At 65.1% G+C, this 113,202-nt stretch carries 109 protein-coding genes and 1 riboswitch (1 of these 110 only partly in view); of the genes, 54 read left to right on the forward strand and 55 right to left on the reverse strand.

The genetic code is table 11. The features are described from left to right. Positions 1 to 354, forward strand: a 354-nt coding sequence (locus ACEQZY_RS08500; RefSeq protein WP_370153581.1) for a right-handed parallel beta-helix repeat-containing protein, incomplete at its 5' end; no start/stop codon positions are given. Between the two features lie 218 nt (positions 355 to 572). Here the strand turns inward: ACEQZY_RS08500 and ACEQZY_RS08505 are convergent. Beyond that, a complete protein-coding gene (locus ACEQZY_RS08505) occupies positions 573 to 830 on the reverse strand; it encodes a HigA family addiction module antitoxin (RefSeq protein WP_341704920.1) in 258 nt (85 codons plus the stop codon). 442 nt (positions 831 to 1,272) lie between these two features. Here ACEQZY_RS08505 and ACEQZY_RS08510 point away from each other — a divergent pair, with 442 nt between their 5' ends. The 10 genes from ACEQZY_RS08510 to ACEQZY_RS08555 all read left to right on the forward strand — a co-directional run bounded on the left by ACEQZY_RS08510 (position 1,273) and on the right by ACEQZY_RS08555 (position 14,557). After that, positions 1,273 to 1,785 (forward strand): sigma-70 family RNA polymerase sigma factor, encoded by a 513-nt coding sequence (locus ACEQZY_RS08510; protein WP_370153583.1) that lies wholly within the window; start codon positions 1,273 to 1,275, stop codon positions 1,783 to 1,785. A gap of 113 nt (positions 1,786 to 1,898) precedes the next feature. Then, positions 1,899 to 2,906: a FecR domain-containing protein gene (locus tag ACEQZY_RS08515; RefSeq protein ID WP_370153585.1), complete on the forward strand. Its 1,008-nt coding sequence runs from the start codon at positions 1,899 to 1,901 to the stop codon at positions 2,904 to 2,906. 104 nt (positions 2,907 to 3,010) lie between these two features. Continuing rightward, entirely contained in the window at positions 3,011 to 5,473 is a 2,463-nt protein-coding gene (locus ACEQZY_RS08520; RefSeq protein ID WP_370153587.1) for a TonB-dependent siderophore receptor, read from the forward strand. Between the two features lie 80 nt (positions 5,474 to 5,553). Beyond that, positions 5,554 to 7,074 carry a hypothetical protein gene (locus ACEQZY_RS08525; protein ID WP_341704918.1) on the forward strand — a complete coding sequence of 507 codons (1,521 nt, stop codon included), beginning with the start codon at positions 5,554 to 5,556 and terminating at the stop codon, positions 7,072 to 7,074. Positions 7,075 to 7,493: 419 nt separating this feature from the next. Then, on the forward strand, positions 7,494 to 8,474 hold the full coding sequence (locus ACEQZY_RS08530) for a LysR family transcriptional regulator (protein WP_370153589.1): 981 nt from the start codon (positions 7,494 to 7,496) through the stop codon (positions 8,472 to 8,474). Between the two features lie 36 nt (positions 8,475 to 8,510). Then, positions 8,511 to 9,191, forward strand: a complete 681-nt coding sequence (locus tag ACEQZY_RS08535; RefSeq protein WP_370153591.1) for a glutathione S-transferase family protein — start codon at positions 8,511 to 8,513, stop codon at positions 9,189 to 9,191. After that, the gene (locus ACEQZY_RS08540; protein WP_370153593.1) at positions 9,188 to 9,589 is read left to right on the forward strand and encodes a PaaI family thioesterase; all 402 of its coding nucleotides are present in this window, start codon (positions 9,188 to 9,190) and stop codon (positions 9,587 to 9,589) included. The genes ACEQZY_RS08535 and ACEQZY_RS08540 overlap by 4 nt, the downstream gene beginning before the upstream one ends. A gap of 15 nt (positions 9,590 to 9,604) precedes the next feature. Then, positions 9,605 to 10,777: an alanine racemase gene (locus ACEQZY_RS08545; protein ID WP_341705782.1), complete on the forward strand. Its 1,173-nt coding sequence runs from the start codon at positions 9,605 to 9,607 to the stop codon at positions 10,775 to 10,777. A gap of 86 nt (positions 10,778 to 10,863) precedes the next feature. Beyond that, positions 10,864 to 12,672: a sensor histidine kinase gene (locus ACEQZY_RS08550; RefSeq protein ID WP_370153595.1), complete on the forward strand. Its 1,809-nt coding sequence runs from the start codon at positions 10,864 to 10,866 to the stop codon at positions 12,670 to 12,672. Positions 12,673 to 12,766: 94 nt separating this feature from the next. Next, positions 12,767 to 14,557, forward strand: coding sequence for a sensor histidine kinase (locus ACEQZY_RS08555; RefSeq protein WP_370153597.1), 1,791 nt, complete (start codon positions 12,767 to 12,769; stop codon positions 14,555 to 14,557). Positions 14,558 to 14,569: 12 nt separating this feature from the next. On the opposite strand, the gene ACEQZY_RS08560 is transcribed toward ACEQZY_RS08555, so the two are convergent. The 7 genes from ACEQZY_RS08560 to rsmI all read right to left on the reverse strand — a co-directional run bounded on the left by ACEQZY_RS08560 (position 14,570) and on the right by rsmI (position 21,056). Next, positions 14,570 to 15,793 carry an alpha/beta hydrolase gene (locus tag ACEQZY_RS08560; RefSeq protein ID WP_370153599.1) on the reverse strand — a complete coding sequence of 408 codons (1,224 nt, stop codon included), beginning with the start codon at positions 15,791 to 15,793 and terminating at the stop codon, positions 14,570 to 14,572. A 43-nt stretch (positions 15,794 to 15,836) separates the two neighbouring features. Further along, on the reverse strand, positions 15,837 to 16,967 hold the full coding sequence (locus ACEQZY_RS08565) for a DUF2336 domain-containing protein (protein ID WP_341705448.1): 1,131 nt from the start codon (positions 16,965 to 16,967) through the stop codon (positions 15,837 to 15,839). A gap of 299 nt (positions 16,968 to 17,266) precedes the next feature. Beyond that, positions 17,267 to 18,223: a glutathione synthase gene (gshB, locus tag ACEQZY_RS08570; RefSeq protein WP_341705449.1), complete on the reverse strand. Its 957-nt coding sequence runs from the start codon at positions 18,221 to 18,223 to the stop codon at positions 17,267 to 17,269. Between the two features lie 37 nt (positions 18,224 to 18,260). After that, the gene (locus tag ACEQZY_RS08575; protein WP_370153601.1) at positions 18,261 to 19,085 is read right to left on the reverse strand and encodes a SirB1 family protein; all 825 of its coding nucleotides are present in this window, start codon (positions 19,083 to 19,085) and stop codon (positions 18,261 to 18,263) included. 28 nt (positions 19,086 to 19,113) lie between these two features. Further along, positions 19,114 to 19,752 carry a BON domain-containing protein gene (locus tag ACEQZY_RS08580; RefSeq protein WP_341705452.1) on the reverse strand — a complete coding sequence of 213 codons (639 nt, stop codon included), beginning with the start codon at positions 19,750 to 19,752 and terminating at the stop codon, positions 19,114 to 19,116. A gap of 25 nt (positions 19,753 to 19,777) precedes the next feature. After that, the gene (locus ACEQZY_RS08585; RefSeq protein ID WP_370153603.1) at positions 19,778 to 20,161 is read right to left on the reverse strand and encodes a YraN family protein; all 384 of its coding nucleotides are present in this window, start codon (positions 20,159 to 20,161) and stop codon (positions 19,778 to 19,780) included. Next, entirely contained in the window at positions 20,139 to 21,056 is a 918-nt protein-coding gene (gene rsmI / locus ACEQZY_RS08590; protein WP_370153605.1) for a 16S rRNA (cytidine(1402)-2'-O)-methyltransferase, read from the reverse strand. Before rsmI ends, ACEQZY_RS08585 begins: the two co-directional genes overlap by 23 nt. 73 nt (positions 21,057 to 21,129) lie before the next feature. Between rsmI and ACEQZY_RS08595 the strand changes: the two genes are divergently transcribed. The 3 genes from ACEQZY_RS08595 to ACEQZY_RS08605 all read left to right on the forward strand — a co-directional run bounded on the left by ACEQZY_RS08595 (position 21,130) and on the right by ACEQZY_RS08605 (position 23,707). Continuing rightward, positions 21,130 to 22,500: a penicillin-binding protein activator gene (locus tag ACEQZY_RS08595; protein ID WP_370153607.1), complete on the forward strand. Its 1,371-nt coding sequence runs from the start codon at positions 21,130 to 21,132 to the stop codon at positions 22,498 to 22,500. Between the two features lie 152 nt (positions 22,501 to 22,652). Next, a complete protein-coding gene (locus ACEQZY_RS08600) occupies positions 22,653 to 23,189 on the forward strand; it encodes a response regulator (RefSeq protein ID WP_341705787.1) in 537 nt (178 codons plus the stop codon). A 17-nt stretch (positions 23,190 to 23,206) separates the two neighbouring features. After that, entirely contained in the window at positions 23,207 to 23,707 is a 501-nt protein-coding gene (locus tag ACEQZY_RS08605) for a hypothetical protein (RefSeq protein WP_370153609.1), read from the forward strand. Positions 23,708 to 23,750: 43 nt separating this feature from the next. Here ACEQZY_RS08605 and ACEQZY_RS08610 read toward each other — a convergent pair whose 3' ends face one another. Next, complete coding sequence (locus ACEQZY_RS08610) at positions 23,751 to 24,509, reverse strand: sulfite exporter TauE/SafE family protein (RefSeq protein ID WP_370153611.1); 759 nt, start codon at positions 24,507 to 24,509, stop codon at positions 23,751 to 23,753. After that, entirely contained in the window at positions 24,502 to 25,116 is a 615-nt protein-coding gene (locus tag ACEQZY_RS08615; RefSeq protein WP_370153613.1) for a HupE/UreJ family protein, read from the reverse strand. Before ACEQZY_RS08615 ends, ACEQZY_RS08610 begins: the two co-directional genes overlap by 8 nt. 152 nt (positions 25,117 to 25,268) lie before the next feature. Further along, positions 25,269 to 25,515: riboswitch (cobalamin riboswitch) on the forward strand. Positions 25,516 to 25,623: 108 nt separating this feature from the next. Between ACEQZY_RS08615 and cobW the strand changes: the two genes are divergently transcribed. The 10 genes from cobW to cobM are packed head-to-tail and all read left to right on the forward strand — an operon-like array spanning position 25,624 to position 37,812. Beyond that, on the forward strand, positions 25,624 to 26,688 hold the full coding sequence (cobW, locus tag ACEQZY_RS08620; protein WP_370153615.1) for a cobalamin biosynthesis protein CobW: 1,065 nt from the start codon (positions 25,624 to 25,626) through the stop codon (positions 26,686 to 26,688). Between the two features lie 31 nt (positions 26,689 to 26,719). After that, positions 26,720 to 30,553 carry a cobaltochelatase subunit CobN gene (gene cobN / locus ACEQZY_RS08625; RefSeq protein WP_370153617.1) on the forward strand — a complete coding sequence of 1,278 codons (3,834 nt, stop codon included), beginning with the start codon at positions 26,720 to 26,722 and terminating at the stop codon, positions 30,551 to 30,553. Continuing rightward, positions 30,550 to 31,194 (forward strand): cob(I)yrinic acid a,c-diamide adenosyltransferase, encoded by a 645-nt coding sequence (gene cobO / locus ACEQZY_RS08630; RefSeq protein ID WP_341705523.1) that lies wholly within the window; start codon positions 30,550 to 30,552, stop codon positions 31,192 to 31,194. The genes cobN and cobO overlap by 4 nt, the downstream gene beginning before the upstream one ends. Positions 31,195 to 31,207: 13 nt before the next feature. After that, complete coding sequence (locus ACEQZY_RS08635) at positions 31,208 to 31,591, forward strand: RidA family protein (RefSeq protein ID WP_341705524.1); 384 nt, start codon at positions 31,208 to 31,210, stop codon at positions 31,589 to 31,591. 4 nt (positions 31,592 to 31,595) lie between these two features. Continuing rightward, complete coding sequence (locus tag ACEQZY_RS08640; protein WP_370153620.1) at positions 31,596 to 32,615, forward strand: sirohydrochlorin chelatase; 1,020 nt, start codon at positions 31,596 to 31,598, stop codon at positions 32,613 to 32,615. A 12-nt stretch (positions 32,616 to 32,627) separates the two neighbouring features. Beyond that, positions 32,628 to 33,284: a precorrin-8X methylmutase gene (locus ACEQZY_RS08645; RefSeq protein WP_370153621.1), complete on the forward strand. Its 657-nt coding sequence runs from the start codon at positions 32,628 to 32,630 to the stop codon at positions 33,282 to 33,284. Continuing rightward, positions 33,281 to 34,489: a precorrin-6y C5,15-methyltransferase (decarboxylating) subunit CbiE gene (cbiE, locus tag ACEQZY_RS08650; protein WP_341705623.1), complete on the forward strand. Its 1,209-nt coding sequence runs from the start codon at positions 33,281 to 33,283 to the stop codon at positions 34,487 to 34,489. Before ACEQZY_RS08645 ends, cbiE begins: the two co-directional genes overlap by 4 nt. Before the next feature lie 10 nt (positions 34,490 to 34,499). Next, positions 34,500 to 35,219 carry a precorrin-2 C(20)-methyltransferase gene (gene cobI, locus ACEQZY_RS08655; protein ID WP_341705624.1) on the forward strand — a complete coding sequence of 240 codons (720 nt, stop codon included), beginning with the start codon at positions 34,500 to 34,502 and terminating at the stop codon, positions 35,217 to 35,219. Beyond that, positions 35,216 to 37,033, forward strand: a complete 1,818-nt coding sequence (gene cobJ / locus ACEQZY_RS08660) for a precorrin-3B C(17)-methyltransferase (protein WP_370153624.1) — start codon at positions 35,216 to 35,218, stop codon at positions 37,031 to 37,033. Before cobI ends, cobJ begins: the two co-directional genes overlap by 4 nt. Further along, on the forward strand, positions 37,030 to 37,812 hold the full coding sequence (cobM, locus tag ACEQZY_RS08665) for a precorrin-4 C(11)-methyltransferase (protein WP_341705397.1): 783 nt from the start codon (positions 37,030 to 37,032) through the stop codon (positions 37,810 to 37,812). The genes cobJ and cobM overlap by 4 nt, the downstream gene beginning before the upstream one ends. 2 nt (positions 37,813 to 37,814) lie before the next feature. Here cobM and ACEQZY_RS08670 read toward each other — a convergent pair whose 3' ends face one another. Beyond that, positions 37,815 to 38,579, reverse strand: coding sequence for a cobalt-precorrin-6A reductase (locus tag ACEQZY_RS08670; RefSeq protein WP_341705396.1), 765 nt, complete (start codon positions 38,577 to 38,579; stop codon positions 37,815 to 37,817). Between the two features lie 111 nt (positions 38,580 to 38,690). Between ACEQZY_RS08670 and cobA the strand changes: the two genes are divergently transcribed. The 4 genes from cobA (at position 38,691) to ACEQZY_RS08690 (ending at position 42,023) form a co-directional block, all read left to right on the forward strand. Continuing rightward, positions 38,691 to 39,497: a uroporphyrinogen-III C-methyltransferase gene (cobA, locus tag ACEQZY_RS08675; RefSeq protein WP_341705395.1), complete on the forward strand. Its 807-nt coding sequence runs from the start codon at positions 38,691 to 38,693 to the stop codon at positions 39,495 to 39,497. Next, positions 39,479 to 40,792 (forward strand): cobyrinate a,c-diamide synthase, encoded by a 1,314-nt coding sequence (locus ACEQZY_RS08680; protein ID WP_370153627.1) that lies wholly within the window; start codon positions 39,479 to 39,481, stop codon positions 40,790 to 40,792. Before cobA ends, ACEQZY_RS08680 begins: the two co-directional genes overlap by 19 nt. Positions 40,793 to 40,870: 78 nt before the next feature. After that, positions 40,871 to 41,440 carry an SH3 domain-containing protein gene (locus ACEQZY_RS08685; protein WP_370153629.1) on the forward strand — a complete coding sequence of 190 codons (570 nt, stop codon included), beginning with the start codon at positions 40,871 to 40,873 and terminating at the stop codon, positions 41,438 to 41,440. Between the two features lie 82 nt (positions 41,441 to 41,522). After that, entirely contained in the window at positions 41,523 to 42,023 is a 501-nt protein-coding gene (locus ACEQZY_RS08690) for a group III truncated hemoglobin (RefSeq protein WP_370153631.1), read from the forward strand. A 16-nt stretch (positions 42,024 to 42,039) separates the two neighbouring features. Here ACEQZY_RS08690 and ACEQZY_RS08695 read toward each other — a convergent pair whose 3' ends face one another. After that, positions 42,040 to 42,684 carry a glutathione S-transferase family protein gene (locus tag ACEQZY_RS08695; protein WP_370153633.1) on the reverse strand — a complete coding sequence of 215 codons (645 nt, stop codon included), beginning with the start codon at positions 42,682 to 42,684 and terminating at the stop codon, positions 42,040 to 42,042. Positions 42,685 to 42,764: 80 nt separating this feature from the next. Here ACEQZY_RS08695 and ACEQZY_RS08700 point away from each other — a divergent pair, with 80 nt between their 5' ends. After that, positions 42,765 to 43,403: a TetR/AcrR family transcriptional regulator gene (locus tag ACEQZY_RS08700; RefSeq protein WP_370153635.1), complete on the forward strand. Its 639-nt coding sequence runs from the start codon at positions 42,765 to 42,767 to the stop codon at positions 43,401 to 43,403. On the opposite strand, the gene ACEQZY_RS08705 is transcribed toward ACEQZY_RS08700, so the two are convergent. The 6 genes from ACEQZY_RS08705 to irrA all read right to left on the reverse strand — a co-directional run bounded on the left by ACEQZY_RS08705 (position 43,400) and on the right by irrA (position 49,309). Beyond that, complete coding sequence (locus tag ACEQZY_RS08705; protein WP_370153637.1) at positions 43,400 to 44,011, reverse strand: pyridoxamine 5'-phosphate oxidase family protein; 612 nt, start codon at positions 44,009 to 44,011, stop codon at positions 43,400 to 43,402. The two genes, ACEQZY_RS08700 and ACEQZY_RS08705, sit on opposite strands and share 4 nt — an antisense overlap. 118 nt (positions 44,012 to 44,129) lie before the next feature. After that, positions 44,130 to 44,726: a DUF3501 family protein gene (locus tag ACEQZY_RS08710; protein ID WP_370153638.1), complete on the reverse strand. Its 597-nt coding sequence runs from the start codon at positions 44,724 to 44,726 to the stop codon at positions 44,130 to 44,132. 67 nt (positions 44,727 to 44,793) lie between these two features. Then, positions 44,794 to 46,158 carry a heterodisulfide reductase-related iron-sulfur binding cluster gene (locus ACEQZY_RS08715; RefSeq protein WP_370153640.1) on the reverse strand — a complete coding sequence of 455 codons (1,365 nt, stop codon included), beginning with the start codon at positions 46,156 to 46,158 and terminating at the stop codon, positions 44,794 to 44,796. A 141-nt stretch (positions 46,159 to 46,299) separates the two neighbouring features. Next, positions 46,300 to 46,719: a rubrerythrin family protein gene (locus tag ACEQZY_RS08720; protein WP_341705402.1), complete on the reverse strand. Its 420-nt coding sequence runs from the start codon at positions 46,717 to 46,719 to the stop codon at positions 46,300 to 46,302. A 246-nt stretch (positions 46,720 to 46,965) separates the two neighbouring features. Further along, positions 46,966 to 48,747 (reverse strand): PAS domain-containing sensor histidine kinase, encoded by a 1,782-nt coding sequence (locus ACEQZY_RS08725; RefSeq protein ID WP_370153641.1) that lies wholly within the window; start codon positions 48,745 to 48,747, stop codon positions 46,966 to 46,968. Positions 48,748 to 48,886: 139 nt separating this feature from the next. Then, positions 48,887 to 49,309 carry an iron response transcriptional regulator IrrA gene (gene irrA, locus ACEQZY_RS08730; protein ID WP_341703876.1) on the reverse strand — a complete coding sequence of 141 codons (423 nt, stop codon included), beginning with the start codon at positions 49,307 to 49,309 and terminating at the stop codon, positions 48,887 to 48,889. Between the two features lie 364 nt (positions 49,310 to 49,673). Between irrA and fabA the strand changes: the two genes are divergently transcribed. The 7 genes from fabA to ACEQZY_RS08765 all read left to right on the forward strand — a co-directional run bounded on the left by fabA (position 49,674) and on the right by ACEQZY_RS08765 (position 54,993). Further along, positions 49,674 to 50,198 (forward strand): 3-hydroxyacyl-[acyl-carrier-protein] dehydratase FabA, encoded by a 525-nt coding sequence (gene fabA / locus ACEQZY_RS08735; protein ID WP_370153643.1) that lies wholly within the window; start codon positions 49,674 to 49,676, stop codon positions 50,196 to 50,198. 12 nt (positions 50,199 to 50,210) lie between these two features. After that, the gene (fabB, locus tag ACEQZY_RS08740) at positions 50,211 to 51,446 is read left to right on the forward strand and encodes a beta-ketoacyl-ACP synthase I (RefSeq protein WP_341703874.1); all 1,236 of its coding nucleotides are present in this window, start codon (positions 50,211 to 50,213) and stop codon (positions 51,444 to 51,446) included. Between the two features lie 54 nt (positions 51,447 to 51,500). Next, positions 51,501 to 52,325: an SDR family oxidoreductase gene (locus ACEQZY_RS08745; protein WP_341703873.1), complete on the forward strand. Its 825-nt coding sequence runs from the start codon at positions 51,501 to 51,503 to the stop codon at positions 52,323 to 52,325. An 85-nt stretch (positions 52,326 to 52,410) separates the two neighbouring features. Next, the gene (locus ACEQZY_RS08750) at positions 52,411 to 53,022 is read left to right on the forward strand and encodes a PAS domain-containing protein (RefSeq protein ID WP_341703872.1); all 612 of its coding nucleotides are present in this window, start codon (positions 52,411 to 52,413) and stop codon (positions 53,020 to 53,022) included. A gap of 63 nt (positions 53,023 to 53,085) precedes the next feature. Continuing rightward, on the forward strand, positions 53,086 to 53,649 hold the full coding sequence (locus ACEQZY_RS08755; RefSeq protein WP_341703871.1) for a PAS domain-containing protein: 564 nt from the start codon (positions 53,086 to 53,088) through the stop codon (positions 53,647 to 53,649). A 98-nt stretch (positions 53,650 to 53,747) separates the two neighbouring features. Further along, complete coding sequence (locus ACEQZY_RS08760) at positions 53,748 to 54,299, forward strand: PAS domain-containing protein (RefSeq protein ID WP_370153646.1); 552 nt, start codon at positions 53,748 to 53,750, stop codon at positions 54,297 to 54,299. Between the two features lie 127 nt (positions 54,300 to 54,426). Next, positions 54,427 to 54,993 (forward strand): PAS domain-containing protein, encoded by a 567-nt coding sequence (locus ACEQZY_RS08765; RefSeq protein ID WP_341703869.1) that lies wholly within the window; start codon positions 54,427 to 54,429, stop codon positions 54,991 to 54,993. Here ACEQZY_RS08765 and ACEQZY_RS08770 read toward each other — a convergent pair. The 3 genes from ACEQZY_RS08770 to ACEQZY_RS08780 all read right to left on the reverse strand — a co-directional run bounded on the left by ACEQZY_RS08770 (position 54,990) and on the right by ACEQZY_RS08780 (position 56,791). After that, entirely contained in the window at positions 54,990 to 56,144 is a 1,155-nt protein-coding gene (locus ACEQZY_RS08770) for an aminotransferase class V-fold PLP-dependent enzyme (protein ID WP_370153648.1), read from the reverse strand. The two genes, ACEQZY_RS08765 and ACEQZY_RS08770, sit on opposite strands and share 4 nt — an antisense overlap. A 97-nt stretch (positions 56,145 to 56,241) precedes the next feature. Continuing rightward, positions 56,242 to 56,394: a hypothetical protein gene (locus tag ACEQZY_RS08775; RefSeq protein WP_341703867.1), complete on the reverse strand. Its 153-nt coding sequence runs from the start codon at positions 56,392 to 56,394 to the stop codon at positions 56,242 to 56,244. Positions 56,395 to 56,488: 94 nt separating this feature from the next. Next, positions 56,489 to 56,791 (reverse strand): hypothetical protein, encoded by a 303-nt coding sequence (locus tag ACEQZY_RS08780; RefSeq protein ID WP_341703866.1) that lies wholly within the window; start codon positions 56,789 to 56,791, stop codon positions 56,489 to 56,491. A 228-nt stretch (positions 56,792 to 57,019) separates the two neighbouring features. Here ACEQZY_RS08780 and ACEQZY_RS08785 point away from each other — a divergent pair, with 228 nt between their 5' ends. Further along, positions 57,020 to 57,241 (forward strand): hypothetical protein, encoded by a 222-nt coding sequence (locus ACEQZY_RS08785; RefSeq protein WP_341703865.1) that lies wholly within the window; start codon positions 57,020 to 57,022, stop codon positions 57,239 to 57,241. 6 nt (positions 57,242 to 57,247) lie between these two features. Further along, on the forward strand, positions 57,248 to 57,808 hold the full coding sequence (locus tag ACEQZY_RS08790; RefSeq protein ID WP_370153651.1) for a cysteine hydrolase family protein: 561 nt from the start codon (positions 57,248 to 57,250) through the stop codon (positions 57,806 to 57,808). Positions 57,809 to 57,821: 13 nt separating this feature from the next. Here the strand turns inward: ACEQZY_RS08790 and pssA are convergent, their stop codons facing one another. Then, on the reverse strand, positions 57,822 to 58,682 hold the full coding sequence (gene pssA / locus ACEQZY_RS08795; protein WP_341703863.1) for a CDP-diacylglycerol--serine O-phosphatidyltransferase: 861 nt from the start codon (positions 58,680 to 58,682) through the stop codon (positions 57,822 to 57,824). A 48-nt stretch (positions 58,683 to 58,730) separates the two neighbouring features. Continuing rightward, the gene (locus tag ACEQZY_RS08800; RefSeq protein WP_341703862.1) at positions 58,731 to 59,423 is read right to left on the reverse strand and encodes a phosphatidylserine decarboxylase; all 693 of its coding nucleotides are present in this window, start codon (positions 59,421 to 59,423) and stop codon (positions 58,731 to 58,733) included. A gap of 108 nt (positions 59,424 to 59,531) precedes the next feature. Between ACEQZY_RS08800 and ACEQZY_RS08805 the strand changes: the two genes are divergently transcribed. After that, entirely contained in the window at positions 59,532 to 60,242 is a 711-nt protein-coding gene (locus ACEQZY_RS08805) for a glutathione S-transferase family protein (RefSeq protein ID WP_370153653.1), read from the forward strand. A 57-nt stretch (positions 60,243 to 60,299) separates the two neighbouring features. Here ACEQZY_RS08805 and ACEQZY_RS08810 read toward each other — a convergent pair whose 3' ends face one another. Continuing rightward, on the reverse strand, positions 60,300 to 61,676 hold the full coding sequence (locus tag ACEQZY_RS08810) for a cation:proton antiporter (RefSeq protein ID WP_370153655.1): 1,377 nt from the start codon (positions 61,674 to 61,676) through the stop codon (positions 60,300 to 60,302). A gap of 63 nt (positions 61,677 to 61,739) precedes the next feature. Continuing rightward, entirely contained in the window at positions 61,740 to 63,575 is a 1,836-nt protein-coding gene (locus ACEQZY_RS08815; RefSeq protein WP_370153657.1) for an ABC transporter ATP-binding protein/permease, read from the reverse strand. A gap of 238 nt (positions 63,576 to 63,813) precedes the next feature. Between ACEQZY_RS08815 and ACEQZY_RS08820 the strand changes: the two genes are divergently transcribed. Next, positions 63,814 to 64,662, forward strand: a complete 849-nt coding sequence (locus ACEQZY_RS08820; protein ID WP_370153659.1) for a fumarylacetoacetate hydrolase family protein — start codon at positions 63,814 to 63,816, stop codon at positions 64,660 to 64,662. A 135-nt stretch (positions 64,663 to 64,797) separates the two neighbouring features. Here the strand turns inward: ACEQZY_RS08820 and ACEQZY_RS08825 are convergent, their stop codons facing one another. From ACEQZY_RS08825 to ACEQZY_RS08840, 4 genes are all read right to left on the reverse strand, one after another. Continuing rightward, positions 64,798 to 65,892, reverse strand: a complete 1,095-nt coding sequence (locus tag ACEQZY_RS08825) for a quinone-dependent dihydroorotate dehydrogenase (RefSeq protein ID WP_370153660.1) — start codon at positions 65,890 to 65,892, stop codon at positions 64,798 to 64,800. A gap of 7 nt (positions 65,893 to 65,899) precedes the next feature. Next, positions 65,900 to 66,259, reverse strand: coding sequence for a DUF952 domain-containing protein (locus ACEQZY_RS08830; protein WP_370153662.1), 360 nt, complete (start codon positions 66,257 to 66,259; stop codon positions 65,900 to 65,902). 172 nt (positions 66,260 to 66,431) lie between these two features. Beyond that, entirely contained in the window at positions 66,432 to 67,136 is a 705-nt protein-coding gene (locus tag ACEQZY_RS08835) for a portal protein (protein ID WP_370153664.1), read from the reverse strand. A gap of 11 nt (positions 67,137 to 67,147) precedes the next feature. Beyond that, complete coding sequence (locus ACEQZY_RS08840) at positions 67,148 to 67,369, reverse strand: hypothetical protein (protein WP_370153666.1); 222 nt, start codon at positions 67,367 to 67,369, stop codon at positions 67,148 to 67,150. A 311-nt stretch (positions 67,370 to 67,680) separates the two neighbouring features. Here ACEQZY_RS08840 and ACEQZY_RS08845 point away from each other — a divergent pair, with 311 nt between their 5' ends. From ACEQZY_RS08845 to ACEQZY_RS08860, 4 genes are all read left to right on the forward strand, one after another. Then, positions 67,681 to 68,349: a DUF4136 domain-containing protein gene (locus tag ACEQZY_RS08845; RefSeq protein ID WP_370153668.1), complete on the forward strand. Its 669-nt coding sequence runs from the start codon at positions 67,681 to 67,683 to the stop codon at positions 68,347 to 68,349. 261 nt (positions 68,350 to 68,610) lie between these two features. Next, positions 68,611 to 69,933: an SIR2 family protein gene (locus tag ACEQZY_RS08850; protein WP_370153670.1), complete on the forward strand. Its 1,323-nt coding sequence runs from the start codon at positions 68,611 to 68,613 to the stop codon at positions 69,931 to 69,933. Then, positions 69,930 to 71,975, forward strand: a complete 2,046-nt coding sequence (locus ACEQZY_RS08855; RefSeq protein WP_370153672.1) for an ATP-binding protein — start codon at positions 69,930 to 69,932, stop codon at positions 71,973 to 71,975. Before ACEQZY_RS08850 ends, ACEQZY_RS08855 begins: the two co-directional genes overlap by 4 nt. Further along, positions 71,959 to 72,855: a 3'-5' exonuclease gene (locus ACEQZY_RS08860; RefSeq protein WP_370153674.1), complete on the forward strand. Its 897-nt coding sequence runs from the start codon at positions 71,959 to 71,961 to the stop codon at positions 72,853 to 72,855. Before ACEQZY_RS08855 ends, ACEQZY_RS08860 begins: the two co-directional genes overlap by 17 nt. A gap of 145 nt (positions 72,856 to 73,000) precedes the next feature. On the opposite strand, the gene ACEQZY_RS08865 is transcribed toward ACEQZY_RS08860, so the two are convergent. From ACEQZY_RS08865 to ACEQZY_RS08915, 11 genes are all read right to left on the reverse strand, one after another. Next, entirely contained in the window at positions 73,001 to 73,849 is an 849-nt protein-coding gene (locus ACEQZY_RS08865) for a hypothetical protein (protein WP_370153676.1), read from the reverse strand. Between the two features lie 53 nt (positions 73,850 to 73,902). Beyond that, complete coding sequence (locus ACEQZY_RS08870; protein WP_370153678.1) at positions 73,903 to 74,475, reverse strand: hypothetical protein; 573 nt, start codon at positions 74,473 to 74,475, stop codon at positions 73,903 to 73,905. A gap of 107 nt (positions 74,476 to 74,582) precedes the next feature. Continuing rightward, complete coding sequence (gene hxsA, locus ACEQZY_RS08875) at positions 74,583 to 75,179, reverse strand: His-Xaa-Ser repeat protein HxsA (protein WP_370153680.1); 597 nt, start codon at positions 75,177 to 75,179, stop codon at positions 74,583 to 74,585. After that, entirely contained in the window at positions 75,176 to 76,327 is a 1,152-nt protein-coding gene (gene hxsC, locus ACEQZY_RS08880; RefSeq protein WP_370153682.1) for a His-Xaa-Ser system radical SAM maturase HxsC, read from the reverse strand. The genes hxsA and hxsC overlap by 4 nt, the downstream gene beginning before the upstream one ends. Then, complete coding sequence (gene hxsB / locus ACEQZY_RS08885; RefSeq protein WP_370153684.1) at positions 76,324 to 77,769, reverse strand: His-Xaa-Ser system radical SAM maturase HxsB; 1,446 nt, start codon at positions 77,767 to 77,769, stop codon at positions 76,324 to 76,326. Before hxsB ends, hxsC begins: the two co-directional genes overlap by 4 nt. Positions 77,770 to 77,924: 155 nt before the next feature. Next, positions 77,925 to 79,433 (reverse strand): tyrosine-type recombinase/integrase, encoded by a 1,509-nt coding sequence (locus tag ACEQZY_RS08890; protein WP_370153685.1) that lies wholly within the window; start codon positions 79,431 to 79,433, stop codon positions 77,925 to 77,927. A gap of 113 nt (positions 79,434 to 79,546) precedes the next feature. After that, positions 79,547 to 79,894, reverse strand: coding sequence for a hypothetical protein (locus tag ACEQZY_RS08895; RefSeq protein ID WP_370153687.1), 348 nt, complete (start codon positions 79,892 to 79,894; stop codon positions 79,547 to 79,549). A 35-nt stretch (positions 79,895 to 79,929) separates the two neighbouring features. Beyond that, complete coding sequence (locus tag ACEQZY_RS08900) at positions 79,930 to 81,558, reverse strand: TniQ family protein (protein WP_370153689.1); 1,629 nt, start codon at positions 81,556 to 81,558, stop codon at positions 79,930 to 79,932. 13 nt (positions 81,559 to 81,571) lie between these two features. After that, a complete protein-coding gene (locus ACEQZY_RS08905; RefSeq protein ID WP_370153691.1) occupies positions 81,572 to 82,633 on the reverse strand; it encodes a TniB family NTP-binding protein in 1,062 nt (353 codons plus the stop codon). Then, positions 82,605 to 84,422 (reverse strand): Mu transposase C-terminal domain-containing protein, encoded by a 1,818-nt coding sequence (locus ACEQZY_RS08910; RefSeq protein ID WP_370153693.1) that lies wholly within the window; start codon positions 84,420 to 84,422, stop codon positions 82,605 to 82,607. Before ACEQZY_RS08910 ends, ACEQZY_RS08905 begins: the two co-directional genes overlap by 29 nt. 233 nt (positions 84,423 to 84,655) lie before the next feature. Beyond that, the gene (locus ACEQZY_RS08915; protein WP_370153695.1) at positions 84,656 to 85,288 is read right to left on the reverse strand and encodes a TnsA endonuclease N-terminal domain-containing protein; all 633 of its coding nucleotides are present in this window, start codon (positions 85,286 to 85,288) and stop codon (positions 84,656 to 84,658) included. Positions 85,289 to 85,559: 271 nt separating this feature from the next. On the opposite strand from ACEQZY_RS08915, the gene ACEQZY_RS08920 reads away from it, so the two are divergent. After that, positions 85,560 to 86,582 carry a hypothetical protein gene (locus ACEQZY_RS08920; RefSeq protein ID WP_370153697.1) on the forward strand — a complete coding sequence of 341 codons (1,023 nt, stop codon included), beginning with the start codon at positions 85,560 to 85,562 and terminating at the stop codon, positions 86,580 to 86,582. Positions 86,583 to 86,878: 296 nt separating this feature from the next. Here ACEQZY_RS08920 and ACEQZY_RS08925 read toward each other — a convergent pair whose 3' ends face one another. From ACEQZY_RS08925 to ACEQZY_RS08980, 12 genes are all read right to left on the reverse strand, one after another. Further along, the gene (locus ACEQZY_RS08925) at positions 86,879 to 87,583 is read right to left on the reverse strand and encodes a hypothetical protein (protein WP_370153699.1); all 705 of its coding nucleotides are present in this window, start codon (positions 87,581 to 87,583) and stop codon (positions 86,879 to 86,881) included. Positions 87,584 to 87,920: 337 nt separating this feature from the next. Continuing rightward, positions 87,921 to 88,745, reverse strand: coding sequence for an alpha/beta hydrolase family protein (locus ACEQZY_RS08930; protein ID WP_370153700.1), 825 nt, complete (start codon positions 88,743 to 88,745; stop codon positions 87,921 to 87,923). A gap of 3 nt (positions 88,746 to 88,748) precedes the next feature. After that, positions 88,749 to 89,300, reverse strand: a complete 552-nt coding sequence (locus ACEQZY_RS08935; RefSeq protein WP_370153702.1) for a DUF6817 domain-containing protein — start codon at positions 89,298 to 89,300, stop codon at positions 88,749 to 88,751. Next, positions 89,293 to 89,919, reverse strand: coding sequence for a 2OG-Fe(II) oxygenase (locus ACEQZY_RS08940; protein WP_370153704.1), 627 nt, complete (start codon positions 89,917 to 89,919; stop codon positions 89,293 to 89,295). Before ACEQZY_RS08940 ends, ACEQZY_RS08935 begins: the two co-directional genes overlap by 8 nt. Positions 89,920 to 89,928: 9 nt before the next feature. Beyond that, positions 89,929 to 90,474 (reverse strand): N-acetyltransferase family protein, encoded by a 546-nt coding sequence (locus ACEQZY_RS08945; RefSeq protein ID WP_370153706.1) that lies wholly within the window; start codon positions 90,472 to 90,474, stop codon positions 89,929 to 89,931. Beyond that, complete coding sequence (locus ACEQZY_RS08950) at positions 90,467 to 95,605, reverse strand: tandem-95 repeat protein (RefSeq protein WP_370153708.1); 5,139 nt, start codon at positions 95,603 to 95,605, stop codon at positions 90,467 to 90,469. The genes ACEQZY_RS08945 and ACEQZY_RS08950 overlap by 8 nt, the downstream gene beginning before the upstream one ends. 169 nt (positions 95,606 to 95,774) lie before the next feature. Continuing rightward, positions 95,775 to 96,602: a DUF2927 domain-containing protein gene (locus ACEQZY_RS08955; protein ID WP_370153710.1), complete on the reverse strand. Its 828-nt coding sequence runs from the start codon at positions 96,600 to 96,602 to the stop codon at positions 95,775 to 95,777. 62 nt (positions 96,603 to 96,664) lie between these two features. Next, entirely contained in the window at positions 96,665 to 97,168 is a 504-nt protein-coding gene (locus ACEQZY_RS08960) for an N-acetyltransferase family protein (protein WP_370153712.1), read from the reverse strand. Next, positions 97,149 to 97,709 carry a toxin-activating lysine-acyltransferase gene (locus ACEQZY_RS08965; protein WP_370153714.1) on the reverse strand — a complete coding sequence of 187 codons (561 nt, stop codon included), beginning with the start codon at positions 97,707 to 97,709 and terminating at the stop codon, positions 97,149 to 97,151. Before ACEQZY_RS08965 ends, ACEQZY_RS08960 begins: the two co-directional genes overlap by 20 nt. Next, complete coding sequence (locus tag ACEQZY_RS08970; RefSeq protein ID WP_370153716.1) at positions 97,706 to 99,058, reverse strand: HlyD family type I secretion periplasmic adaptor subunit; 1,353 nt, start codon at positions 99,056 to 99,058, stop codon at positions 97,706 to 97,708. Before ACEQZY_RS08970 ends, ACEQZY_RS08965 begins: the two co-directional genes overlap by 4 nt. Next, a complete protein-coding gene (locus ACEQZY_RS08975; protein ID WP_370153718.1) occupies positions 99,045 to 101,210 on the reverse strand; it encodes a type I secretion system permease/ATPase in 2,166 nt (721 codons plus the stop codon). Before ACEQZY_RS08975 ends, ACEQZY_RS08970 begins: the two co-directional genes overlap by 14 nt. 429 nt (positions 101,211 to 101,639) lie before the next feature. After that, on the reverse strand, positions 101,640 to 102,158 hold the full coding sequence (locus tag ACEQZY_RS08980) for a hypothetical protein (protein WP_370153720.1): 519 nt from the start codon (positions 102,156 to 102,158) through the stop codon (positions 101,640 to 101,642). 255 nt (positions 102,159 to 102,413) lie between these two features. On the opposite strand from ACEQZY_RS08980, the gene ACEQZY_RS08985 reads away from it, so the two are divergent. Both ACEQZY_RS08985 and ACEQZY_RS08990 read left to right on the forward strand, forming a co-directional pair. Continuing rightward, positions 102,414 to 103,052, forward strand: a complete 639-nt coding sequence (locus ACEQZY_RS08985) for a helix-turn-helix transcriptional regulator (RefSeq protein WP_370153722.1) — start codon at positions 102,414 to 102,416, stop codon at positions 103,050 to 103,052. Positions 103,053 to 103,158: 106 nt separating this feature from the next. Further along, complete coding sequence (locus tag ACEQZY_RS08990) at positions 103,159 to 105,963, forward strand: ATP-dependent DNA helicase (protein WP_370153724.1); 2,805 nt, start codon at positions 103,159 to 103,161, stop codon at positions 105,961 to 105,963. Here the strand turns inward: ACEQZY_RS08990 and ACEQZY_RS08995 are convergent. After that, the gene (locus ACEQZY_RS08995; RefSeq protein WP_341704749.1) at positions 105,960 to 106,943 is read right to left on the reverse strand and encodes an alpha/beta fold hydrolase; all 984 of its coding nucleotides are present in this window, start codon (positions 106,941 to 106,943) and stop codon (positions 105,960 to 105,962) included. The two genes, ACEQZY_RS08990 and ACEQZY_RS08995, sit on opposite strands and share 4 nt — an antisense overlap. A gap of 141 nt (positions 106,944 to 107,084) precedes the next feature. On the opposite strand from ACEQZY_RS08995, the gene ACEQZY_RS09000 reads away from it, so the two are divergent. Continuing rightward, positions 107,085 to 107,513: a tellurite resistance TerB family protein gene (locus ACEQZY_RS09000; protein WP_341704750.1), complete on the forward strand. Its 429-nt coding sequence runs from the start codon at positions 107,085 to 107,087 to the stop codon at positions 107,511 to 107,513. Positions 107,514 to 107,528: 15 nt separating this feature from the next. Here ACEQZY_RS09000 and ACEQZY_RS09005 read toward each other — a convergent pair whose 3' ends face one another. Both ACEQZY_RS09005 and ACEQZY_RS09010 read right to left on the reverse strand, forming a co-directional pair. Beyond that, positions 107,529 to 107,873, reverse strand: a complete 345-nt coding sequence (locus tag ACEQZY_RS09005) for an antibiotic biosynthesis monooxygenase (protein WP_341704751.1) — start codon at positions 107,871 to 107,873, stop codon at positions 107,529 to 107,531. A 24-nt stretch (positions 107,874 to 107,897) separates the two neighbouring features. After that, positions 107,898 to 108,860: a diacylglycerol kinase family protein gene (locus ACEQZY_RS09010; protein WP_341704752.1), complete on the reverse strand. Its 963-nt coding sequence runs from the start codon at positions 108,858 to 108,860 to the stop codon at positions 107,898 to 107,900. Positions 108,861 to 108,976: 116 nt separating this feature from the next. Here ACEQZY_RS09010 and ACEQZY_RS09015 point away from each other — a divergent pair, with 116 nt between their 5' ends. From ACEQZY_RS09015 to ACEQZY_RS09040, 6 genes are all read left to right on the forward strand, one after another. Continuing rightward, the gene (locus ACEQZY_RS09015; protein WP_341704753.1) at positions 108,977 to 109,471 is read left to right on the forward strand and encodes a thermonuclease family protein; all 495 of its coding nucleotides are present in this window, start codon (positions 108,977 to 108,979) and stop codon (positions 109,469 to 109,471) included. A 118-nt stretch (positions 109,472 to 109,589) separates the two neighbouring features. Further along, a complete protein-coding gene (rplU, locus tag ACEQZY_RS09020; protein ID WP_341704754.1) occupies positions 109,590 to 109,898 on the forward strand; it encodes a 50S ribosomal protein L21 in 309 nt (102 codons plus the stop codon). 29 nt (positions 109,899 to 109,927) lie between these two features. Further along, positions 109,928 to 110,188 (forward strand): 50S ribosomal protein L27, encoded by a 261-nt coding sequence (gene rpmA, locus ACEQZY_RS09025; protein WP_341704755.1) that lies wholly within the window; start codon positions 109,928 to 109,930, stop codon positions 110,186 to 110,188. Between the two features lie 111 nt (positions 110,189 to 110,299). Further along, positions 110,300 to 111,352, forward strand: a complete 1,053-nt coding sequence (obgE, locus tag ACEQZY_RS09030; RefSeq protein WP_341704756.1) for a GTPase ObgE — start codon at positions 110,300 to 110,302, stop codon at positions 111,350 to 111,352. Beyond that, positions 111,349 to 112,497, forward strand: a complete 1,149-nt coding sequence (gene proB, locus ACEQZY_RS09035; protein ID WP_370153728.1) for a glutamate 5-kinase — start codon at positions 111,349 to 111,351, stop codon at positions 112,495 to 112,497. Before obgE ends, proB begins: the two co-directional genes overlap by 4 nt. A gap of 23 nt (positions 112,498 to 112,520) precedes the next feature. Then, a protein-coding gene (locus tag ACEQZY_RS09040) for a glutamate-5-semialdehyde dehydrogenase (protein ID WP_370153747.1) crosses the window boundary here: on the forward strand, positions 112,521 to 113,202 show its 5' portion. Its footprint extends 596 nt past the window's final position; 682 of the gene's 1,278 nt are visible here — the first part of the coding sequence; it begins with the start codon at positions 112,521 to 112,523; the stop codon falls past the right edge of the window.

Consider the following 113,202-nt stretch of genomic DNA (forward strand, 5'->3'; position numbering starts at 1 on the left):
GGCCGCTCGGGCGTGACCATCGAGAACACCACCATCACCAGTTCCGGGGCCGGCGGCGGGATCGGCATCGATGCCCGTACCACAACCAACATGGTGATCCGTGGCAACGCGATCACGGCCACGTCCGATACGGCCGGCGCGATCGGCATCCGCACGAATGGTGCAGCGAATATCACGATCGCCGATAACCGGATCACCACCTCGACCGCGGGCGTCCAGACGGTCATCGTCGGCAACAACACGACCTCGTTCAACGCCGCTTCGACGGGCAACACGGCTGTCGGGACCGGAACCTGCAGTTTCCCGACCGCCCCGACCGGCTCGGTCGGCTTCACCAATCTCAGCTGCCCCTGATCCCGGGAGGCTGCGGCCAGCGCGCCCGGCTTCACCAACGGCACTGCCTGTCAGTAAGGCGAAGTCGACGGACGTCGCTGCGGTGCGCCCGGCCCTGAGCGGCCTGAAGGCTGAGTCAACGCCGGGAGCCATGGAGACACCTACAATGACTTTGTGAGAAGCATGTCACCCGACGTGCGATCCGCGGTTGTCCAGCAGAATATCGGATCGACGGGGCCCTAACTTGTGCGGCGAAAGCGTTTCGCTTCTGCCAGATACAGATTCTGCATCCTGAGCCAGAGGCGCGGCGATCCGCCGAACTTTCCCGCGATCCTGAGGGCCATAGATGCCGTGATGCCGGCGTGGCCGTTGAGAATCCGCGACAGGTTGGTGCGCGCGATGCCCAGCATTTCTGCCGCTTCCGTCACGCCAAGCTCGAAACCAAGGCCGATGCCGCAGACTTCCCTGAGAGCCAGACCGGGATGCGGGGGGATTATGCATCGTCATCTCCAATTCTCCTCAGCGGCTCCCGCGGAATATGTGCAGAGCTAAGTACATTCACGAAAAGAATGGGCCGAGTTAAGTGCAAATTTGAGCCGCAAAGGCAGTTTTCATGTTTCAATTAAATCAACGGCTTACTTTGCATATTTGTGCAGGCTTTCCGTCACCCCAGAGCCGGGTCTGAAATGCACGAATGATTGAACCGTTTGCACCTGGCGCTGAACAGATATGTGCACTGAGTGGTGAACAGATTTTCCTAGAATCCATTTATATTCAATATGATGTGCTGAGGCCGGCATCCTCGGGGGGACTGAATGCCTGCAGCCTCTCTGCCTGTGGCTGATATCCTCTGGCGATGGCCAGTCGAAACATCATTGCATGTGAGAATAATTCTCATCTAGATTGCGAGGCCCTATTGAATACGGGAATGCACCAGATTTGAAACCGAATGGCCCATTCGACCTGTTTGTGTCGCACCGTGCCGCGCTGGTCGATTATGCAACCCCGCTGGTAGGAGATCGCAGCCGGGCGGAAGATATCGTCCAGGAAGCCTTCATCCGATTTGCCCCGGCCGCGGAGACCATTGCGTCAACCGAGCAGCCGGTGGCTTACCTGTTTCGTATCGTCCGTAATCTGGCTTTTGACTGGCGCCGCCGCCGGTCCCTGGAGACCCGACACCGGCTGGGGGAACCGGAATGGTGGATGGTGCCGCAATCGGCCCTGACCCCTGAGCAGCAGCTCATTACCGCCGAACGGTTGCGCAGGTTCGAAAATGCCCTTCAAGCGCTGGAGCTCAATGCCCGGGTGGCATTCGAGATGCACAGATTCGGTGGGTTCACCCTCGCCCAGATTGGCACTCACTTGGGCTTGTCGACAGCCAGCGTTCACCGTCTGGTTTCAAAAGCGCTGGCCGGAATTGCCGCGGCACTCGACGATTCCGATGCAGACTGAATCAGAAATGGTCGCCCAGTGTGAAATATGCATATGGGCCGTTCGTTGTTTGACTGGACCCTATCCGGTTCCTGCAATCTGACATTGGCATAGCTGTTCAGTTGACCAGACAGATGACCGACACCCCATCCGGAAATACCCTTGAGGAAGCAGCTGACTGGCTCATCCGCCTGCACGAGGCGGATAGCCAGGAGCTCCGGGCCAGACACGATCAATGGCTGGCCGCGTCGGAAGACAACCGGAACGCATGGACAAAGGTCTGCATGGCCTGGTCCGTGGCCGATGCGGCGCAGCCCGCGACCGTCACTGCCTGGCCCGGGCGCAAATCAGATGGCAAGCAGCCAGAGGCTGCGGCAAGCATCGTCGAAATCCGCCGCCGGAAACGCCGCTATCTCCCCTATGCGGCGGCGCTGGCTGCCGCGTGTCTGGCGATTGCAATCCTGCCGCAGGCCTGGCGGACGCTCGAAGCCGACTACAGCACTGATACGGCGGAGATGAAGACCATAAACCTGCTAGACGGCAGCACCATCAGCCTGGGGGCGGATAGCGCCATTGCTGTGAATCTCGCCAACCGAACCCGTATCGTTCAGTTGCTGGGCGGACGCGCCTTCTTTGACATCGCAAAGGATGAAACCCGCCCCTTTGTCGTGCAGGCCGGCGATGTCTCGGTCACGGTTCTCGGGACAGCCTTTGATGTCGGCCTGGGCAGAGAAGAAATCTCGGTCGCTGTGAAACGGGGTCTGGTCGGCGTGCGGTATGACAGCGGGGACATTCAGGCCGATGAGCGTGTGTCCCCCGGGACCCAGCTGACAATCAACAGGAGAACGGGGTCCGTCATCAGCCAGGCCTTTCCGGCATCAGAGGTTGGAACCTGGATCGACGGCAAACTGTTCGTCGAAAACGCACCAATCTCGGAGGTCCTCGAGGAACTACGGCGCTATCACCGCGGCGTAATCATCCTTGCAGACGATATTGGAGCCCGGCGGGTGACCGGTTTCTACAACCTGCAGGCTCCGGACCAAGCCATCGGCGCCATGCTTCTGCCGGTCGGTGGCAAGGTCCGGACGATCACACCGTACCTCACTCTGATTTCCGGCCCGTCAGACCCGCTCCCGAAATAATTTCGCCGATCCCTGAAATATCGGCAGTCCGGGTTCGTTATTCCCAATGCAAAACGCAAGTGACTCTCATTTGCGATTAGAGTTGGCCATTGGGGGATATGAGTATGTCTGTTCGAAAGCAGTGGATTCCGCTTCAACATCTTGGAAATAAAATTCTTCCCTGCCTGCTTGCGAGCACAGCGCTTGCATCTGGCGCTTTCCCCCTGGATGCCCGCGCGGCCGAGGCGCCGGTCGAGATCGCACAAGCAGCCACCGCCCAGAAACGCATCACGTTCAACATCCGGCCCCAGCCGCTGGCGGCTGCCCTGAGCCAGTTCGGGCGCCAGTCCGGCCTGCAGGTCACCGCGCCGGGGGGCATCACAGGCGATCTCCAGAGCCCGGGCGCCGCCGGCGAGATGACGCCGAACGAAGCGCTGGCACGCCTGCTGGCTGGCACCGGGCTGACCTGGCGGAATCCCGACCGTCAGACGGTGATCCTGGTTGCCACAGGCCAGGAGGGCAGCACGACTGTCCTGCCGCCGGTCCGTGTCGGCGGCGAGGCGCCGATCGCGTCCACTGCAATGCTGAGCAGTCTTCCCGAGGCCTATGCCGGCGGGCAGGTAGCCACCGGCGGCCAGGCCGGTCTGCTGGGCAACCGGAATGTGATGGACACGCCGTTCAACCAGACCAGCTACACCTCTCAGCTCATCCAAGACCAGCAGGCGCGAAAGCTCGATGACGTGCTTGCCAACGACCCGTCGGTGCGCCCGACCGCGCCGCGCGCTTACGGATTTGATTTCGTTTCGATCCGCGGCTTCAACGTCCCGAGTACGGCCTACGGAATCAACGGCCTTTATGGTCTTGCCTCCAACTTCTCCCTCAATTCACTGACATCGATTGAGCGCGTGGAGGCTCTGAAAGGCCCCGGCACGCTCCTGAACGGCATGCCACCGTCGGGCGGCGTCGGTGGCAGCGTCAATCTGATCACGAAACGCGCCACTGATGAGCCGATCACCCAGATGACGGCCACGTACAGCTCGGAGTCGCAGTTCGGTACGCATCTCGATGTCGGCCGCCGCTATGGCGAGACCGGGCAATTCGGCGTGCGGTTCAACGGCGCCTACAAGGCCGGTGATACCGAACTGGCCAACCAGAGCCAGGAACTGGCGACGGCCTCCGGCGCCGTCGATTTCCGCGGCGAGCGCGTTCGCCTGTCGGCTGATATCGGAATCGAGAACAACAATACCAACGCGATGACGCGCTATGTCAATTTCGGCAACCTGACATCCGTGCCCCCGGCGCCGGATGCCGGGGCGGCATTCATGCCGGACTGGGGATACTGGAACAGCAACGGCAAGATGGGGCTGGTACAAGGTGAGGTCGACCTGACCGACAGCCTGACCGCCTACGCACAGGCTGGCATGGTGACAGGCTCGACCGAATACCTGTATTCCGATGCGACCATCACCAACGTCAACGGCAACTTCAACGGCTCCCCGCGGCTCAACCACCAGGAGCGTGACCAGATCGCCTACCAGACCGGACTGCGGTCGGACCTGGAGACCGGGTTCGTGCATCATCTGGTGAATTTCAATGCCGCCGCCTCGTCGTCGGAAACGAAGATCATCAACACCACAGGAACGGCGTTTACTTCGAACCTCTACAATCCGGTCGCCAGCCCAACGCCGGCAATCTCGGTTGGCGATCCAATCAAGATCGGCAGCACGGATATGATGAGCTACGGCATAGCCGATACGCTGTCGGTGCTGGATGAGCGGGTTCAGCTCACCATCGGGGTTCGCAAGCAATATGCGGACACCGACAGCTTCAACGCCAGTGGCCAGACTGCCGCCTACGAGATGGATACCTGGACACCCGGCTACGCCATCGTGGTCAAGCCGTGGCAGAATGTGTCGCTCTATGCGAACTATGTCGAGGCCCTGGAAACCGGCACCATTGTTGGCTCGTCCTATGCGAATGCCGGCGAGATTCTCCCGCCCTACAAGACCACGCAGAAGGAAACCGGGGTCAAAGTGGACTGGGGCCGCCTGACGACGACCTTCAGTGCCTTCGATATCACCAAGCCGCTGCAGGTGGCGACCGCCGGTAACGTCCTGACCGGCGATGGCGAGCGGCGACATCGCGGAGCCGAATTGAATGTCTTCGGAAAGGTCGTTGAAGGCGTGCGCCTCCTGGGGGGCGTCATGTATGTCGATGCCCGGCAGGAGAAGACGGATAACGGCACCAATGACGGCAAGAAGGTCTTCGGGGTTTCGGAATACCAGTTCAATCTGGCGGCGGAATGGGACCTGCCTTTCGTCGAGGGGCTGACCCTGACCGGCCGGGTCATTCACAACAGCGAGTTCTATGCCAACGCAACCAACACGCAGCTGGTTCCCGACTGGACCCGCTATGACGTGGGCGCCCGCTACGAACTGGAATCACCCTGGAGCGGCAAGCCTCTTGTTGTCCGTTTCTCTGTCGAGAACCTGTTTAACACCGACTACTGGCAGGGTACGGCCACCGACAAGTACGTCTTCCTTGGTGCGCCGCGGACCTATCTGATTTCGACCACTTTCAATTTCTGACGCGAACACAGCAGCCTGCCTACCGCTAGCCCCCCTCCGCCCGGAATCCGGGCGGAGGTCATTCAGAAAGGAATGCTAGGATGTTCAACCAGCGGACACTGAGCCGGAGGCTGCAGATCTTATTTCTGTTCGCCCTGGGCGTTGTGGCGATATCCGGAATCGCATCAGCGCAAGTTGTATCGTCTTTCGATGGCGACATGGGCCCGGGCCTGGAGGTCTGCGGCGCAGCGAACCCACCGACGCATTGCGACAGGGCGGAGATGGATATTGCCGCCAGTGCCGAGCAGGTCGTGCAGGTGACCTGGAAGAATGTCCGTGTCTACGACAAATCCGGGAAGCTTCTGAAATCGACTCCACTGGCCGATGTCATCCGTGCCGCCGGCCTGGACCCGACCCTATCCAAGGGCAGCGGGCAACAGTTCGAACCCCATATCATCTATAATGAATTCATCGAGCGCTGGGTCATTACGGTGACTTGTCGGAATGACTGCACCCTGGTCAGTCAGTCATCGGATGCAACGGAAGGATGGGGCGGAACTTATCTGTCCTGCCTTCAGGGTGGCGACTGCCTGAACCGGAATCCCGGACTGAAGCTGGGCTACGACCGGAACGGTGTCTATATCTGCGGCGGTCACATAGGGGATGACAATCCGCAGACCGTACCGGGCGTTGCCTACGACTGTTTTGCAGTGCCGGGGGAGGAAATCAGGAAGATCGCGCAGGGCGAAGAACCCACCCATCTGAACCGCACGCACAGCATGCCGCTCGACATTGTTCCGGTCATCGACCACAACCCGACAAAAGCGGCATCCGCCCCGGCCTATTTCGTCAACAAAAGCTGTGACCGGGCCGCCCAGTATGGCTGCCAGCGTTCGACGAACACGTCCTTCCACTGGATCGTGAATACCTTCACGTGGTCAGGGGTGACCGGCAGATATAACGGTGGCGCTTCCCAGCAGATCATCAAGACGGGCGTCGGCTCCAGGGAAAATGTCTGGCTGTACAACTCGCCCTGCTGCGGCGAGACGATGTCGATCCCGCAGGCCGGCAGCGACGTTACCCTGCGGGCGGCCACAAGCCACCGGCTGATGAATGTTGTGCAATATGGCGCCAAACTGTATGGGGTTCTCGGTACCGGCCCGTGCATCGAATCCTGCGGCGCCCAGGGCGCCGATGCCAACAACATCCTGATCTGGGTGGAGCTGGATTGCACGAATCCGGATGCCTGCCTGGTCAGTCAGACCGGGAAGATTGCCGGCGCCGACCGCCATTACGAGTTCGGCACCATCGGTGTAGACGATGTCGGAAATCTTGGCATCGTGGGGACGGCGTCCAGTGCACAGGAGAACCTGTCTGTCGTCCTGTGGACCCGCAAGGTGGATGATCCCGCCAATACCGTGAACGGACCGCAGATTGTTGTGGCTGGAACCCGGCCCTATACCTGCCTGAATCACCGGGGCATGGTCCCCATGGGGAACTCCGTTGGCATCCTGACGGCGCTGGATCCCGCCGACCGCAAGACCCTGTGGGCTACCCAGCAATGGGCAAACGATGCCTCGCCCTGCGTCTGGAACACGAGGATCGTCGGATATCGGCTATGAGCACTACAATGTAGTGGGCCAACGGAAATGTTCAGAAAAGCAGTTGACCACCAGGGTGTCTGGTGAAACGACCAGCCAAGACATGCCCAACAAAGAGAATGCCATCAAGTTCCTGGAGTATCTCGCCTCCCGGCAGGCCCAGGAATATTCCGCGAAGGGGAATTACGAGTTCCCCGTCATAGTGGGCCGAGGTAAGTGCAAATTTGACCCGCAAAGGCCGTTTGTCTGTTTCAATTAAATCAACGGCTTAATTTGCAAATTTGTGCAGGCTTTCCGCCACCCCGGAGCCGGGGCGAATTCCGGCGCCGCCGCCGCGATCGCGTCGTGATCGCAGGATCGGCCGGGACCGGGAATATCCTTCCAAATCAGGAATAATCATATATCTTATTTTCAATTATTCCTTGAAAGTAAGATGACGGATGGAGAGTCTCGCCAACCTCGAATCCTTTGTGAAGGCAGCGGAATTCGGCGGATTCTCCGCGGCCGCACGGCAGCTGGGCCTGACCCCGGCGGCGGTCAGCCGCAATGTGGCGGCGCTGGAAGCCAGCCTCGGGGTGCGGCTGTTCGAGCGCAGCACCCGGCGCCTGGCCCTGACCGAACCCGGCGAGCGTTTCCTGCAGGCGGTCAGCGGCGGGCTGGACAGCATCCGCGCCGCGGTGGACGGCCTGTCGGCCGCGGGCCGCCCTCCGGCCGGGGTGCTGAAGGTCAGCCTCGCCCCGGCTTTCGGCAGCGACTACATCCTGCCCCTGCTGCCGGCCTTCCGGGCATTGTATCCGCAGGTCGTGCCGGACTGGCATTTCGAGAACCGCCCTCCCGGCACGGTCTTCGACCTGGAGGCCGAGGGCTATGACGCCGCCATCGGCAGCGGTTTCGAGCTGAGCCCGGGCATCGCCGCCCGCGCCCTCGCCCCGGTCCATGTGGTGGCCGTGGCGGCGCCCGGCTACATGGCGGGCCGCCGGCTGCCGCGGCATCCGGAGGATCTGGCGACCCTGGACGGCATCGTCCTGCGCTCGGCCCGGACCGGCCGCCTGCGCAGCTGGATGCTGCGCAATGCCGGCGGCGGGCAGGCGGCGGCGCAGCAGCCGCCGACCATGGCGCTGAACGACCCGGAGGCGGTCTGCCGCGCCGCCCTGCTCGGCCTGGGCGTGGCGCTGGTGGGCATGCCCCATGCCCTGCCGCATCTGGAGATCGGCACCCTGGTCCGCCTGCTGCCCGGCTGGCATGCCGAAGCCGGGACGATCGCGCTGTATCATTCCGACCGCCTGCCGCTGCCGGCGAAAACCCGCGCATTCATCGATTTCGTGACCGGGCAGTGCCGCCGCCAGGATCTCGCCCGCCGCCTCGCCGGCCGCCAGCCCTCCCGGGCCCCGGCCGCTGGCGTGGTCGATCCTGCCGGGTGATGCTAGATTGCCGCAGAATCACCGCCCGGGGGCCGTATGATCACAGTCCATCACCTGAACAATTCCCGCTCGCAGCGGATTCTCTGGCTGCTGGAGGAACTGGGCGTCCCCTACGAGGTGGTGCGCTACCAGCGCCAGCCCGACATGCTGGCACCACCGGCCCTGCGGCAGATCCACCCGCTGGGCAAGTCGCCGGTGATCACCGAAGACGGCCGCACCATCGCCGAAACCGGCGCCATCATCGAATATGTCCTCGAAAAACACGGCCCGAATAGCCGGGATGGCGGCCGGCTGGTGCCGCCGGCCGGCAGCGACGCCCGGCTGGCCTATACCTACTGGCTGCATTACGCCGAGGGCTCGGCGATGCCGCTGCTGCTGCTGAAGCTGATCTTCCTGCGGCTGCCCGGCCAGGTGCCGGGCCTGCTGCGGCCGATCGTGCGCATGGTGGCCGGCAAGGTGCAGGCCCGCCTGACCGACCCGCAGCTCGACACCCACCGGCGCTACTGGAACGACACCCTGCAGCAGCAGGGCGGCTGGTTCGCCGGCCCCGATTTCACTGCCGCCGACATCATGATGAGCTTCCCGCTGGAGGCCGCCGCCACCCGCGTCGGTGTCGACGGCTACCCGGCGGTGCGCGCCTTCCTCGATGCCATCCATGCCCGGCCGGCCTACAAAAAGGCGCTGGAGGCCGGCGGTCCCTATGAACTGATGAAGTGACACGGGCCGCCGCCATGGAGATCGACCTGCCCTTTGCCGCCCTGATGGGCCTGAAGATCCTGGAGGTCACGCCCGAAAGGGTGGTGGCCGAACTGCCGGTGCGGGCCGAGCTGTGCACGCGGCCGGCGATCCTGCATGGCGGCGCGGTGATGGCCTTTGCCGACACCCTGGGCGCCGTCGCCACCATGGCCAATCTGGGCGAGGGTCACGGCACCACCACCATCGAGAGCAAGACCAACTTCTTCGCCGGCATTCCGGAAGGCGAGACGGCCCGGGCCGAATGCACGCCCCTGCATCGCGGCCGCACCACCATGGTCTGGCAGACAAGGATCACCCGGGCCGACGGCAAGCTCGCCGCCATCGTGACCCAGACCCAGCTTGTGCTGGCACCGCGCTGAGGATACCGGCAGCACATGTCCACCATCACCCTTGCCGACCTGTCCACCCCGTCGCTGATCCTCGACCGCAGCCGCCTGCTGGCCAATACCGCGCGCATGCGCCAGCGCGCCGCGCAGCTCGGCGTCGGCCTGCGGCCGCACATGAAAACCGCGAAATCCGCCACCATCGCGGCCATCGCCCATGATGGCGCGAAGGGCCCGGTGACGGTTTCCACCCTGGCCGAGGCCCGCTATTTCGCCGCCGCCGGTTTCCGCGACATCCTCTACGCGGTGCCGGTGGCGCCGCAGAAGCTGGACCAGGCCGCCGCGATCATGCGCGAGACCGGCTGCGACCTGAAGCTGATCACCGATCATCCGGCAGTCGCCGCCGCCATCGCCGAAGCCGGCCGGCGGCTCGGGCTTGCCTTCCGGGTGCTGATCAAGATCGATTGCGGGCTCGGCCGGGCCGGCATTCCGGCGGACTCGGAGCTGCTGCTGCCGCTGGCCGCGGCCCTGTCGGCGCCGGATTCCGCGACAGGGGGGGCGGTGCTGGCCGGCGTGCTGACCCATGCCGGGCATTCCTATCATGCGAAGGACATCGCGGAGATCCGGCGCATCGCCGAGGACGAACGGCTGGCGGTGGTGACCGCGGCCGGCAGGCTGCGCGCCGCCGGCCATGCCTGCCCGATCGTCTCGGTCGGCTCGACGCCCACCGCGCTCCACGCCGCCCATTACGACGGCGTGACCGAAATGCGGCCAGGCAACTACATGTTCTTCGACCTGTTCCAGGCCGGGGTCGGCTCCTGCCGGATGGAGGATATCGCCGTCGGCGTGCTGGCCAGCGTGGTGGCCCATCATCCGGGCCGCGGCCATCTGCTGATCGATGCCGGCGGGCTGGCGCTGTCGAAGGATACCGGCGCCAACGAACATCTGCCCGGCACCGGCTATGGCCGGGTCCGCCAGCCGGGCGCGGCCCAGCCGCTGCCCGGCCTTGCCGTGCACGATGTCCACCAGGAACATGGCCTGGTCGGCCGGCAGGATGGCGCCGCGCCGGATTTCGCCGCCCATCCGCCGGGCAGCCGGCTGCTGGTGCTGCCCAACCATTCCTGCATGACGGCGGCGATGTACGACCGCTATTTCGTCGTCGATCCGGCGCAGGGCGGGCCGGATGCCGTGATCGCCGAATGGGACCGGGTTAACGGCTGGTAGTCACCGCCGGGCACCAACCGGTCGCGGAAGTGTTGCGCCCGGGGCAGGTTCGGGCTTGAGTGGGCGCGAGGGGGATCGCGTACAGAATGTCCGATACCGCGAAATCCGCGCCGACCGTATCGGGCCCGGCTGCATCGGGCCCGGCCGCATCGGATCAGGGTACGGTCGGCAGCGGCTTCCGCCGCATCCTGCCGGTCAACGCCCTGGTGACGGTCATGGTCGCCGGGACGACCGGGCTGCTGCTGCTGTCGCAGCTGCCGCCGGCCTGGATCTGGATCTGGCTGGCCTGCCATGCCGGACCGGCCCTCTACATTGTCTTCCGCTGGCTGCTGCGGCCGCGGCCAAGCAGCCGCAGCCGGCAGATCCTGCTGCGCGCCACCGATATCCTGATTGCCGGCCTGTCCGGCCTCGTCTGGGGTGCCGGCGCCCTGTTCCTGCCGCATCTCGATCCGCCCCACCAGGTGCTGATCATCATCGTCGCCGGCGGCATGATCGCCGGCAGCTCGGCCACCCTGGCGGTGGTGCCGGTCAGCGCGCTGGCCTACATGGTGGCCGCCGCCGCCCCCTATATCGCGGCCCTGCTGATGACCGGCACGCCGGTCGGCTACGGTCTCGCCGTACTGGCCAGCGCCTTCACCCTGGCCATGCTGGTGACCAACCGCATCGTCAACGGCGTGATCCGGCGCAACCGCCGCCTCTTCGACGAGAATGCGGCGCTGTATGCCCGCATCCGCAGCGCCCAGGATGAACTGCTCGACATCGCCGAAAGCAGCGAGGCCTTTGTCTTCTTCGACGAGGCCGGCCGCATCCAGCTGTGGAACCGCCGCCTGCCCGCCCTGCTGGGCATTGGCGAGGACCAGCTGCGCCGCGATGCGGCGCTGCCGCCGCTGCTGGATGCCGCCGGCCTGCCGGCCGACCTGCCGGGACAGCTGGCGGCGGCCGGCAGCAATGCGCCACGGCCGGTGCTGCGGCTGCCGGGCGGCCGCTGGGTGCGGGCCAGCCTGCGCCGCACCCCGCAGGGCGACCGTGCCCTGATCCTGGTCGACATCACCGAACAGCAGCTGTCCGGCAGCCGCCTGCGCGAGCAGAATGAACGGCTGGAAGAGCTGTTCCGCCAGGTCTCGGAGGCCCGTGACGCCGCCCTGCGCGCCAGCCACGCGAAATCCACCTTCCTCGCCAACATGAGCCACGAGCTGCGCACGCCGCTGAATGCCATCATCGGCTTTTCCGACATCATGCAGCAGAAGATGTTCGGCGAGGCCTCGCCGAAATACGACGAATACCTGCGCGACATCCATGGCAGCGCCCGCCACCTGCTGGGCATCATCGACGACATCCTCGATCTTGCCCGCATCGAGGCCAGCCAGATCGTGCTGAATGAAACCCCGGTCGCCATCGCCGAGGAGGCCGCCACCTGCATCCGGCTGACCGCCCTGCAATTCGGTCGCCCGGCCGCCTCGATGCTGACCAGCCTGCCCGACGGCCTGCCCGACCTGCTGGCCGATGCCCGGCTGCTGCGGCAGATCCTGCTCAACCTGATCGGCAACGCCCTCAAATTTTCGCCCGCCGGCGCCCCCATCGAGATCGGCGCCCTGTGCAATCCGGCCGGCGAGATCGAATTGTGGGTGCGCGACCACGGCATCGGCATCGCCGAGGCCGATCAGGCCCGCATCTTCGATCCTTTCGAGCAGGCCGACAGCCAGCTCAGCCGCAAATTCGGCGGGGTCGGTCTCGGCCTGTCGCTGGTGCGCGCCTTCGTCGCCGCCCATGGCGGCCGCATCGCCGTCGACAGCCGGCCCGGCCAGGGCAGCCGCATCAGCGCCATCTTCCCCGCCATGCGCACCCTTGCCCGCCCCTCGGGCAGCCGCCTCTCTGGCGGCGGGCCGCCCGGCTAGCCCGCGCCGCCCCGAAAGCCGGCCGCCGGGCCGCGGCCATTGCGCATCCCCCCCATTTTCCGGTTGAGTGGAATGACGACACATCCTGCGGGTCATGTCTGAGAATGGCGCCAAACCGGCCCCGGGAGCGGATTCCGGGGCCAGACCGAAATCCCGGCCGGGCACCGCCCTGCCCGGCAGCCGGCACCTGCGCCTGCCGCTGGAAGCCGGCTTCCACACGATCCTGCAGCTCAACGCCATCGCCACCCTGCTGGGTGCCAGTGTGTTCTGCGCCCTGCTCTGGGGCGAGGCACCACAGGACTTGCTGATCGGCTGGTGGCTGCTGATGGCACTGTCGGCGGTAATGATGCTGGTCGACCGGTATATCTACATGCGCCGCCACCGGCTGCGCTGGTGGCTGGCCTACGACATCTTCACCGCCAGCTTCTGCGGGCTTGCCTGGGGATCGGCGGCGATCGGCATGCCGATGCTGGAACACGATGCCCGCATGCTGGTGGTCGCCGTCATCGCCGGGGTGATGGGGTTTTCGGCGCCGGCGCTGTCGATCGTGCCGCTGGCCGGCACGCTGTTCCTGATCGGCGTCGCCGCTCCCTTTGCCGTCTATTTCACCACCCTGGGCACCACCATCGGCTATGGCCTGGCCGGCCTGCTGTTCGGCTATGTGGCAATGATGCTGTCCACCAATTACACGCTGAACCGCATCCTCAATCGCAACCGCCAGCTCGGCGAGGAAAACACCGCGCTGTACGACCGCATCCGCGACGCCCAGCAGGAACTGCTCGGCATTGCCGACAGCAGCGAGGCCTTCGTCTTCTTCGACGAGGTCGGCCGCATCCAGCTGTGGAACCGCCGCCTGCCCGCCCTGCTGGGCATCGACGAAGACCAGCTGCGCCGCGATGCGGCGCTGCCGCCGCTGCTGAGCACCGCCGGCCTGCCGGCCGGCCTGCTGACCCGGCTCGAAATGGCCGGCAGCGGCTCGCCGCGACCGGTGCTGCAGCTGGCCAACGGCCGCTGGGTGCGGGCCAGCCTGCGCCGCACCCCGCAGGGCGACCGTGCCCTGATCCTGGTCGACATCACCGAACAGCAGCAGGCCAGCGCCCGTCTGCGCGAGCAGAATGAACGGCTGGAAGAGCTGTTCCACCAGGTCTCGGAGGCCCGTGACGCCGCCCTGCGCGCCAGCCACGCGAAATCCACCTTCCTCGCCAACATGAGCCACGAGCTGCGCACGCCGCTGAATGCCATCATCGGCTTTTCCGACATCATCCGGCAGAAGATGTTCGGCCCTGATTCGCCGAAATACGGCGAGTATGTCGACGACATCCACGGCAGCGGGCGGCATCTGCTGGGCATCATCGACGACATCCTCGATCTTGCCCGCATCGAGGCCAACCAGATATCCCTCAACGAGACGCCGGTCGCCATCGCCGAGGAAGCCGCCACCTGCATCCGGCTGGCCGGCCAGCAATTCGGTCGCCCGGCCGCCTCGATGCTGACCAGCCTGCCCGACGGCCTGCCCGACCTGCTGGCCGATGCCCGGCTGCTGCGGCAGATCCTGCTCAACCTGATCGGCAACGCGGTGAAGTTCTCGCCCGCCGGCGCCCCCATCGAGATCGGCGCCCTGTGCAATCCGGCCGGCGAGATCGAATTGTGGGTGCGCGACCACGGCATCGGCATCGCCGAGGCCGATCAGGCCCGCATCTTCGAGCCCTTCGAGCAGGCCGACAGCCAGCTCAGCCGCAAATTCGGCGGCCTCGGTCTCGGCCTGTCGCTGGTGCGCGCCTTCGTCGCCGCCCATGGCGGCCGCATCGCCGTCGACAGCCGGCCCGGCCAGGGCAGCCGCATCAGCGCCATCTTCCCCGCCGTCCGCACGCGCCCCGTCGCCTGAAACCGGGCCGCCCTACCAGGAAAAGCCGATCTGGTGCAGGAAGGCATCGGCGGCGGATTCCCACAGATCGGGGTAATCCAGCAGCCGGTGGCCATCGGCCTCGGCCAGCGGCGGGAACAGATAGAGCTGCGCCGCGCCGCCGCCGGCGGCATAGCCATCCTGCCAGCGCCGGATTGCCGCCGGGCTGTAGTAACTGTCGTTGGCTGCATAGAGCCACAGCGACGGCACCGCCTGACCCGAACTGCCGGCCTGCACGAAGACGTCGCGGTTGAAGTCGCTGCCGCCCACGGTCTCCAGCGGAATCCCGCCGGGATCGCCGATCCAGCCGCCGGCGAAACTGATGCTGCCGACCACGCCGGGCGGCCGGCGGCCGGCATAGGCAACGCCCAACAGGCCGCCGCGCGACTGGCCGGCGACGACAATGCGACGCCCGTCGATGCCCGGCTGCGCCCGCATGAAGGTCACCACCGCATCGAGATCGTCCAGCGCATGCTGCAGCCCTTCCGCCAGCTTCAGCGGATCGCGGTCGTAGCCCTCGACATATTCCCCCTCCGATGCGCCACGGCCGCGCCGCATCGGCGCCAGGAAAGCAAAACCGCGCGCAAGGAAATAGCGTGCCTGCAATTCGTAGCGCAGCATCTGGCGCGGCGGCACGGCGCCCGGTCCGGTCGAGCCGTGACTGAACACCACCAGCGGCACCGGCACGGCCGCATCCCCGGCCGTGGCCACCGGCGGCGGGCGGAACAGCGTCGCCGCCAGATTGGCCGGGCGGCCGAGCCCGGCATCCCGCACCCGCGACGGGATCAGCAGCGTTTCGCCGGCCAGCGGACGATAGGGCGGCAGGGCGGCCAGCAGATCCGGCAGACGGTCGGCCGCCACCGGCTGCAGCCAGCCATGGTCGCTGACCTGGCCGCGCTGATAGCTGCCTTCCAGCCGGCCGCTGGCATCCATGCGATAGCGGATGCTGACGGCGCTGGAACGGAAAACCAGCAGGCCGTCGCTGCCGATCCGGCCGCGCAGCCGCAGCCACTGGCGACGGATATGGCCGTCCGGCGCATCGCCCAGTCCGTAGACGGCCTGCACGCTGCCATCGGCGTCGATGCGTTCGACTGCCAGCAGATGCGGCAGGGCGGCACCCCAGCGTCCGAGCCAGCAGCCGGCAAACGCGGCCAGCGGCGCCGCCAGGCCGGCCGGCGGCGGCTGCAGGCAGAGATCGGCGGGCAGCGGAATGGTCATGCGGCGCGCCCCGCCCTGTCGCCTTCCTGCAGCATGGCGCCGATCACGCCGCCATGCGCTGCGCAGCCTGGGCCCGCGACTGCCGCCGGCTCAGCCAGCGCAGTTCGGCGGCATCCCACAGGGCGTGGAAATCGGTCAGCATGCGCTGGGTGACGGCCTCGACGAAAAAGGCGCGGTCGGCGGCACTGACTCCCTGCTGCAGGCCCCGCGCCATCTCGATCACCGCCGCCGCCATGTCGAGATAGCCGGCGGGCAGGCGGCAGCGCTGCCACAGCGCCCGCAGGCCCAGCCGGCCCGGATCGTGGATCAGCTTCTGCGCATTGCCCAGCGGGATGCGGGCCAGCTGGGCCAGCGCCGCCTCGAAGAAGACGAGATCGCCTCCGGCCAGCGCCCGCAGCACCAGGCCGCTGTCGAGCTGGCCAAGCCGCTGCAGTTCGGCCAGCAGTTCGGCAAGACCGGTCGGATCGGCACCGGCCCCGAGAATGCCGAGCAGGGCCCGTTCGCGCACCTGCATCATCATCTCGGCGGCCTGCACAGGCGGCACCCGGTAGCGCTCGACCAGCATCTCGCGCAGGGCGGCGGACACCTGGCCGACCAGGCGGGCGGCGAATTTCGGCGGCAGGCCCGGCCGGCGCGCCAGCGCCTCGCCGACCGCCCGGCTGTCGGGAAAACGGTCGAGTGCCTGCTCGAGCAGCGGCGTGCCGACACTGGCCCCGGCATTGCCCATCAGCACCGCCACGGCCGGCTCGGCCGCCTGCAGCACCAGTGCCTCGGCAAGCCCGGCGGAAACGCGGCTGCGGCCGGCAATCGCCGCCTGGTGGCGCGGCGAGACCGCGGCCAGCAGCTCGATCAGGTCGCTGTCGCTGAGCACCGGAGAGAATTGCAGGATCGGCACGGCGACCTCGGCCACGTCGCGCGCCATGCGGCGCGCCACGGCCGGCGGCAGGTCGGGATTGTCGCGCAGATGTTCGGCCAGCGTGCGGCGGACCAGGGTTTCGGCATCGCGGGCCAGCGCGGCGATGATCGCCTGGGCAAGGGCGCGCTCGGCATCGCTCAGCCCGACCCCGGCATAGGCGCGCGCCACCTTCTCGGCCGTGTCGGCACGCGCCGACGGCGAGGGATCCGCCAGCAGCTTCTCGACATCCTTGCTGGAAAGGAACGCGCCGCCCGTCACCGCCTGCCTGCCCCCGGTTGCCGGTCGCAATATTTGCCGGTCGTCATGATTGTCGGTTGATTGTTCGGGCGCGGACCTTAAGCAGCCGTCAGACAAATGTCACGCGCAGAGTTTGGTAAACGCACACATGGCCTGCTGCCACGGCGTGTGACACACTTTTGTATGCCGGTTGTTCGCAAGCACCCGCGCGGGACGCGAAATCCGCCGCCGCCGCCGCTCCGTTTTGGCGATATGACGCGCGTGTCAGGTGCGGCGATGCCGGCGCCGCACTTGTACAGACATCTGGCGCGGCGGCGAAATCAGGCCATCACGCGGCGGCTGAGCGCATCCTCGATGGCGTCCCAGATCTCGGCTTCCAGCCGCACGCCGTCGAAGCGGTTGATCTGCTGGATGCCGGTCGGCGAGGTGACATTGATCTCGGTGAGATAATCGCCGATCACGTCGATGCCGACGAAGATCAGGCCCTCGCGTTTCAGATGCGGGCCGATGATCTCGCAGATCTCGCGCTCGCGCGCGGTCAGCCCGGTTTTCTCCGGGCGCCCGCCGACATGCATGTTCGAGCGCGCCTCGCCGGCCGCCGGCACGCGGTTGACCGCGCCGGCCGGGCGGCCGTCGATCAGGATGATGCGCTTGTCGCCGGTCCGCACCGCCGGCAGGTATTTCTGCACGATCACGGGTTCGCGGGAGAGCTTGGTGAACATCTCGATCAGCGAACCGAGATTCTCGTCATCGGGCTTGAGATGGAACACGCCGGCACCGCCATTGCCGAACAGCGGCTTGAGGATGATGCTGCCATGCTCGATGCGGAATTCCCGGATCGCCTCCATGTCCGACGAGATCAGGGTCGGCGGCATCACGCCGTCGAAATGCGTCACATACAGCTTTTCCGGAGCGTTGCGCACGGCGACCGGATTGTTCACCACCAGGGTCTTCGGATGGATATGCTGCAGGATATGCGTCGCGGTGATGTAGGCCATGTCGAAGGGCGGGTCCTGGCGCATCAGCACCACATCCATCTCGGCCAGGTCGACCAGTTCCGCCGCCCCCAGGGTGGCGAAGTTGCCGCGTTCGGCGCGCAGCTGCATGGCCCGGCCGCGCGCCAGCACGCGGCCGTCGCGGAAGCTGAGATCCTTCGGCAGGTAATGGAACAGGCTGTGGCCGCGGGTGACCGCCTCCAGGCCCAGCATGAACGTGCTGTCGCCATCGAAATCGATGCTTTCGATGGGGTCCATCTGGATCGCCACCTTGAGGGCCATGGCTCGTCCTTCCGCTTGCTTGCGCGATATGGGTGTGTCAGTTCAGCTGCCGGCGAATGTGGCGCAGGAAGGCCTCGGCCTCAAGGCTTGCCGCCTCGTCGCCGGCCAGCATCAGGAAGCGCTCGGTGGCGCTGATCGCCGCACCGATGCGGCCGAGCTTGCCCTCGACGACACCCAGTTCGCGCCAGGCCGGCGCGAAATTCGGCGCCACCAGCAGCATCCGGCGCAGGATCTCGGCGGCACGCTCGGCCTCGCCGGCCCGCCAGGCACGGCCCTTGATGTTGTTCTGCAGGCGCAGCAGCACCTCGCGGGGCGAGATCGGCCGCACATGCTCCGGCATCAGTTCCTCGCCGACACCGCTGCGGCGCAGCAGCGCCGTCATTTCCGGCGGCGCCGCAATGCGGCCGGCATGAAAGGGATCCAGCACCAGCGCACCATCCTCGCCCTCGATGCGGACGAGGAAATGGCCCGGGAAATCGAGACCGCAGACCGGCCATGTCTGCGCACGCGCGGCATGGATGTAGAGGATGCCGAGGCTGACCGGCAGGCCCATGCGGCGGTCGATCACCCGCAGCAGGTCGGCATTCTGCGGATCGTCGTAGCTGTCGGTATCGCCGCGGTAACCAAATTCCGCCGACAGGACGCCGGCCAGTGCCACCGCCCGCGGGGCCACTTCCGGCCCGGCATCGATGCGCGCCAGCGCCGCCGCGATATCGCCGAGATGGCGGCGGTAGGGGCCGAGATCGGTGTCCGGATGGTCCAGCGCGGCCAGCAGCAGGGCTGCCTCGGCAAGATCGAGCGCGTCGTCCGGCACGGCGCCGAGGGCCCTGAGGGCGGTTTCGATCGCCGCGCGGTCGCTCATGTCCGGCCGCCTGCCACCGCGCCGGGCCTTACACCGGCTTGCGGCGCGGATCGGTCTTCAGCCAGACATGACTGACGACCTTCTGCACGCCCTTGATGGTGCGGGCATAGTCGGTGACGCGGGTCAGCTCGTCATCGTTCTGCGCCAGCCCGATCAGATAGACGATGCCGTTCACCGTCTCGATGCTGTAGTTGATATCGACGATGCTGCTGTCGGTGGCGATCTTGAAGCGCAGCTGGCTGCTGATCCAGGTGTCGCTGGCCGAGTCGAGGATGCCGTCGCTGGCATTGACCTGCACCTCGTTGATCACCTCGTTGATGCGGTCCGATGCCGCCCAGGCCAGCCTTGTCGCCTCGTCGCGCGAGAATTCGGTGCCAACCACTCCGGTCAGCAGCACCCGGCCCTCGTAGACGGTGATCGACAGCTTGCGCCAGATATACTGGTTCTCCTTGAGATACTTGTCGTTGATCAGCAGCTGGATGCCCTTGTCGTTGCCGGCATTCTTCACGCCGCGTTCCTCGGCGGCGGCAACCCCGACCGCGGCGCCGGCGCCGACCGCGGCGCCGATGCAGCCGGCCAGGCCCGGCGCCATGGCCAGCAGCAGCAGCAGTGCGGCAAGGCGGGTGGAAAAGAGGGGCCCGGCAGAGGCGGTCGACGACAGCAGCACGCGCGATATCCTTCTGTTTGGTGAATCATCCGGCCCCGGGACGCCAGGCATCGGTGACATGGTGCGGCCAGCGTCCGGGCGCAAGCAGCATGGCATCGAAACGCAGCGACAGCGAGGCGGCATCGGGTTGCCGGGACAAGAATACAGCAGCGGCGCGGGCGATGCGACGGCGCTGCTGTGCACCGATCGACCCGGCGGCGGCCTCCCGGCCGGCCCGCCATTTCACCTCGATGACAGCCAGCACCCGGCCGCGGCGGGCCAGGATGTCGATCTCGCCGAGCGGATGACGCCAGTTGCGGGCGAGAATGCGGTAGCCTTTCAGCTGCAGCCACAGGGCGGCCAGCCGCTCGCCGCGGCGGCCGCGGCGCTGGCGGATGTCGCGCGGCTCAGGCGTCGGCCCCGCCGTCATCGCCGGTGCCGTCGCGCAGCTGCAGGGCGCGGGCATAGACCTGCTTGCGCGGCAGGTCCAGCTGCGCCGCCACGTCATCGACCGCCTGGCGCAGCGGACCGTGCGCCATCGCCCCGGCCAGGGCGGCATCGAGATCGGCGGCAGACGCGGTTTCCTCCGGCGGCGGACCGATCACCAGGGTGATCTCGCCCTTCGGCGGACCCGCCGCCGCATAATGCACCGCCAGATCGCCGAGGCTGCCGCGGCGCACCTCCTCGAATTTCTTGGTCAGCTCCCGCGCCACCGCGGCTTCGCGGCCGGCGCCGAATATCTCGGCCATCGCGGCCAGGCTTTCGGTCAGCCGCTGGGCGCTTTCCAGCAGCACCAGGGTCGCCTGCACCGGCTTCAGTCCGGCCAGCCAGCTGCGCCGGGCCGCGGCCTTCGGCGGCGGGAAGCCGGCAAACAGGAAGCGGTCGGTGGGCAGGCCGGACAGGCTGAGGCCGGCCAGCACCGCCGAAGCCCCGGGCAGCGCGGTTACGGCGATGCCGGCCGCGACGCAGTCGCGCACCAGCTTGTAGCCGGGATCGTTGACCAGCGGCGTGCCGGCATCGGAAACCAGCGCGACGGTGGCGCCGCCGGCCAGCTTCTCCAGCAGCTGGGGCCGCACTTTCGCCGCATTATGTTCATGATATGGAAAAAGCGGAGTCTGGATGCCGTAGCGTTTCAGGAACGGCCCGGTCACCCGGCTGTCCTCGCAGGCGACGAGATCGGCCCGCCGCAGCAGGGCCAGCGCCCGCAGCGTGATATCGGCGGCGTTGCCGATGGGGGTGGCCACCAGATATAAGCCGGGGGAGAAATGTGCCGCTTCCGCCCCCATCAGGCTGGTTTCGGACGGCGGCTGGATCGGGTCTGTCATGGTCTTCGCAGAATGCAGCGTCGCGTACCTTAGAATGGGGCTTTCCGGCCTGTCCATGCGCAGCCTGTGCGGAATGGTGCTCGCCCTGGGCCTGCTGGCCGGCTGCCAGAGCGGCCAGCAGGCCCAGGGCGGCCTGCCCGGCCTGCTCGACCGGGTGGTCACCGGCGCCCCGCAGCGCGTGGCCCCCGGGCCCGGCGCCAGCCCGGCCGGCCAGCCGGCACCGGCCGTCCGGCCGCAGAGCAATGCCCCGCCCGCCGCCGCGCCGGCCCTGCGGCCGCAGCCGGCGGTGCCGTCGAATGCCATCGAAACCCAGCCGCTGCCGCTGACCCTGACGCCGCCGGGCAGCAGCGACGTGATCCGCATCGGTTTCCTGGCCCCGCTCAGCGGCCCCAGCGCGCCGCTCGGCCGCGCCCTGTTCGATGCCGCGCAGATGGCCCTGTTCGACCTTGCCGACGACCGCCTGCTGCTGCTGCCCCGCGATACCGAGGGCCAGCCCGACAAGGCCGCCGCCGCCGCCGCCGACCTGCTGGCCGCCGGCGCCCAGATCATCATCGGGCCGCTGTTTTCCAGCAGCACCGCCGCCGTCGCGCCGCTGGCGCGGGCCCGCGGCGTCCGGCTGCTGAGCTTTTCCACCGACCAGGGTGTCGCCGGCAACGGCACCTTCCTGCTCGGGTTCATGCCCGACCAGCAGGTCGCCCGCGCGATCGGTTTCGCGCGCAGCCGCGGCATGAGCCGCTATGCCTTGCTGGCCCCGGATTCGCCCTACGGCAATGCCATTGCGCAGGCTGCCGAAACCGCCGTGGCCCAGGCCGGCGGCCGGCTGCTGAAGGCGGAACGCTATCCCGGCGACGGCAGTGCCGACCTGACCCCGGTGGTACGCCGCTTCGCCGCCGCCCTGCGCGCCCTGCCGCCGCGCGGGCCCGAGGAGGCGATGGCGGCCGGCATCGATCCGGCACTCAGCCGGCCGGTCGATGCCCTGCTGCTGCCCGAGGGCGGCGCGCGCCTGCGGGCGCTGGCGCCCCTGCTGCCCTTCTTCGATGTCGATCCGCGGGCGGTGAAATTCATCGGCACCGGCCTGTGGGACGATACCAGCCTGGGCAGCGAACCGGCGCTGGTCGGCGGCTGGTATGCCGGCCCGGCACCCGAGGGGTTCGAGGCCTTCCGCAAGCGCTTTGAACAGGCCTATGGCCGCCGCCCGGCGCGGCTGGCCAGCCTGGCCTATGACGCCACCGCGCTGGTCGGCATCCTCGCCCAGCGCGGCGGCGCCGCCGCCTTCACCGACCTGGTGCTGACCAATCCGGACGGATTTGCCGGCTATGACGGCATTTTCCGCTTCCGCGCCGACGGCACCGTCGAACGTGGCCTGGCCATGCTGGAAATCCAGCGTCGCGGCAGCCGGGTAATCGATCCGGCCCCGGCCAATTTCCTGCCGCCGGGCAACTGACCTTCCGGACAGATAACCGGGAAATAACTGCGCCGGCGGCAGGCCGGCATGATACGAAGCCCATATGAAAACACTACTATAGCGGGCTTTGACGCCGAATCTGTTTCTAGTAGCATTTATACGGGCAACCCGATCCTTCCGGAGGATCAGCAATGAGCGATATTCCGATGGCCGATCATGAACGTATCGATTTCTCGCGCGTCAGCTTCCTGGTTGTCGAGCCGAACCGCCTGATGGGCCAGATGGTCCGCGACGTGCTGATGATGCTGGATGCCACCAGCATCGAGCGCGCCCGCGACCTTGCCAGCGCCACCGCCATCCTGCGGCTCGGCCGCACCGACGTGCTGATCACCGAATGGGCCCTGAGCGTGAATGGCGGCGGCGGCACCGGCATGGATATCGTCGACTGGGTGCGCAACGATCCCGCCTCGCCCAACCGCATGATGCCGATCCTGATGATGACCGCGAATTCCGAGGAGGAATATGTCTGCCGCGCCCGCGACTGCGGCGTCTCGGAATTCGTCGCCAAGCCCTACACGGTGAACGGCTTCTACACCCGGCTGGCGGCCGCGATCGCACGGCCGCGCCAGTTCGTGCGCATCGACGACTATTTCGGTCCCGACCGCCGCCGCCGCCGCGAGGGCCATTACGATGGCCCCGAGCGCCGTGAGCCGGCGGATCTGCGCTGACCGGACGACTATCCGTCATGGCAAGGAAAAAAGCGGATTTTCTGCCGCCGCCGCAGGATCTGCAGCGGCGCGCGGTGAATTTCACCAAGGGCTACCGCCTCAAGCTGGAACCGGCCGAGCTGCGCCGGCTGGAAGAAGTGGTCGAGAAGGCCACCGATGCCTTCACCGCCGAGGTGGCCGAACGGCTGCGCCAGCTGCGCCAGACGATCGCCGACGTGGCCGGCGGCAACGACGAGCCGCAGGCGATGCGGATCATCCGCGCCCTTTCCCTCGACATCAAGGGCATGGGCGGCACGTTCCGCTATCCGCTGCTGTCCGCCTATGCCAAGTCGCTGAACGATTTCGCGGTGCAGGTCGACCGGCCCAGTGCCGTGCAGACCGACATCCTCGCGGCGCATATCGATGCAATGTATGTGGTGATGGCCGAGCGCATCACCGGGGTCGGCGGCCGGCGCGAACGCGACCTGCTGGAAGCCCTGCAGACCGCCGTCGAGAAACACATGCCGCGCCACGGCTGAAAAATCCCGCGGCAGCCCGGCTTACCGCTCGGCTACAGCCCCGTTACAGCATGGTCCACAGCGGCAGCCCGGCCAGCGCCGCCAGGGCGCAGAGCGCCAGCGCGGCCAGCCGGAACTGCCGGTCGCTGGCCCGCGCAAACAGGCGGCCGCCCAGCCGCAGCAGCAGCAGATAGGCCGGCACCAGCGGCAGCGCGCCGAGCAGGCTTTCCGGCGTGAACAGGCCGCCCGCCCAGTAGGCGAAGCCCGACGCAACCGCCGTGAAGCCGAAAAAGACGATCAGGTTGGCGCGCACCGTGGCGGCGTTGCCCTGGCCGCCCAGCCACAGCAGCACCACCGGCGGCCCCGGCAGGGATGCCGCCCCGCCGGTCAGGCCGGCCAGTGCCCCGGTGCCGAGCGTCGCCGGCAGGCCGAGCCGGCCCCGGTAGCGCCAGCCGCTCGCCATGATCGCAACCGCCAGCAGGATCAGGCCGCAGATCACCCAGCGCATCAGCTCCGGATCGACAATCACCAGCAGGGCCACGCCGGCCGGTACCGCCAGCATGGCGCCGGCCGCCAGCGGCAGCACCTCGCGCCACACGCAGCGCCGGACCGCAGCCGGCAGCATGGTCAGCGCCGCAATATCGTCGGCAACGAACAGCCAGACCGCCGCCAGCTTCGGTTCGTAAAGCAGGCTGGCGACCGGCATGAACATCATGGCGCCGCCGAAGCCGGAAAACCCGCGCACCAGACCGGCCAGCGCCGCAGCGCCGAGCACGATCCAGTAGCGTGGGTCGCTCAGAAGGGCGGAAAGTGCCTCAGGCAACGAGAATGACGACGCCGCAGACCGCGACGGCGGCACCGGCGGCGCGGGTCAGCACCGGCAGCGAGACGCGCTGCGCCAGCCGCGCGGCGGCAATGCCGGCGCCATGCAGCAGGGCCGTGGCCAGCACCATGCCGCCGGCATAGGCGGCGGCGATGCCGTCAGCCGGCATCTCGGCGCCATGGGCATGGCCATGGAAGATCGCGGCGACGGCGGCGAAGACCGTGGCGACGGCCAGCGGCGGCCGCGCGGCGAAGGCAACGACAAGACCGAGTGCCAGCACCGAGAGGGCGATGCCGAGTTCGACGCCCGGCAGCGGCAGACCGGCATGGCCGGACAGGAAACCCAGCGCCATCGGCGCCACGAAGGACAGCGGCAGCAGCCACAGCGCGTGGCGGCTGCCGTTCTGGTTCAGCTGGATCGCCCAGAGGCCGACCGCGACCATGGCCAGCAGATGATCCAGGCCGCCGAAGGGATGGCCGATACCGCTGGCGAAACCGGCATGGGCATCGACGCCGGTATGGGCGAGGGCGGGCGCGGCCAGCAGGGCCAGAGCGGCCGGCACAACGGCAAGCTTCGCGCCGGATTTAACGATTGCGGAATATGACATTACAGACCCTCTCTGCACGACTGTTTGGCTGCCCACCTGTACCCTTTGTGCCCCAGCAGCGGCCGGTTTGGCAAGCCGAGGCTGTGCCTGCTTTCGCGGCAGCACCGCTGGTGCTGACGGCCGGGGCCCGGTTTGACAAGCCCGGCAGGCCAGCTTACGGTCCCGCCGATGGTTTGCCGCTGCCGCTAGGCGGCGGCAATGAAAAGGGAACGCGGTGCGGAGCATGACCGGTTCATTCTCCCAGGCCGCGGCAGCCCCCGCTACGGTAGGCGGCGAGCGACGCGCAACAGGCCACTGGACATGCCGCCGGACCATCGGTCCGCTGCGGAAGTTCCGGGAAGGCGCGCGATCCGCGACGACCCGCAAGCCCGGAGACCTGCCATCGCCATTGTCGGCGCGGGATCATCGGACGGGGTGTGCCGGTGTCGTGTCCCCGGCCTTGCGGCAGCGGCCGCAGGACGGGGCGGCATTCCGCGACGGCGCATGCAACCACAGGCGCTGACTGTCATGACCACCGTTCCCCGCTCCGCCGGCCCGAAACCTGCCGGCACCAAGATTCCGGCCACCGTCGTCACCGGCTTTCTCGGCGCCGGCAAGACGACGCTGATCCGCCACCTGATCGGCACCGCGCAGGGCCGCCGGCTGGCGCTGATCGTCAACGAGTTCGGCGAGGTCGGCGTCGATGGCGACCTGCTGAAGGCCTGCGGCAGCCCCGACTGCACCGAAGACGATATCGTCGAACTGGCCAATGGCTGCCTGTGCTGCACGGTGGCCGATGATTTCCTGCCCACCCTGCAGAAACTGCTCGACCGGCCGGAACCGCCCGACCATATCGTCATCGAGACGTCCGGCCTCGCACTGCCCAAGCCGCTGGTGCAGGCCTTTGCCTGGCCCGGCATCAAAAGCCGCACCACGGTGGACGGCGTGATCACCGTGGTCGACGGCGCCGCCGTGGCGGATGGCCGCTTTGCCGATGACGAGGCGGCGCTGGCCGCCCAGCGCGCCGCCGATCCCACTCTCGACCACGACAATCCGCTGGAGGAACTGTTCGAGGACCAGCTGGCCTGCGCCGATCTCGTGCTGGTGAACAAGACCGACCTGCTGGATGCGGCGGCGCTCGGCCGCGTCGAGGCGGAACTCGCCCGGCATCTGCGTCCCGGCGTGAAGACCATGCCGGTGCGTCATGGCGAGATCGCCGCCAGCATCCTGCTCGGCCTGCAGGCGGCGGCGGAGGACGACATCGCGGCGCGGAAATCCCACCACGATCATGAGGACGACCACGATCACGAGGATTTCGCCAGCTTTTCGCTCAGCCTGCCCGAACAGGCCGATCCGGATGCGCTGCTGGCCCGGCTGGCGCCGGTGATCGCGGAACACGACATCCTGCGCGTGAAGGGCTTCGCGGCGATTGCCGGCAAGGCGATGCGGCTGGTGCTGCAGGGCGTGGGCAGCCGCATCAGCCATTATTACGACCGCGACTGGCAGTCCGGCGAGGATCGCCGCACGCGGCTGGTGGTGATCGGCCGCGCCGGTCTCGACGAGGCGGCCATCCGCGCCGCGCTGGCCGCCTGACCCGCGGCCGGCCGAAAGGGGGATACGGCAGGTGCATCTGCTCAACGCGATACCCGGCGGCACGGCGACGGCGGATGGTGCCGTCGACCTGGGACAGACGCCCGGCGACATCGTGATCCTGAGCGCCGCCGACAGCGAGCTGGCGGCACTGAGCAGCGCCTGCGCCGCCCTGCCCGGAAATTTCCCGTCGCTGCGGCTGGCCAACCTGCTGCAGCTGTCGCATCCCTATTCGGTCGATCTCTATGTCGACAGCGTGATCGCCCATGCCAGGCTGGTGATCGTGCGGCTGCTGGGCGGCCAGAGCTACTGGCCCTATGGCATCGAGCGGCTGAGCGACATCTGCCGCAGCCGCGGCATCGGCCTCGCCATGCTGCCCGGCGACCGGCGGCCCGATCCCGGTCTCGACGGCTTTTCGACCCTCGACGATTCCGACTGCGCCCAGCTCTTCACCTATTTCCGCGAAGGCGGCATCGACAACCTGCAGCAGGCCCTGCTGCATGCCGCCGCGCTGACCGGCCATGACTGCCGGGCGATGCCGGCCCGGCCGCTGCCGCCGGCCGGGATCTACTGGCCGGGCGAAACCGCACCGGACCTGGACCGCCTGCGCATCGTCTGGGCCAGGTCGGTGGCCGGGCCGCAGCCGGTTGCCCCAGTCATTTTCTACCGGGCGCAGATGCAGGCCGGCGATGTCGGCCCGGTCGACACGCTGATCGACGCGCTGACCGCGGCCGGGCTGAACCCGCTGCCGATCTTCGTCACCAGCCTGAAGGATCCGCTGTCGGCCGACATCGTCGCCAGCCTGCTCGACATGGCGCCGCCCGACGTGATCCTGAACGCAACCAGTTTCGCCGTCGGCTCGCCGGGACGCGACGGCGCACAGAACGAGGCCGCCGACCCGCTGGCGCAATGCGACTGCCCGGTGCTGCAGGTGATCTTCGCCAGCAATCCGCGCGAACAGTGGCAGGAAGGCACGCGCGGCCTGTCGGCGCGCGATCTCGCCATCGGCGTCGCCCTGCCCGAAGTGGACGGCCGCATCCTCAGCCGCGCCGTCGCCTTCAAGGCCGAGGCCGCCTTCGATCCGCGCACCGAATGCAGCATCGTGCGGCTGGCTGCCGATGAAGGCCGCGCGCGTTTCGTCGCCAGGCTGGCCGCCAACTGGTCGCGGCTGGCGCGCAAGGCACCGGCCGAACGCCGTGTCGGCCTGGTGCTGGCCAATTACCCGAACCGCGACGGCCGCATCGGCAACGGCGTCGGTCTGGATACGCCGGAAAGCACCGTGCGAATCCTGCGCGCCATGAAGGATGCCGGCTACGAGCTGAATGCCATCCCGGTCAGCGGCAACCGGCTGATCGAGGCGCTGCAGGAAGGGCCGACCAACGACCTTGCCGCCAGCGCGCTGCGCCAGAGCCGCGTGCTGCTGCCGCTGGAAACCTACCGGATCCATTTCGCCACCCTGCCCAGCGCCGTGCGCGAGGCCGTTACCGGATGCTGGGGCGGACCGGAAGCCGATCCGCATCTGCGCCGCGGCGACGATGACGGCCAGCCGGACGGCTTCGCCCTGCCGGTGCTGCTGCTCGGCCATGTCGCCGTGATGGTGCAGCCGGCCCGCGGCTACAATATCGACCCGGCGCGGACCTATCACGATCCCGACCTGGTGCCGCCGCATGCCTATTTCGCCGCCTATTTCTGGCTGCGCGACCGCTTCCGTGCCGATGCGGTGATCCATTGCGGCAAGCACGGCAACCTCGAATGGCTGCCCGGCAAGGCACTGGCGCTGTCGGAGAACTGCTTTCCCGAAGCCGTCTTCGGTCCGCTGCCCCAGCTCTATCCCTTCATCGTGAACGATCCCGGTGAAGGCACTCAGGCAAAACGCCGCACCGCCGCCGTGGTGATCGACCACCTGACGCCGCCGCTGACCCGCGCCGAGATCTACGGCGACCTGGCGGCGCTGGAACAGCTGGTCGACGAGTATTACGAGGCGGCCGGCCTCGACCGCCGCCGGCTGCCCCTGCTGGCCGACCGCATCCTCGCCGAGGCGCGCCGCATCGGTCTCGATGCCGATTGCAACATCCGGCCCGATGAGGATACCGACAGCGCCCTGCTGAAGCTGGACAACCATCTCTGCGATCTCAAGGAACTGCAGATCCGCGACGGCCTGCATATCTTCGGCCGGGCGCCGCAGGGCGATGCCCTGGTCGACCTGCTGGTGGCGCTGGTGCGGCTGCCGCGCGGCAACCTCGAACGCAGCCTGCGCCAGGGTGGCCTGAACCAGGGCAGTGCGGGCGGCGGCATTCCCGGCGGCGATGCCTCGCTGCTGCGCGCGCTGGCCGGGGATCTCGGGCTGCAGTTCGATCCGCTGTCCGTCGATTATGCCAATGACTGGCGCGGCGCACGGCCGGCGATACTGCACGACATGACGACGGCGCCCTGGCGCAGCTGCGGCGACACTGTCGAGCGGCTGGAACTTCTGGCCCGCCAGCTGGTCGGCGACCGCCGGCTGCCGGCCGAGGACTGGGACGCCACCCGCGCCGTGCTGGCCGCCATCGACGAGGAGCTGCGCCCGGCCGTTCTGGCCTGCGGCCGCAGCGAGATGGAAAACCTGCTGCGCGGGCTGGACGGCCGCTTCGTGCCGCCAGGCCCGAGCGGCGCGCCGACCCGCGGCCGGCCGGAAGTGCTGCCGACCGGGCGCAACTTCTATTCGCTGGATGCGCGCAGCCTGCCGACCCCGGCCGCCTGGACACTGGGCTGGCGCTCGGCCGATGCCCTGCTGCAGCGCCACCGTCAGGACCATGGCGAATGGCCGCGCGCCATCCTGCTGAATGCCTGGGGCACGGCCAACATGCGCACCGGCGGCGACGACATCGCCCAGGCGCTGGCCCTGATCGGCGCCCGCCCGACCTGGGAAGGCGCATCGGGCCGCGTCACCGGCTTCGAGATCGTGCCGCTCGACCTGCTGGACCGCCCGCGCATCGACGTGACCCTGAAGGTCAGTGGCTTCTTCCGCGACGCCTTTCCGGCGCAGGTGGCCCTGTTCGATGCCGCCAGCCGCGCCGTGCAGGCCCTGGACGAGCCCGAGCATCTCAATCCGCTGGCCGCCCATGCCCGCGGCGAGATCGACCGGCTGGTGGCCGGCGGCCTGCCGGCGGATGCCGCCCGGCGCAGCGCCGGCTATCGTGTGTTCGGCGCCAAGCCCGGTGCCTATGGCGCCGGGCTGCAGGCCCTGGTCGACGAGGGCGGCTGGGACAGCAGCGAGGATTTCGCCCGCGCCTATATCGCCTGGGGCGGCTATGCCTATGGCGAGGAGGCCGAGGGCGTTGCCGATTATGCCGGCTTCACCCGCCGGCTGGCCGCCGTCGACACGGTGGTGCAGAACCAGGACAACCGCGAACACGACCTGCTCGATTCGGACGACTATTACCAGTTCGAGGGCGGCGCCGTGGCGGCCGTCCGCTATGCCGCCGGCCAGGCGCCGGCCGCCTATCACAACGACCATTCGCGCCCCGAAAACCCGCGCATCCGCCGCCTGGAAGAAGAAATCGCGCGCGTGGTGCGCGGCCGCGCCGCCAATCCGAAATGGATCGAGGGCGTGAAGCGGCATGGCTACAAGGGCGCCTTCGAGATCGCCGCCACGGTCGACTACCTGTTCGCCTTCGCCGCCACCACCGGGCTCGTGCGCGACCATCATTTCGACCTGCTGTACGACGCCTATCTCGCCGACACGGAAACCCGCGGCTTCATCGAGGCGAACAACCCGGCCGCCGCGAAGGAAATCGCCGCCCGTTTCCGCGAGGCGATCCGCCGCAACCTGTGGCGGCCACACGCCAACACCGCTGCCGAACTGCTCGACAGGATGACCGCCGCATGAAGATCAAGGATACCGGACTGACGGAAGACGAGATCAACGCCCGCGCCAACGAGAAGGCAAGGAAGCGCAAGGAGGTGCGCGACCGCATGCTGGCCACCAAGACCATCGAGAAAGGTCTTCTCATGGTCCATACCGGCAAGGGCAAGGGCAAGTCCACCGCCGCCTTCGGCCTGGTGGCACGGGCCATCGGCAACGGTTTCCGCGTCGGCATTGTGCAGTTCGTCAAGGGCAAGTGGCAGACCGGCGAACGCGTGGTGCTGGAACACTTCCCGGACCAGGTGACGATCAGGGCGATGGGCGAGGGCTTCACCTGGGACACCCAGGACCGCGCCCGCGACATCGCCGCGGCCAGGGCCGCGTGGGAAGAGGCCCAGCGCATGATCGAGGCCTGCCGCGGTGCCGACCCGGCATACGATCTGCTGGTCTTCGACGAGCTGAATATCGTGCTGCGCTACGACTATCTCGATCTCGCCGCCGTGGTCGCGGCCCTGCAGGCCCGTCCCGACAGGCTGCATATCGTGGTGACCGGGCGCAATGCCAAGCCGGAACTGATCGAGGCCGCCGACCTGGTGACCGAGATGACCGAGATCAAGCATCCCTTCCAGGCCGGCGTGAAGGCCCAGAAGGGCATCGAATTCTGAGCAGGACCCCGCCATGCAGAAAACCAGCTTCAATCCCGACGACATCGCCGCCCCGGTCGGCGGCTATGCCCATGGCTGCCTGGCAGCCGAGGGCCGCCGCATCCTGTTCGTCAGCGGCCAGATTCCGGCGGCGCCCGACGGCAGCATCCCGCCGGATTTCGAGAGCCAGGCGCGCAATGTCTGGCGCAATATCGAGAGCGTGCTGCGCGAGGCCGGCATGGGGCTGGACAACCTGGTGAAGATCACCGCCTTCCTGACCGACCGCGCCCATGTCCTGCCCAACCGAAAAATCCGCCAGGAGGTGCTGGGCGACCGCAGGATCGCCATGAGCGCCATCATCGCCGGCACCCTCGATTCCGACTGGCTTCTCGAAGTCGAAGCCATCGCCATGGACTGAACCGATGTTCAAGCTTGAAAAAACCGGCGTCATGCTGTGCGGCCATGGCAGCCGCGACGAACGCGCGGTGGCCGAGTTCACCGCACTGGCGCAGCATATGAAACGCCGCCTGCCGCAATACGATGTCGATTTCGGCTTCCTCGAATTCGCCACGCCGATCATCCGCAACGGCCTCGATGCCCTGCGCGAGAAGGGCAACACGAGGATTCTCGCCCTGCCCGGCATGCTGTTTGCCGCCGGCCATGCCAAGAACGACATCCCGAGCGTGCTGAACCGCTATCAGGCGGAGCATCCGGACGTGTCGATTTCCTACGGGCGTGATCTCGGCATCGACCTGAAGATGCTGCGCGCCGCCGGCGATCGCATCCAGCAGGCGCTGGACGCCGCCGGCGATGACGTGCCGCGCCACGAGACGGCCCTGGTGGTGGTCGGCCGCGGCACCTCCGATCCCGATGCGAATTCCAACATCGCGAAAGTGATGCGCATGCTGTGGGAAGGGTTCGGCTTCGGCTGGGCCGAGACCGCCTATTCCGGCGTCACCTTCCCGCTGGTGCAGCCGGCGCTGGAGCATGTGGCGAAGCTGGGCTATCGCCGGGTGATCGTCTTCCCGTATTTCCTGTTCACCGGGATTCTCGTCGAGCGCATCTACGACTATACCGACCGCGTGGCGGCCGCCCATCCGCAGATCGGCTTCATCAAGGCCGGCTACCTGAACGACCATCCGCTGGTGCTGGACGTGTTCGAGGATCGCCTGCGCGAGATCCTCGACGGCAGCAACAACATGAACTGCCAGATGTGCAAGTACCGCGCCCAGGTGCTCGGCTTCGAGGACGAGGTCGGGCTGGCGCAGGAAAGCCACCACCACCATGTCGAGGGCATCGGCACCGGGGGGCACCACCATCATGACCATGGCCACGATCACGATCACGGTCACGGTCACGGGCATGGGCGCAGCCATGACCACGGGCACCATCCCTATCCCCATGCCGACCACCCGCTCGGCCCGAAGACGCTGACGGACTGAGGCCGGCACCGGATGCGCCGCTACGACTATCTGCGCGACCCCGACGCGATCTACCGCGACAGCTTCGCGCGGATCCGTGCCGCGGTGGATTTGTCCGCCCTGCCGCCGGGGATCGACATGCTGGCCGAACGGCTGATCCATGCCTGCGGCATGCCGGAGATCCTGCCCGATCTCGCCTTCACCCCGGACCTGCCGGCGGCGGTGCGGGCGGCGCTCGATGCCGGCCGGCCGGTGCTCTGCGATGCCGAGATGGTGGTGCATGGCATCATCCGGGCGCGGCTGCCGGCCGGGCAGCCGGTGCTGTGTTTCCTGAACGACCCGGCAGCGCGCGAGATCGGCCGGCGCGACGGCACCACCCGCTCGGCCGCCGCCGTCGAACTGTGGCGGCCGCATCTGCAGGGCGCGGTGGTCGCGATCGGCAACGCGCCGACCGCGCTGTTCCGCCTGCTGGAAATCCTGGACGAGGCGGATGCGCCGCGGCCAGCCGCCATCCTCGGCTTCCCGGTCGGCTTCGTCGGCGCCGCCGAATCGAAAGCGGCGCTGATCGCCGACGCCGCCGGCATTCCCTATGCTACCCTGCGCGGCCGGCGCGGTGGCAGCGCCATGGCGGCGGCGGCGCTGAATGCGCTGGCCGGCCCGGCCGGTATCGGGGGGGGAGAGACGGCATGACCACGCAGCAGCCCTGGCTGTCGGTGATCGGACTGGGCGAGGACGGCATCGCCGGACTGGCACCGGCGGCGCGCAGCCTGATCGACGCCGCCGAACTGCTGGTGGGCGGCGAGCGGCATCTGGCGCTGGTGCCCGAAAAATCCGGCCAGCAGCGCCGCAGCTGGAGCAGCCCGCTGCTGGACCTGGTCGATCAGCTCGTGCAGCAGCGCGGCCGCCGCATCTGCGTGCTGGCCAGCGGCGATCCGCAATGGTTCGGCATCGGCGTCACCCTGGCGAAGCGGGTTCCGGCCGCCGAGGTGGTGATCCTGCCGGGCATCAGCGCCTTCTCGCTGGCCGCCGCCCGCATGGCCTGGGCCGTCGATGCCGCCGACTGCATCACCCTGCATGGCCGGCCGCTGGCCCTGCTGAACCTGCATCTGCATCCCGGCGCCCGCATCCTGGCGCTCAGCGAGGACGGGAAGACACCCGCCGCCGTTGCCGCCCATCTGGCGAAGGCCGGTTTCGGTTCGGCCGAAATCACCGTGCTGGAACATCTGGGCGGACCGCGCGAACGGATCGTCTCGGCGCGGGCCGATGCCTGGCCATATGCCGACTGCGCCGATCTCAATACGCTGGCCATCGCGGTGCAGGACGGGCCGGCCTGGTCGCGGCTGCCCGGCCTTGATGACAATGTCTTCCTGCATGACGGCAACATCACCAAGCGCGAGGTGCGCGCCGTCACCCTGTCGCGGCTGGCGCCGTTTCCCGGCGACCTGCTGTGGGATGTCGGCGCCGGCTCGGGCACGGTCAGCATCGAATGGCTGCGCGCCGACCGTCGCAACCGCGCCATCGCCATCGAGGCGCGCGACAGCCGCCGGCAGATGATCGCGCAGAATGCCCTGCTGCTGGGGGTGCCGCAGCTCGACATCCGCGACGGCACCGTGCCCGGCGCGCTGGACGGCCTGCCGGCACCCGATGCGATCTTCATCGGCGGTGGCATCCTGGTCGACGGCCTGGTCGACCGCTGCGTCGCCGCGCTGAAACCCGGCGGCCGCCTGGTTGCCAATGTGGTGACGCTGGAAGGCGAGGCCGTCATCGTGCAGGGCTGGCAGCGCCATGGCGGCGAGCTGTCGCGGCTGGCGGTGGCGCGCGCTGACCATGTCGGCCGCTTTCACGGCTGGCATGCGATGATGCCGGTGACGCAATGGAGTCTGGTGAAGGAATGAGTGAACACCCATGACCGGCACGCTGTATGGCCTCGGCATCGGCCCCGGCGATCCCGAGCTGATTACCCTGAAAGCCCTGCGACTGCTGCGCGCCGCGCCGGTGCTGGCCTGGCCGGCACCGGAGACCGGCGACAGCCTTGCCCGCGGCATCGTCGCCCCGCATCTGCCCGGCGGCCAGACCGAGATCGCCATCCGCATGCCGCTCACCGTCGAACGGTTTCCGGCGCAGAATGTCTATGACCGCGCGGCGGCCGAGCTGGGCGGGCATCTGGCGGCCGGCCGCGATGTCGCCGTGCTGTGCGAGGGCGATCCGTTCTTCTACGGCTCGTTCATGTATCTGTTCGGCCGGCTGGCCGAACGCTTCCCGGTCGAGGTCGTGCCCGGTGTCTCGTCGCTGACCGCCTGCGCCGCCGCGCTCGGCCATCCGCTCGCCGCCCGCAACGATGTGCTGACCGTGATCCCGGCACCGCTGGACGACGATGCCATCGCCGCGCGGCTGGCGCAGACCGATGCCGCCGCCATCCTCAAGCTCGGCCGCCACGGTCCGCGCATCGTGACGCTGCTGCAGAAACTCGGCCTCAGCGATCGCGCCCAGTATGTCGAGCGCGCCACCATGGCGACCCAGCGCATCCTGCCGCTGGCCGCGGTCGACCCGGCCGCAATCCCCTATTTCGCCATGATCCTCGTGCACAGGCGCGGCGAGGCCCATGCCATGGAGTTCGAATCGTGAGCGGCCCTCCTGCCCTGGTCCTGCTGACCCCCAATGCGCGCAAGGCCGCCCAGATGCTGATGGCCGCCTTCCCGGCCTGGGAAGTCTATGCGCCCGATGATGCCGCCCTGGTGCATGCCCTGCCGCTGGTACCCCCCGGCGGCAAGGCGACCGACACGATTGCCGCGCTGTTCCTGGCCGGCCGGCCGGTGATCGGCATCTGCGCCGCCGGGATTCTGATCCGCGCGGTGGCGCCGCATCTGGCCGACAAGCACAGTGAACCGCCGCTGATCGCGGTGGCCGCCGATGGCTCGGCCGTGGTGCCGCTGCTCGGCGGCCATCATGGCGGCAACCTGCTGGCGCGCCGCATCGCCACCGTGCTGGAAAGCGCGGCCGCCATCACCACGGCCGGCGATCTCGTCTTCGGCCTCGGCCTCGACGAGCCGCCGGAGGGCTACAGCCTCGGCAACCCGGACGCCGCGAAGGGCTTCATGGCCGCGCTGCTGCGCGGCGGCAAGGTGCGCATCGAGGGCGACGCGCCCTGGCTGGACGGCAGCAACCTGCCGATCGACCCGGAAGGCGCGCTGACCATCGCCGTCAGCCCGGAGGAGGCCGACGAGACCGACCCGACGCGGCTGGTCTATCATCCGCGCGCGCTGGCCATCGGGGTGGGCTGCGAGCGCGGCTGCTCGCCGGTCGAGCTGATCCGGCTGGTGCAGGGCATGCTGGCCGAGCGCAACCTCGCCCGGGCGGCGATTGCCGGCGTGTATTCGCTGGACCTGAAGGCCGACGAGCCGGCAATGCATGAACTGGCCCGCTGGCTGGAGGCGCCCCTGCGCTTCTTCGACGCCGCGACGCTGGAGGCCGAAACGCCGCGGCTGGCCAATCCGTCCGACGTGGTCTTTGCCGAGGTTGGCTGCCATGGCGTGTCGGAAGCGGCGGCGCTGGCCGCCGCCGGGCCGGACGCGACCCTGCTGGCAGAGAAGCGCAAGTCCGCACGCGCCACCTGCGCCATCGCACTGGCGCCGCAGCCCTTCGACGGTGCCGCCCGCGGCCGCCGGCGCGGCGCACTGCATGTGGTCGGCACCGGCCCGGGCGACGCGCAGTGGCTGACCCCGGAGGCGCGCATCGCGCTTGCCGAAGCCACCGACTGGGTCGGCTACGGCCTCTATCTCGATCTCTATCCCGATCTCGCCGCCGGCAAGACCCTGCACCGCTACGATCTCGGCGAGGAAGAGACGCGGGTGCGCGCCGCCCTCGATCTCGCCGCCGAAGGAAAACACGTCGCGCTGGTCTGTTCGGGCGATCCCGGCATCTATGCCATGGCGACGCTGGTCTTCGAACTGCTGGAGGCCGAGCCGCAGCGCCGCGACTGGCAGCGGCTGGCGATTGCCGTGGCGCCGGGCGTATCGGCCATGCAGGCGGCGGCCGCGCGGGCCGGGGCGCCGCTGGGCCACGATTTCTGCACCGTGTCGCTGTCGGACCTGCTGACGCCGCTGGACACCATCCTGCAGCGGGTGAAGGCTGCCGCCCAGGGCGACTTCGTCGTCGCCTTCTACAATCCGGTCTCGCAGCGCCGCCGCACCCAGCTGGCCATGGCGAAGGATATCCTGCTGCAGCATCGCGATGCCGCCACGCCGGTGATCCTGGCCCGCAATCTCGGCCGCGAGGGCGAGCGGATCGCCATCACCACCCTCGGCGATCTCGACATCGATGCGGTCGACATGCTGACCGTGGTGGTGGTCGGCGCGTCTGCAAGCCGCAGTATCGAATTACAGAACGGCCGCCGCTTCGTCTACACGCCGCGCGGCTACGAGAAGAAGAGAACGCCGTGACCGTCCATTTCATCGGCGCCGGCCCGGGCGCGGCCGACCTGATCACGCTGCGCGGCGCGACGCTGATCGAATCCTGCCCGGTCTGCCTCTATGCCGGCTCGCTGGTGCCCGACGCGGTGGTCGCCCTGGCGCCGAAGAGCGCACGCGTGATCGACACGGCGCCGCTCAATCTCGACGAGATCATGGCCGAGATCACGGCCGCCCATGAGCAAGGCCGGGATGTCGCCCGCGTGCATTCCGGCGATCCCTCGCTGTACGGTGCCATCGCCGAGCAGATCCGCCGCCTGAAGGCACTCGGCATTCCCTACACGATCACCCCGGGCGTGCCGGCCTTCGCCGCCGCCGCCGCCGCGCTGCAGACCGAGCTGACCCTGCCCGACATCGCCCAGAGCGTGATCCTGACCCGCACGGCGATGAAGTCGTCGGAGATGCCGGCCGGCGAGACCCTGGCCAATTTCGGCCGCACCGGCGCGACGCTGGCCATCCACCTGTCGATCCGCAACATCCGCCATGTGGTGGACGAACTGACGCCGCATTACGGCGCCGGCTGCCCGGTGGCGGTGGTGGTGCGCGCCAGCTGGCCCGACCAGCAGATCCTGCGCGGCACGCTGGCCGATATCGCCGCAAAGATCCGCGCGGCGAAGATTACCCGCACGGCGCTGATCCTGGTCGGCCGGGTGCTGGACGAGGCCGCGGAATTCCGCGACAGCGCCCTCTATGATCCGCAGCATGTGCATGTGCTGCGGCCGGGAAGGAAAGCGAAAAAGCCGAAGGCCTGAACCTACAGCGCCGTGGTGTTCAGCCAGGCCAGCGCCGCGCCGGTGCTTTCCACGATGTCGCCGGGCGGCAGTGGCGGCCGCTCGATCATCAGCACCGGAATATGCAGTTCGGCTGCCGCCGCGATCTTGCCGGCAGCGCCGCCGGAATTCTTGGTCACCAGCAGGTCGATCCGGTGCTGCCGCATCAGTGCCGCCTCGTCTTCCGGCGGGAAGGGCCCGCGGCCGAGCACCAGTTCGCCGGCCGGCAGCCGGATGTCGCCATCCGGCGGTTCGACCAGCCTCGTCAGGAACCAGCGCGCCCCGTTGCGCGCGCCGCCCAGCGGCAGGAAGGGACCGAGTTCCTGGCGGCCGACGGTGAGGAAGATCCGGTGTACCGGGTGGAAGCGCAGGAACACCGCCGCCGCCTGCACGCTGGGCATCATCGTCCAGCGGTCGCCGGGCGATGCGACCCAGGGCGGGCGCACCAGCTTGGCGCGCGGCAGGCCGAGTTCGCGGCAGGCCTCGAAGGCATGCTGCGCCATCCGGGCCGCGAAGGGATGCGTCGCATCCAGCACCAGGTCGATCTTCTCGCGCACCAGATAATCGGTCAGGCCGGCAATACCGCCGAAACCGCCGGTGCGCACCGCGCCGGGCGGCAGCACCGGCTGTTCGGTGCGCCCGGCCAGCGACGAGATGCAATACAGCCGGTCATGGCCGGCAAGCTCGCGGGCCAGTCGCAGCGCCTCGCCGGTTCCGCCCAGCAGCAGCAGGCGCCGCAGCCTAGCCATGGCGCCCCGCGATCCGGCCGGCGATGCTCTCGGTCTGCTGCGGCATGGCCCGGAGTATACACCGTCGGCGGCCCGGTGTACCTTGGTGCAATGCAGCTGCCGGCCCTTGAAATGCCTGATTTTCCGCCCGGCCAGGTCTGGCTGGCGGGTGCCGGCCCCGGCGATCCGGGGCTGCTGACGCTGCATGCGGTCAACGCGCTGAACCAGGCCGATACCGTGATCTACGACGCCCTGGTCGGCGAGGCGATCCTCGCCTGCGCGAAGCCGGCTGCCATGCTGGAATATGCCGGCAAGCGCGGCGGCAAACCCTCGCCGAAGCAGCGCGACATCACGCTCAGGCTGATCGAACTGGCCCGGCAGGGCCGCCGCGTGCTGCGGCTGAAAGGCGGCGATCCCTTCGTGTTCGGCCGCGGCGCCGAGGAAGCGCTGGCCCTGCGCGAGGCCGGCATCCCCTTCCGCATCATTCCCGGCATCTCGGCCGGCATCGGCGGGCTGGCCTATGCCGGCATTCCGCTGACCCACCGCGACACCAATTCCTGCGTCACCTTCCTGACCGGCCACAATGCCCAGGGCGAACTGCCCGACAGCCTCGACTGGGCGGCGATGGTGCGCGCCTCGCCGGTGCTGGTGATCTACATGGCGATGAAGCATCTCGACCGCCTGGTCGCGAAGCTGCGCCATGCCGGGCTGGCCGGCGACCGGCCGGCCGCCCTGGTCAGCCATGCGACGCTGCCGCAGATGCGCGTGCTGACCGCCACGCTCGACACCATCGTCGGGCGCGCGGCGGCGGACGGGTTTGCGCCGCCCGCCCTGTTCGTGATCGGCGAGGTGGTGAACCTGCAGCAGCAGTTCGGCACCAGCAACCTGCAGGCCATGCTGCTTCCCGACAGGGACGTGTCATGCCAGAAGGCGTCGTGATCGCCGCGCCCGCCTCGGGCAGCGGCAAGACCACCGTCACCCTCGCGCTGCTGCGCCTGCTGGCCCGCGAGGGCCGCAGCGTGGCGCCGTTCAAGGCCGGACCAGACTATATCGACGGCGCCTTCCATCGCGCCGCCAGCGCCGGCCGGCCCTGCTGCAACCTCGATGCCTTTGCCATGCGGCCCGCCATCCTGCATGGGATGTTCGGCTGGAGCGCCGGGGCCGCCGAGCTGGCCGTGGTCGAAGGGGTGATGGGCCTGTTCGACGGCGCCGCCAGCGGCGAAGGCTCGACCGCCGATCTTGCCGCCCTGCTCGGCCTGCCGGTGCTGCTGGTGGTGGATGCGGCGCGGCAGAGCCAGTCGGTGGCGGCGCTGGTGCATGGCTTCCGCAGCTTCCGCGACGACGTCCGCATCGCCGGCGTGATCCTCAACCGCGTTGCCAGCCCGCGCCACGAGACGCTGCTGCGCCGGGCGCTGGCACCGCTTGCCCTGCCGGTGATCGCCGCGCTGCCGCCGCGCGCGGACCTGACCCTGCCGGACCGCCATCTCGGCCTGATGCAGGCCGAGGAGCATAGCGGGCTCGACCTGTTTCTCGACCGCGCCGCCGACTGGCTGCATCAGGGACTGGACCGCACCGCCCTGGACGCCGCGCTGGCGCCGGTCCGCACCGAGGGCCGCACCGTGCCGCCGGTGGCGATCGCACCGCCGGGCCAGCGCATCGCGGTGGCACAGGACATCGCCTTCGCCTTCGCCTATCCGCATCTGCTGGAAGGCTGGCGCGCCGCCGGTGCCGCGCTGCTGCCTTTCTCGCCGCTGCAGGACGAGCCGCCGGCCGCCGATGCCGATGCCGTCTTCCTGCCCGGCGGCTATCCCGAACTGCATGCCGGCAGGCTGGCCGGCAATGCACACCTGATGCAGGGCCTGCGCGATGCGGCGGCACGCGGGGCCTTCGTCTATGGCGAATGCGGCGGCTTCATGCTGCTGGGCGAGGGCCTGGTGGATGCCGAAGGTGGGCATCACGTGATGGCGGGCCTGCTGCCGGTGGCGACCAGCTTTGCCGAACGCCGGCGGCAGCTCGGCTACCGCCGCATCACCGCCCTGGCCGAGCTGCCGTTCGGCGCCGCCGGCAGCCGCTTCCGCGGCCATGAATTCCACTATTCTGTGCAGACGGCCGGCCGCGACGCGCCGCCCCTGTTCCGCATCGCCGATGCCGAAGGTACCGATCTCGGCCCCGCCGGCGTCTGTCTGGGCCGCGTTGCCGGCAGCTACCTGCACCTGATCGACCGCGGGGATTGAACCGGCAGTCCGCCCTGCTAGGCTTCCGGTTCCGATTCGGTTAACCGAAATTTACCCAGTCTCGTGTAGTCCGGCCTGATGATGACGCGTTCTGTCCTGTATGGCTTCCTGCTCTGCGCCGCCGCGGCCCTGCCGCTGCAGCTGGCCCGGGGTGCCGCAGCCGCCCCGCAGGCGCCGGCTGCGGCCGAGGCCGCCGCGCCGCCGCCGGCGGTGCCGGAAAAGGGCCCGGATTCCGGGCTGCCGCTGCCGCGCTTCGTCAGCCTCGCCGCCGACAAGGTGAATGCCCGCACGGGGCCCGGCGCCCGCTATCCGATCGCCTGGCAGTACCAGCGCCGCCACCTGCCCGTTGAGGTCACCGCCGAATACGAATTCTGGCGCCGCATCCGCGACCATGACGGCACCGAGGCCTGGGTGCACAAGAATCTCACCTCCGGCCGCCGCTACGGCATCATCGAGGGCCGGGTGCGGGCGCTGCATGCCAAGCCCGACGAGATGTCCGACATCCTGCTGGAAGCCGAGCCCGGCGTGCAGGCGTACTTGCGCAAATGCCCCGACCGGATCTGGTGCCAGGTCGAGATTGCCGGCACCAGGGGCTGGATGCCGCGGGCCGGTCTGTGGGGCCTGTATCCGGGCGAGACTTTCGACTGAGCAGCGGCAGCCGGCCCCTGCAGCCATCCCTGCGACCATCCGCCGCCTCGCCTTCCGGGCCGGCCTGTCCTAGATCGGCAGCATGGCAGGACAACACGACGATACCGACAGCACCTATGCCGAACGCGCCGCGCGCCGGGCGCAGCTTGCGCCGGGCCATGCCGCCGGCGTGACCGAGGCGATGATCCATGACGTGGTGCATGCCTTCTACGGCCGCATCCGCGCCGATGCCGTGCTCGGCCCGATCTTCACCGGCGCCATCGCCGACTGGGACATGCATCTGGCCAAGATGTGCGATTTCTGGTCGTCGGTGCTGCTGATGACCGGCCGCTATGCCGGCCGGCCGATGCCCGCCCATGTGAAGCTGAACGACGCGGAGGGCGGCGGGCTGGATGACACCCATTTCGCCCGCTGGCTCGGGCTGTTCCGCGCCACCGTGGCCGAACTCTGCCCGCCGCCGGCAGCAGCCCTGTTCGAGGATCGCGCGCAGAGGATCGCCCAGTCGCTGCTGATGGGCGTGCGCTTTGCCCGCGGCGAAACGCCCGGCTGGCTGGGGCCGGCGAAGAGCGAGCCGGCGGCCTGAACGCCGCCTCGTCAGCCTACATGTAATGCTGCAGCCGCTGGCCCGGCAGCAGGTCATAGGCCGACCGCCAGCCGGGCAGGGCCGCGATGCGGCCGAGCCAGGCGCTGATCGCCGGATGGCTGTCGGCGAAATCGTAGCCATGCTCGTCCGCGGGATAATGCAGATAGGCCTGCATCGACAGGTCGGCGATGCTGGGCTGGGCGCCGGCAACGAAAGCGCTTTCCTGCAGATGCCGGTCGAGGATGCCGAGAAAGTCGTCGATGCGGCGCCGCAGGAAGGCCAGCATCTGCGGATCGGGCTTCGGCGTGAAAGTGCGCAGGTAGCGATAGGTCGCCATATAGCCGGAAAGCTTGTGGTTGTCCCAGAACAGCCAGCGCAGGATCGCGTACCGCTCGTCTTCGGCGGCGCCGCCGAAACGGCCGTAGCGTTCCGCCAGCTTCAGCAGGATCGGCGCCGTCTGGGTCAGGCGCCGGCCGTCTTCCTCCAGCACCGGAATCTCGCCCATCTCGTTGACCTGGGCCCGCCAGTCGGCGGTGCGGGTGATGCCGCCGCCGAAATCCGTCCAGACCGGCTCGAAACTCTCACCGCACAGGGTCAGCATCAGGGCCAGCTTGTAGCTGTTTCCCGATTCCGGAAAATGGTGCAAACGGTAGGCGGGCATGCAATCCTCCCGGCAGCGGAACTCTTGACCCGGAAAAAAGAACATATGTTCTGTACACCCCTGCCCGCCCCGATGTCAACATGAGCGACACCGGCATGAGCGACACCGGCATGAGCGAGACCGGCATGAGCGAGACCGGCACGATCCCCGAACGCCAGCGCCCCCTGATGGAGGCGACTTTGCGCATCATCGGCCGCAACGGCATCGACGGCGTCACCCATCGTGCCGTTGCCGCCGAGGCCGGCCTGTCGCTGGGCGCCATCACCCATCATTTCAGGAGCCGCGACGCCCTGGTCGAGGCAGCCCTGCGCCACGCGCTGGCCCGCGAGACCGGGCGGCTGCAGGCCCTGGCTCTCAGTCTGCAGGGCAAGACGATGGATGCCGGCGCCTGGCTCGACGCCCTGACGGCCTGGTATGCCGACGAGCTGAAGGGAAATGCCGAGGCCCACATCGCCTGCTACGAGGCATTTCTGGCCGCGGCACGCAGCCGGCGCCATGCCGACGTGGTGCAGGCCTGGTTCGCGACCTGGCGGCAGAGCGCGGCGCTGGCCCTGGCCGCCGCCGGCTCGGCCGATCCGCCACGCCACGCCGAACTGTTCGTGGCCACGCTGACCGGCCTCGTGCTGCAGCAGCTGGCCGCGCCGCGTCGCAGCTTCCGCCGCGAGACCCGCGATGCACTGGGCAGACTGGTTGACGGCCTGCTGTCGCAGGACGCCTAGTACAGCCGCGTCCTGTAGGCTTCCGCGAGATTGGCGTCGGCGGCTTCGGCATCCACGCCGGCGATCTGGTCGGCGATGACGCGGCCCAAGGTCGGGAAGGTGCCGCGCGGCACATGCTTTTCCGGATTCCACAGCTCCGAGCGGATCATCGCCTTGCCGCAATGGAAAAACACCTCGCGCACGCGGATCTCCAGCGCCGAGGCCGGCACCTGGCCCTGCACCGCCAGCGGCGCCAGCCGGGCCGCATCGGTGACGATGGCGGCCGTGCCGTTCACCCGCAGGGTCTCGTTGATGCCGGGCACCAGGAACAGCAGGCCGACCGAGGGCTGCTGCGTGACGTTGCGCAGGGAATCGATCAGGTTGTTGCCGCGGCGGTCGGGCAGCAGCAGGGTGGCATCATCCTCCACCCGCACGAAACCGGGCGCATCGCCGCGCGGCGAGCAGTCGGCACCGTCCGGCCCGGCGGTGGCCAGCATCACCATCGGCGACAGCGCGATGAAGGCTTTGGCATGCCTGTCGAGGCGGGACAGGATCTTCTTCTGCACCATCTCGGCGGGCTGCGCATAGCAGTCGCGCAGGGCGGCTTCGGTGGAGAGGGTGGCGGTCATGATGGACTCCTTTGCCGGGAGTTTATCGCGACCTCCCCTCCATCGTCACCCCCGCGAAAGCGGGGGTCCAGGCGATCGAAGGACCGGGTTCCCGCCTGCGCGGGAACGACGAAGAGCCTCAGGCGAAATCCGCCGCCAGGCTGTCGCGCACGGCATCCGGCAGCACGGCGATATGGCCGTAATTCGGATGCTCGATGGCCAGCAGCACGCGGGTGCCGGGCGCGCGGAAGGCGGCGACCTGCTCGGCCGTGAACGGAAAGCGCAGGAAATGCACCGCCGAGGTCTTGCCGTCCTCGCGGTTGCGCTCGGCGTCGTCTTCCGGCACGGCGCGCACCTTGTGGGGGCCGAATTCCAGCACGATCGTCTGGTCGATATTGGTCAGCTGCGCCAGCACCGCCGGGCGGCGCTTGGCATCGTCCACCTCGATCATGAAGGTGGCGACCAGCTCGCGGCCCTTGGGGATCAGCGGCGCATAGGCGGCCAGCTCGTCGGCAACCTGTTCCTCGCCGCCCTTTTCGATGAACAGCATCTCGTGGATCTGCCACCACATGGTGGCGTAATTCTCGAAATAGAAGGTGCAGAAGGGGCCGACGCCGACGCGGCGGTTCTTCTTCACCGCCACCACCTCGGCGCGCTTGTCCTTGCGCAGCTTGACGAATTCCTCCATCGGCAGGATGTCGGCGCGGGTGATGTCGGTCTTCGGTGCCATATACATGATCCTCTCCTGAGTTGCCGGATGCCCCTCCGCCTACCCAGTTGGTGTCGCTTCGATCAGCGGCCTTCTACAGCAGCCCGTAGGCCTTCGCAAACAGCTCCACCGGATGCTCGGCCTTCGCCGGCAGGGCAAAGCCTTCCTTGTCCTTCCCCTCGCGTTCCATGCCCTGGCGGATATGGATCGCCGCCAGCGGGCATTCGGACGCGATATGGGCCTTGTTTTCCTTCACGGCCGTGCGCGCCACCGGCTTGCCGACCTTCATGCCGACCTCGAAGAAATCCTTGCGCACGCCCCACGAGCCGCCGTGGCCCGAGCAGCGCTCGATCACGGCAAGGTCGCCGCCCTTCTCCAGGCCGGGGATCAGCCGCATCATCTCGGCCGCCTTGGCGCCCATATTCTGCGCGCGCGCATGGCAGGCCAGATGCAGGGTGACCCCGCCCTCCAGCGGCTTCAGTCCGGGCGCAAGGCCCTCTTTCTTGGCGATGTCGACGATGTATTCCGAGACATCGAAGGTGGCCTGGGCCAGCTTTTTGATCAGCGGATCGTCCGGCAGGATCAGCGGCCATTCGAACTTCATCATCAGGGCGCAGCTCGGCACCATCGCCACCACGTCATACCCCTGGTCGATCAGCGGCGCATAGAAGGCGGCCACCGTGCGCGCCTTCGTGGCGACATCGTCGAGATCGCCCTGTTCCAGCCGCGGCATGCCGCAGCAACCGGGATAGTCGACCCGCAGTTCGACGCCGTTATGGGCGAGGATCTTCTGCGCCGCGGTGCCGATATCGGGATTGTTGTAGTTGACGAAGCAGGTGGCGTAGATCGCCGCCTTGCGCCTGCCGGCGCCGGGTGCCGCCGCATTCGCCGCCGCCGGATCGGCTTTCGCGCGGGCGACGAAGGTTTTGCCATGGAATTCCGGCAGCGCGGCATCGTGATGGACGTCGGCCACCTTTTCCATCAGGCCGCGGGTCAGGCCGTTGCCGCGCGCGCTGGCCCAGTTCACCACCGGCGCGGCCAGGCCGGCCAGCCTGCCGTTGCGGTCGGTCCGGCTGAGCTGGTCGCCGGCGAAGTCGGTATGGCCCGCCTTCCGCTCGGCGGCGCGGTAGCGCAGCATCAGATGCGGGAAATCGAGATTGAACTCGTGCGGCGGCACATAGGGGCACTTGGTCATGTAGCACAGGTCGCAGAGCGTGCAGGCATCGACGACCGGCTTGAAATCGGCGGATTTGACCTCGTCGAGCTCGCCGGTCGGCGACTCGTCGATCAGGTCGAACAGGCGCGGGAAACTGTCGCAGAGATTGAAGCAGCGGCGACAGCCGTGACAGATGTCGAAGACGCGCCGCAATTCGGCATCGATCTTCTCCATGTCGTAGAAATCGGGATTCTGCCAGTCGAGCGGATGGCGTGTGGGCGCGTCGAGGCTGCCTTCTCTCATGAGCCGGTCTCCGGAAGCAGGCGGGGTGCGTCTGACGGGCTGCCGGAAAGCTTGGGGCAGGCAGCCGTTTCAGCGGAAAGTCCGGAGAGCCGGCACTGCTGCGCCGGCCCTCCGGATCGTCACGTCACCGGACAGACGGGCTCAGCCCATCGTGTCGAGGGCCTTCTGGAAGCGGCCGGCATGGCTCTTCTCGGCCTTGGCGAGGGTCTCGAACCATTCGGCGATCTCGTCGAAGCCTTCCTCGCGGGCGGTCTTGGCCATGCCCGGATACATGTCGGTGTATTCGTGGGTCTCGCCGGCGATCGACGCCTTCAGGTTCAGCGAAGTGTCGCCGATCGGCTCGCCGGTGGCCGGGTCGCCGACTTCCGACAGGAATTCGAGATGGCCATGGGCATGGCCGGTCTCGCCTTCCGCGGTGGAGCGGAACACGGCGGCGACATCGTTGTAGCCTTCCACGTCGGCCTTCTGGGCGAAGTAGAGATAGCGGCGGTTCGCCTGGCTCTCGCCGGCGAAGGCTTCCTTCAGGTTCTCGTGGGTCTTGGTGCTCTTGAGGGCGGGCATGCTGGTCCTCCTTGTTGCATCTTGCCGCCGGAATGCCGGATGCATCCGGGCGGCGGGGTGTCCCGCTGTCGATCCGCGCTCCTGACTGTCCGGGCCGGCGATGGGATCGGCAGCGAAACAGGTATCCGGAAGGGATTCGGGACGGCGACGATTATGGCCCGGCCGCGAAGGCCGTCAAGTTTTTCTGGAATTATTCTAAATCTTGATAACGGCTCGCAACAAGCCGCCGGCCGGCGCCCGTCCGCCTCAGCCAGTGGCGGCCGGCAGGGCCAGACAGGCGCAGAACCCGCCTTCCGGCCGGTTCCGGAAACTGACGCGGCCCTGCATGGCGGCGGCCGTTTCGGCGACGATCGCCAGCCCGAGGCCGGTTCCCGGATTGTCGGCCTGGTAGCTGTCGCGGTCCTGCACGAAGGGCTGGCCGAGATGCTGCAGCACCACCGGCGAAACGCCGGGGCCGGTATCGGCGATCTCAATGGTCATGGTCCCGGTATCCGGCGGCACCTGCAGGGTCACCGTGATGCGGCCGCCGGCCGGCGTGAACTTGACGGCATTGCCGAGCAGGTTGATGAGCATCTGCCGCAGCGCCCGCTCGTCGCAGAGAACCGTCGCACCGGCGGTGTCGTCCTGCAGCGAGACGGCCAGCCCCTTGTCGGTGGCGCGGCCCTTGACGAACAGCCAGGCATCCTCGAAGGCGAGCGCCGGTGCGATCGGCTCGACCTGCATGCTGACGCCGCGCTCCTGGATGCGGGTGAGATCGAGAATGTCGTTGATGATGGCCAGCAGATGCCGGCCGCTCTTGAGAATGTCCGTCGTATATTCGCGATGCTGCGGCGAACCCGCCGGCCCGAGGGCCCCGGTGGCCATGGCCTCGGAAAAGCCGATGATGGCATTCAGCGGCGTGCGCAGTTCATGGCTCATGACGGCGAGGAATTTCGACTTGGCGCGACTGGCCTGCTCCGACAGCCGCAGCAGGCGTTCCCGCTCGCTGGCCAGTTCGGTCAGGCGCTGCTCGCGGTCGGCAATGTCCGTCATGTCGCGCATGATCGCGCACAGCATCGGCTGCCCGAGCACGGTCGTCTTCGACACCGATGCCAGCAGCGGGAAGGACGTGCCGTCCGCCCGCAATCCCCTGACCTCGCGCCAGCTGCCGATCTCGCAGGAACCGTCCGGCCCGGCCAGCAGGCCGCGGATGGCCGCATCCAGCCCGGGCCGCTGTTCCGCAAGCACCAGCTGCGCCAGGCTGCCGCCCGCCATCGCCGCCGCGGCGCGGCCGAACATGGCCTCGGCGCCCTTGTTGGAATGGGTGATGCGCAGATCGCAGTCGAGGCTGACGATCGCGTCGCTGGCCGCATCCAGCAGCAGCGCCACCCGGCCTTCGGCATTGGCGCGGCTGACCGCCAGACGCCGTTCGGCAGTGATGTCGAGCATCACGCCGTTATGCAGCTGGCTGCCGCCGGCATCCGTGAAGGTTCCGGCCGCCATGCGCAGAATGCGTTCCTCGCCCCCGGGCAGGATGTAGCGGCCCTCGAAATTCCAGTCCTCGCCGGCCGCCACCGAGCTTTCCAGCGCCTCCCGCCAGCGCCGCCGGTCATCCGGATGCAGCCGGAATTCCCGCTGGCGCCGCATGAATTCCGCGGGCGGCAGGCCGGTGATGGCCGAACTGTTCGGGCCGACCCAGACGAAATGGCCGCGGCCCGGTGCGGTCCGCTGCCACTGGTAGATCATCCCCGGCACCGCCCGGGCGACATCGCTGAACTGCCGCTCGCGGGCGGCGACGGACTGCACGATGCGGCGGGCACGATGCAGGACCCAGACGAACACGCCGCCCAGAATGCCGGACAGCATCAGCACGAACAGCAGCTGTACCAGCAGGAAACCATGGTCATGGCCCAGACCGGAATCGGGATCCCGCCAGTCCTGCCAGATATGGGCCGCGATGCTCAGCGCCACGAGGACAAGGGCGCCGGTCACGGTCATGGCGACCAGCTGGTTGATGCGGCGGAGTTCGAGGGCGGCGGCGTTCAGCAAGGCAGGGGGATCCGGATTGCAGGGGCATCCGGCGGCCGGTCCGCACGGACAGCCCCTAGGCTGCCGCAGCCACGCCCGGCAATCACATAGGTTTTTGGTAATCCGGCCTATCTATCCGGTAACCCGGCCGGACCGCGCCCTACTGTTCGAGGCGGACGATCACGTCGACGCGGGCGATTTTCGCCCCGGCCGGGGCCTCGGGCAGGCGGGCCACCGCCACCTGCTCTTCCGGGATGTCCTGCAGTTCGCCCGACCGCTCGTAGTAGAAATGATGATGCGGCGCCAGATTGGTATCGAAATAGGCGCGGCCGGCATCCACCGTCACCATGCGCAGCAGGCCGGCGGCGGTGAACTGGTGCAGGCAGTTATAGACCGTGGCCAGCGACAGCCGGCTGCCGCGTTCCGCCGCCTCGTTGTACAGGCTTTCCGCCGTCACGTGGCAGTGGCGGTCCTGGCCGAACAGGATTTCGGCCAGCACCAGGCGCTGCCGGGTGGTGCGCAGGCCGGCCTGGCGCAGCTGCTCGGCCGCGGCCTGGAAGCGGGGTTCGACGGGCTTTGTCATGCAACCGATATATAGCAGAGCCGCCGCGCCGGCCACCGGAATGTCGCCCGCGGCGCCTCCGGCCCCGGCCGCGGCACCCGGCAGGGCCTGCGCGGAGCCCTTCGGATGCGGTTTTACCCTGCCGGAACAGCGACTTGACTGCCGATTGCCGGATCGCACAGATGTAACAAGTTGCAACGAAACTGTTGCGGCCGGCCGGCGGATCACTACATTGTGCCCGGAGGCAACGTCTGGTCCATGACCGCTGGCACAGCGGACCCGCGCCCTCGCGGAGGGCATGGACATGCCCTCCGGACAGCAACGGAGCCTTTCAGGCAGCAACAGGGCCTTTCAGGCCGCAACACGGGTTTGAGGATTTCCGGCCGTGGAACGGAAGAACAGCTATACCTACGAAGACCTTCTGGCTTGCGCGCATGGCAAGCTGTTCGGCGAGGGCAATGCCCGCCTGCCGCTGCCGCCGATGCTGATGCTCGACCGCATCCTCAAGATCGCGGACCAGGGCGGCAAATACGGCAAGGGCGAGATCGAGGCCGAACTCGACATCAAGCCCAACCTGTGGTTCTTCCCCTGCCATTTCGAGGGCGACCCGATCATGCCGGGCTGCCTCGGCCTCGATGCCATGTGGCAGCTGGTCGGCTTTTTCCTCGGCTGGATGAAGGCGCCGGGCCGCGGCCGCGCGATCAGCGTCGGCGAGGTGAAGTTCTCCGACATGGTCACTCCGGCCGCCAAGAAGATCACCTTCAAGATCGACATCAAGAAGGTGCTGATGCGCAAGTTCGGCATCGCCATCGCCGACGGCACCATGTTCATCGACGGCAAGCCGGCCTATGAATGCAAGGACATGCGCGTCGGGGTGTTCCCGGACGGCATGGCACCCGCAGCCGCTTAAAGGAATTTTCCCATGCGTCGCGTCGTCGTCACCGGTCTCGGCATCACGTCGTCCATCGGCAACAATGCCGAGGAGGTTGCCGACAGCCTGAAGGCCGGCCGTTCCGGCATCGTGTTTGCCGAGGAATATGCCAGGCTCGGCTTCCGCAGCCAGGTGCATGGCACCGTCAAGATCGACCTCGAAGCCGCGGTCGACCGCCGGCAGAAGCGCTTCATGGGCGACGGCGCCGCCTATGCCTATCTCGCCATGGAACAGGCGATTGCCGACAGCGGGCTGGAGCCCGGCGATATCGTCAACGAGCGCACCGGGCTGATCGTCGGCTCCGGCGGCGCCTCGACCCGCAACCTCGTGCAGGCCGCCGACATCGTGCGCGAGAAGGGCGGCCCGAAGCGGATCGGTCCCTTCATGGTGCCGCGCACCATGTCGAGCACCTGCTCGGCGGTGCTGTCCACCGCCTTCAAGATCAAGGGCGTCAACTATTCGATCAGCTCGGCCTGCTCGACCTCGGCCCACTGCATCGGCAATGCCGCCGAACTGATCCAGCTGGGCAAGCAGGATGTGATCTTCGCCGGCGGCGGCGAGGAACTGGACTGGACGCTGAGCTGCCTGTTCGATGCGATGCCGGCGATGTCGTCGGCCTTCAACGCCACCCCGGAAAAGGCCAGCCGCGCCTATGACAAAGACCGCGACGGCTTTGTCATCGCCGGCGGCGGCGGCATCCTGGTAATGGAAGAACTGGAGCATGCCAAGGCCCGCGGCGCCAAGATCTACGCCGAACTGGTCGGCTACGGCGCGACGTCGGACGGCCACGACATGGTTGCCCCGTCGGGCGAAGGCGCCGTGCGCTGCATGCAGCAGGCCCTGAACGAGGCCGGCGGTCACGGTCACAACGCCCCGATCGACTACATCAACACCCACGGCACCAGCACCCCGGCCGGCGACATCACCGAGCTGAACGCCATCCGCGAGGTGTTCGGCGAGAAAATGCCGAAGATCAGCTCGACCAAGTCGCTGACCGGCCACAGCCTGGGCGCCGCCGGCGTGCATGAATCGATCTATTCGCTGCTGATGATGCGCGACGGCTTCCTTGCCGCCTCGGCCAATATCGAAACCCTCGATCCCGGCGCGGAGGGCTTCCCGATCCTGCGCCAGCGCGAGGACAATGCGGCGATCAACCGCGTGATGTCGAATTCCTTCGGCTTCGGCGGCACCAATGCCTCGCTGATCTTCCAGCGCTACGCGGCCTGATCCCGTCCGGCTGCCCAGAACGATAACGATAACGACCCCCTTCCGGATTTTTTCATGACCGACAATCCCGCAGTGATGAGTGGCAAGCGCGGCCTGATCATGGGGGTCGCCAACGACCACTCCATCGCCTGGGGCATTGCGGCGATGCTGCACAGGCATGGTGCCGAGCTGGCCTTCACCTACCAGGGTACGGGCTTCGAGCGGCGCGTCCGCCCGCTGGCCGAAAGCGTCGGCGCCAGGGCCATCGTGCCCTGCGATGTCGAGGACGAGACCAGCATGCAGACCGCCTTCGAGGCGGTGGCAAAGGCCTTCGGCGGCCAGTTCGATTTCGTGGTGCATGCCATCGCCTATTCCGACAAGGAAGAGCTGAAGGGCCGCTATCTCAACACCACCAAGAGCAACTTCACCCGCTCGATGGCGATCTCCTGCTATTCCTTCACCGAGGTCGCCCGGCTGGCCACGCCCTATATGACGAAGGGCGGTGCGCTGATCACCCTGACCTATGAAGGCAGCACCCGGGTGATGCCGAACTACAACGTGATGGGCGTCGCCAAGGCGGCGCTGGAAGCCAGCGTGCGCTATCTCGCGGTCGATCTCGGGCCGCAGAATATCCGCGTCAACGCCGTCTCGCCGGGGCCGATGCGCACCCTGGCCGGCTCGGCGATCGGCTCGGCGCGCGCCACCTTCAAGTTCACCGCCCAGCACAGCCCGCTGCGCCGCAATGCCTCGCTGGAGGATGTCGGCGGTGCCGCGCTGTTCCTGCTGTCGGACCTCGGCGCCGGCGTGACCGGCGAGATCATCCATGTCGACAGCGGCTTCCATGCGCTGGGCATGCCCAATCCCGCCGATCTCAACGGCAGCGGCAACGGCGACGCCTGAACGGCCGGCCGCGCGGCCCGGCAGGACCGGCGGCGTTACCGAATCTTAAGTTGAGACGGCCGGCCGCGGCCCGCATGCTGGGCCGATGCAACCTGCTTCCTCCGCCACACCGGCCGGCCAGCGCGATCTCGACGATCTGGTTGCCGACCTGCAGCACAGTCCGCTGCAGCCGCTGGCAGCACACTGGCTCGATCTTTTCCGCCGCAGGCAAGCGGTGCCGTCCCGCAGCGACCTCGACCCGCTGCAGTTTCCGCATCTGCTGAAGTCGGCCTGGCTGTTCTCGGCCGAGGAGACCGGCGATTTCCGTGTCCGGCTCTGCGGCGAGCAGTTCGCCGACTGGTATGGCTTCAATCCGACCGGCAAGACCTTCCGCGACATCTGCACCCCGGCGGTCCTGCCGCTGCTGCAGGCCTTTGCCCGCCGGGTGATCGACACGCCCTGCATCATCCTCCAGCGCGTCGAATCGAAGATGCCGGGCTGGAACGAGCCCGCCGGCTTCTACCGGATCGGCCTGCCGGTTGCCGGCCGGCAGGGCGATGTCAGCCACCTTGTCGGCGCCACCCTGTTCGACACGCGGTATTACAACGGCCTCGGCGCGGAATCCTCGCAGATCCGGCACGAGGCCTGCTACCGGCTTGTTCCGGCGCGGCGTGCGGCGGACGAGAAACCCGCGACGATGGCATTGCCCCTGTTCTGATAATATCTCGTGGCAGCGTGGCTGCCCCTTGTCCGGCGCGCCGATATCCGGAACAAAGGGCGGGTGAACCGGCCACTCGATACCCTGCTGTCCGATCTGCGCCTGCCCGGCCACAGGGCCCTGGCGGCACACTGGCTGGCGCTGCATGACGCCGCCGGCCGGCGGATTCCGGCGCTGTCGTCCATCGATCCGCTGCAATTCGCGCCGGCCCTGAAGGATGCCTGGATCGTCGATGCCGAGGAGGACGGCCGCTTCCGCATGCGGCTGGGCGGCGAGACGCTGACCGACTGGTACGGCTTCAGCACCAGGGGCCGGCTCTATGAAGAGATGTTCGGCCCGGCAGCCCTGCCGCTGGTGACCGAGCAGACCCGCCGTGTGCTGCAGACGCCCTGCATCGGCTATCATCGCGTGCATCCCGAGATCGCCGAGCGTGACCACACCGTGCCGGCCGCCTTCGAGCGGCTGGCGCTGCCGCTGACCGATGCCGAAGGCCGCATCCGCCACATGATCGGCGCCACCCGCTTCATCGGCCGCACCGATCCGGACGCGGCAGCCGGCGCCGCAGGCAGCAGCGATGCAGAGGAAGTCGCCTTCTGGTATCCGCTGCCGGCGTCCATCGGCGCATGACCGCGCCGCCCGTGCGGCCTGACGTTACCGCTTCTTAAGCAGCCGGTTACCGGCAGATAATTAGCGCCCGGGCGGCACGGCTTTCTATGGTGGCGGCCATGGACCGCCCCCTGCACTGCCTGGCCGAGGATATCGCGCTGCCTGCCCATCGCCGGCTCGCCGCCGACTGGCTCGCCCTTTCTGCCGCCGCCGGCAACCGGGTGCCGGCCCTGCGCGATTTCGATCCCGGCCGCCATGCCGGCATTGCCGACGATCTGTGGATTCTCGATGCCGAACCCCATGGCCAGCTGCGCTTCCGTCTGGCCGGCCGCAATCTGAGCCTGTGGTACGGCACCGACCTGGCCGGCCGCACCCTGCTGCAGACCTATGTGCCGGCGCTGGCCGCCGATCTCGGCAAGCTCGCCCGGGCCCTGCTGCAGCGCCCCTGCGCCGGCTGGCATCGCGGCCACCACCGGATTCCGGGCTGGGTCGTGCCGGTGCCTTTCGAGCGGATCGGCCTGCCCCTCTGCGACGATGCCGGACAGATCCGCCATCTGGCCGGATTCACCCGGCTGGGCGCCCTGGCCGAACCGCCGCCGGAAACCGACCGGCTGCATTTCTATCCGCTGGCGGATGCCGGCAGCCGGCCGGCACCGGCAGGAAGCCCGTGACCGGAATATATCCCCGGAAGAGCACGGCAGCGAGAACACACGCGGAAGGGGTTATCATATCTTAAGTGGCATCGGCGCGGCGATGCCCCTACCCTGACCCGACCCGAAACCAGTGGTGAGGCGTGTCATGCTCCGCGAACTGGCCAGGCTGCAGACCGACATGCGCCAGCCCCCCCATATCTCCCTTGTCGAGCACTGGCTCGACCTGTTCCGGGATGGCGGCAATACCGTGCCGTCCATCCAGGATATCGACCCCTGCCGGCTGGGCCGGCATCTGCCCGACATCTGCATCCTCGATCATGAAGGCGGCGACGATTTCCGCTTCCGCCTGACCGGGGAAACCGTGAAGGGCCTGTATGGCGGGTCGGTGAAAGGCCGCCTGCTGGGCGACCTGGTCGAGGAGCCGACCGCGAGCCGGCTGCTGGAGATGGCCCATGCCATCCTGGCCAGGCCGCTGGCGATCCTGCATGGCCTCAGCGGCATGCAGCCGGCCTGGAATTACTCGGTCGCCCTGCAGCGCATCAGCCTGCCGCTGGCGGACAGATACGGCGCCATCCGCCACATCATCAGCGCCACGGTCTGCCATACCTATGAAGGCGGCGTCGTCAGCGGCGAATACCAGCATTGCTATGCGATCCCGGCCTTGCCGCCGGCCGGACTGGTGCCCGGGGCGGGGCAGACCGCGGCGGCCTAGCCCAGCGCGGCGCGCAGCACCCGGAACAGCCGGTCGATATCCGCATCGGTGTTGTACAGATGCGGGGTGACGCGCATGGCGCGGCCGCGCACGCTGACGAACACCTGCTCCGCCGCCAGCTTCGCCGGCAGGTCCGCGGGCACGGCGCCGGCGAAACGCAGGCCGAGGAAATGCCCGGCGCGGCGCGCATCCGGCGCCGATCCCAGCCCGAATTCGTCCCGCGCACGCGCGGCCAGTGCGGCATTGCGCCGGGCCAGCGTCGCCTGCACATTCGCCACGCCCCAGCCGAGGATCATCTCCAGCGCCGCGATCGCCGCCGGCGTCAGCGCGAAATTGCTGCGCTCGCCGACATCGAAGCGCCGCGCGCCCGGCTGGTAGTCGCTCTTGTAGTCGACCAGGCCGGCGAAATTCTCGGAGTCTTTCCGCGCGATCCAGTTCTGCTCGATCGGCATCGCCTGCTGCCAGCGCGGCGCCACATACATGTAGCCGAAGGAATACGGCCCCATCAGCCATTTGTAGCCGCCGGCGACGAGGAAATCGGGATCGATCGCCGCCACGTCGAAAGGCAGCGCGCCCAGCGACTGCGTCGCATCGATCACCAGCGCCGCACCCACATGACTGCAGGCGGCGCGGATGGCCGCGAGATCCAGCAGGCCGCCATCGGTCCAGTGGCAGTGCGGCAGCGCCACGATGCGGGTGCGCGCATCGATGCGGGCCAGCACGGCAGCCGTCCAGTCGTCATCGGCGGGGCGCGGCACGTCCAGATGGGCGGCATTGGCGGCGCGCGCCTTTTCCATCCACGGATAGACATTGGAGGGGAATTGCTCGGCCAGGGTCAGCACGCTCTCGCCGGGCTGCAGCGGCAGCGCCTGCGCCGCCACCGCGATGCCGTAGGAGGCGGACGGCACCAGCGCGATATCGTCCGGCGCGGCGCCGACCAGGCGGGCGAACAGCGCCCGCACGGTCTCGCTGTCGGTGAAGAAATCCTGCGGCGTCACCGTCCAGGGCGCGGCCTTGCGGCGCATCCCGCCCTCGCCGGCGGCCGTCACCGCCTTCGCCAGCGGCGACATGTAGGCGCAGTTCAGATAGGCGACATCGTCGGGGATGTCGAACAGGGCACGCTGGTCGGCCAGGATCGTCGGCTGGGTCATGCCCTCCGCTTAGCACGCGGCGGCAGCGGACGGAATCGCGGGATTGTCAGCCTACATTCCGGCGGCCACGGCGTCGCCGCCCGGCCGGGTCACGGCCCTATAATCTGACAGCGAGGTCGCGGATCGCCGCCCGGCAGGCATCGGCGGTCCGCTGGAGATAGTCGCGCGCCTCGGGACGCAGGTCGTTCTGCTGCAGTTGTTCGTTGATCGACGCGAGAATAGCGCGCAGATGCCGAATGCGGGCCGGCATGTCCATATCCCCCTCAGGCGAATCACTCATGACCCGGGGAGAGTGGCGCGGTCTTGGTTAACAAAAGCTGAGGCGGCGATTCAGGATCCGGATGTCAGACGGTGACATCGGCGTTGCGCCCCATGCCGCGCGGCCGCGGATGGACGCTCTGGTCGGTCTTCGCCTCGGTGGCGTCGGCGCCGCTATCGGCATTGCGGCCCTTGTCCTTTTTCGCCTTGTCGGAGCCGCCGGAATTGCCCGAGGCGCTGGCGGCCGAGCGGGTCTCGGTCTTGATCGACGCCGCGGCGGCGGAGGCCTGGGTCGCATTCACCACCTGATTCTGCTGCGCCAGACCCTGCGCCGCGGAGCTGGGCTGCGCAGCGGGAAGGGCGGTGACAGGGGGGATGATGAATGTCATGTTTCACATGTATGATGCCTCATCTTGGTTGACAAGGTGTAAAATGTCCGTCTCCGGTAGTGCCGAATCCGGTTAATTTCGCCTCATGAGGAGTCCGCCCTGAGCCCGCCCGGCCGCAAACCACCCGCCAAGGCGCCCGCGAAGCCGGGCCTCGTCGCCCGCCTGTTCGGTGCCGCCGCAAAGCCGGCCGCGCCGCCGGCCCGGCGCTATACCGGTCCGGCCAAGGATGTGCGCGCCCAGCTCGGGGCGCAGATCAGGGCGCTGCGGGCGAAGCTCGATCCGCAGCTGCTGCGCATCGTCGAGAAGATCGCCCGCAAGGGCCCGCCCGTCACCGACCAGGACCGCGCCCAGCTCGCCATCGAACTGTTCCTGCTGCAGAAGAAGGATGGCGGCGACTTCGCCGCGAAGCTGAAGGCGAAGCTGGACGAACAGAAACGCCGCAGCCACTGACGCATCATGACATCCCTGCCCGCCCATGCCGCCCTGCTGGTGATCGATGTCCAGCTGGCCATCGATGCGCCCTACTGGGGCCCGCGCAACAATCCGCAGGGCGAGGCCAACATCGCCGCCCTGCTGGCCGGCTGGCGCCGCAGCGGCCGCCCGGTCTGGCATATCCGCCATGATTCGATGCAGGCCGACTCCGCCTACCGGCCCGGCCAGCCGGCCCATGCCTTCAAGCCGGAGGCGATGCCGCTGCCCGGCGAGCCGGTGATCGCCAAGCAGGTGCACAGCGCCTTCATCGGCACCGGCCTGGAACGCCGCCTGCGCGATGCCGGCCAGACCGACCTGGTGCTGTGCGGTGTGCTGACCCACAATTCGGTGGAGGCGACGGCGCGCATGGCGTCCGATCTGGGCTTCGACGTGCGGCTGGCCGGCGATGCCTGCTGGGCGGTGGACCGGCGGCTGGCCGATGGCCGCGTGGTGCCGGCCGCCGATGTGCATGCCCTGTCGCTGGCCAATCTCGACGGCGAATACGTCACCGTCGCCAGCACGGCGGACCTGCTGGCGACGCTCTAACGCAAGGGCGGGATCAGTGCAGGGTCGATTGCGGCTGGTCGCCGGGCGCCGCCGGCTGTGCCGCGGCATCGGCGCCGGAACCGGAACCGGCACCCGCACCGGCATCACGGGCATCGGCCCGTTTCAGCCGGTCATGGGCGCGCAGCGCGAAGGGGATCGAGACCAGATAGGCGATCTCCAGTGCCGCCAGCGTGTACCAGGGCTGATTGAACAGGCCGGCCACCAGCAGGCCGATGCCCAGCAGCACCAGGCCGACATATTCGCGCGGCACGCGGACGCGCTTGAACGAGAAGGTCGGCACCCGGCTGACCATCATGCCGCCGACCGCCAGCATCCACACGGCATTCAGCCAGGGCGAGCTGAACACGCTGCTCTCGACCTCTAGGCTGATGATCATGAACAGCAGGCTGAGGCCGGCACCGGCCGGCGACGGGATGCCGGTGAAGAAGCTGCCGGTCCATTGCGGCTTGTCGGCATCGTCCAGCGCGGTGTTGAAGCGCGCCAGCCGCAACGCCGTGCAGACCGAGAAGGCCAGCACGCAGAGCCAGCCGGTATTGCCGTTGCCGAGATCGTGCAGGGTCCAGAAATACAGCACCATCGCCGGGGCGACACCGAAGCTGAGGAAATCCGACAGCGAGTCGAGTTCGGCGCCGAATTTCGAGGCGCCCTTCAGCAGCCGGGCGACGCGGCCGTCCAGCATGTCGAACAGGGCGGCCACGGCAATCGCGCCGACGGCGAATTTCCACTGCCCGAGCAGGGCGAAGCGGATCGCGGTCAGCCCCGAGCAGAGCGCGATGATGGTCAGGATGTTGGGCGCAAGGGTGTTGAGCGGCAGGTTGCGCAGACGCTGCGGCGGCCTCAGCTTCATCGGCATGCGACTCTCCCTGCCCGGCATGATGCGCCCGCAACCCTTCCCGGAGCGTTAACGGACTTCGCCCGGACGCGGCTGTTCGGTGGCGCCATCCTCGGCGATCACCGTCTCGCCGGCAATCATGGTCTGGCCGACGCAGACCAGCGGCACCATGCCGTCGTCGAGATAGACATCGACCCGGCTGCCGAAGCGGATCAGGCCGAAACGCTCGCCGGCCTTCAGGGCCTGGCCCTCCTTCGCTTCGCAGAGGATGCGGCGCGCCACCAGGCCGGCGATCTGCACCACGGCGAGTTCCTTGCCCGAAGCCAGCTTCAGCTTCAGCGACTGGCGCTCGTTGTCGGTGCTGGCCTTGTCCAGCGCGGCATTGAGGAACTTGCCCGGCCGGTAGGCCATGGCGGCCACCGTGGCATCGGCCGGAGAGCGGTTCACATGCACGTTGAAGACATTCATGAACACCGAGATGCGCATGCGGGCATCGCTGCCCATGCCCAGCTCCTCGGGCGGCACCGCGCGCTCGATCATCTGCACGACGCCGTCGGCGGGCGAGATCACCAGGCCGTCGCGCACCGGGGTGACGCGCGGCGGGTCGCGGAAGAAATAGGTGCACCAGGCGGTCAGGATCACACCGAGCCAGCCGAGCGGCTCCGCCGCCCAGAACAGCAGCAGCGTCGCCACGGCGAAGATGGCGATGAATTTCCAGCCCTCGCGATGGATCGGCACCAGAACGGAACGGATCGTGTCCATGATTTTCGGCTACCCCGGGCAAATTTCCGTGAAGCGCTAATGTAAGGGCTGGCGGCTGTTATATAAAGGCCCGGCCCCAGAACCGTCAGAAACCGGAGGACGCATCCCATGGCCATCACCCTCTACGACCTTGCCGGCGCCGACGACCGCCGTTTCAGCCCCCATTGCTGGAAAACCCGGATGGCGCTGGCCCACAAGGGGCTGGCCTTCGATGCCGTGCCGACCCGCTTCACGGAAATCCGCAGCCGCTGCGGCGGCGCCTTCAGGACGGTGCCGATCCTGGAAGACGGCGGCCGCCAGATCGTCGATTCCTGGGCCATCGCCGAATATCTGGAAGCGACCTATGCCGACCGCCCCAGCCTGTTCGGCGGGCCGGCCGGCAAGGCCCATGCCCGCTTCGTGCAGAACTGGGCGCAGACCCAGCTGCATCCGCAGATCGTGAAGCTGATCATCCACGACATCTACACCCATCTGGCGCCCGAGGATCACGGCTATTTCCGCGAGAGCCGCGAGAAATTCCTCGGCACCACCCTGGAGCAGGCGCAGGCCGGCCGCGAGGAGCGCGTCGCCGGCTTCCGCGCCGCGCTGGAACCGGCGCGGCAGACCCTCAAGGCACAGCCCTTCATCGGCGGCGAGGCCCCGCTCTATGCCGATTACGTGCTGTTCGGCCCGCTGCAATGGGCGCGGGTCACCGGCCGGATGGCGCTGCTGGCCGAGGACGATCCGGTGCAGGCCTGGTTCCTGCGGCTGGCCGATCTCTACGATGGCATGGGCCGCAGGATGCCCGGCTACTGGGGCGCGGCGAATGCCGCTGAGTGAAACCGGCCGCGAACGCGGCAGAGTGAAGCCGGCCGCGGCCAGCGCCGCCTAGAGGGATCAGGCCCGCGGCGGCGGGTCGGACGGTGGTGTGTCAGCCGGCGGCGGCGGGTCGGCGGGCTTGTCGTCCGGCTTGCCGCGGCGGCGGCGCAGCAGGCTGCCGCCCAGCAGCATCGCGCGCTGTGCCCAGGCACGGCCGCGATTCATGCCCGCCAGCTCTTCCGCATAGGCGTCCTGCAAAGCCGCACGGTAATCCGAGATGCCGCGGTCGGTGGCGGCATGGAAGCGCCGCACGGCATTCATCCAGAAGGGCGAGATCAGCAGCGACACGGCGATCACGGCGATGGCCAGACGGTAGGTGTCGCCGCCGATCACCTTGGTCGACAGGCCGGCGGCGGCGAGGATGAAGGAGAATTCGCCGATCTGCGCCATGATCAGGCCGGCCGGGAAGGCGCGCTCCCAGGGTTCGCCGGCGCGGCGCAGCAGCCAGATGTTGAGCACGCTTTTCAGCGCCACCACGCCGATCACGAAAGCCAGCACGGTGCCGATATTGCGCCAGACATAGCCGATATCGATCAGCAGGCCGATGGACAGGAAGAACACCACCAGCAGCACGCTCTGGATCGGCTCGGCGACGCTGATCGCCTCGCCGCGCAGCCGCGAATTGGCGATGATCAGCCCGGCGAGGAAAGCGCCATAGGCCGGCGACAGTCCGACGATGCCGCTGAGCGAGGCGGCGACGAAACAGACCGCCAAGGTGGCCAGCGTCAGCAGGTCGACGCGGCCCGATATCGCATCGGCAAAGGGAATGTCGAGCTTGCCCTTGCGGCGGCCGAGCACGGCGATCAGCAGCCCGAGCAGGCCGACCGCCACCACCATCTTCACCAGGATGCCGATCCCCAGTGCCTCCTCGCCCCCGCCGAAGGACGAGACCAGGATCAGCATCGGCACCACCGCGATGTCCTGGGCGATCAGCACGCCGATGGTGATGCGGCCGGTTTCGCTGCGCAGCTCGTCGATATCCTCCAGCATCTTCATCGCCACCGCCGTGCTCGACATGGCGATGATGAAACCGAGCAGCAGCGATTCCTCCGGGCGCCAGCCGAGCAGCGCGCCGAAGCCGAAGCAGATCGCCAGCGAGGCCGCGATCTGCCCGGCGGCGACCAGCGTGGCCGGCCGCAGCACCAGGATGAAGGCCTTCAGGCTGAGTTCCATGCCGATCAGGAACAGCAGCAGGATGACGCCGAGCTCGGCCAGCAGCGAGACTTCCTCGCTCTGTTTCACCAGTCCGGCCCCGGACGGTCCCAGCAGGATGCCGGCGAGGATATAGCCGACGATGGCCGGCTGTTTCAGGTAGCGCAGGCCGATGCCGGAGATGACCGCCGCCGCCATCACGATGGCGATGCCGGTCAGGTCGCTGCTGCCATGCGCTTCCATCCATGCCTCCCGGTGTTGTCTGGCCGTGGCCGGGAGTCTAGCATGGCAGGGCCGCGCCGTTTGCTATTTTGCGGTTACCGGCAGCGGTTTTGCGTTCGGCCGCTCGGAGACCAGCGGCGCGCCGGCCTTCTGCGCTTCCTGCTGCTTGCGCCACAGGGCCGCATAGAGACCATCCTGTGCCAGCAGCGCATGATGGCCGCCGCGCTCGGCGATGCGGCCGCCATCCAGCACGATGATCTCGTCGGCATCGACCACGGTGGACAGGCGGTGGGCGATCACCAGCGTGGTGCAGCCTTCCGCCGCGCGGCCGAGCGCATCCTGGATCTCGCGCTCGGTATGGGTGTCCAGCGCCGAGGTCGCCTCGTCGAACACCATGATCTTCGGCTGCTTGAGCAGAGCGCGGGCGATGGCAACACGCTGCTTCTCGCCGCCCGACAGCTTCAGGCCGCGCTCGCCGACCATGGTGCGGTAGCCGTCGGGCAGCCGCGCGATCAGCCCGTCCAGCTGCGCCAGCCGCGCCGCCTGGTCGATCTCGTCGTCGCCGGCATCGACGCGGCCGTAGCGGATGTTGTAGGCGATGGTGTCGTTGAACAGCACGGTATCCTGCGGCACGATGCCGATGGCGCGGCGCAGACTGAGCTGGTTCACCGCGCGGATATCCTGGCCGTCGATCAGGATGCGCCCGCCGGTGACGTCGTAGAACCGGTACAGCAGCCGCGACAGGGTCGACTTGCCCGCACCCGAGGCGCCGACCACGGCGACCTTGCGGCCCGGCGCGACGCGGAAGCTGACCCCCTGCAGGATCGGCCGGCGCGGATCGTAGGCGAAGCGCACATCTTCGAACACCACCTCGCCGGCCGGCAGCGCGAGGTCGGGGGCGCCGGGCGTGTCGATCACCTCCTGCGGCACGTCCAGCAGGCGCACCATCTGTTCCATGTCGATCAGGCCCTGCCTGATTTCGCGATAGGCGAAGCCGAGGAAGTTGAGCGGCAGGTAAAGCTGGATCAGGTAGGTGTTGACCATGACGACATCGCCGATGGTCATTTCGCCGTTGCGCACGCCCAGCGCCGCCAGCGCCATCACCCCGATCAGGCCGATGGCGATGATGACGCCCTGGCCCATGTTCAGCAGCGCCAGCGTGGTCTGGCTTTTCACCGCCGCCGTCTCGTAGCGCTCCATCGCCTCGTCGTAGCGGCGGGCCTCGTGCGCCTCGTTGGTGAAATACTTCACCGTCTCGTAATTCAGCAGGCTGTCGACGGCGCGGGTATTGGCGCGCTGGTCCTCGTCGTTCATCTGCCGGCGGTATTTGGTGCGCCATTCGGTGATCGCCAGGGTGAAGGCGATGTAGCCGGCAATGGTGGCCACGGTGATGGCGGCGAAGCGCCAGTCATACAGCCACCACAGGATGCCGCCGACCAGCGCGATCTCCACCAGGGTCGGCAGGATGTTGAAGGTCATGAAGCGCAGCACGAACTCGATGCCCTTGGTGCCGCGCTCGATCACGCGGCTGAGGCCGCCGGTCTGGCGTTCGAGATGGAAGCGCAGGGACAGGGCATGCAGGTGGCGGAAGACGTCGATGGCGAGGTCGCGGATCGCCGCCTGCGCCACCTTGGCGAAGACGGCGTCGCGCAGCTCGCCGAAGGCCTGGGCGCCGACCCGGGCCAGGCCATAGGCCAGCACCATCGCCAGCACGGCGCCGACCGCGATCTCGGCCGGGTTGGCAATGCCCAGCAGGTCGATGGCGCGCTTGAAGAAATACGGCACCGCAACATTGACCAGCTTGGCCGCCAGCAGGAAGGCGAGCGCGATGCCGACGCGGAGGCGCAGTTCGGGCCGCGAAGCCGGCCACAGCCGCGGTAGCAGGATGGCGAAAAAGGATGTCTTCTGGCGGGGCATCATGGCGGGGTCTGGATCACGGCTGCGGGGCGGGACGGGAGGACGGTCTGGATGAGGACGGTCCGGAGAGGACGGTCCGGAGAGGACGGCTGGGAGAAGAAGGTCGCAGGATGACGGGACAGTATAGCGCGGCTGGTCCGGCGATTGGTCCGCATGGCCGGCGCCTTGCGTGACCGTCGTCACCGGCGTAATGTTTGCCCCCCAAACAATCTTCCCCTTACATCTGCCAGGGAGCAGTCCGATGAAAGTGGTGAGCTTCGTCCGCAATGGCAAGAGCTCGTATGGTGTGGTCGCCGGTGACGGCATCGTCGATGTCGGCGCCAAACTCGGCGGCAAGTATCCCGATCTGGTCGCCGCACTCAAGGCCGGCGCCCTGGCCGAGGTCGAAGCCGCCGCCAAAGGTGCGGCAGCGGACATGAAATACGACGGCACCACCCTGCTGCCGGTGGTGCCCAATCCCGGCAAGATCGTCTGCGTCGGCGTCAATTACGACGAACACCGCCGCGAGATGGGCCGCGAGCCGCCGGGCCATCCCACCATCTTCGTGCGCTGGCCGGAAAGCCAGGTGGCCCATAACCAGCCGCTGCTGAAGCCCGCCGAATCCGACAAGCTGGATTACGAGGCCGAGCTGGCCGTGATCATCGGCAGGCGCGGCTACAAGGTGGAGGAGGCCGGCGCCTTCGACATCATCGCCGGCTATGCCTGCTACAATGACGGCTCGGTGCGCGACTGGCAGACCCATACCAGCCAGTTCACCCCGGGCAAGAATTTCGTCGCCACCGGCGGCTTCGGCCCGTGGATGGTCACCCCCGACGAGGTCGGCGACCCGCAGAAGCTGGACATCCAGAGCCGCCTGAACGGCCAGGTGATGCAGAAATCCAACACCGAGCTGATGACCTTCAACATCCGCAAGATCATCAAGTATGTCACCGCCTTCATCCCGCTGGAGCCGGGCGACGTGATCGCCACCGGCACCCCGGGCGGCGTCGGCACCAAGCGCAACCCGCCGGTCTACATGAAGGACGGCGACCTGATCGAGATCGAGATCGAGAAGGTCGGCCTGCTCAGCAACCCGGTGAAGAACGCGTAAACGACTTCCAGTCTGTAGTTTCCGAAGGCGGCGCCGGCACCGGCGCCGCCTTTTGCTTTTCTTTCGTCGTCCCCGCTTGAGCGTGTCCTCGGGCTGCGCCTCGCGCAGACCCGGGGGCGGGGACGACGGTCCTTCCTAGCGGTGATCGGCGCCCACGGCCGCCGCCACGGAGGCAAAGCCGTCGCGTTTCAGCAAAGCGGCCAGCTCGCGCCGGATCCGCGCCGCCAGGCCCGGGCCTTCGTAGACCAAAGCCGAGTAAAGCTGCACGGCCGATGCGCCGGCGCGGATGCGGGCATAGGCCTCGGCGCCCGAGGATATGCCGCCGACACCGATCAGCGGCAGGCGCCCGCCGGTCAGGGTATACAGCAGCCGCATCACCTCGGTGGCGCGGGCAGCCAGCGGCGCGCCGGACAGGCCGCCGGTCTCGCCGCGATGGGCGCTTTCCAGCGTGGCCGGGCGGGCGATGGTGGTGTTGGTGGCGACGATGCCGTCGAGGCGGAAATTTTCGGCCAGCTTGGCCACGTCCTGCAGGTCTTCATCCGCCAGGTCCGGCGCGATCTTGACCAGCAGGGGCGTGCCGAGCCTTTCCCGCAACGGCGCCAGCCGCGCCAGCAGGGCATTCAGCTCGTCGCGGCCCTGAAGATTGCGCAGGCCCGGCGTGTTCGGCGAGGAGACATTGACCACGGCGAAATCCACCAGCGGCGCCAGCCGTTCGTAGCCGATGGCATAATCGCCGGGGCGGTCGGCGCTGTCCTTGTTGGCGCCGAGATTGGCGCCCACCACACCCGTATGCCCCGCCGCGCGGCGCGCCTGCAGCCGGGCAGCGGCCGCGTCGAGGCCGTCGTTGTTGAAACCCATGCGGTTGATCACCGCGCGATCCTCGACCAGCCGGAACACGCGCGGGCGCGGATTGCCCGGCTGCGGCCTGGGCGTGATGCCGCCCACTTCCACGAAGCCGAAGCCGAGGCCCAGCATGGCATCGGGCACTTCGGCATTCTTGTCGAAACCGGCGGCGAGCCCCACAGGATTGGGCAGGCTTTTGCCGAACAGCGTGGTCGCCAGCACCGGATCGTCGGCGCCGCCCCCAAGAAACGGGGCAAGCTGCGGTGCGAGACCGGTCTGCTGTCCTGCCTTCAGGGCAGCCAGGGTCATCCGGTGCGCCGTCTCGGCATCGACATGGCGCAGCAGCGGAAAGGCGAGGCAGCGATACAGGTTCATGGCACGGCTCATGCGCGGCTCACGGGTCGAGCGCCGGGAAGACATGCCGGCCGGTCGCGGCATCCAGCGGCAGCGGTTCGGCACGGCGCACGGCGGCCACCGGCAGCGCACCATAGAGATGCGGAAACAGCGCGCCGTTGCGCGAGACTTCCCATTTCAGCGGCGCATCGAGGCGGGCGACATCCACCCACAGCAGCACCAGATCCGCCTGGCCCCCATAATGCTTCGCCGCCGTCTCGGCCGCCTGCGCGGCGGTGGAGAAATGGATGAAGCCGTCGCGCAGGTCATGGGCCGAGCCGGCAAAGGCGCCGGCCGCCTGCGCCTCTGTCCAGGCGGCTGCGGGCAGGATGCGGTAGATGGTGGCGGCGGATGTCGTCATGGCCAGCGGCATAGCATGAAGTGCGGCCGGCAACAAATATCGTCGTTCCCGCGAAAGCGGGAACCCAGGACAACAGCCGGACTGGGCCCCCGCTGGAGCCTGTCCTCGGGCTGCGCCTCGCGCAGACCCGGGGGCGGGGGCGACGGATACAGGGACGGATACAGATAGGTCCTCATTTCGCCCGCCCGGTCACCTTCTCGAAGCTGCGCAGGCCGGCCATGCCGAGCAGGGCCAGCACCAGCTCCAGCAGGCCGTCGGTCTCGATCGCCGGCGGCGCGGCGCCGGGGAACCACAGCGCCGCCGCCCACAGGAACAGCGGATGGCCGATCCAGGCCCAGCCGATGCCGGCGGCGCAGAGCCAGCCGACGGCCGGCCGCCAGCCGGCGACGAAGACCGAGCGGTGGCCGGCCTCGACCTGGTTCAGCACGACGGCGAGGTTCGAACGGTCGAACTGCGCCTGCAGCAGCTGCGCCGCCTCGTCGAGCAGGGCCGCCGCCGCGCCCTGGCGTTCGGGCGGGATGTCGCGGCCGGGCTGGAAGGCGAACCAGCGCGACCATGGCGGCGCCAGCTGGGCCAGCAGACTGGCGGCCAGCTGGTCGGCGGCATCGGCGGCGGTGGCGTCGAACAGCTTCTCGCCGCCCCTCTGCGGCGGCGCCATGCTGCCGGCGGGCATCGCATCGCGCGGCCGGCGCAGCGGCAGCGCATAATCGTAGCAATCCTGCCACAGGCCGGCCCAGGCCTGCTGGCGGGCCTGGGCGCGCGCATGGCGCCGGCGCAGGGCGGCGGCATCCACCGGTGCGGCCCGGGCGGATGCAGTCGACATCATGTCGGATGGCGTCATCATGCCGGATGGCGTCGTGCCGGATGGGCGGGTCATCGCGCGCGCCCTCAGTCGCCGATCAGGCGCTTGGGGGCAGCGGCGCTGCCGGTGCTGCTGCCCGACAGGCCGCGCCAGGAGGTGGCGATGGTCTCGCCCTGGGCGCGGCGGCGGCGTTCGCGCGCCGCCTCGGCAGCCAGCTCGGCCGCGTCCGGCTGGGCGGGTTCGGGCGCCGGCGGCGGCGGCGCGGGCGGCGGCGGGGCCGGCGGTGCGGAACCGAAAAGTCCACCCATGGTCTGCATCCTTTCCTCTGGCGGGCCGGCGGGAGCCGGGCTGATCGGGGCCCGGCCGGCGGGCATGTCTAGGACGCAGCAATTCCTGACTTTTTGCGCGAACTAACTGCTTGGCGAAAAACGGGTCGGCGGTCGTCAGGGCACATTGCTTGTGCAGTCAGAAGTGACCTTTTCCCTGACCAATGCAGCTTGATTTGATCATCGCTTGTAATGGTTCTCTCTACCGTGGAACCTTACTGCATACAAATTTAGGCGCTTGGCCGGTGATGCCGTGTTTTCGTATCTTCAGGACAATCTCTTGGAGGGGGCGCATGAGACGAATTGGGCTTTTAACCGTATCAATTATCTTCATTTTGGCGGGATGCGTTACGACCGTGTCGACGGACGTAAATCGATTTACGAGCCCGAATCTACCGCAGGACCTTACTGGCAAGACTTTCGTCTTCGTGAAACTCGACAAACAGGAAGGCAGTGTCGAATACGACACCCACGCGGCACTCATCTCAGAGTACCTGGAAAAGCTAGGGTGGCGGCGGACCGAGGATATGCGTGGTGCTGACTATGCCGTTTCCTTCTTTTATGGGCAGGGCAACGGCCAAACGGTGTCTCGGGAAATTCCCATCTACGGGCAAACCGGCGGCGGCACATCGTATACATCCGGCACGGTTAACGCCTATGGCGGCAGTGGATATAGGTACGGCAGCTACTCCGGGACAACCTACACCCCGCCGACTTATGGCGTTGTTGGTTCGACTACGCAGACAGAGACCACCTACGCCCGCTTCCTGGATGTCGCCATATATGACTGGCAGAAGTCCATTCACGGGAACAAGCTAGTCGGAGTATGGGAAGGTAAAGCCAACAGCACTGGCAGCAGCAGCACGTTTGCTGCGGTTTCAAAATGCATGATTAAGGCTGTCTTCTCGGACTTTCGAAAATCTGGCACTGAAAATGTCCAGATTCCCCGACCCGAATGCTGAAGTCCCCGGAATCCTATCTAAGCGACCGCGGATTCTGGCGGCCGATCTGTCGTCTTTAAGCCTACGAGTGTGTAGAGCACTGGATTAGATAGTCGACTACCCTGGGGGCAGTAGTTCGTGACCTTTTGTGCGAACTAACAGTTTGATGAGAAAGAGCTAGGTGTTTGCACAGGAGCTCCGCCTATACAGTCGGGAGTGACATATTTGTCGGCTATGTACCTACAGCGCAAATAAATGAGAAACCGAAAGAATGGTCGTAATATGAGCGAGACCCAAGAGGGGCGTACATTCCAGTTTCTACGAAACGGCGATGCCGATCCGTCAGAACTCGACTGGAACAAGGGGGCAGAAAGCGTCCGTCACGCGATCTCAGAGGCTATGAACGCAAAAAATGTCGCGTTCCTGCTCGGCGCCGGATGTTCCTCCTTGATGAAGGGCGAAAAGGAATTTGGCATTTCGACTATGGCGCCATTGGCCAGGGAGTTTTGCGGAGAGACCATCGATGCACGCGCGGCAGGATTTTACGCCGATCCACCAGAAGCTGGGAAGGCGCCAGCGCCATGGCGTTTAAGCAAGGGAGAACTCGACTATCTCGATAAGCTCGGGATAGATCTGGCGAAGGACTACAGCCGCAACCTAGAACGCTTGATGGAGGTGCTATTCGCGCAGCGGTTCGTGCTACGCCAGAGCGAGAATCCCGCTCTTCATCCTTACCGTGCTGTTCTCGACGGTATCATCAAAAAGGTCCAGGACTTCTTATGGACCCGTGTCACCCAAGGGGCCTTCACCACGGGTGGCGACACATCCGTGCGCGACCTCTACGAGCGGTTCTACAAGAAACTGGTCCTGCGAGATCGGTCCTTGCCCCGACCTTGGGTTTTCACGACCAACTACGATCATTTCAGCGAATTGGCAATGGACCGCCTGGGCATTCCCTATGCCAACGGCTTTTCCGGCGTCGTGGAACGTCGCTTCAACCCGGCGCTCTTCCGCTATGCCCTGGCCGAGCAGCTCGACGTCGCCAGTCGCAAGTGGACCACCGTCGACGCCTTCGTCTATCTCTGCAAATTGCATGGCTCGGTCACTTGGACCGAGGACGATCATGGGCTGTTCCCGATTAAGGAGGTCTGGCCGCCTGAGTCGACGAACCAAATGCTGATCTATCCGACGCCAGCGAAGCAGAACTCTTCACTTGGCTCGCCCTATGCGGACCTCTTCCGGGAATTTCAGTCCCGGATCGTGCGCGAGCAAAGTGTTCTCATTACGGCTGGCTACGCATTCGGCGACGAGCACCTGAATAACATAATCTATCAGGCGCTGACGATCCCCACTTTCCGTCTGGTGGTCTTCGCGGCGCCGGACACGGACGGTGAGATCGCCAAGCTACGGGCGCTGCGCGACCCGCGCATTTGGATCATCGGAGGCGACGGCCCTACCGAGGGAACCAGAGCACACTACTTCGACATGATCGTCGAGCATTTCATGCCGCAGCGCCCCAGCGACAGGATCGATGACGCTGTTCGCAAGGTGTTGTCGGATTTGGCGCCAAAAAGGGACGACGAGGCGAAGGATGGCGAGGCATGAGCCACGATGATCGCAAGCGCGCAATAGGCAAGGTGGTCTCAGTCGCGGCCGACCGCTTTGTCATCGAGATGCACGCTGGCACCGACAATTTCACGGTCGTTGGCTTCGACGACGTGCATTATGTAGCACGGCTGGGGTCATTTTTGATGATCCCGTCGCAGTCGGAATATGTCGTGGTCGAGGTTGTTGGCCTGCGTGAGCGCGACGCGAGCATGCCGTCTGAGCGGGGGGATTTTGACCGGGCTAGTTCCGCTAAGTATCTGGATGTGGTGCCTGTCGGCATGCTGCCTATGCGTGGTGGCGCGTTCCGCTTCGGCGTGTCCATATTCCCATCCCTCTATGCAGACGCACTCTATGCGCTGGACGGCGAGCTGGACCGCATCTTCGAGACCGAGGCCGCCATCGAGCCGTCGGTCGGCTTGGAAGGGAGCCCCCGCGCTCTTCAAGGGGCTACGCGATACCGAGTTTTACCCATCGGAAAGTCTGTGGTGTTCGAGGATTATGACGTCAAAGTCCGCCTGAACGAGTTCTTCGGTGGCCACGTTGCCGTACTGGGTAACACTGGTAGCGGCAAGTCATGCACGGTTGCGTCGATCTTGCAGTCTCTTTTCGAAAAGCCGGACGAACATTACGCCCGCGGCGCGACTATTATCGTCTTCGACGTGAATGGTGAGTATCACGAAGCACTTGCGCCCTTGGCAAGAAACGGCGGCATTGGCGTCCATCGCGCAATCCTTGATGGGACGACCGCCGGCTTTCGGATTCCGCACTGGTTCCTAGAAATGGCAGAATGGGAATTGCTTTTACAGGCGAGCGAGCGAACGCAACTTCCCGTCCTTCGGACCGCGCTGGGCCTGACAAGTCTCTTCCATGCCAACACGCCAGATGCTCTGGCGTTGCGCGAGCACTTTGTTGCCACTTGCATCATCGAGTGCTTTCGAGGTGCGGATGGTGACTCCCCTGTTTCAAAGTTCCAGCGCGTAGTTTCACTTCTTCAGAAGTATCCGACGAATGACCTAAATATGGCGCTTCTGAATCGCTTTCATCCAAATTTTCAGTACGGAAATTTTTCGGGGAACAACCAATCGGCGTTTCTGGACGAAGTAAGGAAGAAGCTCCGAGAGGATTCACCCTTACCTGCGTACAATCGGACGCCATTCTCTTTTGATGAGCTGCACGAGTGTCTCGACTTCGCCATCCTCTATGAGGAGGCTCACGGCAACCGACAAATCCGGGACTACTGCTCGTCCATGGTCACGCGACTCAGATCTCTCCAGGAGCGGATGGAGTATGCGTTTCTACGTCACGAAGGTGCCGACATTGGTGTGGCTGCAAGCGAACAGGAGTTTTTGACCAATATTATGGGTCTGGAAAGGGTTGCTGGCGAAGCGTTCACCAAACGCAATCAGGTCATAGTTATAGACCTGAATTCCGTCGAAGATGAAATTGTCGAGCTGGTCAGTGCGGTCATCGCACGCATGCTTTTTCGGCTTCTTCGCCATGCGGAACCAAGAAACCGCTTCCCTATTCACCTGCTCCTCGAAGAGGCTCATAGGTATGTTGCCTCTACACCCTCCCGTTTTTCCATAGACGCGACCAAGATTTTCGAGCGCATCGCTAAGGAAGGGCGCAAGTACGGCATGTTCGTCCTCCTAGCGTCTCAACGCCCGAGCGAGCTGTCCAAGACGGTTCTCAGCCAGTGCTCCAACTTCCTGGTTCACCGTATCCAAAATCCTGACGATCTATCCCAAATTCGCCAGATGACCCCATTTATTTCAGAATCTGTCCTGAAGCGATTGCCGTCATTGCCTCGGCAACACGCGCTCGTGTTCGGAACGTCGGTTAATCTCCCGACGACATTCAAGGTGAGGGAGGCATCGCCGCGGCCGCGCAGCGACGATACTGCCGTGGTCGATTTGTGGTTCCACGAAGAAGGTCGAGCTGCAGGTATTCGCCACGCGCTCCGTCCGGCCGACGTCGCTGCTGAGACCGGAGGAGAGCTGACGGCAGCAAACGAAGCGTCTGATGATGACTTCTTCTGACGATCTGGAGACCCTGGCGCAGATACTAGAGGCAACGGGCGATTACCGAATCATCCGACGTCTCAAGCCACGCCTTCGCACCACTCCGCCTCCTGGCACGCCTCTGCGCCTTGGCATGGTGGTCGATGTGGAAACCACAGGACTCGATCCCCAGCGCGACGAGATCATCGAACTCGCCATGACGCCATTCAGCTATGGTCTGGACGGTGCTGTGTTCTCCGTGGGTGAAAGTTTCCAGGGCCTGCGCCAGCCAGACAAACCGATAGCACCAGAAATTACGGCAATCACTGGCATCACGAATGAGATGGTAGTAGGCCAGGTCATCGACCCCGCCGCGGTTGCGGAGTTCGCGGCACCTGCTTCGCTTGTTATCGCTCACAATGCAGCATTTGATCGCCGATTTCTTGAACGTTTTAGCGATGTGTTTTTGACCAAGCCATGGGCGTGCTCGCTTAGTCAAGTGGACTGGTTTGCAGAAGGGTTCGAGGGCACGAAACTTGCCTACCTCGCTCAGGCTGCTGGGTTCTTCTATGACCGCCACCGCGCAATCCATGACTGTCTTGCTACGATTGAGTTACTGGCGATGACGCTACCCCGGTCCGGCGATTCTGGTCTTAATCACCTCCTGAGCGGCGCTCGGGCCATCACGTGGCGCATCTGGGCGGAGAATTCACCTTTCGATCTCAAAGATATTCTCAAGGCGCGCGGATACCGCTGGAATGGCGAAGCTAACGCGCTGCCGCGAGCTTGGTATATCGACGTTCCGGACAATCAGCGTGACATCGAGATTCAGTTCTTGAAAAGTGAAATATATCGGTATGACGTAGATCTTCGGGTCCGACGGATCGATGCATATGACCGATTTTCAGATCGAGTTTGAACAACCCGATCCGAACCGAGGCCGACAGCCTCATGGGCTTGGGGAAGTGACCCAGTGGATTTGTCATCTTCGAGCATAGCTAATAGATTTCCGAGCAAGCGGCTCTGCAAGGAGATGAGCCTGATCGCTGCCAAGCCAATGCCTTTCATTCGTCCGCGCCGTCCATCTTTGGTGGGAAATTCGCACTGAAGGGTAGAGGTCTCTGACGAAGCTCGTCTCCAGCCAATGTAACCCCTGGCAGCATCGGCTGAATGAATTTAGCCATACCCTGCCCTACCTCTCGATTCCAATACGATGCAAGCCATCTAAGCTTTTCGTAAACATCCGGCTGGTCAATGGTGCTGTCGATTTGCGCCTGTATTGCTTCCCTAATCACTGTGCCACGTTGATACAGCGGATGCTCTTCCAGCATTCCGCCCTGACGGCTAAAGATACCTAATTCACAAAAGATGTTTAGGAACCAAACTCCATCGCGATCGCGTAGGAGACGGCTGCTTCTATAGGTACCCCAGATTTCGTGCTGCGTTGCATACTGATTTGCCGCCGATAATGCCGTCGCTCCAAGAACGATGCGGGGCACCGCTGCTATTGTTGACTCAAGCCTATACGCTTCATTTACGCCAAGGCCGAAGACGACGTCGCCGTCATGGTGAATTCCACCGACCGTAACACCGCCTCGAACAACCACACCGATTTCTAGAAGGTTGATTGCCAGATCGGACAATGAGAAAAGCACATGCCAGAGTCCATCCGCTGTATTTGTAGCGGAGATAATTAAACTGTCTGAGAAGTTCTGCGCCTTAAAATCTGTATTGCTTTCGGTTGGCGCCGCAAAAGCATGAACATTTTGCAGTACACCAAAGATTCTCTCTCTGAGAGTCGGATCACCATCCGCCCTTTTCACCAGAGCGCCAAAGCCAAGAATATCTACAAAGGCGACAACACGCTGCAGATATTTCAGCTGTCGCACGGCCTCATTGACAAAAGCTGCCATATTGGGCCGCCTTCATTTTTTATTCCCGTTCTGATACATATATGCGCCGTCGACTATTCGCGGTCCTTCATTAGGAAATGTTCAGGGTCCGGCTTCCCCTTTTCACCTAATGCATTTTCGCAGTCTTCTCCCAGGCGGTAGCCCGCAATTGTTGTATGCTTCCTGTACACTGCTTCGCAAACAACGTGCTTAATCGTGCTTTCACGCTCTCGAATCAAATATAGCGGTGGCAGAATCAAATAGAAAACGTGCGTAGCCACCATAAGCCAGAAGATTCCCTGTACAGCTGATGGGAGCGCTTCGTCCACCATGCGAGCAACCTTATATTTTTCAATAAACTTCAAATACCATTGCTTCGACGATGGCTGCACAATGGCTTGCTTCATTAGCTTGCGGAAGTATGCAACAACGCCTAACGTGGTGGCACTAAATGGGATGAGCTGCGCACACAACGCCAGCACAGACATATAAAATCCGAGTAACCCTGGCGCTTCACCCGCGCTGCCCATGCCAGTTAAACAGGCCAGCGCGACAGCCGCATAGCCGGCTAAAATATAGCGGCTGATGACAAACAAAGTGTCCCAGGCAGATGGCCAGTCAATTGAATTCTGGTCATCAATTTTCATTTTCACAGAGTCATTCACCGCCCGCCCTCACATATAGCATCAATCACAGTACTAGAAACTCTCCGTGGGTTTTCCATTCTTTCTCCTACGGGCGGCATTCTCCGCTGCTATTGCACTCCGAGCCGATCCAACGTGGATGCATCAAGATGACCACTAACAGCTAAACCTGCGTCTGATTGATACTTGCGCAGTGCCTCCTGCGTCTTCCGCCCTATCAATCCATCTGCTGGTCCCGGGTCGTAGCCTTTAAGAATTAGAGCCAGCTGCACGCGGCGCACAATATCCTTCAGTTCAGTTTGCCCGAGACGACTGACCGTAGGCGGAAGCGGCGTCGCGGCCGGCGCCTGGTAGGCCGGCGATTTGTACGAGGAGTTTGGCGGCGGCGATGCGGGCGGCGGCGCGCTTGGCGTCGGTATCGTGTAGGCAGGTGGTGAGTAGCCGCCGCTACTCGATGAGTAGTGCGAGCGATGAGAACTGTGTGAGCGATGCGAGCTGTGACTTCTATGGCTACGATGAGCGGCAAGCTGTAGTGCATTTTTGAAACGAGCCGGATCGGCCCAGTACACGAAGCTCTGCTCTGCCTGTGTGCCTGTTTCTAAGCCAAGGCCTTTGTTGCTCTGAATAGGTGACGCGGTAGCTCCATTCTGTATAGCAAATGGGCTCGCAGCCCCCAACAGCCAGGCAAGGCGGTGCAGCCAGTTCATGCGGCATGCTCCTCATTGACAATTGGACGTACCGCCCTGCTGCGCCAAGCCGGCCCTGCCGACACAAAGAATCCGGCGCACTTGCCCATGACGAGACAGCCTTCGCAATCCGCTGCGTAGACATTCTTCCAGTCAGAAATTGACTGCTCGGCGAAAGGCCAAAGTTGTGTTGGCAGCACACAAAGCGGCAAATTGTAGATCGAAGTCGTGATCCCACGGTTATGCAGATGAAAGACCGTTTCCTTCAGCTTGGACATATAGTCAGCAGGATCGATCCAGATCTGGTCGCGGTTTCGCTTGGCGAAGCCCATAGGCTCAAGGCCCATCAGTGCCACATGCTCGACAAATGGCAGCCGGCGGTAAATGAACGACGCCAGCTTCGGCAACCGACCAACGGTCATCCTATGAAGCACAACACGAAGTTCAACACGAGCCCCGAGACGGCCGAGTTGATATAGGCCATCCAGTGTTTCCTTGAAGCCGCCAGGCGCTCTGACGACCTCATCATGCAGGTCGGCTACATCGGCATAGAGTGGAACCGCCCAAACCACATGCTGCAGCCGACGCCCAGCCACCTGAGTGGCGAGGGCAGGGTTACCCAATGCACGCCCGTTTGATAGAATATGAAGCACCGTCTCAGGAATATGTCGGCCAGAATGGTCAATCAGGTGGCCGAGCCGATCTCCAAGCAGCGTCGGTTCACCTCCTGATACCCCAAGCTGTACTTCATCTCGATCGACCAGCTCTATCGTGCGCTCCAGTTCGCGCACTCGCCAAGAATCATCCTCATTCCTGGGCGGTTGTGAGCACATGACACAGTCGCTATTACACTGTTCAGTCGCAAAGAGAGTATTTGCTTTGGAGCCGCGTCGATAAAGAACCGAGACGAGCGATGAATTCTGTCGAAGGCGAATGACGTCGCCCGGCTTTATGGCTCCTTCGTCTCGGATTCGGTTTATGCTGATGCCTGCGCCATTGTCAAAATTAATGGAGCCTGCTGCGCCAGGTACCCAGCTTTCCCAAATCAGAGAACTCTCGAGACTGTATTGACCTTTCATGGCCTCCGCGGCCGTCAACACCTTGAGGATACTGATCCCGTCTACACCATGGACAACCGCATGGGTATGAAGGCCAATCGCGCGATTCATTGGTCAATCCAACCGCAATAAGGTACGGACTCGCGGGGCTTCTGCATGGCCCAGGAGACAAATGTGCGCATTGTCTCTGCATCAGCCGTCGCAATTCGGCGAAACAGTGATTGAAAAATGTGGGTATGCTTTTGGCAGAATTCCGTACCGCTGCGATTTGCCGCCGGGTCACCGTGTATCGTTGCATGATAGACGGGATCTGACCCGCAATATGGGACGAAGGCGCAGTTCCTACAGCCGGGTAGATGCTCAGAAACTGCGCCAGTTGCCAGCCAGCGCATGGCTTCAGAAGACATCAGCACGTCGAACGGATCCGAGACTTTCCCCATTGCGAAGCGATCGTCCCCCGTCTCAGCTGCCATGCGCGCCTCATCGGCAGGGAAAACTCGCCCATCATAATTATACACCAGAACCCCGAGACCTGCTCCAGCCGGTGAGCGCAGATCGAGATAACCTGAGTGGAATGGTGTCAAGATGTGCCGTAGCAAGATCGCTGTGTAGGTTTCTTCGAAGGGCTCGCCCGCGGCATTAAGGTCAAGGATGTAGTTAAGCGCCTGATCATAGAAACGAAGATAGTCGGCCATATCATAGCCAATCGCCTTGCGTGTCTTCGTTGCAAAGCCGTAAGGACTGATTGGCCTTAGAAATATCGTTGGAAATCCCAGATCCCGGTATTGATTGATCAGACCTTCCGGATTTCTCAAAGCGGCGCGGGTGATGGTTGGCAACGCGCTCACGCCTTCAGGTCCAAGAATTTTCCGTGTGTTTTCTACAGCGGAGACGGTCCTTTCCCAGGCATCCCGCCCTGGGTTGGGCCGGTTCATGTTGTGCAGTTCCGGCGGCCCATCAATTGAAGTCGAGATCCGGATTTCATGATCGCGACAGAATATTAGATCTTCATCAGAAAGATGATGAAGAGTGGAAACCATCGCAAAGCTGAGTTTCCGCCCCTCTGTCTCGTTCCGCTGTTTCGCTCGCTCGACGATATATCGCACCAGATCAAATCTGATGGACGGTTCTCCACCCTGGAATTCAATTGTCAGGGTTTGAGACGGCGATTCGAAGACCCGCTCTATGGCGAGGGTCGCGTCTTCGTATGACATATCGTGCTTGCCAGAATGGATGCTGGCTCTAGAGACTTGGCAGTATTGGCAACTATGGTCGCAGCGCAATGTCACGACGAAAATGTGAAGCGACGGCCCCTCCAATAGGAAGGCCTTTCGCGTATTGAACGCGGCTTTCTCCAGCTGGCTCCACTGGCGCTCCGAATCCTCAGCGAGCAGGCTTCGAGCCTCAAGATCACGCCGTCGGTCGAGCGACATTGTGTCCGGGGCCAATTTGTAAGCCTCGAACTCATCAGCTGAGAGAATCGCGTAGTCGCCCAAGTCATTACTTAGGAGCACCTGGGCACCACCTGCGTCGAGCGCTGTCGACCTGATCACTGCCACCCCTCCCAATGCTATCGTAGCTTGGGCGAGCTTGGCTCATCAACGAGTAGTGCTCCCGGCGGCCCCACTTGAACGCCACCGACAATTACCCTTGTATGGTGGAATACAGGATTATTCAGAGACTCTGGAAAGGTACTATTGAATTCGGACTAGTCGGCAACTATGCGCCTGTGGCCGTCTCTCCGCTTTCGCTCCGCGCGCAAATCTTCTCGAGCAGCTAGGTCCTGTACTATCAGGGCTTCCAGCACATCTCTACGCATCGTATGCCGGCCTGAAAGGCGAATTTTCTTTCCATACTTGAGCAGCCTGGCCCGTGGCCACGTTTTCACCCGTGCCCTTGCGATTTCAGTCTTTGCCAGAAAGGATTTGCGCAGATCCTGCCCATTGAAGGTCTCCAGGACTGACTTGTTCAGTTCAGGCTCAAGTTTCAACTGGGGTGCTTTCCCCCGAATAGCCTCGGAGACGAACGACTGAGTGAGATGAAAATAGAACTTCTCGCAAGTCTTGGTATTTGCGTGGCCCAGGTTCTTTGCTATCGCCGCAATCGGCACTCCGGCCATCGCCAATGTGCTGGCGTATGTATGGCGCAGGGTGTGAAATGTGACGTACTTAAATCCTGCCAACCGACATCCTGCTTGGAGCCGGACTGTACAATCAGCGTTCCGCCAGGGCTCTCCGTCCAACCTGCGGAATATCAGATCGTCTGAGTGAAGTGATATTGTCCTCTTGCGGAAGAACTCATGACCCTCTTCAGTGAGAATTACATTCCGGGACCTGTTGGTCTTGGTCGGCTTAAGGTAGAGAGTGCCGTTCTTTTCGTCGAAGTCGTCCGCTGTGGCGGTACTGATTTCCTGGAACCGGGCACCCGAGAACAGCGTACCTCGAACGAGATCCTGAAAATCAGCGGGCAGGAAGAACATCAACCGCTGGCACTCCTCCGCGGTCAGGCATTCCAGCTTCGAGACCTCTCCCAATGGGAACTGGGTTGCCCAGCGCCACCCGACGTCGCTTTTGACTTTGCCCTCCCGGAATGCCTTGTTCAAAGCTGCCTTGAAAATTCCAAGGTCATGGTTCGCGGTATTTCTACGCTTGCGGATTTCCTCCGGCGTGGATGGCGGGGCCAAGTATTTTCTATTTTTACCATACGGCCCGTGAACAGATCTCGGACTGGCCGCTATTGCAACATGCCAGTCCCTGATTTGCTTCACAGTGAGGTCGGCCACCCTGAGATGCCCGAAGGCGGGGAGGATCGTCGCGTTCGCCCGGCATTGGGTGTCCCGGATGTTCTTTTTATAGGTTCGGATCCAGTCGAGGTACTCCTCAATGGCCTCCGCGACCATGTAGCTATCGCGAGGATCGTCGGTCGCGTCACTCGCCTTTGGAACAGGCGCCTCAAAGGCAATTGCATGCGGTTCAGCAGGATGGAAGCTGATCCTGGTCCCTGGTGTAAAAATGCCGCTTATTCGGTCGAGCCAAATATCGATGGCTTTTATGTCATAGGCGCCCAGGGCCATAACCGGTTGCGGCATGCCGCGCTTCAAGAAATCCGGCATACGCTGCGCCAGCTGACTTTCAGTCATGCCAAGATAGGCGGCGAGCATCGGGGTTGTGAGTAGACGGGGTGACAGAGCGACCCCGGTAGCAGCTACTGCGCTCATGGGTGACCTCCGCATATTTCGGGATCACCTTACGCCTATATGGATTTCTCTCCAGAGGACTTTACGCCGCCTACAATGGCATTCTCCCCTTCGGGAGATGGGCTCGCCTGCCCCTACGAGTGCCTGACCGACCTTGATGGACCCGCAAGCTTTCTACGGGTTGCGAGGGTCATCCCCTCGCGCTCCAGAAGCCGCGAGATTGCAGCTATCAGCAAGAACCCCTCATCATTGCTTTTGGGATCAAACAATAGGCCAACGTCAGTAGCAGGGCATTCAAGCTCCTGGGCGAGTTCGGCATCGACCTTGGTTGCTGACCTGTAGTTTGCCAGTATGCGGCTACCCACTTCCGCTTCGCCGCCAAGTATTGCGTCGACAGCCTCTCGCAGAATCTCACGTCTGAAGGCCATATCGGTCTTCGCGCGCCTCACCACGAACGTGTGGAATGACCTTGTCAATGCCATCGCCATATCCTCCATGAGATCGGCTACGTTGGTGCTCAGGCCGTTGATCTAGCCTCAAGGTACTGCCCAGAACCGACAAACAAGTCGAGCGCGCCGATCCTCTGGCGTGCCGCGGAGCGCTCCAGGAACAGCTGCAACGCCGGCCCGCTATAGTGAAACCGTCGAAGCCCGGCCTGACGATCGTCGACGCCAACGACGGGTATGGAGCCATTGAGCGCCGCCTTTATCAGGTGCGTTGGCGTGAAACCGGCCTGGCGAAGCCGGACAACTGCCCTCTGGTAATTGATCCCGGGCCCGCTTTCGTCAGTGTCCATGGCCATCTCCAGCCTGTTCAGCAGGCGGGCGATGGTCGTTTTGTCTATCTCGTAGCGCTTCTTTATTCTGGGTGCTATCCGCTGATTGGGCGTCAGCAGTCCGTCATGTACAAGAGACCGGTAGGCAGGCTTGGAAACGCCAAGAAGCCTGGATGCGGTGCCGCTGTCGACAATGTGCCTGCGCCGATCCAGATACGCCCTGATAGAGGCTCGGTCAATCAGAGCCATTGTCCGCTTGAACCCCATTGGACCTGTCTGACCGGTCAACTCGCCCTCGCGAAGAAGAACGTCAACTGTTTGCGGCGCCACCTTCAGTGCCTTTGCGGCCCGCGGTCGGGATACCAGAACCGGATTCCTGGCTGCCTTGAGCCATTTGTTTCGATCCGTCGTATAGCCTCCCGTCCATTGCGCATGAACGTACTTTGCCATCTCCTTGCGGATGACTTTCAGCGACGACCTGGTGAATTTATGGGATACGGTCGAGTAAAATATTCCGAATTCCTTGAGTAGTCCGGTGCCTTCGGAACTGGCCTTGTTGGAATCCCGTACGCGATCAAGGAATGCATGGAAGCTCCCCGGCCAGGCACCGAGGATTTCGGCCGCGCGTGCCAGATGCTGCAAATTCTCCACGATGCCCTTTCCTGCTCCTTCGGACCGGACAAGTCGCCCCTCCAGATCGAACGAGAAGGAGCCGAGCACATGGACCACATCCATGAACTCCACAGCCGGCAGGGTTGATAGCGGATTATCTGACCAATCCGACTTCCTGAAGGGTGGGTTGCCGAAAACCTTGGAGGACACGGTCTGCGACAAGTCCAGTAGTAGTTCATCGACAGTCTCTGCTCCGGCGGACCGGAAGTCAGCACCACAGGGGCAGAAGCATATTCTGCTGCGATTCCAGGATATGGAGGATCCGCACGCAGGGCATTCATCGATCAGTCTTGTTTTATGGCGTGGGCAAGCACAGAAGAATCTGAGTTCCCATTCAGACCTGCATACAGGGCTCTCCGCGAGGCATTGCGAGCAGACCCTGGCCGAGGTCAGCTCCAGATACTGGCGCTTCAGGACCTGTCCATTCAGGCTCACGTAGGCCGGCGACTTTCCAGGCGGCGGCCAGTAGGTCCGCCGTCGCAATTCTTCCATCGCCACCCCTGTCACAGCTGACAGGGCACTCATGTCCGAAAACGTTGAAATGCCCGCAGACAGGCCGGAGAGGTTCAATATCCAGTGGAAGCTCGGGTAAAAGTTTGCTTCAGCGCACCTCAGTAAATAGCCATGCAGGCTCTCGACGTCCTTTATGCCCGGACGAACGACAAGCCGCTTGGCAGACTCTGTGGTGGCGACAGTCATGGCACAAAGATGCCTATGCCGCCTGCTTTGGAGCGACCTTCGACTTGACAGACGTATTGAAGGGTGGATTCGTAAGTATCACCTGCATTTTCCCCCACGTCTCATCAATTTCCGGCAGCGGCCCCAGGAAAGGATCAGGCTTTATTCGCCGGGCGGTCGTAAGTTTGTATGCCTTGCTAAGTGACTTTGCTGTGATACGTGGCTCATTCAACTCGATCGCTATATGCGCCCCCTGCCTGACGATTTTCATCAGTGACGAGACCAGGCCTTTCGATGCGAAGAAAAGGCGCTGCGCCATTTCCGGATCTGACAGCCCGGATTTTTCGCGCAACGGCAATTGATCATCCAGCTCACTGAGGAAGTGGAAGAACTCTTCCCGCTTCGCCTCGTGCCACCTGAATGGCTTCAGGTATGCCTGGGCCATAAAGCGACGATCGAGCTGAGGGTATGATTCGAGGATCTTGCCGCACTTCTCCAACCCCACAAGAACCACCGGCAGCCGGCTTTGCGTGATCAGGTTCTTGAGCCAGTCCGAAGTTGACTGAAGCGACTTTGCACTCTCATGTTCGAGAAAATGCTGAAACTCATCGACGATGATGATTTCGACACCGCATCGCTTTAGCAGACGGATCAGGCGGTCCGTTCTGGCATTCAAGGTACCCTTATCCGCGAGCGGATCTCCCAACGCAAAAAGCATCGACTCAGCCAGGGACTTCATCGTCGGGACGGCAGGTGCGTCCACCTTCAGAACCGGGATTCGCTGCCCTTCCTCCTCCTCTGACACCTTGTGCCGCTGCATATAGGCCGCCACCACTGCCGATTTTCCGGTACCGCTCTCCCCCAGGACCATCATGCAGTACGGGTCCGTGGCGCCCTTGCTCCATGTGCGGCAGTATTCAAGCTTACGGATGATATTGTCCCATCTTTTGTGCCGGATGCGGGCCGTCTCTATGAGTAGTGACGCACCATCACCACATGCCAGATCTAGGAAGGGCGCCGCGCCCCGATCGCCGTTACCTCCGGAGTCTTGCGGGGATTCGCCCGAATCAGATGTCGTCTTCGTCGTCAGCGTCATGCGGGGTCTCCGATTGGCTTCTGTCTTCTTCATCGAAGTCGATCAGGTCATCGTCGTCGTCGAGATCGGCGCCCTCCAGTGCCGCTATCCGGCCAATTGCGTCGAGGCCTTCGGACGAAACGCCGTCAGCCCCAGATTCTGGCCGACCGGCAGGGTTGGTACCGTCAACGCCAAGGAGCCTGGCTGCCTTCATATGGGATGACGTCAGCGTCCCTTCCTCCCAGCCATTTTTATACCAGCCCACGATCCTCTCCCTTACCTTGGCCAGGGAGAGTTGTCGTATCTGCGGATCGGTCGCTTCCCGGCGATACTTCCGAAACACTCGATGCTGCTGGAGCGAAAGGCCGCGAGCGTATTCCTGGTCTATGGCTGGCACCGAGATTGCAATCCCGGTACCCGGATCGATGACATTGATACTGCCAAGGTCACTGACGTCGTAGCGCACCGTCACCGTAACGGCTCCGCGGTTGGCGAGTCGGATGGCGGCGAGCTCCTCGGACTGGTAGATGAGGCCCAGAAGCTGAACGCCGTAATGCTGTATGGTGCGATCCGCAATGTGCGATAGCGCAAACTCGACGTCGTTTGCTGCTGCCGGAAGGCGTGCCGGATACTTTTCGATGCCCTCGTTCCAGCGACGCACGGGAATGTCATGGATGCCACGCCTGATATCCTGGGAAAAGTCGCCGACAATCCAGGTGTAGAGGATGCGAACCAGCACCTGCAGGCTGATCGCCGCGTTCTTCTCGGACTTGTATTCCCCTCGCTCTATCACATTTGAGAATGTGCGACCCGGCAGCCCGGCGAGGAGCTGGCTGTTAATGATTCCGAAAAACCTCTCGACGATTGGCTTCAGCCATGGGCTGCGCACCCGGGCATGGAGGATCTGAATGTCCAGCTGCTGGCAGGCCATCTCGAAGCTTCGGGAGTGAAACTCCTTGCCGTTGTCCACAACGATGCATTCCGGAATCCCGTAGCAGGGCCAGTCGTTGGCAATGTCGTCATACCTTGCCAAGGCCGCTGTTTTTGGGTGTATGGCATGCTTGAGACAGGACAGAACAGAGTGCCAACTGGGCGGGACAAACCCGATGTGGAAGCCCACCGGCATCCTTGTATAGGCGTCGATAGCGATGGTCAGCCAGGGACGGCCGATCGCAAAGCGTCGTTGTGAGTCCATGACGATCAGATCCAGTTTGGTGTGGTCCACCTCGATACGCTCCAGCGGCCGCGTCGTGGTGATCCCCTTATTCCAGGCCCGGAATTTGAGATCGGCTGCGACTCTGCCGTAACGTTTGGCTATGCGTTCATACGGATTTGTGTGCCGATTAATTTCATCGTAGAGCCAGCGGAGGCTCGGAACCGGCAGTACTGATTTGCGTCCGGGGCGGGAATTCTCCGCGTCGATCGCCACAAGCACTGCGTCATATACCCTGCGCACCGTTGCCCTTTCGGGTGTCAGGTATCGGTCGCGGACCACTCGCGCGACAATGTCCAGAACCTGCCTGGGGAGGCGACGCCCGCGCCAGCCGCGGTGGCGCGTGCTTGGAAACAGGGACCGGATGTCCCTGCCGGCGGCCAGAAAATCACGGAACCATCTGCGGATTGTCGAATAGGACGGTGCGGCAGGATCATTGAGCGCCTTCGCTGTCGCCGCAATCATAGGCATGGCCATGGCTTCTGACAGCTGGGTCATTCCGGCCAGGTGAAGAGGTCGGATATATGCCCATTTTCGCTCGAATAGCTTTCTTTCTTCGGCGCTAAGTCCGGCAATATCCCGCTTCAGCTTTTGCACCAGGTGATCCGGATTGAGGGTGCTTCGCTTCAGCTGCGGCACAGGCACCTTGAGTTGTTTTTTTTCTCAGCGATTCCGACCGCTATGTCGACATGCTTGATCTGCGTGAGGTCTCCAGTCTTCTCGCACCGCAGGTGGACAACATCGCCGATGACGCTGATCACCTGATGCAGCAGACCGGACATCCAAAGATACATACCTACGGAGAGCGGTATCGCCGGCATTCGCGCACCTCACGCCCAGGTCAGAAGCATGTCTGGCGTTATTGGCGCCACGGCCAGGTCAGCCGCGAGATATCCACGGGCGAGCAGGCTGTAGATGGTGGCGATGTCAGGCAGGTCCGAATCCAGCATATGACCCAGCTCTTCCGCCGACAGCTCGCCGCTCGACGTCAGGGTCCTCTTCACCAGGTCGAACTTGTGCTCTTCGATGCCGTGGCATCGATATCTGAGGAGTATCTTCCGATTGGACAGGAGCGGTTCGACCTTGATATCCACGTCAGTCACCACCCGGTACTGGTAGCCTAACTGCCCAAAGTGATTGGCGGCGGCCGCGAACACTGCCTCGTATTTGCTCACCCTTTTGGCCGGCTTCACCTCGTAGAGGAAATTCCCATTCCGCTGTTCGACGTAAAAGTCCGGCGTGTAGCGAAGGCTCTTCCCTGCGGCCTGAAGCTGCACAGTCACCGGCTGCTCCCTGAACCGGAGAACCCGGTCTTCGAACTCCAGGTGGGTGACGAACTCCTGCTCGAGATGAGACTCGCAATAGATCGTCCGGCCGCTCTTACGGCTGGGGAACCGGCTCATGCACCTAGGCATCGAAGGCAGAATCACCTTCCTGGCACGCCGTCCGTCCATTGAAATCATTGGCATCTTTCCTCGAATATAGTGTTGTAGAAAAATACAACGTTGTAGACGCTACAACGCAGCCTCGGCAAAATGCAAGCGTGTTGATGAGGCGGCTCGGGTTGCAGGAATTCAGGCAGCAGCAGGAGCCTCCACAACCGGTATTGGGCGCTAATGGTTGTGGATCAGGTCACAGGCGGTTGTGGGATTTTGCTTAATCTCTGAAAAGAAAGGCGTTTCGACTTTGTCGGGAATTACAACCAGTCTGTATGTTCAGTGGGGTTGATGCTAAATGAACATCATGGCGGACCCCAAAACCCTTAGTCCTGAAGCTGCTATTGCTACCATTAAACGGGCTTTGAGCAGTAAAGGCAGCTGGGTGCTCGTTGCGGCCGCTACCAGTTCGGTTGCAAAGGCCGGGACCTGGCGAGGAAAGTACCGCTCCGAGACTGATTGGCTGAATGACGCGGCCAAAGCGGCTGATGTCACTGCAAATACCCTTCGTCGGTACCTCACTGCCGCGGAGTTCTTTCGGAAGCAGGCACCGGAAGCGTACCTAAACCTGACTACTGGCAGAGTAAAATCCGATGTTCCGGATCCAAAGTTTGGCACCGTCGAGATCATCAAGCGTATTCACGATATCTCACCAGATAAGTCAAAATCGGCACTGGCGGCGCATCTCGCCGACAATCTGACATTCCGGGCGGCGCAAGAGCAGTACTCCAGCTTGTTTAAACCGATCATTGACCCCTTTGCTGGCAGCGGCGTGAATTTTGTTTATGGGAACCCACCGTACTCTGCCGTTGGGGACTATGGGAAAACCGCTAGCAGGCTCGTACATGCTGGTCGGAATAAGCTGCACGAACTGATCGAAGCTTGTCATGAGATAACAGCCGGAATTGGATCTGGTGCGCGCCCACCTTATGTTGTTCTGCGTGACCGGCATCGGTTCCGCTATATCAGCCCAGACGTCATAGCTGTTGGAACAAAGAATTCACAACTGGCATTCATTGATGGGTTTAATTTGAGGCGCATTGCGGTTGGATCGTCACGCACCGCGATCAACCGCTTAATCAGCGACACTGCGTTTTATTCGAGTTTCTTTCGCCACTATTGGCTCGTTCTGGATTCCGAGATCACCGAAGCAGAAGAGATTTCAAAATCCCTCGACGATCTATCATTGGTCAATGTTGGCCTCGCTTTTCTCACTACTGGGAAGTGGGCAGAACTGAAAATCGCGCGTCACCCGACTGGCGAACCGCATCCCGATAGACGCGACTTGGCACTTGCAGAATTACGCGAAGTGACACTTTGATAAATTGGCTTCTTGGTTCAGCATCGATAGCTGTACAAACAGATTCGACGGCGCCTCACAGTCAGATTGCCACGAAGGAGTGAGAATTGCGGATTATACTGGACGAAGGCTGCTCCATGCATGAAGTTGGACTGAGTCCGTGAATTGTATGAGCAGTAGTATATTCTTCAGCATTCCAAGAGAGTGATTTCCAAGGAAATTCCGGTAGACGTCTGTCAGTTCTCACGTTTACTGAGACTCAACAAATAATCTGCTGCTCCAAGCAGACGGCGTCTTCGGGTACCTTCATATCGCGATCAGGCAACATACCACCTTCGGATCTCCATGGTGGTCCGGGTGATTCGCAGTGCGATCGCCGCGATGATGAGATTATAGGCCCAGAAGCCCAGGCTCGCTTCCGTCATACCCATAGTCGCGATGAGGTCCCCAATCCAGTCATTGCCGTCTCCGGCGCTGTGCTGGTAGAGCTCGCGCATCTTGAGCACGATGCCCAGAAATCCGAAAGGCAGATAAGCATAGTCGATGCCGCGTACAAGGTTCTGCGTTGCTAGGTGTCGGATGGCAAGGGCAACAACGTGGAAGACGATGAGCCATGCCGTAAACGCGACAATCGCCTGGCCCGGGCTGCCAAATACCGGCAAATCTACCATTGGTACCAGGAACGGTGGATAGAGTGGCTGTCCGTCGGGACGCCCCCTCACCATCGGATCCAACGCCACGAAGCTGATGCCACCGACCAGGTAAATCAAACTGGTCACGGCAACATTGACGAGATCTCGCTTGAGGAGCTCGTCGACGCTTTGGCCCGTCGCCTCGCTTTGTTTCCTGAGATGGTCGACCCTGGCATGAAATTTCTCTGGGACCGCCTTCCCGGCAACAAGGTAGGACCGTAGGCGTTGGATGCGTATGGCGTGGTAAAGTGAGAACCCTCCCACCAACAGGGCAATGATCAGAATGCCGGACAGGAGTGGCTGCGACAGTATCCAAGTTAGTGTCTGCATGGATGTGGATGTCCCCCAAGATTTGGGCGTGTCTCTTGGCATCGTAAATGGGTTCCGCGCCGGCACCACCCTCGGTATATCTGTTGCCCCTTTTTCTAGTATATGACATGGGCACCCTGCAGGCAGGTAATGGGAAAGGCGGCCTCTCCATGGCCTGCTGCGGGCTCTCTATAAAATACAATATGATACAAAAAACTAAGGGCGCCGGACGTCACAGATTCCCTTGCGATTATACCGGATCGTCTCAGAATTTTGTGTGAGCAGCCTCAAAAATACCTGTGAAGATAGTTCGGAATCCCGCACTTCCGTCTCAAAATAGCTGAGATTCGACAACGTCCTACCTGATCAGATTCTCAGAGATAAATTTCTCCAGCACCTTCCCCTGCGTCTGGCTGAAGCACGGATTCCGCACCACCGTGTGAAATGTCGTGCTGCTGTCGCAGGGCACGCCGTCGATGACGCCAACCGGTACGGCGATCAGCGTGACCTCCTGGATCTGCCCGAGGAAAGCCAGGGTAGCGGCCGTCTCGAAGCTGTCCTCCGGTGACGCATAGACCAGCGCCGGAAGCCGGCCGGCCCCGGTGATCAGGGCCGCATAATCGTCGCGCAGTTTCTGGCGCACCGGCGAGCGCTGGCCGATCTTGCCGGCAAAGGCGGGGGCGAAGGCAACCACCGCATTCGCGGTCTCCGGATTGCGGGCAAGCGCCATCAGCGAGGCCCAGCCACCCATCGAATGCCCAAACAGGAAAATCTGCCTTGCCGGCACGCCGGCGGCGATGAAGGCCCGGGCCCGGGCCTCGATAATGCGGGACCGCAGCATCACCTTGTGATCGCCGGTCCCGGTGGCATCGTCGAATTCGCCAAGCACCAGCGAGCAGAAGCCATCGACCAAAACCGTCTTCCCGGCAATGCTCCGGCCATAGAGACCGTGAACGACGGCCGGCACGCCGGAACTGGAATCGATCCGGTTCATTTGGCAGGAATCCATGGTTTTGTCCGGGCCGGACCCATGGCTGTATATGATCACAATCGTGCCCGCGGGATTGCTCAGCGGAGGAAGCGCCGCCTTGCCATAGTGTGCGGGCACCTCGCCGGCGCGGGCGGCCTTAACCGCCAGCACCAGCAACGCCACGCCAAGAATCAGCCGGATGATCTTTCTCATACGCTATCCCGCAATCTGCCGAATTTCAGGTGCCCTCTCCAGGGCAACGCCGGTCGTGGCCTGGACCATCGCTGCCCGCGCCTTTGCCGTGAGAGGCATCCGGGACAGCGCCACCAGGCACGGATCCCGGACATATTTCTGGTCGAGCAGATTGGCCGCCTCGATCTCCAGCAGCCACAGAAGTTCCTGGCGGTTCAGCACCACCAGGTCATTCTGATGCCTGTCATGGATGACGATATCCGTCCTGCCCCATTGCCCGATCAGTCCATTGGGGCGATCTGCGACGCAGAACAGGTAAGCTAGCTGTTCGGCGTCATATCCGATCAACTGGCGAAGCTGCCGCCGCTGGCTGAACGGCAGCGTGGCCCGCCGGAAATGCTTCGTGCCGTAGATGCTGTGAAACAGGCCAGCCAGGCAGACATGGGCCGGATTGCCCCAGGCGGCCAGCAGGTCGTAGGTGCCGCAGAGATGATCGTACAGGTGGCGGTTCTGGTGCGGCACCCGATCGGCATGCAGGAAATCGACCAGAAATGCCCTGTACTTCTCGTCAGGCATGGCTGAGCTCGGTCTTGAACATCAACGTGATCCGCATGACCGGGCAGGTCCGGCTGACCCCGCGCGCCAGATGCGGCACGGTTCCGGGGAAGCACACCATGCGGTTCGGCCGCGGATAGATCGAGGCGATGATGTCGGTCTTGTCCGGGCTGAAAAATACTGTTTCGCCAGCCCAGTTCGGCGACCAGCGGTCATGCGGGTAGTAGATGACCGTATAGCTGTTCGGAGCCATGGAATCGGTATGCAACGATCCGTCGCTACCATAGGTCTGGCCATTGGCGTAGCAGCGGACCAGACGATGCCCCCTCAGAACGCTCGCAGATAACGCGGCCCACAAGCCGTAAAGCAGAGGAGCTTCCTTCTGTAGCTCCGCCGCGCAGTCTACCGGCGTCAGGTGATCAAGCGCCTCGTAGTGATCCGGGGTTATAGGGCCTGCAAAGTGCCTGTGCCAGAAGGAAAACCGGTCGGTCATCGGCTCCGCCTTCCAGCCGAATCCCCAGCTGGGCTGCCGCAGGAACTCGTAAATCTTTTCCCGATCCTCATCGCGCAGGCAGTTGTCGAACTTCATGATCCCGGGATTCGTTACCGGGGCTGCTATTGTTTGGGCCAGCTGCTCCATCGGGCACTCCTATTGCGAGCTCGCAGGCGACCGCCCAACGAGCCCGAGAATGTAGTTCCCTCCGGTCTGCTGGAAGCCCAGCCGCCGGAGGAACCGATCGGTGCGGGCCAGCCGTATGCCGGTCGTAACATTAAGATGAATCTCGACGCAGCCCTTGATGCGCGCCCAGTTGCGGAAGGCATGCAGGAGCTTCACAGCTGCGAATCCATTCCGGGCGGCCGGCTGTACGTAGATACTGGCAATGGTTCCGAGAATTGCCCGGGAGAACATGGCCTCACCGGCCATCCCCCAGCAGTAGCCCACCAGCTGCCCGTCCCGCTCAGCGACAATCACCGCCTGCCGCTCACGGTCGGAAACCGCTCGCAAGGACAGCTGGCGTGCTTTCGTTTCGTCAAATGGATGAGCAGAGTAGCGCGCCTCGTGGTATGCCGCATATCCGAGGGGATAAAGCGCGTCTACGTCTGCCAACGTGGCAAGTCGCACCCGGACACTGCCTCGCTCGCCTGCAGGCTCCGCTGCTGCCGCATCCTGCACCCTGCCGGCCGCGCTATTCACCAGCTACCGCCTTCTCTTCCTCTTCCGCGGCGGTCACCAGGACCGCCAGATCGGTGGCAGGATCGACGTTCTGGTTCGCTGGCGGCTCTTCGATCCCTGCGGTGAAGGCCGCCATCATCGATTTCAGGGTGGCAAGCTGCGCATTGATGTCAGGTGGAGGTGCAGCATCTGGAGCACCACTCTGGTAGTTCAGTACGACGTCACCCACGGTACCGGCGGAACCATCCGTGCGGTAATAAGTTGCTTCGCCGAGCACGATGTTTCCCGCTTCGGCCCGGCTGTTCCAGTCGGAATTCAGACTGATCGCAGTAATTCCGACCTGGTCAAGGGTGCGGAATTCACCCTCATCGCTGACACCATCCTGGTTGGCATCCTGCCACACGCCGAATTTCGACCATTCCGCATCCTGTGCATCCAGCATGCCATTGTTATTACTGTCAAAGGCCCGCAGACCCTCGAGATCGCTGGCAGCACCGGGGAGGTAATCAACGAAGGCGATCTCATCGCGCTGTGTGATCGCGCCATCCTGGTTGTGGTCGTAGGCGAGCAGGCCGTCGGTGCTGGCCACCCAGCCCATGCGATCGAGATAGCCGTCGGCATTGATGTCGAAGAAGGCGGTCGATTCATCAACCGGGATCAGGTCGAGACCGTTGCCGTTGAGATCGATGATGACCGGCTTGCCGTCGCCACCACCGTCGCCGCCATCGCCGCCACCGGTGCTCGGGTCACCACCGCCGTCCGAGCCTCCCCCGCTCGGCGCCGGAACCCAAGTCCAAGTGCCGTTGCTGTAGGTGTAATCACCGGCATCGTTCACCCATCCGCCATCGCCACCTTCGCCGTTGCTAACCCAGTGTTGCGGAGGTGGCGGCGCCGGATCAATGACATCAGCGACACTTATACTGACATAGCCATTTGTTGTACCGCCCTGACCATCTGACACTGTGTAGTAAAAACCCGCTGCACCGAAAAAGTTTCCATTGGGCGTGAAGGTAATGTTGCCATCAACCATGGACACCGACCCATTGGACGGGCTGTGCACTCCTAGCAGCGTAAGCGTGTCCCCCTCAATGTCGCTGTCGTTGGCTAGAAGATCCGCCGCCGAGATGGCCAGAGAAGTGTCCTCATTCATCGAGTAGCTGTTGGTCACAGCGATCGGTGCGTCATTAACCGGATCGACAGTGATAGTCACAGTTTGCGTGGCAGTACCGCCATAGCCATCGCTGACAGAATAGTCGAAGCTAGCCGTGCCGTAGAAGTTGGCCGTTGGCGTGAAGGTGACGTTTCCGCCGACCAGCGACACCGTTCCACCGATGGCATTGGTCACGCTAGTGACCGTCACAGCATCCCCATCTACGTCGCTGTCATTGGCCAACAGGCTGGAGACCGGGATCAGCAGCGGTACATCTTCATTGGTGGAGAAGCTGTCTGCTACGGCATCGGGGTTATCGTTGACAGCGGCGATCGACACAGCGGCCGTTGCCCAGGTAACGCCACCATTGCCATCATCAACAGCATACTGGAAAGTTGCGCTGCCATTGTGGTTCAGCGTGGGGGTGAAGACGACGTCGCCGTTGCCGTCCAGGGCCACGCTGCCACCCACCGCATTGCCGACAGCTGATATGGTCAGTATGTCGCCGTCCACATCGCTGTCGTTGGCCAGAAGGCTGGCAGCAGAGATCAGAAGAGCGATGTCCTCTGTGCCAAGGACCAACTCGCTAACCACATCAGGAGCGTCGTTGACCGCTGCGACCAGAAGGGTGACGGTTTGTGTTGTTGCTGCACCATTGCCGTCGGAGATGGTGTAGGCGAAGCTGGCGGTGCCATTGAAGTTTGTCTCCGGCGTGAACACCAGATTGCCACTACCATCCAGCGCGACACTGCCGCCGACCGCATCCTGCACCGAAGTGACGGTCAGGATATCGCCGTCCACGTCACCATCGTTAGCCAGAACCAGCGCCGGCGGGATGACCAGTACCGTGTCCTCAGTCGCGGCCAAGGTTTCGGCGCCGGCCACGGGCGCATCGTTGACCGGTGCGACACTGACCAGCACTTTGGCTGTCGACAGATTACCGAAATCGTCGCGCACGGTGTAACTGAAGCCGGCGAGACCATTATAATCGGCAGCCGGGGTGAAGGCTATCTTTCCGTCGATGAAGGCCACCGTGCCACCGGTCGCACCCGATACCGAAACGATGGCCAGCGAACTGCCCATCGGGTCGGAATCGTTGCCTAGCAGAGTGGCCGGATCGATCAGCAGCACCGTATCCTCGTCGGTCGCGACGACATCGTCCTGCAGCACAGGCGGTGGATCGGTGAACTCCGGGGTGGAGATGACCGGGAGTGACGCTTGGGCGGCGGGTGCGACTGCCTCGGCAATACTGTCGGCCGACACAGGAGCGTCCGGCGCTGGGACGGCGTCTGCAAGAAGGGTTTCACCATCACTGTTGCCGGCAGCGTCGCCGGTGCTAGCCCCGGACGATGCGGATTCCATGGCCATCGTGGGGACAGACGTAGCAACTGCCAGCGGCGCGGCGCTCACGATGTCGGAGAGGGTGGCGGTCTTCTGCGCAGGCACTGAGGTTGCCGTTATCGCAGCAGCCGGTGCAGCAAGGTCAGCGATCACCTGGCCCACCTGCAGTGACGGGCCGCCGCCGTCCCCAGCCAGCGCCGCCACTGCCGCCTGCATGTTCTCGTCGCTGCCGATGGCGGACTGCCCCACCGTCACCGCCGCTTCGGCCGGATCGGCACCAAGTGCGACCGCGCCGGCGGCGACCGCCGCCAACGCCGCCGCCATCTGTCCGGCCACGGCGGCGGTGCCTTCACCGGCCGCCGCCTGCCAGAACTGCAGCTGGTTATACTGGCTGTTGCCAAAGACCAGCTGGCCATTCGCCCCCACGCTGCTCGACAAGTTGAGATTGATCACCGTGCCATCAGCCAGTTTGACCGTTTCGACGCGGCCCTGGCTAGTCATGCCGTTCTTCACTACGATCTGGTCGCCGGTGGCCGAACCGTCCGGCGCCTTCACCTTGATAACGATATCCTGACCCTGCACTTGGAAATCGAGATCATCGGCCGTGATGTCTTCTCCGAATTCCAGCGTGTCGCTGCCGCCGGTCTCCTCGATCACATCGCTGCCGTCACCGCGGCCGAATCGGTACGTGTCGTTGCCGCTGCCGCCCTGCAGGGTATCGTTGCCGCTTCCGCCTTCCAGCAGGTCGTTGCCAGTGCCGCCGATCAGGGTATCGTCGCCGCGACCACCGAAAAGCAGGTCATTGCCGGCGCCACCATCCAAAGTATCGTTGCCATCGTCGCCAAACAGCAACTGGTTGCCGGCCCCGCCGGACAAGACTTCGTCGCCGGTATTACCGGTGAGCGCCGAGGCGGTATCGGCATTGCCGACCGCGAGATGCGATACGCCGAGATTGCTAACCGCGCCCTGGTCGTCGGTGACGCTGACCTGCAGTTCACGCACGCCTGGCCCAGCGTCTTCGTTGACGAAGGTCACTGAATCCAGAACCGCCTGGTAGGTGGCCAGCGGCGCCGTACCAGTAAAACTGAGCCCATCCGGATTAGCCGAATCCGCGCCAAAGCCGCCGCCAACCACACTGAGGCCGGTAGGCTGACCTCCACCATCCAACACTTGTCCATCTGGCGCGATGGTGAAGCCGCCGGATAACTGCAACGTGTCGCCAGCCTGGGCACCATCGCCAATGCGGAAGACCGCCGCAGTCAGGTCCGTACTGTCAATATCCGACAGGTCAAGATTGTTGCCCGCACCGACGTTAGCAGGGTTGACATGGCTGACCTGCGCCTCGCCGACATCGATTTCGAGGATCACGTCATTGTAGTCGCGGTCAGCGCCTCCGTTGAGCAGAAGGTCCTCCCAGCCAACCGCGATCCGGTCGGGTGCCGTACCCTCGCCGGCCGCCACATGCTGCTGGCTATCCGGATTCAGGGCCAGCGTGTTGATCGGCTGCCCGTTAAAGTTGGCATTGGCGTCGGCAGCCGTATGGAAGACTGGCTGGCTGACCAAACTGCCACTCGATGGATCAGCCCCCGGCGCATGCACCATCAACCGCGGCGCGGCGCCGTCGAAAAGAGTGGCCGGATCCCCGTCGGCCTGCACAAAGCTGAATTCCGCCGTGCCATTGGCCACCTGCTGGATCAGCGGGTTGCCGGCGGCGTTCTGGATCATGAACAGGCCAATGGTAGTCCCAGCCGGCAATACGCCAAGCGAGACCTCGTCGCCCGGCTGCAACGGGGGTACCGAGGCATTGGGAAAGACCAGTTGCGGCTGGCCGAAGCTGCCGTCCGGATTAATGACGTAGTAACCGATGACGTTCTGGAAGCCTGCGCCGTCGGTATGCAGTGAAACCGTGACCTCACGATCCTGGTCGTCCAGCGTAATTGGCCCGACACCATTGACGAAAGCCGAATCTAGGGCCTGCCCTTCCTGTGTGTCGGTCAGCACGTCGATGAAATTGGTGATTCCGGCCTGGAATTGGCTGGTCACCTGTTCGGTGGTGGCAAAGCCGAAGCGGTCGATCGCGACCTCTGGTGCGTCGTTGACGGCGGCGACATCCACCGCGACCATGGCGGTATCGGTGCCGCCATGGCCATCCGATATCGTATAGCTGAAACTGGCCGCACCGTTGAAATTCGGATCTGGGGTAAACACCACCTGACCGCCAACCAACGCCACGCTACCACCAACGGCATCGCCAACACCAATTACACTTAGCGCGTCTCCGTTGGGATCACTGTCATTTGCTAGCAGCTGCCCAACTGGCACTGCAAGAACGGTATCTTCCGTGCCAAATAGGTGGTCGTTGACTGCATCAGGTGGCAGTGGTGGGGGTGGTGGAGGAGGAGGGGGAACAAAGAAGAAGTCTGGCCCTGAAGGAGAAGACGGACTATCTCCTCCCGGCGGACTAACGCCGCATCCTGGCCCCACCCCAGTGGTACAAGCATCGTTGTTGTTGCCATTGCTATTACCTCCATCACCGCCGCCGCCGCCGCCGTCACCACCTCCCGACCACATCCCTTGAAGGCGTGGCGGCCGCAGGTCTTCTAAGAGACCGTTCTTTCGCAGCCAATCATGAAAGTAGTCACCTAGTACTAGTGGAGACATCGTTTATTCTCCGATCATCTCAGCTGCATGGAGAACATATCGCGACTTATGTTCGCCGCTTGCTCTGAAGCTTGCTCTCATTTCTGTCTCGGCTTGCGGTTAAACCGCGACATTCTCGTCGCCGCGATCACTTCCACCTGGAAATCCAAACACCATGCATGAGGCATCACTAATCCTGCACCTGAGAAAAACTGGGCGGTGCCTTGGTGTACAATCTACCTAGATCCGGAGGGCGGCTTTCATCTGGCCTTAACTCAGCAATAATGCCTTCAACTAGTTGCTTGACCTCGTCATATGACATTCCACTACGCAGGCGCGGATCATAAAGAACGCGAAGATAAAGAAGATCGTAACTAGAAGGAGCGTTCAACGTATCCACTCGATGACCACTGTGGTCGACGCGAATAATAGATGGCCACGATTTCGTGCTGTCGAATGGCAAGCCAAGTGCCTGCAGTGTTTCTTCATATATGCACCGCTGCATATATCCGAAGTTCATGCTGATCGTGATCATGGTAAAAATCGCGCCGTCCACTTTGAACGAAGGCCCAAACATACAAATCTTCTGCGCCCAACCTGGGTCGCTAGATGGATAGATAAATCGATTGTGAATTGCTCTTGAGTACGAGGCTTTGAAGGGTTCGGGGACCTTATGATCTTGGATCGAGCCTATAAGCTTAGAATTTGCGTATTCTGCGATCGCACCTGATCCACGGCCGTTGACCTCCCGTGGCACAAAAACCATCACTAGATTGGTTGTTGATCGGCACTCGGAAGTAACAATTTGTATTTCGTTGGTTAGCGAGTACGCGGCGGCCACACGAGAGACAAGCGCGCGCTCCTCGGCACCTGGCTCTCCAGCGACTATTAGGCAAACATCACGCTGGTCGGCCTTGTACAAAGATCTTCGGCGTCCGGAACCGAGAATTTGCTCGCGACTATAGAAAGCCACCGTCATAAAATCGGCGGCGAGGGCTGCATTTGACGGCTCGCGCATTGGGCCAGAGCAAGCAACCAACGTACAGAGGCCAACCATAGACAGAGCAGGCAGAAGGCATTTCATGGTAACAGCCGCCGCTTGTACAAACCGCCGACGGCGGTAAAGCCGCAGCGTTGAAGGAATTGCCCTGCCCGATCAACCTTTCGCCCAGACGAAACCCCAACCTGGACTTCAAGTGCGCCGTGGCGTCTAGCCCAAATCGTGAATGCGCTAACTAGCTGTCGAGCGAGCGCGGTCCCACGGCTGCTCGCATCAATATAGAAAATAATATCCCGGGCGTAACACGCGCTTGAAAAGAAGTAATCTTCCACAAGTCCCGCCAGGAATCCGACGAGACGGCCTTCCCACTCCGCTATAAAGACGCAGTGACGCTCGGTGTTGGTCAAGAATCGCGCGACCGTCGTCATAACCTTAGCTTCGTCGAATGGCACAAAATGATAGTGCGTTTCGCAATGTGCGAGCCGCCCCAGACTCAACAGAGCTGGAATATCTTCTGCCCGAGCGAGTCGCACAACTAAGCCGGTCCTAGGCAGAACAGTGACATCACTTTGGAGCGGCAGCATCTGCCTGGGTCTCCAGCGGTTGGACCAGCTTTACCTGAGGTCCGTTTGGGCCCTGATGCCAATACTTGAACGACTTGCCAGGGAGGATGTTATCGCGCAAATCACCCATCACCTCTTCACCCCCTCCAAATGGCGAAATCAGATCAATCATCCAACTGCGGTCTCCAGATTTCCAATCTGTCGGTGCAAGCCGTCTCGCGACTAGAAACCGCGCCTCGGCATCCTCTGACAATTGCGCCCAAGAGACGTAGGCTACCGGCCGGCCACCCTTCATATAGAGTTTGAACTGATGCAGTTGGACCGGCGGATATAAAAGCCATTCAAGATCTGCAAGGAAGAAGTAGCGATGCCCGGGAGACTGCATCATCAGCAGTCCGATATTGATCAATACCTGTTGCACATCCAGTGGCTTGTCTGCACCGGGAGTAGCAACCCGGCGCTGAACGGCCTGCATATCTATCCTGACGGACTTTGATTCCTGTGCCGCTGACGCCGCTGCTGCATTTCCAGTTTGCACAGAGCTTGCTTCGACAATGCTCATCTTTCCCTCAGGCTTTCCTGTTTGTAGCGGACCAGCGGTGCGAGCACGAAGTCGATGATGCGGCGCTGATCGGTCTTGATTTCGACGGTGGCCGTCATGCCAGCGCCGATCGGCAGCTCGCGCCCCTCGATCTCCATCTTCTGGGCATCGAGAGCGATGCGCGCGGCATAGACGAGGCCCAAGGTCTTGTCCTCAATGGCGTCGCGCGACACCGTGGTGACAGTACCTTCCAGATAGCCATAGCGGGTGAAGTTGTAAGTCTCGAACTTAACCACCGCCGGCTGGCCGGCCTGCACGAAGCCGATATCCTTGTTCAGCAGCATGGCCTCCACTTCAAGGCGGCTGTCTCCTGGCACAACGACCAGCGCAGTCTGGCCCTGGGTCATGACGCCGCCGACGGTGTTGACCGCCAGCTGCTGCACGGTGCCGTCGATGGGGGCAGTCAGGGTCTGGTAGAGCAGGCGCTGCTCGGCCTTTAGCAGATCCTGCTGCAGGCCGGCGATCTTGCGGCCGGTCTCGGCCAGTTCGCCCTGCAGGCCACGCTCGAATTCCGCCTGCACGCGTCGCAGCTGCGCCTCTGCCAGTGCGATGCTGCTGCGGATTTCCCCGTCCCGTGTCCGCAGGACCAGCAGGTCATGCTGCTGGTCGGATAGCTGCTGGCGGATCTCCAGTAGTGGCATTGCCGCGCCGATGCCCTTGTCGACCAGAGTCTGCTTAGCCTCTACGCGCTTCGCCAGCAGCGGAATGCTGGCTTCCAGCTTGGCGATCTGGGCTCGTAGCGACCGTTCCTCGCCGCGATGACGTGCCAGCTCGGCGCGGGCGGCATCCTGCTGGGCGCGAAACTCGGCGGCGCGGCCCAGCATCAGTCGGCGCTGCACTGTCAGGGCGACTGTGTCCGCGGCGGGGGGCTGGACGAAGACCCTTCCTGGATCGGCCGGATTGCGGGACAGCGCCTCCAGCCGGGCCCGGTCGAGCAGGGCCAGCTGCAGGTCGCTGCGGACTTGGTCGTAGCCTGCCAGCGCTGCCGTCGGATCGAGCTCGACAAGGATGTCTCCCGCCCGCACCCGATCGCCGTCCCGGACATGGATGGCCCGCACGACCCCGGCCTCGGGTGCCTGCAGCAGCTTGACCCGGCCGGCCGGGATTACCCGGCCCTGGCCGACCGCCACTACGTCGACGGTGCCCAGCGACGCCCAGACTACAACCAGGACAGCCAGCAGGCAGATGCTCCACAGCAGGATGCGGCCGACCGGCGAAGGAGCGGCATGCAACACCTGCAGGCGGCCGGGATGGAAATCGGCCATCAACGGTGATGGCGGCGGCATGGCGGCAGCTTCACTCGGCGGCATTGGACACCCCCGCCGCCGCGGCCGCGGCCGGTGCGGTGCCGGTCTGCAGCTGGTAGAGCTGGGCATAGCGGCCGTTCTGAGCCAGCAGATGGCCATGGTCGCCGCTTTCGATCAGGCGCCCATTCTCCAAGGTCAGGATGTGGTCGCAGCCATGCAGGGTGGAGAGCCGGTGGGCGATCAGGATCACCGTGCGGCCGGCACAGATCTGCCGCATGTTGGCCTGGATCGCCCGCTCGGCCTCGGTATCCAGCGCGCTGGTCGCCTCGTCGAAGATCAGGATGCGGGGGTCGGTCGCCAGCGCCCGGGCAATGGCTATGCGCTGGCGCTGCCCCCCGGACAGGGTCATGCCGCGCTCGCCGACCATGGTGTCGTAGCCCTGCGGCAGCGACAGGATGAAGTCATGGGCCCCGGCCAATTCGGCAGCGGCGATCACCTTGTCCACTGGCAGCAGTGGGTCGGCCAGCGCGATATTCTCGCGCACCGACATGTTGAACAGCACGTTGTCCTGCAGCACCACGCCGATCTGCCGGCGCAGCCAAGCGGTATCGGTACGTGCCATGTCGATGCCATCGATTAACACGCGGCCACGCTCCGGGACGTGCAGTCGCTGGATCAGCTTGGCCAAGGTCGATTTGCCCGAGCCGGATGTGCCAACGATGCCAACCACCTGCCCTGGCAGAATGCTGAAGCTGACCTCACTGAGGACTTCCGGCCCGTCAGCCCGGTAGCGGAAGCTGACCTGCTCGAAATCGATGCGGCCGCGCAGGGCCGGCAGATGCGAAGGATTGTCGATCCGGGTTTCCGACGGACTGTTCATGATGTCGGCCAGCCGCTGGATCGACACCCGCACCTGCTGGAAATCCTGCCAGAGCTGTGCCAGCCGCAGGATCGGTGCCGCCACCCGCCCCGACAGCATGTTAAAGGCAACCAGCTGGCCGACGCTGAGATCGCCCTTCATCACCAGCAGGGCGCCGAGCCATAGCAGGGCGACGGTAGTCAGCTTGCCGACCACGGCAATCAGCTGGGCGCCGATGGCCGAGACCTGGCCGGCACGAAAGCTGGCCGTCGTCGACTGCGCCAGATGGTCTTCGAACCGGCGCTGGATGCGCGGCTCGATCGCCATCGCTTTCAGGGTCTCGATACCGCCCAGCAGCTCGACCATGAAGGCCTGCGTCTCGCTGGCCTGGCCGGCTTTGTCGTCCAGCCGCCGCTTCAGCAGCGGCGTTACGACAAAGGAGATGATCAGGTAGACCGGGATGGTGGCCAGAACGATGGCGGTCAGTACCGGGCTGAAATGATACATCACAGCCAGGAAGACCACTGTGAACCCGGCGTCGATGGTGAAGGTGAGCGTCGAGCCGGTGAGGAAATTACGCACAGTCTCGAGCTCGCGCAGGCGCGCCACTGATTCGCCGATCCGCCGGCTCTCGAAATAACTCATTGGTAGAGCCATCAGCTGGCGGAACAGCCGGGCGCCGAACTCGACGTCCATCCGGTTGGTAGTATGCGACAGCAGATAGGTGCGCAGCCCGGTGAGCAGAGCCTCGAAGAGGGTTACGGCCAGGAGGCCGATGATCACCACGTCCAGCGTGGTCAGGCCGCGATGCACCAGAACCTTGTCGATCACCACCTGGAACATCAGCGGGCTGACCAGGCCGAAAAGCTGCAGGATGAAGGAGGCCGCCAGCACCTCGCCAAACAGCCGGCGGTATTTTCCGGCCACGCCGAAGAACCAGGAGAGCGAGAAAGGTATTGCCGCCGCGCCCGCCTCCTTGCGCCTGAACTCGATCAGGCGACCGGCATAGAGCACATCGAAGGCATCGAGGGTCATCTGCGACGCCTGTCCGGCGACGGCATCCTGGAGCAGGACGGCACCGTTTTCGCAGCGCGCCAGCACCACAAAGCGACCGTCACGCAGCAGAGCGAGGCCCGGCGGCGTCGCCTTGGCCAAATGCTTGAGCGGAACTTTACGGCTCGCGGCGGTCAGCCCCGCGACATCTGCCGCTTTCAGAATATCGGTTTCATCGAGCGTGTTGTTGCCGGCGCCAATAGCCTGACGCAATGTCTCGGCCTCCACCGGGATCTCATAGAACCCGGCGATCAGCGCCACCCCCAGCAGCCCGCTATCTCCTGATGAGACAACTCCGGACATGACACCCCCAGCAACTGCACTGCAGCGATAGATTCTTCTATGCGATGTGATCGACGGGCAGCCGGGGTAACGGGGGCAGCCGTCGTTTCAGTGACAAATCAATCCTATGCAACCTATTGGGGCTCGCAAGTACTTTTCTTCATCATAAAATAGTAATTAGGAGTATTGCGCCAGCTGAGAAGCAACCCCAGCATGCGCCACGTCTATCATCTATTTTTTCTGTGCTGACTTCTCAAACGCGGGAACGCCCCGCTCAAAAGGCGCAAACGGGCCGAGAAACCGCCCTCTCTTGAATAGCTGCATCGGAAAATGAACCGGAACGCGATCGCTCTCACGCCAAGTAGGTCAAGAAAGCCAAAAGAAGGTTTCATCTTTCACCTCGCACATCTGCTCAACGAGGGCTGCACAGTGTTCACAAACCGCTGCGCCCTAGAGCATGGCCGCAGCGGACCCGGAGATGCGGGCCGTCACGGCGGCATATTTATTCACACTTTGTTCTCCTGATGAGGATAGATAGAACAAACAGGCGCCATTGTCAAGGTATATTTTCCGTAAATGCAGAAATAGTTCCCATGGTGTTCTGATCCGCCAGTCCTGCAGCCCGATCAGGCGCTTGACCAGCTCGACACAGGAAAACGGCAGCGGCGCCGCCGGCCGGCGCGGCGGCTCGGCCACCGGCACGGTCAGCGCGCAATGCCCGGCCCGGCGCAGATGGGCAGCCAGATCGGCGCCGGCCGGCCAGGCCGCAAAGCCGCGCAGCGCCAGCCAGTGCGACAGCGGATCGAGGCCGATCCAGCCGCCCTGCAGCGGCAGATAGGCATGGCAGTGGCGGAAGCCCGGCTTCAGCAGCCGCAGCAGGCGCAGGCTGCGATGCAGGCCGGTCGCCTCGGCGAACACCACCACCGCACGGTCAGGCACCGCATGGTCGGGCATCAGGGGATCAGGCATGGCGCAGCCGGATACCGCGGCCGGTATCGCACCTGGCGCCCACCCTGGCGCCCGGCCCGGGACCGCGGACGGAACAAAGCCGGGCCTGGCGCCCTGCGGGTCATAATATTTCATGGTTGCTCCCGGCTGTGCATGGAACAGGTCACAAATACATCGTCCGGCAGACCTTTATATTCCTAGTATGTTCCTATTTCAAACTCGTAATCAGAGAATATTCCTGTAGCCAAAACTGGCAAAATGTAAGACGATGTTCCCATGTTGACCCACAAGGCGATCTGGGCCGCGCTCGACGGCCTGGCCGAGAAATACGGACTGACCGCGTCGGGCCTTGCCCGCAAGGCGGGGCTGGACCCGACCACCTTCAACCGCAGCAAGCGCATCTCCCGCGATGGCAAGCAGCGCTGGCCGTCCACCGAGTCGATTTCCAAGGTGATCGATGCCACCGGCGCCTCAGTGGCCGAGTTCATGGACCTGCTGAGCGAGAATGGCGGCGGCTCGCGCATCAGCCACCGGATTCCGCTGATCGGCCTCGCCCAGGCCGGCGCTGCCGGCTATTTCGACGATGCCGGCTTTCCGGTCGGCGAGGGCTGGGAGAAGATTCCGTTTCCCGATATCGGCGATCCCAATGCCTATGCGCTGGAGATCAGCGGCGACAGCATGCTGCCGGTCTACCGCGACGGCGACATCGTCATCGTCTCGCCGGCGCAGAACAACCCCAGCCGCGGCGACCGCATCATCGCGCGGACCATGCAGGGCGAGGTGATGTGCAAGATCCTCACCCGCAAGACGCTGACCCGCATCGAGCTGAGCTCGTTCAATCCGGCGCATCCCGACCGCAGCTTCGACACCCAGGATGTCGCCTGGATGCACCGCATCGTCTGGGCGTCGCAGTAGTTTTCAGCCGTCGTTCCCGCGCAGGCGGGAACCCAGAAGCAGGCGCTATGCTGGATGCCCGCCATTGCGGGCATGACGAGGGTTTCTCACTCGCCCGGTTTCGTTGATGACCGACACGCCCGATCTTTCCACCGCCCTTGCGCGGCTGCCGGCGCTGGTGGCCGGCGGCGGCGTGGCCTGGTGGTCGGAAACCGGCCATCCCGTCGAACGACTGACGCCCGATGCCGCCGCGCGGCGCGCCCGCGCCATGCCGCCACTGCTGGTGCATGGCCGTGCCACGGCGGCGCGGCTCGGCGTCGAGCCGTTTCCCGCCCTCGACCTGCTCGACCTGTTTGCCTTCGTGCGGCCGGCGCGGTTCTGCCTGCCCACCGCCCATGGCCTGCTCGACCGCTGCGGCCTCGATGCCGCCGATGACGAGGAGGCCGCCGCCTGCCTGCGCGAGGCGGCCGCGACCCTGCTGGCCGAACTGCCCCGGCAGGGCCCGCGCAGCCTGAAACGCAGCGCCCGGCTGGCCCAGGGACTGCAGAAGGCGGGCTGGCCCTGGGCACCCTATCTGCTGGCGGCACTGGGGCCGATGGCGGCATCGGTGCCGGCCGGCGGTTTCGGCGGGCTGGATGTCTGGCAGGAACTGCCCGACTGGGTGGATTACGCACCGCCGCCGCCGCCCGACACCCAGAGCGTGTCGCCCATGGAGGCGCGCGAGCGGCTGGCGCGGCTGCTGGGCCAGAATAAACAGGGGCCGGCATCCGAGCTGCGCGCGGCCCAGGCCGATTATGCCGCCGCCACCGCCCAGGCCTTCGCGCCGCGCGAGACCATGGGCATGCCCGAGATGGTGCTGGCCGAGGCCGGCACCGGCATCGGCAAGACGCTGGGCTATATCGCGCCGGCCAGCGTCTGGGCCGAGAAGAATGGCGGCACCGTGTGGCTGTCGACCTACACCAAGAACCTGCAGCGCCAGCTCGACCGCGAACTCGACCGGCTGTTTCCCGATGCGGCCGAGAAAGCCGCCAGGGTCGTGGTGCGCAAGGGCCGCGAGAATTATCTCTGCCTGCTGAATCTGGAAGACGCCGCCCAGGGCGGCGCGGCACGGCCGCAGGACCTGGTGCCGCTGGCGCTGGTGGCGCGCTGGGCCGGCGCGACCCGCGACGGCGATCTCGCCGGCGGCGATTTTCCCGCCTGGGCCGTCGACCTGCATGGCCGCGCGCGCACGGTCGGTCTGACCGACCAGCGCGGCGAATGCATCCATGCCGGCTGCCCGCATTACCGCAAATGCTTCATCGAGCGCAGCGTGCGCCGGTCGCGCAAGGCCGAGATGGTGATCGCCAACCATGCGCTGGTGATGATCCAGGCCGCCCTCGGCGAGGACGAATCCCAGAAGCCGCTGCGCTACGTGTTCGACGAGGGCCATCATCTCTTCGAGGCCGCCGACAGCGCCTTCGCCGCCCATCTGACCGGGCAGGAGGCGATCGAGCTGCGCCGCTGGCTGCGCGGCCCCGAAGGCGGGCGGCGCAGCCGCGCCCGCGGCCTGGCCAACCGCATCGGCGATCTCGTCACCGAGAACGAGGCCGGCCGCGCCGCGCTGGAAGCCATCACCGAGGCGGCGCGCGCCCTGCCCGGCGATGGCTGGCTCGGCCGCATCGCCGATGGCGCCCCCGCCGGCAGCGGCGAAAAATTCCTGGCGAAGGTGCGCCAGCAGCTGCTGGCCCGCGCCCGCGAACCCGACAGCCCCTACGGCCTTGAATGCCCGACGCGCGAACCGGTCGACGGCCTGATCGACGCGGCGGAGGCTTTCGCCGCCGGCATCGCCCGCATCCTCGAACCGGTGAACCGGCTGGCGAAATCCCTCAGCGACCAGCTCGCCGACGAGACGGCGGAACTCGACACGGCGACGCGCAGCCGCATGGAAGGCGCCCTGCGCGGCCTGCTGCGGCGGAAGCTGACGCTGGAAGCCTGGCGCAGCATGCTGGCCGATCTCGGCACCGGCACGCCGGACGCCTTCGTCGACTGGTTCGCGCTGGAACGCATCGAGGGCCGCGATTTCGATCTCGGCCTCTACCGCCATTATCTCGATCCGATGCTGCCCTTTGCCGGCGCGGTGCTGAAGCCGGCCCATGGCGTCGCCGTCACCTCGGCCACCCTGCGCGATCTCGCCCCGGGCAAGACGGATGCGGCGCCGGAAGCCGCCTGGGGCACCGCCGATATCCGCAGCGGCGCCCGCCACCTGCCGATGCCGGCGCGCCATGCCGCCTTCCCCTCGCCCTTCGATTATGGCGCGCGCACCCGGGTGCTGGTGGTCACCGATGTGCGCCGCGATGCCATGGACCAGGTGGCGGCGGCCTATCGCGAGCTGTTCCTGGCTGCCGGCGGCGGAGGGCTCGGGCTGTTCACCGCCATCTTCCGCCTGCGCGCCGTGCAGAAGCGCCTGCTGCGGCCGCTGGCGGAAGCCGGCCTGCCGCTTTATGCCCAGCATGTCGATCCGCTGGACAACGCGACCCTGGTCGACATCTTCCGCAGCGAGGAACATGCCTGCCTGCTGGGCACCGACGCCATGCGCGACGGCGTCGACGTGCCGGGCGCGTCGCTGCGTCTTGTCGTGTTCGACCGCGTGCCCTGGCCGCGGCCTGACCTGCTGCACAAGGCACGCAAGGCGGCCTTCGGCGGCCAGGCCTATGACGATCTGCTCACCCGGCTGAAACTGAAACAGGCCTATGGCCGCCTGCTGCGCACGGCCAATGACTATGGCGTCTTCGTGGTGCTGGATGCGCAGCTGCCCTCGCGGCTGCTGTCGGCCTTTCCGGCCGATGTGGAGGTGCGCCGCATCGGCATCGCCGAGGCGGTGGCCGAGACCCGCGACTTCCTCGCACGGATGCGCGCCGGCGGCACGCAGTCCGACCTGCAGGAACGGTCCTAGTCCTTCAGATAGGCATCGACCACGGCGCGCTGGGCCGTCTCGCTGAAGATCATGTCCATATGGCCAAGGCCGGGCAGCACCTGCACGGTCGCGTCGCTGCGGATGCCGGCAACCAGCGGCGCGAAGGCATCGGCCACCAGCAATTCGTCGGCACCGCCGACCAGCAGCACCGGCGCCGACGGCGCGGCGCGCAGATCGGCGGCGTAGTCCTCGTGCGGCCGGAAGTTCCGCCACAGGCGGTAAGAGTATGTATACGACTGGCCATCGCCGTCGCGCCGCGCGAAAGCCAGCACCGGCAGGTCCTGGAACCAGGGCAGGCCGGCCTTTTCCAGCAGCAGCAGCGCGACCAGCCGCGGCAGATACGGCGCCGCCCATTGCGCATCGCCGCCGCCATCGCGCGCGGTCGGCGCGTCATGGGCCAGCCACGGCGCCAGCAGGATGAATTTGCGGAATTGCGGCGCGAGGCCGGAGCCGGCGATGCGCAGGGCGAAACCGCCGCCCGACGAGAATCCGGCCAGTGTCCATTGCGCGGCCGGATGTGCCAGCCGGCGGTCCTTCAGGAAATCCTCGAGATCGTCCTCGAGCTGGCCGGGATAGGCGATGTCGCCGCGCCGGGCACCGCTCATGCCGTGGCCGCGCATGTCCAGCGCATAGACCGTGGGCGGATCGGCGATGCTCTGCAGGGCACGGGCCAGGCTGTGCATGCTGGCGGCATCGGCGGTCGAGCCATGCACCAGGATCACCGCCCGCGCGATGGCGCCGGGATAGGTGCGATAGGCCAGCGCCATGCCGTCGCGGGCGCGCATAAACTGCCGCGCGGGCAGCGCGCTCAGATTCTGCGCCGCCGCCGGATCGTTGATGCTGGCCAGCGGCGCCGGTGCCGGCGCGGTGCCCCAGACGATCGCCGCCGCCAGCGCGGCCAGCAGCAGCAGGACCGAGCCGAAACCCGGCAGCAGGAAGTAACGGACAAAGCCACGCATGGGCCACACCATACAGCCCGCGGCGCCGAATAAAACCCGCAAAGCATGGCGAAACTGTGACCTGCACGGCCCTTGCGGCAGGCCGCACCCCTGCCCCATAGTCTGGGCGAACCCTGTCCGCAGACCGAACCCGAGGCGATCATGTCGACCATCACGCCGCACAACGCCCTGATCTATGCCATGGTGATCGCCGCCGTGGCCGATGGCGCGCTGAAGGATTCCGAGGTCGGCGCCATCGAGCTGGCGGTGCGCAACCTGCCGATCTTCAAGGGCTTCAGCATCGACGCGATGAAGGTGGCGACCGGCGACTGCGTCGCCCTGCTGGACGAGGAGGACGGCGTCGAGGCGGCGCTCGGCCTGGTCAAGGAGGCCCTGCCCGAGGGCTGGGCGGAAACCGCCTATGCGCTGGCCTGCGATGTCGTTGCCGTGGATGGCCGCGCCCTGCAGGAGGAACTGCGCTGGCTGGAAATGCTGCGCCACGAGATCGGCGTCGAACGCCTGCATGCCGCCGCCATCGAGCGCGGCGCGCGGGCGCGCTACAAGCGCAACAACGCCATGGCCACGGCCTAGGCTTTTGCCGCCGGCCTAGTCGGTTTCCGGCGCCGCGAAATTATAGGCGCGCTCGACCTTCGCCACCCGCAATTCGTAATGCGAATACCACTGCGCGCGACCCTGCTGCCGCGCGGCGGCATGGTCGAGGTTGCGCTTCCAGTTGCGGATATTCTCCTCGCTGTCCCAGTAGGACACGGTGATGCCGAAACCGGCGGCATCGCGGGTGCTTTCGGCGCCGAGATAGCCCGGCTGGCGCGCGGCCAGTTCGGCCATTGCCTGCGCGGCGGCATCGTAGCCGTTGTCGCCGCCTGTCCGCTGGGCGGAAAAGATCACGGCATAATAGGGTGGCTTCGGGGTGCTGGCGAAACGCGGGGACATGGCGGGGCGGCCTTTCCGGTCAGGTTATTCTGCCGCCTTCTGTAGCATGCCCTGCGCCAGACCGCTGCCCGCCGGCACGATCAGCGGAATGGCGCGGGTGCCGATTGTCACCACCGCCGGCAGGCGGGCGGCGATATCGCCATCGGCCTGCACCGGTTCCCCGGCTGCATAGGCGCTGTCGCCCAGGGTCGCGATCTCGATGCGGCGGCCGCGCACCAGGCTGATTTCCGGCAGGTGCCGCAGCAGCCCGGCGGTCAGCGCCGCGGTGGCGCGCAGTGCGCCGAGGCGGCCGCCCATGCCGAACAGGCAGACCTGGAAATCCGGCGCATCCAGCCGCGCATCGGGGGCGCAGACGAACCTGCCGCCGTAGAAATGCCCCTTCGCGATCACCGCCGAGGCGCAGTCGTAATCCTGGCCGTCGATGACGAGGCGGTAGCGCGGTACCTTGTAGGCGGCCAGCTGGCGCAGGCTCTCCAGCACATAGGCGCCCTTGCCCAGCCAGCGTTTCAGGCCCGGCCGCAGATCCGCCACCACATGGGCATCGAAGCCGATGCCGGCCATGATGGTGAAGAGACGATCATTGACGAAACCCGGCCAGACATGCGCCACCGGCCCGTGCAGCACCGCCTGCATCACCGCGGGCGGGTCCAGCGGCAGGCCGGTTTCCATCGCCAGCACATTGGCGGTCCCCAGCGGAAAGATGCCCAGCGGCGCCGCATCCTGCGCCGGCAGGCCGTTGGCCACCTCGCCGATGGTGCCGTCGCCGCCGGCGGCCACCACCGCGTCGTATTTCCCGGCCAGGCCCTCGCCGGCAAAGGCCTCGGCATCGCCGCGCTTCGCGGTGGGACGGAATTCCACCGCGCAGCCGGCATCCTCGAGCAGGTCGAGATAGGCTTCCAGCCGGGCGCGCTTGCGGCGGCCAAGCTTCCCCGCGCCGGCAGTCGGGTTGTAGATCACCAGCAGACGGCGGCGGTAGGTCGCGGACATGACCGCCCGGATAGCAGATTCGCCCCGGCCGCGTCAGGGGATGGTTTTGTGACACTGCGGCCGGAATGCATATCCCCGTATTAGAAAGACATACGGGTTTGTGCTAAAGCGGCCCGATGAAATGGCTGCTTGTGCTTGCCTGCCTGCTGTTCCCGCTGTCGCTGCAGGCGCAGACCACCGGGCCTGAAACTGTGGTGGTGGACGGCGACACCCTGCGGATCGGCGCCATCCGCTATCGGCTGCATGGCATCGACGCGCCGGAAAAATCCCAGAAATGTGAGAAAAACGGTGTTGCCTGGCTGTGCGGGCAGGACGCGGCGGCCTATCTGCGCCGGCTGGTGGAGGGGCGCAGCGTGGCCTGCGAGGAAAAGGACCGCGACCGCTACGGCCGGGTGGTGGCGGTCTGCCGGGCCGGCAGCCTCGACCTGAACCGGGCCATGGTGCGGGCCGGGCTGGCCTGGGCCTATACCGCCTATTCCGCCGATTACCTGCCGGCCGAGCAGGAGGCGCGGCAGGCCGGCGCCGGGGTCTGGGCCCCCGGTGCGGCGGCCGAGCCGGCTTGGGACTGGCGCCGCCGGGAGCGCGAAAAGGCCGCCCGAATCCGGGGTTGACAGCCTTTTGGCGCTGGCTATAGTGCGCGCCTCGGAATTCAGGTGGCGCCGGAACGCCGGCGCCGCCATTTTCTTATGCCGCTCAACGGCTTAAGGATCGACCAGAGGATTGGCTAAGATGTTCGCAGTGATCAAGACCGGCGGGAAGCAGTACAAGGTGGCCGCGGGCGACGTGCTCGAGGTCGAGCTGGTGGCCGGCGAGGCGGGCGACAAGATCGAATTCGACCAGGTGCTGGCCGTCGGCCAGGGCGCCGATGTGAAGGCCGGCAAGGCTGTCGGCGCCGCCAAGGTGAAGGCCGAGGTGATCGGCCAGACCCGCGGGCCGAAGCTGATCATCTTCAAGAAGCGCCGCCGGCAGAATTCGCGCCGCAAGAACGGCCATCGCCAGCGCTACACCGCCGTCAAGATTCTCGAGATCGCCGCCTGAGGCGTCCGACAGGTTAAGGAGACAGTTCCATGGCACACAAGAAAGCTGGCGGCTCCTCGCGCAACGGTCGCGATTCCGAGTCCAAGCGCCTCGGCGTCAAGAAGTTCGGCGGCCAGGCCGTGCTCGCCGGCAACATCATCATCCGCCAGCGCGGCACCAAGGTGCATGCCGGCAAGAATGTCGGCATGGGCAAGGACCACACCCTGTTCGCCACCGTCGACGGCTTCGTGAAGTTCCATGACGGCAAGGCCGGCCGGTCCTTCGTTTCGGTGCTGCCGCCGGAGGCGTAAGTCCACGCGCCTTTCCCGAGAGCAGACACAACAGATCAAGGGGAATGGCGCAGGCCATTCCCCTTTTTCTTTGTCTTCAGCTTTCTTTGTCTTCAGCACGGCAGCATTGCGATGAAGTTCCTCGATCAGGCCAAGGTCTATGTTGAAAGCGGGCATGGCGGCGCCGGTTCCGTCAGCTTCCGCCGTGAGAAGTTCATCGAATATGGCGGCCCCGATGGCGGCAATGGCGGCAAGGGCGGCGATGTCTGGGTGGAATGCGTCGATGGACTGAACACCCTGATCGACTACCGCTACCAGCAGCATTTCCGCGCCGAGCGCGGCGGCCATGGCATGGGCCGGCAGCGTTCCGGCGCCGGCGCCCCCGACGTGGTTCTCAAGGTGCCCAAGGGCACCCAGATCTTCGCCGAGGACGAAGAAACCCTGATCGCCGACATGACCGAGGTGGGCCAGCGCGTGCTGCTGTGCAAGGGCGGCGATGGCGGCTTCGGCAACGAGCATTACAAGTCGTCGACCAACCGGGCGCCGCGCCGCGCCGATCCCGGCTGGCCCGGCGAGGAGAAATGGATCTGGCTGCGGCTGAAGCTGATCGCCGATGCCGGCCTCGTCGGCCTGCCCAATGCCGGCAAGTCGACCTTCCTGTCGCGCGTATCCCGCGCCAGGCCGAAGATCGCCGACTATCCCTTCACCACGCTGAAGCCGCAGCTGGGCGTGGTGAAGGCCGACGAGCGCGAATTCGTGCTGGCCGACCTGCCCGGCCTGATCGAGGGCGCCGCCGAGGGTGCCGGCCTCGGCCACCGCTTCCTCGGCCATGTCGAGCGCTGCGCGGTGATCCTGCATCTGCTGGACGGCACCGCGGAAGACCCGGTGGCGAACTGGAAGCTGATCCGCCGGGAGCTGAAGAAATACGGCGGCGGGCTCGATACCAAGCTCGAGATCATCGGCCTGAACAAGATCGACGCGATCCCCGCCGACGAACTGAAAGAGAAGATCACGAAACTGAAGCGGTCGGCGAAACGGCCGGTCTTCGCGCTGTCCGGCGTGTCGGGCGAGGGCGTCGAGGCCGTGGTGCGCCAGCTGTGGGAGATCATCGCCGCCGCCCGCCAGGCCGAGAAGGACGGCGTGGCGGTACAGGGCGATGCCGACGTGAAGGGCGTGATCCGGTGAATGCCGCGGCACGCAGCCCGTCGACGAAGGCGCTGCCGTCCCTCGACCGCGCGAGGCGCATCGTCGTCAAGGTCGGCTCGTCTTTGCTGGTCGATGGCGAGAAAGGCACCCTGCGCGCCGCCTGGCTGGCGGCCCTGGTCGAGGATATCGCCGGCTTACGCGCCGCCGGCAAGGAAGTGCTCGTCGTCTCGTCGGGGGCGATTGCGCTCGGCCGCCGCATCCTCGGCCTGACCGGCCGCGCCCTGCGGCTGGAGGAAGGCCAGGCCGCCGCCGCCGCCGGCCAGATCCGGCTATCGGCCGCCTGGGGCGAGGCGCTGGCCAGGCATGACCTGAAGACCGCACAGATTCTGCTGACCCTGGCCGACACGGAATCGCGGCGCCAGTTCCTGAATGCGCGCGAGACCGTGAACACGCTGCTGAAGCTGGGCGTGGTGCCGGTGGTGAACGAGAACGACACGGTGGCGACGGCGGAAATCCGCTTCGGCGACAACGACCGGCTCGGCGCCCGCGTCGCCCAGATGATCTCGGCCGACTGCCTGGTGCTGCTGTCCGATATCGACGGACTTTACACCGCCGATCCCGGCATCGATGCAGCCGCCCGTTTCATTCCGCTGGTGGAGGCCGTGACGCCGGAGATCGAGGCAATGGCCGGCATCTCGCGCTCGGGCTTCGGCCGCGGCGGCATGGTCACCAAGATCATGGCGGCCAAGATCGCCACCGGCGCCGGCTGCGCCATGGTGATCGCCAACGGCAAGCAGATGCATCCGGTGCAGAATGTGCGCGACGGCGGCACCTGCACATGGTTCCTCGCCACCGGCACGCCGAATGCGGCACGCAAGCAGTGGATCGGCGGCCATCTCAATCCGCAGGGCAGCCTCACCGTCGATGCCGGCGCCGAAAAGGCGCTGCGCTCGGGCCGCTCGCTGCTGCCGGCCGGCGTGACGCGGGTCGATGGCCGTTTCCAGCGTGGCGACCTCGTGCGCGTGGTGGATGCCGCCGGCACCGAGATCGCCGTCGGGCTTTCCGCTTACACCGACGAGGATGCCCGCCGCATCATCGGGCACAAATCGGGCGACATTGCCGAGATTCTCGGCTACCGTGGCCGCGACGAGATGATCCACCGCGACGATCTTGTTCTGAGATGACCGCCATGACCGCGCACAGCACGATTTCCGATACCGCGACGCTGATGGACGCCGGTTCCCTGATGGAAGAGATGGGCCGCGCGGCGAAGGCCGCCGCCACCATCCTCGCCACCGCGCCGACGGCGCAGAAGAATGCCGCGCTGACGGCGGCCGCGCAGGCCCTGCGCGCGAACACGGCCGCGATCCTTGCCGCCAATGCCGAAGACATGGCCGCCGGCCGCGACAAGGGGCTGAGCAATGCCCTGCTCGACCGCCTGATGCTGGACGACCGGCGCGTCGCGGCCATTGCCGCGGGGCTGGAGGACATCGCCGCCCTGCCCGATCCGGTCGGCGCCACCATCGCCGAATGGACGCGGCCGAACGGCCTGCATTTCCGCCGGGTGCGCACGCCGCTGGGCGTGATCGGCGTGATCTACGAAAGCCGCCCGAACGTGACCGCCGATGCCGGCGGCCTGTGCCTGAAGGCCGGCAATGCCGCCATCCTGCGCGGCGGCAGCGAAAGCTTCCGCTCCAGCCGCGCCATCCATGCCTGCCTCGCCGCCGGGCTGAAAGCGGCCGGCCTGCCGGAAGCCGCGATCCAGCTGGTGCCGGTGACCGACCGCGCCATGGTCGGCGCCATGCTGACGGCGCCGCAATGGCTGGACGTGATCGTGCCGCGCGGCGGCAAGTCGCTGGTCGCGCGCGTGCAGGCGGAAAGCCGCGTGC

The organism is Ferrovibrio sp., from assembly GCF_964218355.1.
Taxonomy (GTDB): Bacteria; Pseudomonadota; Alphaproteobacteria; order Ferrovibrionales; family Ferrovibrionaceae; genus Ferrovibrio.

Coding starts and splice junctions, on each gene's coding strand:
- ACEQZY_RS08515 (WP_370153585.1), top strand. CDS start 1,899: ATGACCGACACCCCATCCGGAAATACCCTTGAGGAAGCAGCTGACTGG.
- ACEQZY_RS08520 (WP_370153587.1), top strand. CDS start 3,011: ATGTCTGTTCGAAAGCAGTGGATTCCGCTTCAACATCTTGGAAATAAA.
- ACEQZY_RS08525 (WP_341704918.1), top strand. CDS start 5,554: ATGTTCAACCAGCGGACACTGAGCCGGAGGCTGCAGATCTTATTTCTG.
- ACEQZY_RS08530 (WP_370153589.1), top strand. CDS start 7,494: ATGGAGAGTCTCGCCAACCTCGAATCCTTTGTGAAGGCAGCGGAATTC.
- ACEQZY_RS08535 (WP_370153591.1), top strand. CDS start 8,511: ATGATCACAGTCCATCACCTGAACAATTCCCGCTCGCAGCGGATTCTC.
- ACEQZY_RS08545 (WP_341705782.1), top strand. CDS start 9,605: ATGTCCACCATCACCCTTGCCGACCTGTCCACCCCGTCGCTGATCCTC.
- ACEQZY_RS08550 (WP_370153595.1), top strand. CDS start 10,864: ATGTCCGATACCGCGAAATCCGCGCCGACCGTATCGGGCCCGGCTGCA.
- ACEQZY_RS08555 (WP_370153597.1), top strand. CDS start 12,767: ATGTCTGAGAATGGCGCCAAACCGGCCCCGGGAGCGGATTCCGGGGCC.
- ACEQZY_RS08560 (WP_370153599.1), bottom strand. CDS start 15,793: ATGACCATTCCGCTGCCCGCCGATCTCTGCCTGCAGCCGCCGCCGGCC.
- gshB (WP_341705449.1), bottom strand. CDS start 18,223: ATGGCCCTCAAGGTGGCGATCCAGATGGACCCCATCGAAAGCATCGAT.
- ACEQZY_RS08575 (WP_370153601.1), bottom strand. CDS start 19,085: ATGAGCGACCGCGCGGCGATCGAAACCGCCCTCAGGGCCCTCGGCGCC.
- ACEQZY_RS08585 (WP_370153603.1), bottom strand. CDS start 20,161: ATGACGGCGGGGCCGACGCCTGAGCCGCGCGACATCCGCCAGCGCCGC.
- rsmI (WP_370153605.1), bottom strand. CDS start 21,056: ATGACAGACCCGATCCAGCCGCCGTCCGAAACCAGCCTGATGGGGGCG.
- ACEQZY_RS08595 (WP_370153607.1), top strand. CDS start 21,130: ATGGTGCTCGCCCTGGGCCTGCTGGCCGGCTGCCAGAGCGGCCAGCAG.
- ACEQZY_RS08600 (WP_341705787.1), top strand. CDS start 22,653: ATGAGCGATATTCCGATGGCCGATCATGAACGTATCGATTTCTCGCGC.
- ACEQZY_RS08605 (WP_370153609.1), top strand. CDS start 23,207: ATGGCAAGGAAAAAAGCGGATTTTCTGCCGCCGCCGCAGGATCTGCAG.
- ACEQZY_RS08615 (WP_370153613.1), bottom strand. CDS start 25,116: ATGTCATATTCCGCAATCGTTAAATCCGGCGCGAAGCTTGCCGTTGTG.
- cobW (WP_370153615.1), top strand. CDS start 25,624: ATGACCACCGTTCCCCGCTCCGCCGGCCCGAAACCTGCCGGCACCAAG.
- cobO (WP_341705523.1), top strand. CDS start 30,550: ATGAAGATCAAGGATACCGGACTGACGGAAGACGAGATCAACGCCCGC.
- ACEQZY_RS08635 (WP_341705524.1), top strand. CDS start 31,208: ATGCAGAAAACCAGCTTCAATCCCGACGACATCGCCGCCCCGGTCGGC.
- ACEQZY_RS08640 (WP_370153620.1), top strand. CDS start 31,596: ATGTTCAAGCTTGAAAAAACCGGCGTCATGCTGTGCGGCCATGGCAGC.
- ACEQZY_RS08645 (WP_370153621.1), top strand. CDS start 32,628: ATGCGCCGCTACGACTATCTGCGCGACCCCGACGCGATCTACCGCGAC.
- cbiE (WP_341705623.1), top strand. CDS start 33,281: ATGACCACGCAGCAGCCCTGGCTGTCGGTGATCGGACTGGGCGAGGAC.
- cobI (WP_341705624.1), top strand. CDS start 34,500: ATGACCGGCACGCTGTATGGCCTCGGCATCGGCCCCGGCGATCCCGAG.
- ACEQZY_RS08670 (WP_341705396.1), bottom strand. CDS start 38,579: ATGGCTAGGCTGCGGCGCCTGCTGCTGCTGGGCGGAACCGGCGAGGCG.
- cobA (WP_341705395.1), top strand. CDS start 38,691: ATGCCTGATTTTCCGCCCGGCCAGGTCTGGCTGGCGGGTGCCGGCCCC.
- ACEQZY_RS08680 (WP_370153627.1), top strand. CDS start 39,479: ATGCCAGAAGGCGTCGTGATCGCCGCGCCCGCCTCGGGCAGCGGCAAG.
- ACEQZY_RS08685 (WP_370153629.1), top strand. CDS start 40,871: ATGATGACGCGTTCTGTCCTGTATGGCTTCCTGCTCTGCGCCGCCGCG.
- ACEQZY_RS08690 (WP_370153631.1), top strand. CDS start 41,523: ATGGCAGGACAACACGACGATACCGACAGCACCTATGCCGAACGCGCC.
- ACEQZY_RS08695 (WP_370153633.1), bottom strand. CDS start 42,684: ATGCCCGCCTACCGTTTGCACCATTTTCCGGAATCGGGAAACAGCTAC.
- ACEQZY_RS08700 (WP_370153635.1), top strand. CDS start 42,765: ATGAGCGACACCGGCATGAGCGACACCGGCATGAGCGAGACCGGCATG.
- ACEQZY_RS08705 (WP_370153637.1), bottom strand. CDS start 44,011: ATGACCGCCACCCTCTCCACCGAAGCCGCCCTGCGCGACTGCTATGCG.
- ACEQZY_RS08710 (WP_370153638.1), bottom strand. CDS start 44,726: ATGTATATGGCACCGAAGACCGACATCACCCGCGCCGACATCCTGCCG.
- ACEQZY_RS08715 (WP_370153640.1), bottom strand. CDS start 46,158: ATGAGAGAAGGCAGCCTCGACGCGCCCACACGCCATCCGCTCGACTGG.
- ACEQZY_RS08720 (WP_341705402.1), bottom strand. CDS start 46,719: ATGCCCGCCCTCAAGAGCACCAAGACCCACGAGAACCTGAAGGAAGCC.
- irrA (WP_341703876.1), bottom strand. CDS start 49,309: ATGACAAAGCCCGTCGAACCCCGCTTCCAGGCCGCGGCCGAGCAGCTG.
- fabB (WP_341703874.1), top strand. CDS start 50,211: ATGCGTCGCGTCGTCGTCACCGGTCTCGGCATCACGTCGTCCATCGGC.
- ACEQZY_RS08745 (WP_341703873.1), top strand. CDS start 51,501: ATGACCGACAATCCCGCAGTGATGAGTGGCAAGCGCGGCCTGATCATG.
- ACEQZY_RS08750 (WP_341703872.1), top strand. CDS start 52,411: ATGCAACCTGCTTCCTCCGCCACACCGGCCGGCCAGCGCGATCTCGAC.
- ACEQZY_RS08760 (WP_370153646.1), top strand. CDS start 53,748: ATGGACCGCCCCCTGCACTGCCTGGCCGAGGATATCGCGCTGCCTGCC.
- ACEQZY_RS08765 (WP_341703869.1), top strand. CDS start 54,427: ATGCTCCGCGAACTGGCCAGGCTGCAGACCGACATGCGCCAGCCCCCC.
- ACEQZY_RS08770 (WP_370153648.1), bottom strand. CDS start 56,144: ATGACCCAGCCGACGATCCTGGCCGACCAGCGTGCCCTGTTCGACATC.
- ACEQZY_RS08775 (WP_341703867.1), bottom strand. CDS start 56,394: ATGCCGGCCCGCATTCGGCATCTGCGCGCTATTCTCGCGTCGATCAAC.
- ACEQZY_RS08780 (WP_341703866.1), bottom strand. CDS start 56,791: ATGACATTCATCATCCCCCCTGTCACCGCCCTTCCCGCTGCGCAGCCC.
- ACEQZY_RS08790 (WP_370153651.1), top strand. CDS start 57,248: ATGACATCCCTGCCCGCCCATGCCGCCCTGCTGGTGATCGATGTCCAG.
- pssA (WP_341703863.1), bottom strand. CDS start 58,682: ATGCCGATGAAGCTGAGGCCGCCGCAGCGTCTGCGCAACCTGCCGCTC.
- ACEQZY_RS08800 (WP_341703862.1), bottom strand. CDS start 59,423: ATGGACACGATCCGTTCCGTTCTGGTGCCGATCCATCGCGAGGGCTGG.
- ACEQZY_RS08805 (WP_370153653.1), top strand. CDS start 59,532: ATGGCCATCACCCTCTACGACCTTGCCGGCGCCGACGACCGCCGTTTC.
- ACEQZY_RS08810 (WP_370153655.1), bottom strand. CDS start 61,676: ATGGAAGCGCATGGCAGCAGCGACCTGACCGGCATCGCCATCGTGATG.
- ACEQZY_RS08815 (WP_370153657.1), bottom strand. CDS start 63,575: ATGATGCCCCGCCAGAAGACATCCTTTTTCGCCATCCTGCTACCGCGG.
- ACEQZY_RS08820 (WP_370153659.1), top strand. CDS start 63,814: ATGAAAGTGGTGAGCTTCGTCCGCAATGGCAAGAGCTCGTATGGTGTG.
- ACEQZY_RS08825 (WP_370153660.1), bottom strand. CDS start 65,892: ATGAGCCGTGCCATGAACCTGTATCGCTGCCTCGCCTTTCCGCTGCTG.
- ACEQZY_RS08830 (WP_370153662.1), bottom strand. CDS start 66,259: ATGACGACATCCGCCGCCACCATCTACCGCATCCTGCCCGCAGCCGCC.
- ACEQZY_RS08835 (WP_370153664.1), bottom strand. CDS start 67,136: ATGACCCGCCCATCCGGCACGACGCCATCCGGCATGATGACGCCATCC.
- ACEQZY_RS08840 (WP_370153666.1), bottom strand. CDS start 67,369: ATGGGTGGACTTTTCGGTTCCGCACCGCCGGCCCCGCCGCCGCCCGCG.
- ACEQZY_RS08845 (WP_370153668.1), top strand. CDS start 67,681: ATGAGACGAATTGGGCTTTTAACCGTATCAATTATCTTCATTTTGGCG.
- ACEQZY_RS08850 (WP_370153670.1), top strand. CDS start 68,611: ATGAGCGAGACCCAAGAGGGGCGTACATTCCAGTTTCTACGAAACGGC.
- ACEQZY_RS08855 (WP_370153672.1), top strand. CDS start 69,930: ATGAGCCACGATGATCGCAAGCGCGCAATAGGCAAGGTGGTCTCAGTC.
- ACEQZY_RS08860 (WP_370153674.1), top strand. CDS start 71,959: ATGATGACTTCTTCTGACGATCTGGAGACCCTGGCGCAGATACTAGAG.
- ACEQZY_RS08865 (WP_370153676.1), bottom strand. CDS start 73,849: ATGGCAGCTTTTGTCAATGAGGCCGTGCGACAGCTGAAATATCTGCAG.
- ACEQZY_RS08870 (WP_370153678.1), bottom strand. CDS start 74,475: ATGAAAATTGATGACCAGAATTCAATTGACTGGCCATCTGCCTGGGAC.
- hxsA (WP_370153680.1), bottom strand. CDS start 75,179: ATGAACTGGCTGCACCGCCTTGCCTGGCTGTTGGGGGCTGCGAGCCCA.
- hxsC (WP_370153682.1), bottom strand. CDS start 76,327: ATGAATCGCGCGATTGGCCTTCATACCCATGCGGTTGTCCATGGTGTA.
- ACEQZY_RS08890 (WP_370153685.1), bottom strand. CDS start 79,433: ATGAGCGCAGTAGCTGCTACCGGGGTCGCTCTGTCACCCCGTCTACTC.
- ACEQZY_RS08895 (WP_370153687.1), bottom strand. CDS start 79,894: ATGGCATTGACAAGGTCATTCCACACGTTCGTGGTGAGGCGCGCGAAG.
- ACEQZY_RS08900 (WP_370153689.1), bottom strand. CDS start 81,558: ATGACTGTCGCCACCACAGAGTCTGCCAAGCGGCTTGTCGTTCGTCCG.
- ACEQZY_RS08905 (WP_370153691.1), bottom strand. CDS start 82,633: ATGACGCTGACGACGAAGACGACATCTGATTCGGGCGAATCCCCGCAA.
- ACEQZY_RS08915 (WP_370153695.1), bottom strand. CDS start 85,288: ATGATTTCAATGGACGGACGGCGTGCCAGGAAGGTGATTCTGCCTTCG.
- ACEQZY_RS08920 (WP_370153697.1), top strand. CDS start 85,560: ATGAACATCATGGCGGACCCCAAAACCCTTAGTCCTGAAGCTGCTATT.
- ACEQZY_RS08925 (WP_370153699.1), bottom strand. CDS start 87,583: ATGCAGACACTAACTTGGATACTGTCGCAGCCACTCCTGTCCGGCATT.
- ACEQZY_RS08930 (WP_370153700.1), bottom strand. CDS start 88,745: ATGAGAAAGATCATCCGGCTGATTCTTGGCGTGGCGTTGCTGGTGCTG.
- ACEQZY_RS08935 (WP_370153702.1), bottom strand. CDS start 89,300: ATGCCTGACGAGAAGTACAGGGCATTTCTGGTCGATTTCCTGCATGCC.
- ACEQZY_RS08940 (WP_370153704.1), bottom strand. CDS start 89,919: ATGGAGCAGCTGGCCCAAACAATAGCAGCCCCGGTAACGAATCCCGGG.
- ACEQZY_RS08950 (WP_370153708.1), bottom strand. CDS start 95,605: ATGTCTCCACTAGTACTAGGTGACTACTTTCATGATTGGCTGCGAAAG.
- ACEQZY_RS08955 (WP_370153710.1), bottom strand. CDS start 96,602: ATGCGCGAGCCGTCAAATGCAGCCCTCGCCGCCGATTTTATGACGGTG.
- ACEQZY_RS08960 (WP_370153712.1), bottom strand. CDS start 97,168: ATGCTGCCGCTCCAAAGTGATGTCACTGTTCTGCCTAGGACCGGCTTA.
- ACEQZY_RS08965 (WP_370153714.1), bottom strand. CDS start 97,709: ATGAGCATTGTCGAAGCAAGCTCTGTGCAAACTGGAAATGCAGCAGCG.
- ACEQZY_RS08970 (WP_370153716.1), bottom strand. CDS start 99,058: ATGCCGCCGAGTGAAGCTGCCGCCATGCCGCCGCCATCACCGTTGATG.
- ACEQZY_RS08975 (WP_370153718.1), bottom strand. CDS start 101,210: ATGTCCGGAGTTGTCTCATCAGGAGATAGCGGGCTGCTGGGGGTGGCG.
- ACEQZY_RS08980 (WP_370153720.1), bottom strand. CDS start 102,158: ATGCCTGATCCCCTGATGCCCGACCATGCGGTGCCTGACCGTGCGGTG.
- ACEQZY_RS08985 (WP_370153722.1), top strand. CDS start 102,414: ATGTTGACCCACAAGGCGATCTGGGCCGCGCTCGACGGCCTGGCCGAG.
- ACEQZY_RS08990 (WP_370153724.1), top strand. CDS start 103,159: ATGACCGACACGCCCGATCTTTCCACCGCCCTTGCGCGGCTGCCGGCG.
- ACEQZY_RS08995 (WP_341704749.1), bottom strand. CDS start 106,943: ATGCGTGGCTTTGTCCGTTACTTCCTGCTGCCGGGTTTCGGCTCGGTC.
- ACEQZY_RS09000 (WP_341704750.1), top strand. CDS start 107,085: ATGTCGACCATCACGCCGCACAACGCCCTGATCTATGCCATGGTGATC.
- ACEQZY_RS09005 (WP_341704751.1), bottom strand. CDS start 107,873: ATGTCCCCGCGTTTCGCCAGCACCCCGAAGCCACCCTATTATGCCGTG.
- ACEQZY_RS09010 (WP_341704752.1), bottom strand. CDS start 108,860: ATGTCCGCGACCTACCGCCGCCGTCTGCTGGTGATCTACAACCCGACT.
- ACEQZY_RS09015 (WP_341704753.1), top strand. CDS start 108,977: ATGAAATGGCTGCTTGTGCTTGCCTGCCTGCTGTTCCCGCTGTCGCTG.
- rplU (WP_341704754.1), top strand. CDS start 109,590: ATGTTCGCAGTGATCAAGACCGGCGGGAAGCAGTACAAGGTGGCCGCG.
- rpmA (WP_341704755.1), top strand. CDS start 109,928: ATGGCACACAAGAAAGCTGGCGGCTCCTCGCGCAACGGTCGCGATTCC.
- obgE (WP_341704756.1), top strand. CDS start 110,300: ATGAAGTTCCTCGATCAGGCCAAGGTCTATGTTGAAAGCGGGCATGGC.